General features: G+C 60.1%; 106 protein-coding genes (1 of these 106 running past the window's edge). 43 read left to right on the forward strand and 63 right to left on the reverse strand.

Annotated features, from left to right (window positions below):
* Positions 1-47: 47 nt before the first annotated feature.
* Positions 48-206, reverse strand: a complete 159-nt coding sequence (locus ACSOSP_RS19565) for a hypothetical protein (RefSeq protein WP_455312527.1) — start codon at positions 204-206, stop codon at positions 48-50.
* A gap of 879 nt (positions 207-1,085) precedes the next feature.
* On the opposite strand from ACSOSP_RS19565, the gene ACSOSP_RS19570 reads away from it, so the two are divergent.
* The 3 genes from ACSOSP_RS19570 to ACSOSP_RS19580 all read left to right on the forward strand — a co-directional run bounded on the left by ACSOSP_RS19570 (position 1,086) and on the right by ACSOSP_RS19580 (position 4,019).
* A complete protein-coding gene (locus tag ACSOSP_RS19570; protein ID WP_455312528.1) occupies positions 1,086-2,318 on the forward strand; it encodes a cyclic nucleotide-binding domain-containing protein in 1,233 nt (410 codons plus the stop codon).
* A 70-nt stretch (positions 2,319-2,388) separates the two neighbouring features.
* Complete coding sequence (locus tag ACSOSP_RS19575) at positions 2,389-3,129, forward strand: motility protein A (protein WP_455312529.1); 741 nt, start codon at positions 2,389-2,391, stop codon at positions 3,127-3,129.
* Positions 3,130-3,311: 182 nt separating this feature from the next.
* The gene (locus ACSOSP_RS19580; RefSeq protein WP_455312530.1) at positions 3,312-4,019 is read left to right on the forward strand and encodes an OmpA family protein; all 708 of its coding nucleotides are present in this window, start codon (positions 3,312-3,314) and stop codon (positions 4,017-4,019) included.
* An 817-nt stretch (positions 4,020-4,836) separates the two neighbouring features.
* On the opposite strand, the gene ACSOSP_RS19585 is transcribed toward ACSOSP_RS19580, so the two are convergent.
* From ACSOSP_RS19585 to ACSOSP_RS19620, 8 genes are all read right to left on the reverse strand, one after another.
* On the reverse strand, positions 4,837-6,834 hold the full coding sequence (locus ACSOSP_RS19585; protein ID WP_455312531.1) for a family 2A encapsulin nanocompartment cargo protein cysteine desulfurase: 1,998 nt from the start codon (positions 6,832-6,834) through the stop codon (positions 4,837-4,839).
* A complete protein-coding gene (locus ACSOSP_RS19590; RefSeq protein ID WP_031363107.1) occupies positions 6,809-7,741 on the reverse strand; it encodes a family 2A encapsulin nanocompartment shell protein in 933 nt (310 codons plus the stop codon). Before ACSOSP_RS19590 ends, ACSOSP_RS19585 begins: the two co-directional genes overlap by 26 nt.
* A 114-nt stretch (positions 7,742-7,855) precedes the next feature.
* Positions 7,856-8,086 (reverse strand): helix-turn-helix domain-containing protein, encoded by a 231-nt coding sequence (locus tag ACSOSP_RS19595; protein WP_455312532.1) that lies wholly within the window; start codon positions 8,084-8,086, stop codon positions 7,856-7,858.
* Positions 8,083-9,012, reverse strand: coding sequence for a serine O-acetyltransferase EpsC (gene epsC / locus ACSOSP_RS19600; protein ID WP_455312533.1), 930 nt, complete (start codon positions 9,010-9,012; stop codon positions 8,083-8,085). Before epsC ends, ACSOSP_RS19595 begins: the two co-directional genes overlap by 4 nt.
* 38 nt (positions 9,013-9,050) lie before the next feature.
* Positions 9,051-9,527, reverse strand: coding sequence for a rhodanese-like domain-containing protein (locus tag ACSOSP_RS19605; RefSeq protein WP_455312534.1), 477 nt, complete (start codon positions 9,525-9,527; stop codon positions 9,051-9,053).
* A 251-nt stretch (positions 9,528-9,778) separates the two neighbouring features.
* A complete protein-coding gene (locus ACSOSP_RS19610) occupies positions 9,779-10,516 on the reverse strand; it encodes an amino acid ABC transporter permease (RefSeq protein ID WP_455312535.1) in 738 nt (245 codons plus the stop codon).
* Positions 10,513-11,238: an amino acid ABC transporter permease gene (locus tag ACSOSP_RS19615; protein WP_455312536.1), complete on the reverse strand. Its 726-nt coding sequence runs from the start codon at positions 11,236-11,238 to the stop codon at positions 10,513-10,515. Before ACSOSP_RS19615 ends, ACSOSP_RS19610 begins: the two co-directional genes overlap by 4 nt.
* Positions 11,239-11,333: 95 nt before the next feature.
* Positions 11,334-12,152 carry an ABC transporter substrate-binding protein gene (locus ACSOSP_RS19620; RefSeq protein WP_031363113.1) on the reverse strand — a complete coding sequence of 273 codons (819 nt, stop codon included), beginning with the start codon at positions 12,150-12,152 and terminating at the stop codon, positions 11,334-11,336.
* 421 nt (positions 12,153-12,573) lie between these two features.
* Here ACSOSP_RS19620 and ACSOSP_RS19625 point away from each other — a divergent pair, with 421 nt between their 5' ends.
* The 7 genes from ACSOSP_RS19625 (at position 12,574) to ACSOSP_RS19655 (ending at position 19,733) form a co-directional block, all read left to right on the forward strand.
* On the forward strand, positions 12,574-13,932 hold the full coding sequence (locus ACSOSP_RS19625) for an LLM class flavin-dependent oxidoreductase (protein WP_455312537.1): 1,359 nt from the start codon (positions 12,574-12,576) through the stop codon (positions 13,930-13,932).
* Between the two features lie 272 nt (positions 13,933-14,204).
* Positions 14,205-14,498: a co-chaperone GroES gene (locus ACSOSP_RS19630; protein ID WP_031363116.1), complete on the forward strand. Its 294-nt coding sequence runs from the start codon at positions 14,205-14,207 to the stop codon at positions 14,496-14,498.
* A 13-nt stretch (positions 14,499-14,511) separates the two neighbouring features.
* Complete coding sequence (groL, locus tag ACSOSP_RS19635; RefSeq protein ID WP_455312538.1) at positions 14,512-16,152, forward strand: chaperonin GroEL; 1,641 nt, start codon at positions 14,512-14,514, stop codon at positions 16,150-16,152.
* Positions 16,153-16,341: 189 nt separating this feature from the next.
* Positions 16,342-17,289 (forward strand): D-isomer specific 2-hydroxyacid dehydrogenase family protein, encoded by a 948-nt coding sequence (locus tag ACSOSP_RS19640; protein ID WP_455312539.1) that lies wholly within the window; start codon positions 16,342-16,344, stop codon positions 17,287-17,289.
* 191 nt (positions 17,290-17,480) lie between these two features.
* Positions 17,481-18,260, forward strand: coding sequence for an amino acid ABC transporter substrate-binding protein (locus tag ACSOSP_RS19645; protein WP_455312540.1), 780 nt, complete (start codon positions 17,481-17,483; stop codon positions 18,258-18,260).
* Between the two features lie 46 nt (positions 18,261-18,306).
* Entirely contained in the window at positions 18,307-18,984 is a 678-nt protein-coding gene (locus ACSOSP_RS19650; RefSeq protein WP_455312541.1) for an amino acid ABC transporter permease, read from the forward strand.
* A complete protein-coding gene (locus ACSOSP_RS19655; protein WP_455312542.1) occupies positions 18,984-19,733 on the forward strand; it encodes an amino acid ABC transporter ATP-binding protein in 750 nt (249 codons plus the stop codon). Before ACSOSP_RS19650 ends, ACSOSP_RS19655 begins: the two co-directional genes overlap by 1 nt.
* Positions 19,734-20,157: 424 nt before the next feature.
* Here the strand turns inward: ACSOSP_RS19655 and ACSOSP_RS19660 are convergent, their stop codons facing one another.
* From ACSOSP_RS19660 to ACSOSP_RS19685, 6 genes are all read right to left on the reverse strand, one after another.
* Positions 20,158-20,739: a DUF4865 family protein gene (locus ACSOSP_RS19660; protein ID WP_455312543.1), complete on the reverse strand. Its 582-nt coding sequence runs from the start codon at positions 20,737-20,739 to the stop codon at positions 20,158-20,160.
* Positions 20,740-20,850: 111 nt separating this feature from the next.
* On the reverse strand, positions 20,851-21,204 hold the full coding sequence (locus tag ACSOSP_RS19665) for a GNAT family N-acetyltransferase (RefSeq protein WP_455313734.1): 354 nt from the start codon (positions 21,202-21,204) through the stop codon (positions 20,851-20,853).
* Between the two features lie 95 nt (positions 21,205-21,299).
* On the reverse strand, positions 21,300-21,869 hold the full coding sequence (locus ACSOSP_RS19670; RefSeq protein ID WP_455312544.1) for a phasin family protein: 570 nt from the start codon (positions 21,867-21,869) through the stop codon (positions 21,300-21,302).
* A 249-nt stretch (positions 21,870-22,118) separates the two neighbouring features.
* Positions 22,119-23,912 (reverse strand): SulP family inorganic anion transporter, encoded by a 1,794-nt coding sequence (locus tag ACSOSP_RS19675; RefSeq protein WP_455312545.1) that lies wholly within the window; start codon positions 23,910-23,912, stop codon positions 22,119-22,121.
* A gap of 8 nt (positions 23,913-23,920) precedes the next feature.
* Positions 23,921-24,994 carry a sulfate ABC transporter substrate-binding protein gene (locus tag ACSOSP_RS19680; protein WP_455312546.1) on the reverse strand — a complete coding sequence of 358 codons (1,074 nt, stop codon included), beginning with the start codon at positions 24,992-24,994 and terminating at the stop codon, positions 23,921-23,923.
* A gap of 196 nt (positions 24,995-25,190) precedes the next feature.
* Positions 25,191-25,331, reverse strand: a complete 141-nt coding sequence (locus tag ACSOSP_RS19685) for a hypothetical protein (protein WP_455312547.1) — start codon at positions 25,329-25,331, stop codon at positions 25,191-25,193.
* Between the two features lie 830 nt (positions 25,332-26,161).
* Between ACSOSP_RS19685 and ACSOSP_RS19690 the strand changes: the two genes are divergently transcribed.
* Positions 26,162-26,410: a hypothetical protein gene (locus tag ACSOSP_RS19690; protein ID WP_455312548.1), complete on the forward strand. Its 249-nt coding sequence runs from the start codon at positions 26,162-26,164 to the stop codon at positions 26,408-26,410.
* Positions 26,411-26,521: 111 nt separating this feature from the next.
* Here the strand turns inward: ACSOSP_RS19690 and ACSOSP_RS19695 are convergent, their stop codons facing one another.
* Positions 26,522-27,586, reverse strand: coding sequence for an LLM class flavin-dependent oxidoreductase (locus tag ACSOSP_RS19695; RefSeq protein WP_455312549.1), 1,065 nt, complete (start codon positions 27,584-27,586; stop codon positions 26,522-26,524).
* A 395-nt stretch (positions 27,587-27,981) separates the two neighbouring features.
* Between ACSOSP_RS19695 and ACSOSP_RS19700 the strand changes: the two genes are divergently transcribed.
* Positions 27,982-28,578 (forward strand): nitroreductase family protein, encoded by a 597-nt coding sequence (locus ACSOSP_RS19700; RefSeq protein ID WP_455312550.1) that lies wholly within the window; start codon positions 27,982-27,984, stop codon positions 28,576-28,578.
* A 22-nt stretch (positions 28,579-28,600) separates the two neighbouring features.
* Complete coding sequence (locus tag ACSOSP_RS19705; RefSeq protein WP_455312551.1) at positions 28,601-28,810, forward strand: dodecin; 210 nt, start codon at positions 28,601-28,603, stop codon at positions 28,808-28,810.
* A 22-nt stretch (positions 28,811-28,832) separates the two neighbouring features.
* On the opposite strand, the gene ACSOSP_RS19710 is transcribed toward ACSOSP_RS19705, so the two are convergent.
* Positions 28,833-29,561, reverse strand: a complete 729-nt coding sequence (locus ACSOSP_RS19710; RefSeq protein ID WP_455312552.1) for a FadR/GntR family transcriptional regulator — start codon at positions 29,559-29,561, stop codon at positions 28,833-28,835.
* Positions 29,562-29,952: 391 nt separating this feature from the next.
* On the opposite strand from ACSOSP_RS19710, the gene ACSOSP_RS19715 reads away from it, so the two are divergent.
* The 4 genes from ACSOSP_RS19715 (at position 29,953) to ACSOSP_RS19730 (ending at position 34,691) form a co-directional block, all read left to right on the forward strand.
* Positions 29,953-31,080: a sugar ABC transporter substrate-binding protein gene (locus tag ACSOSP_RS19715; RefSeq protein ID WP_455312553.1), complete on the forward strand. Its 1,128-nt coding sequence runs from the start codon at positions 29,953-29,955 to the stop codon at positions 31,078-31,080.
* Between the two features lie 64 nt (positions 31,081-31,144).
* Positions 31,145-32,731, forward strand: coding sequence for a sugar ABC transporter ATP-binding protein (locus tag ACSOSP_RS19720; protein ID WP_455312554.1), 1,587 nt, complete (start codon positions 31,145-31,147; stop codon positions 32,729-32,731).
* Positions 32,728-33,708 (forward strand): ABC transporter permease, encoded by a 981-nt coding sequence (locus ACSOSP_RS19725; RefSeq protein WP_455312555.1) that lies wholly within the window; start codon positions 32,728-32,730, stop codon positions 33,706-33,708. The genes ACSOSP_RS19720 and ACSOSP_RS19725 overlap by 4 nt, the downstream gene beginning before the upstream one ends.
* Positions 33,705-34,691, forward strand: coding sequence for an ABC transporter permease (locus ACSOSP_RS19730; RefSeq protein ID WP_455312556.1), 987 nt, complete (start codon positions 33,705-33,707; stop codon positions 34,689-34,691). The genes ACSOSP_RS19725 and ACSOSP_RS19730 overlap by 4 nt, the downstream gene beginning before the upstream one ends.
* A gap of 199 nt (positions 34,692-34,890) precedes the next feature.
* Here the strand turns inward: ACSOSP_RS19730 and ACSOSP_RS19735 are convergent, their stop codons facing one another.
* Positions 34,891-37,095, reverse strand: coding sequence for an OsmC domain/YcaO domain-containing protein (locus tag ACSOSP_RS19735; protein WP_455312557.1), 2,205 nt, complete (start codon positions 37,093-37,095; stop codon positions 34,891-34,893).
* Positions 37,096-37,421: 326 nt separating this feature from the next.
* Between ACSOSP_RS19735 and nudC the strand changes: the two genes are divergently transcribed.
* A complete protein-coding gene (gene nudC, locus ACSOSP_RS19740; RefSeq protein ID WP_455312558.1) occupies positions 37,422-38,363 on the forward strand; it encodes an NAD(+) diphosphatase in 942 nt (313 codons plus the stop codon).
* 130 nt (positions 38,364-38,493) lie between these two features.
* Here the strand turns inward: nudC and ACSOSP_RS19745 are convergent, their stop codons facing one another.
* Both ACSOSP_RS19745 and ACSOSP_RS19750 read right to left on the reverse strand, forming a co-directional pair.
* On the reverse strand, positions 38,494-38,964 hold the full coding sequence (locus ACSOSP_RS19745; RefSeq protein ID WP_455312559.1) for a ribonuclease: 471 nt from the start codon (positions 38,962-38,964) through the stop codon (positions 38,494-38,496).
* A gap of 293 nt (positions 38,965-39,257) precedes the next feature.
* The gene (locus ACSOSP_RS19750) at positions 39,258-40,022 is read right to left on the reverse strand and encodes a ParA family protein (protein WP_455312560.1); all 765 of its coding nucleotides are present in this window, start codon (positions 40,020-40,022) and stop codon (positions 39,258-39,260) included.
* Positions 40,023-40,269: 247 nt separating this feature from the next.
* Between ACSOSP_RS19750 and ACSOSP_RS19755 the strand changes: the two genes are divergently transcribed.
* Together ACSOSP_RS19755 and ACSOSP_RS19760 are read left to right on the forward strand one after the other, a co-directional pair.
* Positions 40,270-41,172, forward strand: coding sequence for a YihY/virulence factor BrkB family protein (locus ACSOSP_RS19755; RefSeq protein ID WP_455312561.1), 903 nt, complete (start codon positions 40,270-40,272; stop codon positions 41,170-41,172).
* Between the two features lie 771 nt (positions 41,173-41,943).
* Positions 41,944-42,165 carry a GTP-binding protein gene (locus tag ACSOSP_RS19760; protein WP_455312562.1) on the forward strand — a complete coding sequence of 74 codons (222 nt, stop codon included), beginning with the start codon at positions 41,944-41,946 and terminating at the stop codon, positions 42,163-42,165.
* Positions 42,166-42,288: 123 nt separating this feature from the next.
* Here ACSOSP_RS19760 and ACSOSP_RS19765 read toward each other — a convergent pair whose 3' ends face one another.
* Together ACSOSP_RS19765 and ACSOSP_RS19770 are read right to left on the reverse strand one after the other, a co-directional pair.
* Entirely contained in the window at positions 42,289-42,615 is a 327-nt protein-coding gene (locus ACSOSP_RS19765; protein WP_455312563.1) for a 4Fe-4S binding protein, read from the reverse strand.
* A complete protein-coding gene (locus tag ACSOSP_RS19770) occupies positions 42,612-44,258 on the reverse strand; it encodes an FAD-dependent oxidoreductase (protein WP_455312564.1) in 1,647 nt (548 codons plus the stop codon). The genes ACSOSP_RS19765 and ACSOSP_RS19770 overlap by 4 nt, the downstream gene beginning before the upstream one ends.
* Positions 44,259-44,590: 332 nt before the next feature.
* Here ACSOSP_RS19770 and ACSOSP_RS19775 point away from each other — a divergent pair, with 332 nt between their 5' ends.
* Genes ACSOSP_RS19775 through ACSOSP_RS19790 form a run of 4 tightly spaced genes read left to right on the forward strand, consistent with a single transcriptional unit; the run spans position 44,591 to position 49,121 of the window.
* Positions 44,591-45,580: a sugar ABC transporter substrate-binding protein gene (locus ACSOSP_RS19775; RefSeq protein ID WP_455313735.1), complete on the forward strand. Its 990-nt coding sequence runs from the start codon at positions 44,591-44,593 to the stop codon at positions 45,578-45,580.
* A complete protein-coding gene (locus ACSOSP_RS19780; protein WP_455312565.1) occupies positions 45,570-47,120 on the forward strand; it encodes a sugar ABC transporter ATP-binding protein in 1,551 nt (516 codons plus the stop codon). The genes ACSOSP_RS19775 and ACSOSP_RS19780 overlap by 11 nt, the downstream gene beginning before the upstream one ends.
* The gene (locus ACSOSP_RS19785) at positions 47,117-48,145 is read left to right on the forward strand and encodes an ABC transporter permease (RefSeq protein WP_455312566.1); all 1,029 of its coding nucleotides are present in this window, start codon (positions 47,117-47,119) and stop codon (positions 48,143-48,145) included. Before ACSOSP_RS19780 ends, ACSOSP_RS19785 begins: the two co-directional genes overlap by 4 nt.
* The gene (locus tag ACSOSP_RS19790; protein WP_455312567.1) at positions 48,138-49,121 is read left to right on the forward strand and encodes an ABC transporter permease; all 984 of its coding nucleotides are present in this window, start codon (positions 48,138-48,140) and stop codon (positions 49,119-49,121) included. The genes ACSOSP_RS19785 and ACSOSP_RS19790 overlap by 8 nt, the downstream gene beginning before the upstream one ends.
* 17 nt (positions 49,122-49,138) lie before the next feature.
* Here the strand turns inward: ACSOSP_RS19790 and ACSOSP_RS19795 are convergent, their stop codons facing one another.
* From ACSOSP_RS19795 to ACSOSP_RS19835, 9 genes are all read right to left on the reverse strand, one after another.
* Entirely contained in the window at positions 49,139-49,429 is a 291-nt protein-coding gene (locus tag ACSOSP_RS19795) for a gamma-butyrobetaine hydroxylase-like domain-containing protein (protein ID WP_455312569.1), read from the reverse strand.
* Positions 49,426-50,421 carry a HEAT repeat domain-containing protein gene (locus tag ACSOSP_RS19800; protein WP_455312571.1) on the reverse strand — a complete coding sequence of 332 codons (996 nt, stop codon included), beginning with the start codon at positions 50,419-50,421 and terminating at the stop codon, positions 49,426-49,428. The genes ACSOSP_RS19795 and ACSOSP_RS19800 overlap by 4 nt, the downstream gene beginning before the upstream one ends.
* Positions 50,422-50,475: 54 nt before the next feature.
* On the reverse strand, positions 50,476-51,261 hold the full coding sequence (locus ACSOSP_RS19805) for an ABC transporter ATP-binding protein (protein ID WP_455312572.1): 786 nt from the start codon (positions 51,259-51,261) through the stop codon (positions 50,476-50,478).
* Complete coding sequence (locus ACSOSP_RS19810) at positions 51,258-52,127, reverse strand: ABC transporter permease (RefSeq protein WP_455312573.1); 870 nt, start codon at positions 52,125-52,127, stop codon at positions 51,258-51,260. Before ACSOSP_RS19810 ends, ACSOSP_RS19805 begins: the two co-directional genes overlap by 4 nt.
* A gap of 38 nt (positions 52,128-52,165) precedes the next feature.
* The gene (locus tag ACSOSP_RS19815) at positions 52,166-53,593 is read right to left on the reverse strand and encodes an ABC transporter substrate-binding protein (protein WP_455312575.1); all 1,428 of its coding nucleotides are present in this window, start codon (positions 53,591-53,593) and stop codon (positions 52,166-52,168) included.
* A gap of 49 nt (positions 53,594-53,642) precedes the next feature.
* Positions 53,643-53,888, reverse strand: coding sequence for a 4Fe-4S dicluster domain-containing protein (locus ACSOSP_RS19820; protein ID WP_455312576.1), 246 nt, complete (start codon positions 53,886-53,888; stop codon positions 53,643-53,645).
* An 11-nt stretch (positions 53,889-53,899) separates the two neighbouring features.
* Entirely contained in the window at positions 53,900-55,651 is a 1,752-nt protein-coding gene (locus tag ACSOSP_RS19825; RefSeq protein ID WP_455312577.1) for a fumarate reductase/succinate dehydrogenase flavoprotein subunit, read from the reverse strand.
* Positions 55,648-56,424, reverse strand: a complete 777-nt coding sequence (locus ACSOSP_RS19830) for a GntR family transcriptional regulator (RefSeq protein WP_455312578.1) — start codon at positions 56,422-56,424, stop codon at positions 55,648-55,650. The genes ACSOSP_RS19825 and ACSOSP_RS19830 overlap by 4 nt, the downstream gene beginning before the upstream one ends.
* A gap of 133 nt (positions 56,425-56,557) precedes the next feature.
* Positions 56,558-57,505 (reverse strand): LysR substrate-binding domain-containing protein, encoded by a 948-nt coding sequence (locus ACSOSP_RS19835; protein WP_455312579.1) that lies wholly within the window; start codon positions 57,503-57,505, stop codon positions 56,558-56,560.
* Between the two features lie 98 nt (positions 57,506-57,603).
* Between ACSOSP_RS19835 and ACSOSP_RS19840 the strand changes: the two genes are divergently transcribed.
* Complete coding sequence (locus ACSOSP_RS19840; RefSeq protein ID WP_455312580.1) at positions 57,604-61,209, forward strand: ABC transporter ATP-binding protein; 3,606 nt, start codon at positions 57,604-57,606, stop codon at positions 61,207-61,209.
* 43 nt (positions 61,210-61,252) lie between these two features.
* On the opposite strand, the gene ACSOSP_RS19845 is transcribed toward ACSOSP_RS19840, so the two are convergent.
* Both ACSOSP_RS19845 and ACSOSP_RS19850 read right to left on the reverse strand, forming a co-directional pair.
* Entirely contained in the window at positions 61,253-61,597 is a 345-nt protein-coding gene (locus ACSOSP_RS19845; protein WP_455312581.1) for a DUF3088 domain-containing protein, read from the reverse strand.
* Between the two features lie 160 nt (positions 61,598-61,757).
* Entirely contained in the window at positions 61,758-62,975 is a 1,218-nt protein-coding gene (locus tag ACSOSP_RS19850; protein ID WP_455312582.1) for an acyl-CoA dehydrogenase family protein, read from the reverse strand.
* Positions 62,976-63,299: 324 nt separating this feature from the next.
* Between ACSOSP_RS19850 and ACSOSP_RS19855 the strand changes: the two genes are divergently transcribed.
* Positions 63,300-64,529: an alpha/beta hydrolase gene (locus tag ACSOSP_RS19855; protein WP_455312583.1), complete on the forward strand. Its 1,230-nt coding sequence runs from the start codon at positions 63,300-63,302 to the stop codon at positions 64,527-64,529.
* A gap of 90 nt (positions 64,530-64,619) precedes the next feature.
* On the opposite strand, the gene ACSOSP_RS19860 is transcribed toward ACSOSP_RS19855, so the two are convergent.
* The gene (locus ACSOSP_RS19860) at positions 64,620-65,945 is read right to left on the reverse strand and encodes an MFS transporter (protein ID WP_455312585.1); all 1,326 of its coding nucleotides are present in this window, start codon (positions 65,943-65,945) and stop codon (positions 64,620-64,622) included.
* 382 nt (positions 65,946-66,327) lie between these two features.
* Between ACSOSP_RS19860 and ACSOSP_RS19865 the strand changes: the two genes are divergently transcribed.
* Positions 66,328-66,834, forward strand: a complete 507-nt coding sequence (locus ACSOSP_RS19865; RefSeq protein ID WP_455312587.1) for a MarR family winged helix-turn-helix transcriptional regulator — start codon at positions 66,328-66,330, stop codon at positions 66,832-66,834.
* Between the two features lie 143 nt (positions 66,835-66,977).
* Here the strand turns inward: ACSOSP_RS19865 and ACSOSP_RS19870 are convergent, their stop codons facing one another.
* From ACSOSP_RS19870 to ACSOSP_RS19950, 17 genes are all read right to left on the reverse strand, one after another.
* A complete protein-coding gene (locus tag ACSOSP_RS19870) occupies positions 66,978-68,573 on the reverse strand; it encodes an MFS transporter (protein ID WP_455312588.1) in 1,596 nt (531 codons plus the stop codon).
* A gap of 101 nt (positions 68,574-68,674) precedes the next feature.
* Complete coding sequence (locus tag ACSOSP_RS19875) at positions 68,675-69,298, reverse strand: isochorismatase family protein (RefSeq protein WP_455312589.1); 624 nt, start codon at positions 69,296-69,298, stop codon at positions 68,675-68,677.
* Between the two features lie 13 nt (positions 69,299-69,311).
* The gene (locus ACSOSP_RS19880) at positions 69,312-70,346 is read right to left on the reverse strand and encodes a 2,5-dihydroxypyridine 5,6-dioxygenase (RefSeq protein WP_455312591.1); all 1,035 of its coding nucleotides are present in this window, start codon (positions 70,344-70,346) and stop codon (positions 69,312-69,314) included.
* A gap of 24 nt (positions 70,347-70,370) precedes the next feature.
* Entirely contained in the window at positions 70,371-71,225 is an 855-nt protein-coding gene (locus tag ACSOSP_RS19885; RefSeq protein WP_455312592.1) for an alpha/beta fold hydrolase, read from the reverse strand.
* Positions 71,226-71,256: 31 nt separating this feature from the next.
* On the reverse strand, positions 71,257-72,009 hold the full coding sequence (locus tag ACSOSP_RS19890) for a maleate cis-trans isomerase family protein (RefSeq protein ID WP_455312594.1): 753 nt from the start codon (positions 72,007-72,009) through the stop codon (positions 71,257-71,259).
* A gap of 70 nt (positions 72,010-72,079) precedes the next feature.
* Complete coding sequence (locus ACSOSP_RS19895; protein ID WP_455312596.1) at positions 72,080-73,045, reverse strand: amidohydrolase family protein; 966 nt, start codon at positions 73,043-73,045, stop codon at positions 72,080-72,082.
* Between the two features lie 101 nt (positions 73,046-73,146).
* Positions 73,147-74,352 carry a xanthine dehydrogenase family Fe-S subunit gene (locus ACSOSP_RS19900; RefSeq protein WP_455312597.1) on the reverse strand — a complete coding sequence of 402 codons (1,206 nt, stop codon included), beginning with the start codon at positions 74,350-74,352 and terminating at the stop codon, positions 73,147-73,149.
* 11 nt (positions 74,353-74,363) lie between these two features.
* Positions 74,364-75,203: an FAD binding domain-containing protein gene (locus tag ACSOSP_RS19905; RefSeq protein ID WP_455312598.1), complete on the reverse strand. Its 840-nt coding sequence runs from the start codon at positions 75,201-75,203 to the stop codon at positions 74,364-74,366.
* Positions 75,200-77,614 carry a xanthine dehydrogenase family protein molybdopterin-binding subunit gene (locus tag ACSOSP_RS19910; RefSeq protein ID WP_455312599.1) on the reverse strand — a complete coding sequence of 805 codons (2,415 nt, stop codon included), beginning with the start codon at positions 77,612-77,614 and terminating at the stop codon, positions 75,200-75,202. The genes ACSOSP_RS19905 and ACSOSP_RS19910 overlap by 4 nt, the downstream gene beginning before the upstream one ends.
* A gap of 52 nt (positions 77,615-77,666) precedes the next feature.
* Positions 77,667-78,176 (reverse strand): aromatic-ring-hydroxylating dioxygenase subunit beta, encoded by a 510-nt coding sequence (locus ACSOSP_RS19915; protein ID WP_455312600.1) that lies wholly within the window; start codon positions 78,174-78,176, stop codon positions 77,667-77,669.
* Positions 78,177-79,469 carry a Rieske 2Fe-2S domain-containing protein gene (locus tag ACSOSP_RS19920; RefSeq protein ID WP_455312601.1) on the reverse strand — a complete coding sequence of 431 codons (1,293 nt, stop codon included), beginning with the start codon at positions 79,467-79,469 and terminating at the stop codon, positions 78,177-78,179. It lies immediately after the preceding gene.
* 18 nt (positions 79,470-79,487) lie between these two features.
* Positions 79,488-80,714: an NAD(P)/FAD-dependent oxidoreductase gene (locus ACSOSP_RS19925; protein WP_455312602.1), complete on the reverse strand. Its 1,227-nt coding sequence runs from the start codon at positions 80,712-80,714 to the stop codon at positions 79,488-79,490.
* Positions 80,715-80,749: 35 nt separating this feature from the next.
* A complete protein-coding gene (locus ACSOSP_RS19930) occupies positions 80,750-81,055 on the reverse strand; it encodes a non-heme iron oxygenase ferredoxin subunit (protein WP_455312603.1) in 306 nt (101 codons plus the stop codon).
* 454 nt (positions 81,056-81,509) lie between these two features.
* Complete coding sequence (gene xdhC / locus ACSOSP_RS19935; RefSeq protein ID WP_455312604.1) at positions 81,510-82,091, reverse strand: xanthine dehydrogenase accessory protein XdhC; 582 nt, start codon at positions 82,089-82,091, stop codon at positions 81,510-81,512.
* Between the two features lie 13 nt (positions 82,092-82,104).
* Positions 82,105-84,492 (reverse strand): xanthine dehydrogenase molybdopterin binding subunit, encoded by a 2,388-nt coding sequence (xdhB, locus tag ACSOSP_RS19940; protein ID WP_455312605.1) that lies wholly within the window; start codon positions 84,490-84,492, stop codon positions 82,105-82,107.
* A gap of 27 nt (positions 84,493-84,519) precedes the next feature.
* Positions 84,520-86,025 carry a xanthine dehydrogenase small subunit gene (xdhA, locus tag ACSOSP_RS19945; RefSeq protein WP_455312606.1) on the reverse strand — a complete coding sequence of 502 codons (1,506 nt, stop codon included), beginning with the start codon at positions 86,023-86,025 and terminating at the stop codon, positions 84,520-84,522.
* Between the two features lie 194 nt (positions 86,026-86,219).
* Positions 86,220-86,477: a hypothetical protein gene (locus ACSOSP_RS19950; protein ID WP_455312607.1), complete on the reverse strand. Its 258-nt coding sequence runs from the start codon at positions 86,475-86,477 to the stop codon at positions 86,220-86,222.
* A gap of 334 nt (positions 86,478-86,811) precedes the next feature.
* On the opposite strand from ACSOSP_RS19950, the gene ACSOSP_RS19955 reads away from it, so the two are divergent.
* The 11 genes from ACSOSP_RS19955 to ACSOSP_RS20005 all read left to right on the forward strand — a co-directional run bounded on the left by ACSOSP_RS19955 (position 86,812) and on the right by ACSOSP_RS20005 (position 94,990).
* Complete coding sequence (locus ACSOSP_RS19955; protein WP_455312609.1) at positions 86,812-87,126, forward strand: DUF4148 domain-containing protein; 315 nt, start codon at positions 86,812-86,814, stop codon at positions 87,124-87,126.
* Between the two features lie 351 nt (positions 87,127-87,477).
* A complete protein-coding gene (locus ACSOSP_RS19960; protein WP_455312610.1) occupies positions 87,478-87,720 on the forward strand; it encodes a DUF4148 domain-containing protein in 243 nt (80 codons plus the stop codon).
* A gap of 113 nt (positions 87,721-87,833) precedes the next feature.
* Positions 87,834-88,121: a hypothetical protein gene (locus ACSOSP_RS19965; protein WP_455312611.1), complete on the forward strand. Its 288-nt coding sequence runs from the start codon at positions 87,834-87,836 to the stop codon at positions 88,119-88,121.
* 26 nt (positions 88,122-88,147) lie between these two features.
* Positions 88,148-88,564, forward strand: coding sequence for an organic hydroperoxide resistance protein (locus ACSOSP_RS19970; protein ID WP_031363272.1), 417 nt, complete (start codon positions 88,148-88,150; stop codon positions 88,562-88,564).
* A 215-nt stretch (positions 88,565-88,779) separates the two neighbouring features.
* A complete protein-coding gene (locus ACSOSP_RS19975) occupies positions 88,780-89,232 on the forward strand; it encodes a zinc-finger-containing protein (protein WP_455312613.1) in 453 nt (150 codons plus the stop codon).
* Positions 89,233-89,352: 120 nt separating this feature from the next.
* A complete protein-coding gene (locus tag ACSOSP_RS19980) occupies positions 89,353-89,742 on the forward strand; it encodes a hypothetical protein (protein WP_455312614.1) in 390 nt (129 codons plus the stop codon).
* 286 nt (positions 89,743-90,028) lie between these two features.
* Entirely contained in the window at positions 90,029-90,694 is a 666-nt protein-coding gene (locus ACSOSP_RS19985; protein WP_455312615.1) for a hypothetical protein, read from the forward strand.
* Between the two features lie 325 nt (positions 90,695-91,019).
* Positions 91,020-91,643, forward strand: coding sequence for a ParB-like protein (locus ACSOSP_RS19990; protein WP_455312616.1), 624 nt, complete (start codon positions 91,020-91,022; stop codon positions 91,641-91,643).
* A gap of 322 nt (positions 91,644-91,965) precedes the next feature.
* Positions 91,966-92,982, forward strand: a complete 1,017-nt coding sequence (locus ACSOSP_RS19995; RefSeq protein ID WP_455312617.1) for a YncE family protein — start codon at positions 91,966-91,968, stop codon at positions 92,980-92,982.
* Between the two features lie 8 nt (positions 92,983-92,990).
* Entirely contained in the window at positions 92,991-93,956 is a 966-nt protein-coding gene (locus ACSOSP_RS20000) for a sterol desaturase family protein (protein ID WP_455312618.1), read from the forward strand.
* 170 nt (positions 93,957-94,126) lie between these two features.
* Positions 94,127-94,990, forward strand: coding sequence for a cytochrome c oxidase assembly protein (locus ACSOSP_RS20005; RefSeq protein ID WP_455312620.1), 864 nt, complete (start codon positions 94,127-94,129; stop codon positions 94,988-94,990).
* An 84-nt stretch (positions 94,991-95,074) separates the two neighbouring features.
* Here ACSOSP_RS20005 and ACSOSP_RS20010 read toward each other — a convergent pair whose 3' ends face one another.
* Genes ACSOSP_RS20010 through ACSOSP_RS20030 form a run of 5 tightly spaced genes read right to left on the reverse strand, consistent with a single transcriptional unit; the run spans position 95,075 to position 102,165 of the window.
* A complete protein-coding gene (locus tag ACSOSP_RS20010; RefSeq protein WP_455312621.1) occupies positions 95,075-97,117 on the reverse strand; it encodes a CocE/NonD family hydrolase in 2,043 nt (680 codons plus the stop codon).
* Entirely contained in the window at positions 97,101-98,750 is a 1,650-nt protein-coding gene (locus ACSOSP_RS20015) for an ABC transporter ATP-binding protein (RefSeq protein WP_455312623.1), read from the reverse strand. The genes ACSOSP_RS20010 and ACSOSP_RS20015 overlap by 17 nt, the downstream gene beginning before the upstream one ends.
* Positions 98,747-99,577: an ABC transporter permease gene (locus ACSOSP_RS20020; protein ID WP_455312625.1), complete on the reverse strand. Its 831-nt coding sequence runs from the start codon at positions 99,575-99,577 to the stop codon at positions 98,747-98,749. Before ACSOSP_RS20020 ends, ACSOSP_RS20015 begins: the two co-directional genes overlap by 4 nt.
* 6 nt (positions 99,578-99,583) lie before the next feature.
* Entirely contained in the window at positions 99,584-100,531 is a 948-nt protein-coding gene (locus ACSOSP_RS20025; RefSeq protein WP_455312626.1) for an ABC transporter permease, read from the reverse strand.
* Positions 100,531-102,165 (reverse strand): ABC transporter substrate-binding protein, encoded by a 1,635-nt coding sequence (locus tag ACSOSP_RS20030; protein ID WP_455312627.1) that lies wholly within the window; start codon positions 102,163-102,165, stop codon positions 100,531-100,533. The genes ACSOSP_RS20025 and ACSOSP_RS20030 overlap by 1 nt, the downstream gene beginning before the upstream one ends.
* Before the next feature lie 257 nt (positions 102,166-102,422).
* Here ACSOSP_RS20030 and ACSOSP_RS20035 point away from each other — a divergent pair, with 257 nt between their 5' ends.
* The 5 genes from ACSOSP_RS20035 to ACSOSP_RS20055 all read left to right on the forward strand — a co-directional run bounded on the left by ACSOSP_RS20035 (position 102,423) and on the right by ACSOSP_RS20055 (position 107,775).
* Positions 102,423-103,328, forward strand: a complete 906-nt coding sequence (locus tag ACSOSP_RS20035; RefSeq protein ID WP_455312629.1) for a LysR substrate-binding domain-containing protein — start codon at positions 102,423-102,425, stop codon at positions 103,326-103,328.
* 158 nt (positions 103,329-103,486) lie between these two features.
* Positions 103,487-104,740, forward strand: coding sequence for an aromatic ring-hydroxylating oxygenase subunit alpha (locus tag ACSOSP_RS20040; protein ID WP_455312630.1), 1,254 nt, complete (start codon positions 103,487-103,489; stop codon positions 104,738-104,740).
* Positions 104,741-105,067: 327 nt separating this feature from the next.
* Positions 105,068-105,613, forward strand: coding sequence for an RNA polymerase sigma factor (locus tag ACSOSP_RS20045; protein ID WP_455312631.1), 546 nt, complete (start codon positions 105,068-105,070; stop codon positions 105,611-105,613).
* Complete coding sequence (locus tag ACSOSP_RS20050) at positions 105,610-106,521, forward strand: anti-sigma factor family protein (RefSeq protein WP_455312632.1); 912 nt, start codon at positions 105,610-105,612, stop codon at positions 106,519-106,521. The genes ACSOSP_RS20045 and ACSOSP_RS20050 overlap by 4 nt, the downstream gene beginning before the upstream one ends.
* A gap of 252 nt (positions 106,522-106,773) precedes the next feature.
* A complete protein-coding gene (locus tag ACSOSP_RS20055) occupies positions 106,774-107,775 on the forward strand; it encodes an anti-sigma factor family protein (RefSeq protein ID WP_455312634.1) in 1,002 nt (333 codons plus the stop codon).
* 131 nt (positions 107,776-107,906) lie between these two features.
* Here ACSOSP_RS20055 and catA read toward each other — a convergent pair whose 3' ends face one another.
* The 7 genes from catA to ACSOSP_RS20090 form a co-directional block, all read right to left on the reverse strand.
* Positions 107,907-108,815 carry a catechol 1,2-dioxygenase gene (catA, locus tag ACSOSP_RS20060; RefSeq protein WP_455312636.1) on the reverse strand — a complete coding sequence of 303 codons (909 nt, stop codon included), beginning with the start codon at positions 108,813-108,815 and terminating at the stop codon, positions 107,907-107,909.
* A gap of 53 nt (positions 108,816-108,868) precedes the next feature.
* Complete coding sequence (locus ACSOSP_RS20065) at positions 108,869-110,026, reverse strand: muconate/chloromuconate family cycloisomerase (protein WP_455312637.1); 1,158 nt, start codon at positions 110,024-110,026, stop codon at positions 108,869-108,871.
* Positions 110,027-110,306: 280 nt separating this feature from the next.
* Positions 110,307-111,194, reverse strand: a complete 888-nt coding sequence (locus tag ACSOSP_RS20070; protein WP_455312638.1) for a LysR family transcriptional regulator — start codon at positions 111,192-111,194, stop codon at positions 110,307-110,309.
* A gap of 221 nt (positions 111,195-111,415) precedes the next feature.
* Entirely contained in the window at positions 111,416-113,074 is a 1,659-nt protein-coding gene (gene actP, locus ACSOSP_RS20075) for a cation/acetate symporter ActP (protein WP_455312639.1), read from the reverse strand.
* Positions 113,075-113,098: 24 nt separating this feature from the next.
* Complete coding sequence (locus ACSOSP_RS20080; protein ID WP_455312640.1) at positions 113,099-113,389, reverse strand: DUF485 domain-containing protein; 291 nt, start codon at positions 113,387-113,389, stop codon at positions 113,099-113,101.
* A gap of 177 nt (positions 113,390-113,566) precedes the next feature.
* Complete coding sequence (locus ACSOSP_RS20085; RefSeq protein ID WP_455312642.1) at positions 113,567-113,770, reverse strand: tautomerase family protein; 204 nt, start codon at positions 113,768-113,770, stop codon at positions 113,567-113,569.
* 18 nt (positions 113,771-113,788) lie between these two features.
* Positions 113,789-113,805, reverse strand: the final stretch of a protein-coding gene (locus ACSOSP_RS20090) for a tautomerase family protein (RefSeq protein WP_455312643.1). Its footprint extends 214 nt past the window's final position; 17 of the gene's 231 nt are visible here — the last part of the coding sequence; its start codon lies beyond the right edge, outside the window; the stop codon is at positions 113,789-113,791.

Genomic DNA, 113,805 nt, shown 5'->3' on the forward strand with positions numbered 1-113,805 from the left:
TTTCGGCCCGCAAGACGCGAACCCGTGAATACCGGCGGCGGTCACACTCAATGCCTGCGACGCATGACTTCCCAACATTGACGATGGTCCATCCGACGAAGCAGCCGCTTGCGCCGATGCTCCCGGCGATAGTGGGCAATGACCAGCATCGCTGCGCTCGCAAGCGCGAACAGACCGACCACCATACCCATCCACGCTGCACTCATGGCGAACCCCTTCTAGCGACTTCGACTGCCATTTAAACGTAGGTTAAATGCTGCTCTTCGCCTATCTAATTCTGTGCCACGCGAGGCGCTTCCCCGATGACGCGCCTGGTCGCGTTTGATGCAGTGCCCGTTGTTGCATGAAAGTTGCTTTGAGCAACCTCACCTGCATGCCGGGTCATTCGTCTAAGTACTTCGCATAACGTATTGGTTGGGGTGACTCGAAAATCCTTATAACACTTCGTTGAGCATTCCCGGTGAAACATCAGGATGTTTTTTTTGCGTGGCCGTGATTTGAAAAATATCTTCACTCGAAAACGGCAATCAAGTCCTGATAATCACGCACTTAATACGTAACACTAATAATATTAGTTGCTCCATGTCAGAGGTGCTCGAGCGGTTTGGCAAGAACGGCAATCGACGGGGGGAGGTACGGCGACCCTTGCCCTCCGGAAATTTTTCTCTAGCCCCAATTCTGCGTTTAGCCATTGTAATAAACAAGTCCTCTCCTTCTTTGGGCAATCGTCGCGGCGAAGCGTTCGAAATCAGCGGATTACGGACAGACCCACGGTCGAATTCCAGGTATCAGCCAAGCAATAACTCATTGAGCCGACGCATCCGGTCTTTCCATGCAAGCATGACGTCGATCGGCCCTTGTTGATCCGCTTTAACGTTTGCGTGCTTGCAGCAAATGATCGTTAGGCATCGCCCGGGAAGAGCCGCTGCCACGCCCTTTTCAAGTCAAGCAATTTGTTGCGTGACCGTCGCTAAAGAGTTCCCAAATAGGGCCGATATTGCGTGCAGAACACGTAAATATCGGCGAAACGCTTGAGTACCCAACAAACAATAGCGGGACCTGGCGTCAACACTTCGGGGGCTACAATGAATCAGGAAAGCTTGTCCAGACTGCGGGCTATTGCACCGGGCGAAGTCATTTACTCGGAAGGGTATATCGGCACCTCGGCGATCTATGTAATTGCTGAAGGAAAAGTCGAGATCTCGGCAAAATGCGACGACAGGCGTGTTGTCCTCGCGACCCTGGGCAAGGGAGAGTGCTTTGGCGAGTCGGCGTTGTTGCCGTCCGAGCCACGCGGATCGACAGCGAAGGCCCTTAGCTTCTGCCGGCTGAGCGTGATTGAAGCGAAGGTCGTGGAAGAAGAACTGGAACGCGTCTCGCCGCTCCTTCGCCATTTGATGCGCACACTGATTCGCCGCAACAAACGAAAGGACGAACTCCTCGCGACCTACACGAACGCTGACTTCCTGCCCGGCATAGTCTCCTACGCCCATGTGCTCAGCCTGATGGCGGGCGGTGAAAACAGGGAAGCGCGAGGCCGCCGGCTTCAATCCGATGAAGTCTCGATCGCACTTACTGAAGTCTGCAAGCGGTGCCAGGCAGTAGCAGGCCATCCGCGCGTGCATGTCATGGCCATGCTCAAACGCATGGAAAAACTCAACCTCGTCACGCTCGAGACCGGTCGCGCGGACTTTCTCGGCAATGTCCCCTCGCCCGCCGCGGACGACACGACCAGCCGCCAGGTTGTGACCTTCGATGCCATGCGGATTATCGAACGCGCTCAACGAGTCGGTGATCAGGAGCTTGATAATTCGATCGCCAGCGAACTGGAATTGATCGAGCTGTCCGACCTCGAGGCGCTGATCGGCGTCGAGAGACAGTTGATACTCGATAAGCTCTCGCGTGCGGAAATTGCCGAAGATATCTTCGCGTTCCGGCGAACCAAAGTGCTGACGTACATCGAAAAGAACGGCGTAGCTTATTTCTCCAAGAAGAAGGCGCGGCCGGTCAGCGAACTCGAATCGCTCACGGACCTCGATCTCATTGACGACCGGACGCTATTCGACGCCGTCAGCGCGTTCGATACCTACGATCTCGCGAAACTGCTTGCCTCGGCGACGGACCACACGATCTCCGAGCGGCTGCTTTCCGTCATGACAAAGGCACGGCAGAGCGAGACGTCGTGGATCATGCGGCGTGATCTCGTGACCAATCCTCTCGAGATCCAGGACATCGAAGAACGCTTCATTCAACTGGTCAAGTCGATAAAGGCCGGACCCGCAGCCGACGCTCCCGAACAGCTTTCGGTCGGCGCCTGACTGTCCTGACCCGTTGGGCAAATCAGCATAGAAAACAATTGCAGCCGTCAAAAAATAAACGAGAGATCGAATGGACATCCTAACGCTGTGCGGTGCGCTGATTGGCATTGTCGCCATCGTGGCCGGGTTCACTTTGGAAGGTGGCCGCTTCCTGACGCTCTTTCAGTTCGAAGCCATCGTCATTGTGGCGGGCGGCACGATCGGCGCCGTGATGGTCCAGAACACGTGGGCCAAGTTCTCCGCCGGGGTGAAGCAACTTGGCATGGTTTTCACCAAGGCCAAGCCGATCGATCGGGAAAACCTGACCATCCTGCTTGAGTGGGGTCATAAAGCGAAAGTGGAAGGGATGCTCGCATTCGAGACCATCAATCCCGAAGGCATCAGCCCCTTTGCCAAGAGAGGACTCGAACTGATCGCCAACGGGGTGCCGACTGCCGTGATTGAGGACGCGTTGCAAAGAGAGCTTGATGCGTACGAGCGGAACCAGATGGCTGCGGCGCGGATATGGCTGCAGGCCGGAGGTTATGCGCCGACCTTCGGCATCCTGGGCGCGGTGCTGGGCCTGGTTCAGGTGACCGGGCACCTCCTGGAACCTGCTCAGCTTGGCCAGGGTGTCGCGGTCGCTTTCATCACGACGCTGTACGGACTGGCGCTCGCCAATGTCCTGTTGCTGCCCATCTACGGAAAAATCAAGGCGAGAATCGACAGCGAACTACGCTTCAAGAAATTGTACTTTGACGGCCTGCTTGCCATCTCCCGCAAGGAGTCTCCGCAGTTGATCGAAGCGCGCCTCGTAGCAGATATCACTTAGACGCGTACGCAACAAGTAAAGTTGATGATGAAGCGCTCGCTCCAGGCCTCGATGGAATTCGCTAAGGATGACTGATGGCCTGGAGATGGCGACTCTCCGCCCCGTGCAGTACAGCCGCGAGTGCCCGACCCGGATACATGTGACCCCAGGCACTTTACAGCGCCAATTTCTATGTGAAGACTATGTCCTCGGTATCTACCAAACCCAATCCCAAGTTTGACGACGAGGCCGAGATACTGTCCGAGCGGTGGTTGATTTCGTACTCGGATCTCGTCACCACCCTGATGGTTCTATTCATCGCTTTGTACGCGATGCAGCTAGCCCAGCATCGGGAAATGGAGACCAAGAGTCTCACGCTCGCACCCTTGGAAAAGCGCAGCGCAAGCGCTTCAAATGTTCAAGCGCCCCGGACTGCGGCGCTTGAACAGGTCCAGGCGTCAAAGAAAGAACTGATCTCTGCATTGAAGGCCATGCGCGACAAGCAGGAAATCCGTGTGCTCGAAAGTGCACGAGGCGTCGAGATCGAAATCAATGCAAAAATACTCTTTCGCTCAGGCGAAGCCCATCTGATGCAGGATTCGAACGCAGTGCTGGACCAGGTGGCTACCGCGCTCAAAGAACACTCGGCACAACAGATCCTGGTGGAAGGACACACTGATTCCGTACCCATATCGACGGCAAAATACGAGTCCAATTGGGAGCTTTCGTCAGCGAGAGCCGGCTCGCTCGTACGATTCCTGGTTGATCGGGGCATTGAGCCGCACAGGCTCACGGCTATTGGACGCGCGGACAATATTCCCGCTGTGATGGGAGACGACCCGTTTGCCCGTGCAGCCAATCGCCGGGTGGTGATTGTCGTGCAATACGATGTTCCGACTGCCCCTCAGTAGACTCCATTGAGCCGCGCACGGTCGGATGAACGACCGATACGCCGCGCTCAGCCGTCATATCTTCACGACGCCACTGCACAGCGCAACAGAACCCTTGTCAGAGGAATTGTCCGCGCTCGCGGGCTTTCATATCGCGACGGCCCGGCTTGCACGATGATGTTGGTATGATTTCTCAACTAATCCGGGCAATCTGCCAGCATTGACCGATCGCGGAAGCTGGTGCGGGACGCTCGCCGGCAACGCAGGTGCTGGTCGCGCGAACAAAATGAAAACCCTGGCACCTTCATGACAAGCAGTTTGGCTTTGAGCTGACCCAAGATGGCAATCGATATCACCGGCCGCACGTTTGGCAGGCTGACCGCTGTAGCACGGGAGGACGGTTCCCGCTGGCTTTTCAGGTGCGCGTGCGGCGTCGAAAAGGTACTCGACGCTCAAAGCGTCAAGTACCGCAAGACTTTATCGTGCGGCTGCTTGCGTCAGATTGAAATCGCAGCCGGCCATCGCTTTGGCCAACTCACTGCGTCGCACTACGTGAATCACGGCAAGAACGGCGCACGCTGGTTTTTCCAGTGCGACTGTGGGGTCGGCAAGATCTTTGCATCCAGTTACGTACGAAGCGGCCTCCGAACGTCGTGTGGATGCCGCGGGCGGGCTGCCAAGGCCGTCCGCGTGGAACAACCGGTCGTGGACGTTTGGCCGTTCCCAAAGTGGCCCAGGGAACGTGGCGGGTAAGCGGCCCACAAGATAATCCCCCTACATGTGCATAGAGGGATCGTGACCCGGTGGCGCCGCCCGCTACCCGCCTCCAGCTTCCAGCCTACCGCCGCGACGAAAGCCTGCGCACGACCGACACGAGCCTGTCGACTTCATCGCATGTGTTGTAAAAAGCCAGTGACGGCCGCACGGTCGCCTCGACGCCAAAGCGCCGGAGAATCGGCTGCGCGCAGTGATGACCCGAACGCACGGCAATCCCTTCTTCGTTCAACGCCTGCCCGACCTCTTCCGTCTCATAGCCCTTCAGCACGAACGACAATACGCTGGCTTTATCCTTCGCGGTACCAATCAAACGTACGCCCGGCACGGGCTGCAATACGCTCGTCGCATACGCCAGCAGATCATGTTCGTAGCGTCCGATATTCTCGATGCCCACACGCGTCACGTAGTCGATCGCAGCCCCGAGACCTACTGCATCGGCAATGTTGCCCGTGCCTGCTTCAAAACGATTTGGCGGCGCCTGGAACACAGTCTTCTCGAACGTCACGTCCGCGATCATGTTGCCGCCGCCTTGCCATGGCGGCATATCCTCGAGCAGATCGCGTTTGCCATAGACCACGCCGATACCAGTTGGGCCAAACAGCTTGTGGCCCGAGAACACGAAGAAATCGGCGTCGATCTCCTGCACGTTCACACGCATGTGCGAGACGGATTGCGCACCGTCAACCACTGCCCGGGCGCCTGCACGATGCGCCATCGCAACAATCTCCTGCACCGGCACAACGGTACCCAGTGCGTTCGACACCTGCGTTACCGAGACGATCTTCGTGCGGCTGTTAAGCAGCTTCTGATATTCATCCAGACGGACCTGACCCGAGTCATCGACGGGAATCACGCGCAGCGTCGCGCCCTTTTGTGCTGCGAGTTGCTGCCAGGGCACGATGTTGGCGTGATGCTCGAGATGCGAGACGATGATCTCGTCGCCCTCGCCCACGTTTTGCACGCCCCAGGTCTTCGCGATCAGGTTGATGCCTTCTGTCGTGCCGCGCACGAAGATGATTTCTTCTGCCGATGCAGCGCCAATGAAGCGTCTCACCGTATCGCGCGCACCTTCGTAGGCGTCGGTCGCACGCCCGGCCAACGCATGCGCGGCACGATGAATGTTCGAGTTCTCATGCGCGTAGAAATACGACAGACGGTCGATGACCGATTGAGGCTTCTGCGTGGTCGCGGCGTTGTCGAACCAGACGAGCTGCCGTCCGTTCACACGCTCTTGCAAAATCGGGAAGTCACGACGAATAGCGTTGACATCAAATGGCGGATGCGCCGACCCCGTCTTCGGCACGTGCTCATTCGAATGCGGCGCACGAGCATGGTCGAGAAAATAGAACGAACCGTTGCGGTCGGGTTCACCGCCCGTCGATACTGAACGCTCCCGGCCGTTGAATGAACGCAAGTCATCAAGAGCCGGCAGACCGAGCGATTCAGCCGTCGGCACGTCATGACTTGGCAGTGGCAGCTCGCGGCTCGCTCCGGACGACGCGCCCGCGTCCCGCAAGAAATAAAACGGCGAGGACGCGGATTGATCTTTTTGCGTTGCATCAGGCACGCCAACGCCAAGCGCAGCGCCGCCAAAGCGCGGTTCCAGCGCTGGCGCGGCAGTCGTCACGGAGTCAGGCAGGTTGTTTTGCGAAACGGCATGCGGCGCCAGCGCCGGCACACGATTGCCCAGTGACAAAACGTGCGTGGGCGACGACGGCAGCAGGTTGGAGCCCGCCGCCTTGCCCTGCGGAAGGCTCAGGCCCGGCACTCCCGTCCCTGCACCGCCCGGCCCCGCAAACGGCGACCCGGGGGGCGCCGGATTGCTCGCGGACGCGAGCACAGGAGCCGCCACCGGCAGTCCTGCCGAGAGCGACTCGCCACTGCCGCTGCCGAGGCTGGCTAGCGCAGGCGTAGCGCTGCCGGGCAACGCCGTAAAGAACGCGGTAGCAAGACGCGACAACGTGGCAACGTCGGGCAAGCCTGCGGGCGCCACTCCTTGCGGAACATCGGACAACGAAGCGCTGCTCACTGGCTTACTTGTAGGTGTCAGGATAGTCATGGTACTTGGCGATCTCCACGTCATCCAGAACCGCCAGTGCGTCCGGCGAGTGCACTGCGAGCGAGCAATACAGCGAAATCAGGTACGAGGCGATCGCGTGGTTGTTGATGCCCATGAAGCGCACCGAGAGTCCCGGCCCTTGCTCGCCCGCCACGCCCGGCTGGAACAGGCCAACCACGCCTTGGCGCTTGTCACCCACGCGCAGCAGCAGGATCTTGGTCTTGCCATCGGCAACAGGAACCTTGTCCGACGGGATCAACGGAATGCCGCGCCACGTGAGGAACTGGGAACCAAACAGGCTCACGGTCGGCGGCGGCACGCCGCGACGCGTGCACTCGCGTCCGAAAGCCGCGATCGCCAGCGGATGAGTCAGGAAAAACGCCGGTTCTTTCCAGACGCGCGTCAACAGTTCATCGAGATCATCAGGAGTCGGTGCACCGGTCAGCGGGAACACGCGCTGTTCTTCGGCGACGTTCGCCAGCAGACCATAATCCGGGTTGTTAATCAGCTGGCTTTCCTGCAATTCCTTGATCGTTTCGATCGTCAGGCGCAGTTGTTCCTTGATCTGATCATGCGGACTACTATAGAGATCCGAGACGCGGGTCTGCACGTCGAGAACCGTGCTGACCGCATTGAGAAAATACTCGCGCGGGTTTTCGTCGTAGGGAACGAAAGTCCGGGGCAGTTCGCTTTCGTCTTCACGTTGCGTGCAAGCCGCCTTCACTTCCTCGGGATTCTTGACCTGGTTCAACCGGTAGATACCGGCTTCGACCGGCACCCATTGCAACAGGTGCGTGAGCCATCTCGGCGTGATGGTCGATAGCTGGGGAACGGTCTTGGTGGCATTGGCTAGTTGCCGTGCTGCGTTATCGCCGAGCGCCGTCTGGCCGCCCACATTTGCCGTCATGTGTTGCTCCGAAGTCTATAGAAGAAAAACGGGAATGCTTATCAGGAAGCGTCATTATGAAGACGGCGCTCCGGGTCATTCAACATGCTATAGACGGCATTTCGGAAAAAATGATCACCCTGGCCCGCTCACTGACAGAGGTTGCAGCAACTCCGCCATGGGAACGTCGAGCGCGCGAGCGAGTTTGTCCACCGTGATGATGGATGCCGTCACGCGGCCACGTTCAATCTCGCCAATATAAGAGCGGTTAAGGCCGGCGTGCTCGGCAAGCTGCTCCTGCGACCAAGCCTGCGCCTCGCGTAAAAGCCTGACGGCGGCGCCAAAGTTGCGGACGACTTCGGTCATGACACGCTCGCTGCAACGCGCGGTTGCACGCCGTCATTGCGCGAGATGGCCTGAGTGACGTTAGCGCCCGGCTCAACGTCGTGCGTGAGCCATACATTGCCGCCGATCACCGCACCCCGGCCGAGCGTGACGCGGCCGAGAATCGTGGCGCCCGCATAGATCACGACTTCGTCTTCCACGATCGGATGCCGCGCCAGTCCTTTCTCCAGATGCCCTTCCGAGTCGCGGGGAAAACGTTTTGCGCCGAGCGTGACAGCCTGGTACACACGCACGCGATCGCCAATGACCGTCGTCTCGCCTATCACCACGCCCGTCCCGTGATCGATAAAAAACCCTTTGCCTATTCGCGCGCCCGGATGAATATCGATGCCGGTTGCGCCGTGCGCCAGTTCAGCCACAATGCGCGCGAGCAGGCGAAGGTCGAGCTTGTACAGCTCGTGCGCGAGCCGATGATGAATCATGGCGAGGACGCCGGGGTAGCACAGCAGCACCTCGTCCACACTGCCTGCGGCCGGGTCGCCGTGATAGGCGGCAAGCACGTCGCTATCAAGAAGCGTACGGATCTCGGGAAGCCTGGCCGCGAACGCGCGAACGGCGACACCCGCACGAGCAGCGATGTTTTCGTCGTCACGCGACAGATGACGATCGCGGTACTGCAATTCGAGTTGCGCCTGGGCGAATAGAGCATGCAAGGCCGAATCCAATGCATGCCCCACGTAGAAGTTCTCGCTTTCCTGACGCAGGTCGTGCGGTCCAAGCCGCATGGGAAACAGCACGCCCTTCAAGGTCTCTACAATATTTGCCAGCGCCTCGCGTGCCGGCAGTTCGCGCCCGCCGGGTTCGAGCGAACGCTTCTGCGCTTCGCGCCATTGCTGGCGCACCGTCTGGAGCGATTGGACGATGTCGTCGATGTCAAATGCAGCCACAGTCGGAGATCCTTCGGCATCAAGCCATTAGAGTTTGATCAATCCTGAATCCACGGCAAACCCTGGAAGCGCCAGCCATCCTGCGCGCCTCGCCGCTGTTGCGAATCCAGTTGCCCTTCGAAACCCTCAAGAACATTGAACACTTGAGTAAGGCCTGCTTTCGCGGCGGCTTCCGCTGCAAGCGCGGAACGATTGCCGCTACGGCACAGCAGCAACACGATTGCATCCTTGCCGGTCTTTGCTTCCAGCTCCCGGACAAAGCGCGGGTTGCGGGTGAGCGACGTACCTGTCGCCCAGGCCACGTGGACGCTGCCAGGCACGTAACCCACGAACTTGCGCTCTTCGGTCGTTCTGACATCCACAAGCACCGCTGCGCCCGATTCAACCAGCGCAAATGCGTCGCGAGGTGAAACGCCTCCCGCGTAGGGCAGCTGATTCGCTGCCGCTGCTGCGCGCGCCGCTTCCAGCACCGCATGAGACTCTTCAGTTACGCGTTCTTCCAATTCAACTGCCATGACGTCTCCTTGTACTGTCACTTGAAAACTCATTGAGGCGAATCGGCTGCCAGAGGAAATGCAACCGTCTATAGCCATCAATTGACACTATGAAAGAGGCCGCTCAGAAGCTGAACCAATAAAAACGTATTTCTAAAGCAGGCTTTGCGACATCGGCAATCGTATGATGTTGGTGGACATTACAAAACTCCTTCGATCTTCGCGTAATTATTGAAAGCATACGAATGCTGAACGTCGAGCGCGGCTCGGTTTCAATCCGGCGACGGGACAATAGCCGCAGGGCGCGCACTTACGCGCCGCTCCATTGCTTGCGAACTTCCGAGCAGCAGGCGCGTCGCCAGCGCATCGAGCGATGTGCACAGGATTAAATAGACGAGGCCCACAAATAGGAAGATCTGCACCGGATAAATCATCAGCCGGCTATTGACCTGGTTGGCAAGAAACGCGAGTTCCGGCACGCCGACAATGTAGGCCAGCGACGTATCCTTGACGAGCGACACCCACTGGTTAATGAACGACGGCGCCATGATCCGGATGGCCTGCGGCAGCAGTACATGACGCATCGCCTGCCAGCGCGTCAGCCCCAGCGACAGAGCCGCCTGGCGCTGACTGCTCCCCACTGCTTCGATGCCCGCATGAACCGAATGCGACAGGTAAGCGCCGCCGATCAGCGATAGCGCGGCCACGACCGTCGCCAAGCCGGGCACGTCGATGTGAAGCAAGACCGGCAGCAGGAAGAAGGTCCAGAAGATCAGCATGAGGACGGGTATGGCGCGAAAGAAACCGATTACCGCCAGCAGGATCATGTGGCTCACGCCACGCGTCATGGCAAGGCCAATGCCGCCCGCCAGCCCGAGGATGGCGGATGACACGGCGGAGATCGAGGCCATCACCAGCGTCAGCGCCGCGCCGCCTAAGGGGCCATCGGGAAACGTGCCGACGAGCAGGTACGGCAGATTGGAAAGGATGGCGGAAAGAGCGTCGCTCATCGGCGCGCCGCTGCTCGTGAACCGCTACGCTGCACCACCACGAGCACCACTTCCAGCAGTGCGATGGTCAGTATGTACAGCACCGTTGCCATGCCGAACGCCTGAAATGTCTTGAAGGTTTCGGTATCGACCTGACGCGACGAATACGAGAGTTCCGCCAGCCCGATCGCCATGGTCAGCGATGAGTTCTTCACGATATTCATGTACTGCCCGAACAAGGGCGGGGTCGAGATCCGCACCGCCTGCGGCAAGATCACATGAACGAATGCGGCTAACGGCGTGAGTCCGAGGGCGGCCGCCGCGTTGTGCTGCCCCACGGGAACACCTGATAACCCCGAGCGGAATTCCTCGCCAATGAACGTGGTCGAATAGCAGGTCAACCCGATCCAGCCGGCCACGAATTCAAACGATGGCCAATGTAGCCTGAACACGCCGAGATCCACCGCATGCGGCGTGTTCAACCAGGTCATGAGCGCTTCGGGCAAGAGAGTCGCCACGCCGAAATACCAGAACAGCAATTGCACGATCAGCGGCGAGTTCCGAAATACCAATACATAGAGCGCAGCGGCACGACGCACGGGCGCCGCGCGCGAAGTGCGCGCAAGCGCCAGCAGACAGCCACCCAGGGTCCCCGTGACAATCACCGTCACTGACAACCCCAGCGTCATGCCGAAGCCCTGGAGCAGCCAGATCAGGTACTTCGGCGCGAGCCATCCATTCATTGGAATCATTCAGCTAGACACGAAATAGAAGATTTAAACGCCAAGCCCGGTTCAACCGATCACGGTCGAACCGGGCTTGGCCGGGCGGGCAGCGTTCAGCTCTTCTGCGGGTCGCCGATCTTGAACAAACGCGGCAACGGCGCGCGGCTTTTCGGCCCGAACCACTGGTCGTAGATGTGGCCCGCGGTACCGTTTGCTTCAAGACCTGTCAGCGTGTCATTGACGACACTCAGCAGGCGCGGCTCGCCCTTGGGGACACCCACGCCTTCATAGTCGTTCGATATGGTGAAAGCCGGGATTTCGTATTTGTCGCGGTCCGGCACGTTAGCGAGCAAGCCGACAAGTTTCGGACCGTCCTGCGTGATTGCCTGGACGTTACCCGTTCGAAGCGCGGCGAACGCAAACGGCGTGTCGTCATAAGCCACGATCGTTGCCCGCGGAAACTGCGTACGAACCTGTTGCTCGTTGGTCGTGCCTTTATCCGCGCCAATACGTAAATCGTTCAATTGCTCAGGCGACTTCAGCGTGCCCTTCTTGGCGATGAACTGCGTGCCCGACGCAAAGTACGGGGTACTGAAATCGACTTCCTTCTTGCGTTCGTCGGTGATGGTGAAGTTGGCGAACACGAGATCCACTTTCTTCGATGTCAGAAATGCAATGCGGTTGGCCGGGTTGGTCGGCTGGATGTCGAGCTTGACGCCGAGTTTGTCGGCGACCGCTTTTGCATAGTCAACATCAAGCCCGACTATTTTGTTGGTCTTTGGATCGACAAAGCCGAAAGGCGGATTGCTGTCAAAAGTCGCCACGCGAAGCACGCCGGCCTTCTTGATATCGTCGAGGCGATCGGCATGCGCCAGGCTCGACATGAACAGCAGCGACCCCATGAAAGCTGCGGTGAGAAGTTTGATTTTCATTATGTGTTGGTCTGCGCAGTTGTAGATAGAGCGAGCACCTAAGCGGTGCGTCACAGCCGGGAATGTAGCAGCGCACCGGGCCGTAACGAACCATCGATTCGTGTTGTGCTAAGCGCCAGACGGAATAATCAAGACGGTTAATCAGACCGGAACCTCACCGATTCACCCGACGCGTGGATTACTTCAGGCAGTTTCAACAGATCGTCGGACGTGATTTGCTGATCGTGGACCGGTGTCCGCAACCACACGCTCACCGCCCACGGCCTGAATGGCAACCTTGCAGATGTTTTCGTGGTTTAGCGCCATGCATTTGCCGTTGCGCTGAATATGCAAAGCAAAAATCGTTGATTGGTGAAAACGTGCGGAAGCTCAAGAATATGCGTCCAGCCATCCAAACCGCCCAACGACGTGGAGCAAACCAATGAGCAAGGCGAAGCGGCAGATCAAGCTAGGTGCTTTCCTGATGGAGACGGGCCACCATATTGCCGCCTGGCGTCATCCTGAGACGCATCGGGCGGGTGGGCTCGATTTCTCACACTACGCTGAACTCGCGCAGATCGCCGAGCGTTCGAAATTCGACGCGGTGTTTTTCGCGGACAGCGTAGGCATCCGGGATACGAATCTCGCATCGCTCTCGCGCACGGCCCGCGCCGACCACTTCGAACCGCTGACCCTGCTGGCCGCCTTGTCGGTAGTCACGAAGAACATCGGCTTGATCGCGACCGTATCCACCACGTTCAATGAACCGTTCAACGTCGCACGCAAGTTCGCTTCTCTCGACCACTTGAGCGGCGGACGCTCGGGCTGGAACCTGGTTACCTCCAGCAGCGAAACGGAAGCGCTCAACTTCGGCTTCGAGCAACATCCCGCTCACGCAGTTCGCTACGAACGCGCACGCGAATTCCATGACGTCGTCGCAGGCCTCTGGGACAGCTGGGAAGACGACGCTTTCATCCGCGACCGTGAAAGCGGGATCTATTTCGATCCTGACAAGCTGCATACGCTGGACCATCGCGGCCCGCATTTCAAGGTGCGCGGCCCGCTCAACATCGCCCGCTCGCCGCAGGGCTGGCCAGTGGTCGTGCAGGCCGGAGCATCGGATGCCGGCCGCGAGCTTGCCGCGCAGACCGCCGAGGTGATCTTCGTTGCGCACCAGACCCTCGATGAAGCCAAGGCGTTCTATCAGGACGTCAAGGGGCGGCTCATCAAATACGGCCGGCAACCTGAGGATCTGAAGATCATGCCGGGTATCTTCCCGGTCATCGGCAGGACGCTTGAAGAGGCACACGCGAAGTTCGACGCGCTACAGGACCTCATTCACCCCGATGTCGGCCTCGCATTGCTGTCGAAAATGACCGGCAGTGTTGATTTGTCGAAGTATCCCATCGACGGGCCGCTGCCCGACCTGCCGGAAACGAATGGCGGCAAAAGCCGGCAGCAATTGCTCTTCGATCTGGCGCGCCGCGAGAACCTGAGCATTCGTGACCTGTATCTGCGCATAGCCGGCGCTCGTGGACACCAGCAAGTCGTTGGCACTCCGGAGAGTATTGCCGATCAATTGCAGCAGTGGTTCGAGGAAGAAGGCGCGGACGGCTTCAACATCATGTCGCCATGGTTGCCGGGCGGGCTGACCGAGTTTGCCGAGCTGGTGGTACCGGAGTTGCAGCGGCGCGGCCTGTTTCGCACCGAGTATGAAGGCACGACGTTACGCGAGAATCTCGGACTGCCACGTCCGGAAAATCGCTACGTGCAGGCTATACAGAAGCGCGCAGCGGGCTGAACCACCCGGGCGCTCGCTATAGAACAGCCGCCAATCCAGCACTGCCGAGCACGATCGTAAACACGCGCGCCAAGGGGCTTTGCTAAAGCGGCCCGCTGGCGCCGCGTGACACGCGTGATGTACGCACTCGAAGCACCACGGCCAAATGCCAAACGCCGATAACGTTTCATGTATTCGTTATTGGATCGAGCCACCGCAGATTCCTATACTCAATTCCTGTTAGCACCCGTCTTCGAGGAGTGCTACTCATTCACCACAATTGGAATCCAACCATGAGCCTACGTCCGCTACACGACCGCGTGATCATCAAGCGCCTCGACCAGGAAACAAAAACCTCATCGGGCATTGTTATTCCCGAAAGCGCCGCTGAAAAGCCTGACCAGGGTGAAGTCATTGCGGTCGGTCCCGGCAAGCGTGATAGCGACGGCAAGCGCATCGAGCCCGACCTGAAGGTCGGCGAGCGCGTGCTCTTCGGAAAATATGCCGGCCAGCAGGTCAAGGTAGACGGCAACGAACTGCTCGTGCTGCGCGAAGAAGACATTGTCGCCGTAGTCACCCAACAATAACGGAGCTTCAGAAATGGCAGCCAAGGAAATTGTCTTTAGCGATAGCGCACGATCGAAACTGGTCGAAGGCGTCAACATCCTCGCCAACGCAGTGAAAGTAACGCTTGGGCCCAAAGGCCGCAATGTCGTGCTGGAGCGCAGCTTCGGCTCGCCGATCGTGACCAAGGACGGTGTATCGGTCGCGAAGGAAATCGAGCTGGCCGACAAGCTGCAAAATATCGGCGCGCAACTGGTTAAGGAAGTCGCGTCGCGCACCAGCGACGACGCCGGTGACGGCACCACTACAGCCACCGTGCTGGCGCAGGCGATCGTACGCGAAGGGCTGAAATACGTGGCTGCGGGTCTCAACCCGCTGGATCTGAAGCGCGGCATCGACAAGGCCGTGATCGCCGCTGCCGAAGAACTAAAGAAGATCAGCAAGCCCACCACGACCAGCAAGGAAATTGCCCAGGTCGCGACCATCTCGGCTAACGGCGAAGAATCGATCGGCCAGCGGATTGCCGAGGCGATCGATCGTGTCGGCAAGGAAGGCGTGATCACGGTCGAAGACGGCAAGTCGCTCGAAGATGAACTCAATGTGGTTGAAGGATTGCAATTCGATCGTGGCTACCTGTCGCCCTATTTCATCAACGATCAGGATAAACAGGTCGCCGTTCTCGACGAACCGTTCGTCTTGCTGCATGACAAGAAGGTATCGAATATCCGCGATCTGCTGCCGGTGCTGGAACAGGTTGCGAAGGCGGGACGACCGCTGCTGATCATCGCTGAAGATGTCGAGGGTGAAGCGCTCGCGACGCTCGTGGTCAACAATATCCGCGGCATCCTGAAGACAGTCGCGGTTAAAGCGCCGGGCTTTGGCGATCGTCGCAAGGCATTGCTCGAAGACATCGCGATCCTGACCGGCGGCCAGGTGATCGCAGAAGAAACCGGTCTCACGCTGGAAAAAGCGACATTGGCTGAACTGGGCCAGGCCAAGCGCATTGAAGTGGGCAAGGAAAACACCATCGTGATCGACGGCGCCGGCGACACGAAGAATATCCAGGCACGCGTCAAGCAGATCCGTGTGCAGATCGACGAAGCCAGTTCCGACTACGATAGCGAAAAGCTGCAGGAACGCGTAGCGAAACTGGCCGGCGGCGTAGCGGTGATCAAGGTGGGCGGTGCAACCGAGATCGAGGTCAAGGAGAAAAAGGATCGCGTTGACGATGCGCTGCACGCGACGCGTGCAGCAGTTGAAGAAGGCATCGTGCCGGGTGGCGGCGTTGCGCTCGTTCGCGTCAAGCAGGCAATCAGCGGCCTGAAGGGCGCCAACGCGGACCAGGACGCCGGGGTGAAGATCGTGCTGCGCGCATTGGAAGAACCATTGCGCCAGATCGTCACGAACGCGGGCGAGGAAGCCAGCGTGGTCGTCGCGAGGGTCGCCGAGGGTACGGGCAACTTTGGCTACAACGCGCAGACGGGTGAATACGGTGACCTGGTCGAATCGGGCGTGCTCGATCCGACCAAAGTGACGCGCACCGCGCTGCAAAACGCCGCATCTATCGCTGGCCTCCTGCTCACGACTGATGCAACGGTAACCGAAGCGCCGAAAAATGCAGCCCCTGCGGGTCCTGCCGGTGGACCGGGCGCCGGCGGACCTGGCTTCGATTTCTGAGGCTTTCTCACTTGTAAGCAGGCGGGCACGTCAGGGCGTCCGGTTTCAGACGCTTCGACGTGCGCTTCGGACTCGTGACGCAGCGGCTCGCCACGTTCTACGCTTGCTCGATCTTTCCTTCACGCAGTCCTTATCAATCCTTTCGCTCTGCATGCACGAGCGTGCCGTCCCTTCCCGTTCTGAAAACTCATGGTCACAATCGCCAGCCAGCTCGCCGAACCATTCAATGATGCAGTGCGCGCGCTGCTGCCTGATGTTCAGGTAGTCGGCATACCGCGCGGGGTGCCGGCCGAACTGCCTGACGAGACGTCCATCCTGATCGCCGCTCCAATCATCATACGGGGTGCGCAAGCACCTGAACATGCACCCGTTGGCTGGCCTTTCAATCTGCGCTGGGTGCAACTGGGTTCATCGGGGATCGACTTTTATCCGCGCTGGTTCTTTGAAGGACCGTCCGTCACCACCGCACGTGGCACCTCCTCGACAGCGATTGCAGAATTCGCGTTGGCAGCAATCTTTGCCCACGCGAAACGCCTGCCCGACATCTGGATTCACGACGCACAGCAATGGGCGTTGACGCCCCTCGCAACGGTGCAGGGCAGCACAGTCGGCATATTCGGCTTCGGTTCGATCGGTCAGGCTCTCGCGCAGAAAGCGCTCGCGCTTGGCGCCCGGGTCGTCGCGGTGCGGCGTCAAAGTTCCACCGCACCGGATCTGCCAGGCGTCACGCTCGTTGCCGATATCGGCGAACTGGTTCGAGAAGCGGACCATCTCGTACTCGCGGCGCCGGCTACTGCGGCAACGCGTCATATCGTCAGTCGGGAGTTGCTGGCTCAGGCGAAGCCTGGACTGCACGTGATCAATGTCGCGCGTGGCTCGTTAATCGACAATGAAGCGTTGCATGAGGCGCTTGCCAACGGGCTGATTGGTGGGGCATCGCTCGACGTCACCGAGCCCGAGCCGCTGCCGTCCGGGCACCCTTTCTATACGCATCCGCGCATCCGCCTGTCGCCACACACGTCGGCCATCGGTCCACACAATGCGGCTGAACTGGCCCGCAAGTTCGCGCGCAATTTCAGCGCCTTCACTCAAGGTACGACGCTGGAAGATCTCGTCGATATCCACCGGGGTTACTAAACCTTGCGTCCGACCTTTTCAAACCCCGCTTAACAAACTACGTCCGCCGCCTTTATTCGATCCAGGCATAACCTTCGACACCGTTGTGCTTTGTGAAACTAAACCCCCTTGTTACAGTCGCGCCAAAGCGTTTCGTCATCGCTCGTCGATGATGAAATAAACAATAGATAAACATTTAAGGAGTCACTCACATGAAGATTCTCAAAGCCATGCTGCTTGCCGGCATCGTCCAGTTGACCGCTTTATCAAGCGCCTTCGCGGCCGACGGTCTCGCAAGCATCAAGAGCGCCGGTGTCATCAAGATCGGCACCGAGGGAACATACGCACCGTTCACTTACCACGACGAGTCGGGCAAGCTGACAGGCTTCGACGTGGAAATCGGCCAGGCCATCGCAAAACGCATTGGCGTCAAGCCGGAGTTTGTTGAAGGCAAGTGGGACGGGTTGATTGCCGGACTCGATGCAAACCGGTACGACGCGGTCATCAACGAGGTCTCCATCACCGACGCCCGCAAGGCCAAGTACGATTTCTCGCAGCCCTATATCGCTTCCCATGCCGCCCTGATCGTGCGCTCGGACAACACGACGATCAAGACCTTCGATGACCTGAAGGGCAAGAAATCGGCCAATACGCTGACGAGCAACTTCGGCAAGATCGCGAAGGATCACGGTGCGGACGTAGTGGGCGTGCAGGGCTTCAATGAATCAATTGATTTGCTGACATCCGGCCGCGTCGATGCGACGGTGAACGACAGTCTCTCGTTTCTCGACTTCAAGAAACACAAGCCGGACGCCAAGGTGAAGATCGCAGCAATCGATAATTCGGCTGACAGCGAGTACTCGGGCGTCATCATCCAGAAGGGCAATCCGGAGCTTCTGGCCGCTATCGACAAGGCGCTTTCCGACGTCAAGGCAGACGGCACCTACAAGCAGATTTCGCAGAAATACTTCGGCAAGGATGTATCGAAGTAACATTGCGCTCAGCACCGCCCATAGCTAATCATCAGAGATCCGAAATATGCCGGCATGGCTCCACTTGATGGGCGAGTCGCTCTGGCCACTCCTGTACGCGGGACTCGTGTTCACGGTGCCGCTCACCATTGCATCGTTTGCACTCGGCTTGACGCTGGCATTTGCAACCGCACTCGTGCGGCTGTTCGGACCGCAATGGGCGGTCAAGATTGCACGATTCTACGTGTGGCTGATCCGCGGCTCACCGCTGCTCGTGCAACTCTTCGTGATTTTCTATGGCCTGCCCAGCGTCGGCATTGTGCTGGATCCGCTCACTGCGGCCATTATCGGCTTCTCGCTGAACGTGGGCGCTTACAACTCGGAAGTCATCCGCGGCGCTGTCGAATCGATTCCGAATGGACAATGGGAGGCCGCGTATTCCATGGGCATGACGCGCTCGCAAGCGCTGCGGCGAACGGTTCTGCCGCAGGCTGCCCGCGTCGCCCTGCCCGCACTGGCGAACTCGTTCATCGCACTCGTCAAGGACACGTCGCTTGCCGCAGTGCTCACGGTACCCGAGATCTTCCAGGCGGCTCAACGGATTGCTTCGGTAACCTACGAACCGCTGATCCTGTACACGGAGGCGGCGCTGATCTATCTGGTGTTCAGTTCCGTGTTGTCCTCAGCCCAGGTGCAGCTTGAAAGAAGACTCGGTCAACATGCGCTCTTCAAGGGGGGTCAGTGATGATAGCCCTCGATAAAATCCAGAAATCCTTCGGCGCCCATCATGTGCTCAAGTCGGTCGATCTCACGCTCGCACAGGGTACGGTCACGGCGCTGATCGGGCAGTCTGGAAGCGGAAAGAGCACGCTCCTGCGTTGCGTGAACCTGCTTGAGATTCCCGACACCGGCTCGCTCACGCTAGGCGACGAGCGAGTCGAATTCAGCAGCACGGAGAAGCCGTCTCGCGACGCGGTGCTCAAGATACGTCGCAAGACGGGAATGGTGTTCCAGAGCTTCCAATTGTTCCCGCACCGGACCGTGATACAGAACGTGATGGAGGGCCTGGTCACCGTGCAGAAATGGGACAAGGAGCGCGCGCGGGTTCGGGCGGGCACATTGCTGGAAAAGGTAGGCATCTCGCAGAAGGCCGATGCCTGGCCTGCCACGCTCTCCGGTGGACAGCAGCAGCGGGTAGCCATTGCACGAGCGCTCGCGCCTTCTCCGGACATTCTTCTTTGCGACGAACCGACCTCTGCGCTCGACCCCGGGCTGGCGGCCGAAGTGATCGACGTACTGAGCCAGCTCGCGAAAGAAGGCATGACCATGCTGTTTGCTACGCATGATCTGCGTCTGGCTGCATCGATAGCTCGCGAGGTCGTGTTCCTCAGCGGCGGCAGCGTGATCGAATCCGGTTTGGCCGACGACATCTTCAACCGGCCGAAACAGCCCGAAACGGCGAACTTCGTTTCCGTTCTCACCCGGCAAGCGTGATCGTGAGAGTGCGGCCGTGGGCAAGATCAACATCGGCCCGCGGCGAATGCGCCTGCCGGAATTTTTAATCTGCTAAGGAATCCGGAGCAGATAAAGGCGAGCCAATACACATTCAACTCTCAGCCCCCATCAGCAGCGCTGACGATGAACCACGGATCAGGACGTTCTGACATGGTGCGCCAAACATTCCGTTTCACATTCGTCGTTGCCTTGCTTCTGTCACTTGGGCCGCTCGCACTGGCGGGGCCGGGTTACCCTGACATCATTGATTCCACGGCCGGTTCATGTGGCGGACGCTGTCGTGCGAGTTCCGCAAGCGTTATTCGTGCCGGGCTGACCGTCAGCAAAAGCAGGACCGGCGGTTTAAAGGGCGACACGAGATTTCGAGTGCCGCAGGTTCCCGTGTGACGCTGCCCTCCCGTTTCTATGCGGCGCGTCCATGGGGCAGCGTCTCCAGAAGCGGCCTGGCGAGATGCAGGATCTCATAGCTTGTGCCGGCTTCGTTGCCGCTCGGTTCATGCTCGGTCAGCACGACGCGCGTGAATTTCCAGTTCTGAGTGTCCACACCGACTGCGGCGGCCACCGTCGTGGATCGCCCGGCGATCTCTCGGTTCCGCTCGATCTCGCTGGCGAACACAGCCGTCAAGTCGGCATCCAGAGGAATGTCCAGGTCCTCCTTGATCGCAAATCGAGCGTGGTGCGCTTGCCCCTTGCGCGCGTCGAGCGCAAACCGCGTCTGAATCTCGGCTCGCCCGAAAGCGTCTGTCACAACCTTGAAGCGACCGCTCAGCAGGAAATCACGGAATGCCTCGTCATGACGCCACAGATACAGCGACGAATAGTCATTCGCGATGGCGCCGTAACGGCCATTTTCCCGCAGCAGAAAACCTTTGAAGTAAAGCTCCGGAACGGTATCCCAGAGCGGACCGCGCTCCTTCGCCCGGGTGCGGATCAGTCCGGTGTCGTAATTGGCCGGCAGTCGATGCGAGTAGTGCGCGATGATCATGGCTAAGGCTCCTTGTGGTGTGGCGGATATAGACTCTCTCTCACTTGCCGCGTGCCTGGGTCTGCCAGATGCCCGCCAGCGCATCGCCGGCTGTTTGCAAGAGGTTGACGATTACCGTCCCGGCCTCGCGATGAACGCAAGCTTTTCCTGCCCATCAAAGCCCGCTGACTCGTAAAACTGGACGGTCGCTTTATCCTTTCGTCCCGTAAGCAGCATGACCTTATAACAACCAGCCGACCAGCTCGATGCCAACGCCTCGCAAAGCACTGCTTTGCCGTGGCCATTTCCGCGATGAGCGCCATGAGTCACGACATTCTCCACGACGCCATAGGGTCCGCAACCTCGTGTGAGATTGGTATGACATTCAGAGCACAGCTGGAAACCAGCTCGCCGTCCCTGTACCCACCGAACACCATATGGCGAGGGTCCGTCATGAGTTCGTTCCAGACTGAGCGAAGCGTCGATGCATCCGGCAACGGCTCATCTGCTGAGTGCAGGTGGCGATAGAGAAGCAGCAGTTGATCGGTGCAGCACGGCGCGAAACGCCGTGCGTTGCTGCGTCAGGCGGTCTTGGAGGCACGCGATGCCTGTGCGGCGGTATCCTTCGCGGCCTTCGACGCGGCGGACGTTGCTGCATCAAAACTGCTTTCAGCAATTTCGACGGCTTGCTTCGTTGCCTTGTGAACGGTGTCGTACGTGGTATTGGCTGCGGTGATCGTCGACTTCAACAGGGCCACTGCAGTTTCCGAGCCGGCTGGCGCGTTCTTGGTCAGTGTGTCGATGAAGCTCTGCGCGCTGTGGCTATATTCGGCAAACTGCGCTTCGGCGACCTTGAGGAATTCGGCCTGTGTGCCCGTCAGGATCTCATACACATGACGGCTGTATGCCTGGGCCTTTTCAGCGGCCGGCTGCGTCAGGGCGCTTTGAAGCTTGAGCAGATCCTGGGGGTCCTTCCCCGACAGCGTCTTCTGCGCGGTTTCCTGCGTCTCGGCAAATATCGACTTCGCGGCCTGCAAGTTCAGGGCGGTCAGCTTTTCAACGCCCTCGAACACCTTGTTCGTCAGGCTGAAGAATGTGTCGACATGGCTTTTTTGTCCTGCGGCGAACTGTTCCGGAGAAAACTGGGTCATTTCTATGCTCCTGGTTGGCGGACACTTGCGGGCAATAGCGGCGAATTCAAAAACATGCTGCGAACGTGGTGCGTCGCAACATGAAGCCCATTCTTGGTGCCGCGAGCAATGAAGTCAAATGACATATTCGTGATAGCAAATGCGGCGGCCGATTCTGACTCAAGCAGTGCGGCGGGCAAGACCGGCCATGAACGTATAGCGCCGGTTCGTGCCGCGATCGGCTGAAAGCGTTTTCATCTGAAATACGAGTCAGACGAGGTAATACAGGCGGTCATCCTCTTGCACCGGAGCCGGCTCGACGCTGTGCTGTGCGCAGTGGGCACACGTATTCGCATCCGCAATCAGGCTATACGCGTAACGTACTGCACGAAGCGTTGCCGAATAGCGCTCGTCCTCTTCAGGGAAGAAACGCTCGGGCGGATACCAGTCGGAGAACTTAAGATTGCCCAGCGCCACCTGCAACTCGGGACGCAGTCCCGCGAGCAAAACAATCCGGCCGTTGCTTTGACTCTCGCGCAGAAAATGCTCGAGCTTTTCTATACACACCACGTCTGGATTGCGCACTCGCTTGAGCCGCAAGATGACGTGGCGAATCCCGCGAGCCTCGACTTGCGCATTGATCGCATCGAAGTGACGATCCAGCTCCAGTGCGGCGCCGAAGAACAACTCGCCTTCCAGGTCGTACACTGCAACCGACGTACATTCCGGGTCGCTCGGTAATCGTTCGCGCACCACCCGCTCCGGACTGACAAACAATTCGGTTGCTTTCAATTTAGCCGCGCGCGGCACGAACAGCACAATCGACACTGCTACGCCGACGAGAATGGCGAACTCGACGCCAATCACAAGCGCCGACAGTGCAGTAATCAACACGAGCCCAGCATCGTAACGAGACGCCCTGAGCGCATAGCGGATCCGTTCGAAGTCGATCAGGCGGAACGCCGTAACCAGCAGAAGACCGGCAAGCGACGCCTTGGGAATATAGCGTGTCAACGGAGCCAGAAGCAGCACTGCAACAGCGACGATGACCGCCGTGATCACGCCCGAGAACCGCGTGACTGCACCCGCCTGGTAGTTGATGGCTGAACGGGAAAGAGAACCCGAGCCGGGCAAACACCGGAAAAAGCCGCCTGCCAGGTTCGCGAGTCCTTCAGCCATGCACTGACGGTTGTAGTCCAGCGGCTGGCCGGTCCTATGCGCTATCGATTTGGCAATCGAGAGCGCTTCAAGCAAACCAAGGAACGCAATAGCAACCGCCGACGACGAGAGCTGCCCAAGCCATGACCACTTGATCTCAGGAATATGCGGCTCGGGCAGGCTGGCCTTCAACGCGCCGATCACCGAAATCGCCGTCTTGCCTCCTGCCCCTGGCGTCGACCATCCCAGGGCAAAAGCGGAAAGGCTTATCACAAGCAGCACCAGCAACATATCGAATTGCGGCAGCTTGTAGCGACGCACGGCTTGGCGCAGCGCGAGTGCAAGCGCGACCGTGACAGCACTGATCGCAAGGGCTTTAAGGTTCACCGGGTCGCCATGGACAACGGTCAGCCACAGCCTGTAAAGCACATGCTGGTGGCCCGTTCCTTTCTCACGCACGCCAAGCGCATTGCCGATCTGCCCGACTGCCAGAAGCACCGCCGCGCCCGCCATGAAACCAAGGATCACGGATTCGGAAATGTACCGTGTGAGGTCGCCCAGACGGAACACCGCTATCGCTATTTGAATGATGCCGACCATCACGCCGAGCAGGAACATGGCTTCGTATATGTCCGCGCTTGCATTGGGATCCAGAAAAGCGAGCGCGCTGAATACCACGAGGGAAATGGCGCTGGTCGGTCCATTGATCAGGTGCGACGACGATCCGAAGATCGACGCCACCAGCGTCACTATCACGGCCGAGTACAAACCAAAGCGCGGATCGACGCCGGCAATCAACGCATACGCCATGCCTTGCGGCAAGGATATGGCGGCAACCGTGAGACCGGCCACCAGATCCCGGCGACCCTTTTGCGCGGTGTAGTTAAATTGGCTTAGGAGTTTCATGCTGGGTTTCAAGCCCCATTCTTTTGGATTGCGACGGCGCCGTTTTCGGCGGCCGCCGTGCCGGCAGGACCGATAACCGTATCGAGGATCCCGTTCTCGTCGAAGAACTTGTGATTGGCGTCGTCCCAACTTTTAGCTATGTCGGTCACGTTGAAAAGCTTGATAGGCCTTAAGCGGTCAGCGTATTTGCTGGCAATCGCAGGATTGACGGGCCGGTATCCCGCTTGCGCCACGATCTCCTGTGCAGAATCAGTGAAGAGGTAGTCGAGATAAGCCCGTGCATAGCGCTCACTGTGGTGCCTGGCGACATTGCGGTCGACCCACGCAACGTAGGGCTCGGCAAGAATGCTGACCGGCGGATACACAATCTCGAGTTCGCCCGGCGTGTCGGCAAGCTCGCGTATTGCTTCGTTTTCCCAGGTCAGTTGAACGTCACCTACCTTCTCGATGACGAAGGTGGTCGCGGCGCCGCGAGCTCCGCTATCGAGGCGCGTGGTGTGGTGGTACAGGGCCTCCAGATATGAGCGTGCGGCAGCGTCGGTGCCGCCACGCGTCGTCGTGGCGCCCCATGCAGCCAGCGCGCTGAGCTTGCCGTTGCCTGACGTTCGCGGGTCCGGCGTGATGATCTCGACACCGGGTTTCACGAGGTCGGGCCAATCATGAATGTCTCTGGGATTGCCCCGGCGAACCACGAAGACAATGGTCGAATAATAAGGCTGCGAATGATGCGGCAAGCGGTCCTGCCAACCATCGGCAATCAGGCCGCGCTTGCGCAGCGCGTCGATATCGGTGAACAGTCCCAGCGTCACCACGTCCGCGTCCTGTTCACCATCAATGACCGCGCGCGCTTGCCGCGAAGAGCCTCCGTGCGATTGTTTCACCTGCAGGCGAACGCCATTTTCACGCTGATAGTTGGCGACGAACTGCTGGTCGAGCCGAAGGTATAGCTCGCGCGTCGGATCGTAAGACACGTTCAGTATCTGGCGATTGACGTCACCCTGGACATTCTTGACACCGATCAGCGTGACCGCGACCGCAACGGCCGCTACCGCGCCAACACTCAACCGCGGGATGGGCTTCATAGGTCGCTCTCAAAGCGGTGGAATTACGTCGCCACGCAAACGGAGAATCGTGGACGCCTTGGGGCACATTCGGTAAAAGTAAAGACCGGTTGGTACCGGAGTGATCGAGGTGATCGGCGTTCGGGGGAGATAGCGCCAGGCCCCCCCGCAATGCCTCATCAACGCGCCTGCCCGGGTTCACTACGCGTCAAGAGGCTCAGCGATGTCCATCCAGCCCCGCGAGCGGGACAAAACACCGGCACGAGTGCCGTGCCGGCGGGAGTGCCAGCTCGACTTTATCGCTGAAATCTTGTTGATACTCTGCATTTGCCTGCAGCACTTCATCAAGAACGGACATGGCTCTCCTTTGCTTGGTCAAGTCACGAATTCACCGAAACTCGTCCAATGCTAGAGGGTAGGACTATCGGCGCAACGAAGTAATCACGATATGCATATATGCGTTTTTCTGGTCCACATACAGGTACAACAGCGCTGCTCGCCAGGGATGCCACTACCATCAATTATCGACCCAGCAATTTTTTAATACGCAGTCCGTTATAAATCCATGTTTTACAAATAAATTCCCTTGCAGCAAAAAGACCTTCGCGAGAACTAAGGCAACGGGATACCGGCGTTTCGGGCGCACCCATGAAAACCCCTTCCTGCAGCGGTGATTACTGGTCTCGTGGCGCGCGAGCGTCCCACGCTGCGCGCGCTGCTGCATCAGTTGGCAGGCGCGCGCGGGCATTTCACGGTCGCGGGCTCACCCGAGCGCGTGGCCGACGTTATCGAAGACTGGGTGGAAAGCCGGGGAGCCGGAAGATCCCGCCAGCGTCACACCCGAGGAACAGGAACGCCGCCGCAAGATTCTTTACAACCAGCGCGCACGTCCTGCGCCCGCGACTGAAGGCGGCAAAGCCCGCTGAGACATCCGGACCCCGTCGGCGCGTGAGACCGAGATTATTTGCGGTTGGATTGTTCGGGCAAGCGTTTATCGATGGCAGCGCGCTCAAATCAACCGAACAGGCTGCATTCGAATTGCGGCCGGCGAGGGGTCACAACCGACCGACGCAGCGCACACGCACTGCAAAGAAGCCGTACTGCTATCGATATACGAAAAAGTTAGTTCGGCGCCGCTGCACGATTGCGGAGACTAGTACTGTTCAAATCGACCCGCTGACAACCGCCATGAAGGGATTCGGATATCGCCTGCATCGAACGCTCGATGAAGGCACCGGAAACGCCGCCACGCCATCGGACCCGCAGCGCGTGTCCGTCAGACGGGCAGGCACCGTGCTGCTGGTCGCTGCGCTTATCGCGTGTATCGAAAGGGAAATTTCGGGCGCAACCAATGGGTCGCTCCTGGCCATTATCACTGGATACATTGGCGGCGATCTGCATCATCTCGTCTCGTTCCTGCTCAACCGCAGTCCATGACGCTACCGCCCAACGCACTGGATCGGATGCGCGCGAATAGATGCCGGTCTGAACGTTGAGCGCCCGACAGTTGACGCTCCCTCCTCCCTGGTCAACAGTCCTGCCCACGTCTTACTTATCATCCCGGGCTGTCAGTTCACGAACGAGCGGAATCACCTCTTGCGCGAATCGCTTCATATCCGCCTCGAACGGCTGGAACTGCAGCATGAACAATTCGATTCCGGCCCGATGGAACTCGACAATCCGCCGCGCTACCGTTTCGTAGCTGCCAACCAGCCCCGCCGCGGTCCCGCCATTCGATCCAACGCGCGCTGACTTGGCGAACGTCTGGTGCATGACCACCTTTGGATCGCTGTTTTCCTTCTGCACTGCGCGCAACGGAGCATCCTTCGCAGCAAGCGCGAACAGGTGATCGAGATGCTCCTGCGCCTCGCCGTCCGTTGGCCGCGCGATCACGAAAGCAGATAGCCCGAAGCGCAAAGGTGGACCAGTACGAACGCGCCCTCCTACGTCTTCGATCAATCGACGCACATCCGGCAACGGTTGGCCGTTGATGAACCAGACATCGCCGTGGTCGGCCACGAGCGCCCTCGCCGGCTCCGACTCGCCGCCTACATAGATGCGCGGTCTCTCCCGGAAACGGTCCGCAGGACGCAAGACATAGTCTTCCACGTTGAAGAAGCGACCCTTGAAATTGGTGCGCTTGCCGCGCATCAGTTCATTCACGACCGTGATCCATTCACGGCCGTATGCATATCGTTCGTCATGCTCCGCAAAACCGATACCGGCCTTGGCGAGTTCAGGACGATTCCACGCGTTGACCAGATTGATCGCGAATCGCCCGCCGCTGATGTCTTCAATCTGCAGGGCCATTTTGGCCAGCGTGACGGGATGATAGAGGTAGGGCTTGATCGCCGTGATGATCTCGATGCGCGTGGTCAAAGCAGCCAACGCCGCCGAAGCAGTCCAGGCCTCCAGTTGATCAAGCGTTTCATCATGCGGATTGATCGTATGCTGCGCGACGAGCGTCGAGTCGAAACCGAGTCGCTCGGCTTCGAGGACGAGCTCGCGGTTGCGTGACCATGACGCATCGTAGGGTTCGTCGGGATCCTGCAGCGCGGCACGGCTACCGTGCACCAGCGCCCAAATACCGAAGCGGGGAGTTGACGAAGGCATGAGTCGACCTGATGTAGATTGAGAGAGATAAGAATCACAACCTGCAAGCATGCGTCGAGCGCATTGCGCGGGTCAATGCCGCTCTTCCAGTTTGTTCGCATATCGATAGAAGGAAAACCGGAATGCAAATCCGATTCGCACGCGGCCGCTCCTGGTGAAAGTCTCCGGCCCTTCGCATGCTTTCCCTCCTTTATATCCGAACACGAAATCGCGTTGCCGCTCCATCGCGATAAGGTTCGGCCGATTTCTTGTTAGATCAAATCGTGCCCCGTTCTTATACTCGCTCACGCAACTGCTTGATTCGAATCGAGCCACTCAACGACTTCACCGCGCCGTTTCCATCGCGGCTCTGTTGAGAGACTAACCAGTGAGCAACTTGTGAGCGACTACCCATCATGACAACGCCGAACCCTCGCAGCGCAGACCATCCTATCGATCCGCAATTCGTCAATCGCTGGTCGCCGCGCGCCTTCAGCCCGGAACCTATCGACAATGCGACGCTGCTGACGTTTTTCGAGGCCGCCCGCTGGGCGCCTTCCTCGTATAACTCACAGCCGTGGCGGTTCATCTACGCAACGCGCGACAGCGAGCACTGGAAGCAATTCCTGGGCTTCCTGAACGACTTCAATCGCAGCTGGGCCCGCGAGGCAGCGGCGGTGGTCATCGTCCTTTCGAAGAGTACGTTTGTCCCGCCCGGCGCGACTGACGAAGTGACGTCGATCAGTCATTCGTTCGACAGCGGCGCCGCGTGGGGCTATCTTGCGCTGCAGGCCAGTCTGGCTGGATGGCATACGCACGGGCTCGCCGGAATCGAGCGAGACAAGATCCGCACGGAACTGAAAATCCCGGACACCTATTCGATTGAAGCCGCGATCGCGATAGGCCGTCTCGGCGACAAGGCTTCGTTGCCGGAGACGCTACAGGCGCGAGAAACGCCCAGTCCGCGCAAACCCCTTGGCGAAATCGCTACCGAAGGCCGATTCGCAGCCTGACTTATCAAAGGAAACGTTCTCCATGTCCGATCACGTCTACAAGCAAATCGAACTGACCGGCTCGTCAACGCAATCGAGTGACGACGCGGTGTCGGTGGCTCTGGCAAGAGCCGACAAAACCTTGCATAACATCGACTGGTTTCAGGTCATTGAAACCCGTGGTCATGTCGAGGGCGGCAAAGTTGCGCACTGGCAAGTGACGCTAAAGGTCGGCATTCGTCTCGACGACTAGTCGCGCATAGTGAAAGTCGAGGCTAACGCCAGGCCTTCGTGAATTCGCCGATGACGCGCGAAAGATGCGCATGCATCGCTGAGCGCGCAGCGGCCGCATCGCGCGCCACGATGGCCGAAAAGATGCGCTGATGGTCTTCCTGTGAAGCCGCCCGCAACGCGGGCGTATGGAAGTGCTCCTCAATCTTTTTCCACAAGGGGTCGGCGCGGGAGTTGTCCCACATCGCTGTCACCACGAACCGGAGGACTTCGTTTCCCGTCGCCCGCGCAATCGCCAGATGGAACTCCCGGTCAGCCGCCTCGTTCGCGGCCTTGTCGTCCATGTATTCGCGCATCGCGCGCAACGCGGCGAAGAGCAGGTCGAGGTCGGAATCCTTGCGCTCGGTCGCAGCGAGCGCCGCGATTCCGCTTTCGATCACCACGCGCGCGCGCAGCGTCTCGATCGGGCCTGGCCCACGCGGCAGCTCCAACGTGACGGAGCGCGCCGCGGGTGCATCGGCCACGTAAATGCCCGACCCCACACGCACCTCGACCACGCCCTGGATCTCCAGCGCGATGATCGCCTCCCTCACCAGCGTGCGGCTCACGCCAAAACGCTCGGCTAACGTGCGCTCGGAAGGCAGGCGGGCACGAGGCCCGACGCCGCCAGCCGCAATCAGGTCGTAGATCTGTTTCGCCAGCCCGACATAAGTACGGTCGGCCGCGTCCACATCGGCGGCCCGGCCGGCTGGCGTGTGCGAAAGATCGGCCATCCAGGATTCTCGAAATCGTTGAAGCCGCGCGGCGGCCGAAGGTCGAAAAAATGGTACACCAATTCGTGTCCGTCGCGCCTGTCCGCCGCAGGCTTGCCTTCGCCCGGCAAACGCGGAAACGACGTTGTTTCAGCCCGGTCAGGCGTTGCACCGGTGACGCTGGTAAACCACTATCGCGGGCGGATTGGTATGCCAGTACTGTCAGACGGGGACGCGTCCGCGTATGTCCTTCGTTTCGCTTCAAGCGGACGCCCGTGAAGAGGCCAGTCCGCTTCAGTCCCGCTGTAGCACATCCGCAAGATTCCCTGCGTTACGCACACCGTGTCGGCAATTCATGACGAGCGATGTGCGCCGGCAACCGGTAGGTTCAATCCAAAAAACAGGAGACGACATGCTTTCAGGAATCCAGGTGCTTCGAGCGGCGGCTGCCGCGACATTGGCGCTGTGTGCAAGCACGGCTTTCGCGCAGGCATCGATCGTTTCCGGCCCGCCGAGCGATCCCACGTGCATGGTCCCGTGGAAGAGCGACACGAAATTCGTCAAGTATCCTAAGAAAAACGGGCCATACCGGATCGCGCTCGTGAACGGCTATATCGCGAACACCTGGCGCATCCAGATGATCAAGACGGCCAAGGCCTATACGGCGCAACCGGCGGTTGCCGCCAAGCTCAAGGAATTCAAGGTCGTCTCGACGGGCGAGGACGTGCCGGCACAGATCTCGGCCGTCAACAACTTCATCGATGCCGGCTATGACGCGATCATCGTTGACGCGCAGAATCCCGCCTCATTCGGACCCGCGATCCGGCGCGCGAAGAAGGCCGGCGTCGTGCTGATCGCGTTCGACAACACGCTCGACAGCGAAGACGCGATCAACGTCGACGTCGACCAGTACGGGCTCGGCGTGCTGTGGGCCAACTGGCTTGCGACTCACGTGCCCAACGGAGGAAAAGTGCTCGAGGTCCGCGGGGTGGCGGGAACGTCGGTCGACACGGACCGGCACAACGGATTCCAGACCACGTTGACCGCGACCGGCAAGAAGTGGAACGTCGTCCAGGTCTACGGCAAATGGGATGACGGCGTGGCGCAAAAGGCCGTCGCCGACGCGATTGCCGTGCAGGGCCACTTCGATGGAATGTCGGCGCAGGGTGGCGACACGGGTGTCGTGCGCGCGATGCTCGACGCGAAGCATCCCTTCGTGCCGTTCGGCGGCGAAACGGAGAACGGCTTTCGCAAGCTCTGTGCGCAGTATGGGAGCCAAGGGCTGAAGTGCACGTCAGCGGGCAGCGGCCCCGGGCAGGTGGCCGTGGCGATCAAGACGGCGCTCGCTGCGCTCGACGGCCAGACGATCCCGGTCGCGATCAAGCTGCCGCTCGACGTCACCGACGATTCGAAGCTCAAGGCGGGCGTCAACTATTTCCCGGACGAGTCGGACAACTTCTTCGTCGGCAACTCGTTTCCGACTTGCGGCATCAATTTCTCCGCGCAGGAAATCATGAAGCAGGACCAGGGCAACCAGTGAGCGGGCTGGCCGAGTTGGCCGGCGACGTGACGGCAGGCATCTTGCATGGGATCGGAGACGAAGCATGGGGCAGGACGAAGAGCAGTCGTTCTTTCAGATGTCCGGCGTGTCGAAAAGCTACGGCGGCGCCATCGCGCTGGATCACGCGGACCTGACGGTGCGCACCGGCCGCATCCACGCGATCCTCGGCGAGAACGGCGCGGGAAAGTCCACGCTGCTGAAGGTGATGTCCGGCGTCGTTCAGCCCGATGAGGGCACGATGCACCTCTATGGCCAGCCAGTCGCGTTCGCATCGCCCGCCCAGGCGAACGCGGCCGGCATCGTCTGCGTGTATCAGGAGCTGTCGCTGATCCCTGACCTGAGCGTGGCGGACAACATCTTCGCTTCGAACCCGCCGCTACGCTTTGGCATGATCGACCGCCGGGCGCAGCGCCGCCAGGCCGAAACCGCGCTCGCCCGCGCGGGCGCGGCCGACATCAATCCGCTCGCAAAAGTCCGTGACTTGCCGCTGTCGCGCCAGCAAATGGTCGAACTCGCGAAGGGGCTTGCGCGCGAGCCGCGCATCCTGATCCTGGACGAGGCCACATCGGCGCTGACCGCGGCCGACGTGGCGCGCGTCATCGAGGTGCTCAAGCGCCTGCGCGACGAGGGGCTCGCACTGCTCTTCATCTCGCATCGGATGCACGAGGTGAAGGCGCTCGCGGACGAATGCACGGTCTATCGGAACGGTCGTCATGTCATGAGCTTCGAGGCGGGCACGCGCACCGACAATGAGGTGATCGAAATGATGATCGGCCGGACGTACCAGCATGCATTCCCAGATAAACCCTCAGACAAGCCCGCGGCTAATCCCGCCGACAAACCCGGGCACAGCCTCGCCGCCGCACCGGTTCTCGCCTGCCGTGATCTCGCGTGGAACGACACGCTGCAGGGCGTCAGCTTTTCATTGCAGCGCGGTGAAATCCTCGGGTTGGGCGGCCTCGACGGGCAAGGCCAGCGCGAACTGCTGCTCGCGTTGTTCGGCGTGTTGCGCGGTTGCGAGGGGAAGATCGAGATCGACGGCAAGGCCGTGCTGATTTCGAGCCCCGTGGCCGCGCGCGCCAACAAGATCGGTATGGCGCTGATTCCGGAGGACCGCAAGACCGAAGGCCTGATGCTGCCGATGTCGGTGCGCGAGAACCTGTCGTTTGCCGCGCTCGATCGCATGTCCACCGCAGGCGTGATTAATCGCGACCGCCAGCAGTCGCTCGTCGAGCGGATGATGGAGCTCCTCGCGATCAAGTCGTTCAGCGTCGACGCGCCCGTGGGCTCGCTCTCGGGCGGCAACCAGCAGAAGGTGGTGATCGCGAAGTGGCTGATCCGGCAGCCGAGAATCCTGCTCCTCTGCGACCCGACGCGCGGCATCGACGTCGGCACCAAGCAGGAGATCTATCAGTTGCTGAGACGCCTCGCCGACGAAGGCGCCGCGATCGTTTTCTATTCCACCGACTATGACGAACTGATCGGCTGCTGCGACCGCGTGCTCGTTCTGTACGAAGGCAGGATCAAGAAGGAACTCGCCGGCGCGGAGATCACCGAGCAGAACCTGATCGCAAGCGCACTGGACCTGCCCGTCGGGCAGATTTCGCCTTCCTCGGGAGTCGCGCCATGAGCGGGCTGCGTTACTGGTATGCGGAAAATCGCGGGACGATGTTCGCGTTCGGCCTGTTCGTGCTGATGTTCGCGATCTACCTCTTCAACTATCCGTCGGCCTTGTCGGCGAACGTGTTCCAGACGGCCGCGAACAAGGCGGTACTGCTCGCGCTGATATCGATGGGCCAGGCGCTTGTCGTGCTGACGGCCGGTATCGACCTGTCGATCGGCATGACGCTCGTGCTGACGAATTGCATTGGATCGTGGATCGTGACGGGCGACGCGCTGCACAGCACGCTCGGCATTCTTGGTGTGCTCGCGGCCGGCGCGCTGTGCGGCGCGCTCAACGGCGTCATCATCATTTTCGGCCGTCTGCAGCCGATCGTGACGACGATCGCAACCGGCGCCGTCTACTATGGCCTGGCGCTGCTGCTGCGCCCGGTTCCCGGCGGATCGATCAACGAGGACCTCGCCGACGCACTGACCGGCAAGGTCGCCGGCGGCGTGCCGGCAAGCTTGCTGATCTTGCTCGCGGCCGTGGCGATCGTATGGATTCCTTTCAAACGTTCGGTGGTCGGGCGCGCGGCGTACGCGACCGGCTCGTCAGAATCCGCGGCCTTTCTGTCCGGCATGCCGATCCGCCGCGCGAAATTCGCGAGCTATACGCTGGCCGGCCTGCTCGCCGCGATGGGCGGCTTGTTCCTGACGTTCTTCACTGACACGGGAGAAGCGAGCCTCGGCAGCGCCAACTCCTATACGCTGTTTTCGATCGCCGCCGTGGTGATCGGCGGCGTGTCGCTGCTCGGCGGCAAGGGCAGCGCGATCGGCGCGATCTTCGGCGCATTCGCGTTCCGCTCTATCGGCGACCTGCTGTTCGTGTTCAACGTCGACGCGCTGTGGCAGCCGCTGTTCCAGGGGGTGATTCTTCTGCTCGCTGTTTCGATCGGCGCGTGCGGCTTGTTCAGGGTGCGCAACCGTCTGGAGTGGTTCCAATGAGCGACGTTTCCGCGACCAGCTGGAGCGCGTTCTTGTCGAGGCTCACGCGCAAAATCGACCGGCCGATTGTTATCGCGTTCGCGTGCATCGTCGCGCTACTGCTCGTTGGCGGAATGTTTTCGCGCAGCTTCATGTCGCCGGAATACATCCTGCTGCAGCTGAAGGTTGGCGCGTTCCTCGGCATCATCGCGACCGGACTGATGATGGTGATCCTGCTGGGCCACATCGACTTGTCGCTGCCGTGGACGATCACGGTCGGCGCGATGATGGCCTGCGCCGTCGCCGGGCGCGGCGAACTCGGGGACATCCTCGCGATTCCGGTCGGGATCGGTTGCGGCGTGCTGATCGGCATCGTCAACGGTATCCTCGTCGCGCTCCTGCGCATTCCTTCGATGATCGCGACGCTCGCGACCAATGCGGTCGCGCAGGGCATCATGATCGCCTACACGGGGGGATCGTCGCCGCAGGATTCCGCGCCACACGTGATGCGATGGCTCGCTGCGGGCTGGCTGGTGCCGGGCGTGCCGAATGCCGTTGCGCTGTGGGTGCTGATCGGCGGCGCCACGATGTTCCTGCTGTCGCGCACGACCTTCGGCCGCACGCTGTACGCGATCGGCAACACCGAACGCGCGGCGTACCTTTCCGGCATCAATACGCGGCTCGTGACGGTGGCCGCTTTCGCCGTGTGCGGCGGGTTCGCGGCGTTCGGCGGCGTGCTGCTCGCGGGTTATGCGTCGAAAGCGGCGCAGTCGATGGGCGACGCCTACCTGTTGCCGGCAATCGCGGCGGTCGTGCTCGGCGGCACGTCGATTCTGGGTGGCCGGGGCTCGTACCTTGGCACGGTGGCCGGCGCGATCCTCATCACGCTCCTGCAGTCGATCCTCTCGGTCGCGCAGATGCCGGAGGCGGGGCGCCAGATAATCTACGGCGTGGTGATCGCGGCGATGCTGCTGCTGTACGGGCGCAGCAAGCGGGAAGCGTAGGAGTTCGACCTTCCGGCCGGCGACAGGATCCAAAGATGGGATGCGTATTGAGGGCCCTCGGTCTGTTCTTCGTACCCGAGCATCAACGCTGGCGGCATCAACCCTGATGCACGCCGGCACAGATGGTCGCCCGCGTATCGAACATGCGTATGTGCTGGGCGATGATCGGCATCATCGCATCCAGCCATGACGCGTAGCCCTAACGCGCTGCAGCCGCCACATTGGCCCGCGCCTTATGCAGTTTTTTGTAGCTGTCGATCAAGCGGTGGTGCCTGTCGAGGCCTTCCAGTTTCATACTCGTCGGCGTCAAACCATGGAACCGCACACTGCCGTCCACTGAGCCCATCACCGCGTCCATCCGGGCGTCGCCAAACATCCGGCGGAAGTTGACCGCGTAGTCGTCCAGTTCCAGGTCGTCATCGAGCAGCACCTCCAGCACCACATTCAACGCCTGGTAAAACAGTCCGCGCTCGACCGTGTTGTCGTTGTACTGCAGGAAGGCTCCCACCAGCTCTTGCGCCTCCTCGAATTGCTTCAAGGCGAGATTAACCAGCAGCTTCAACTCGAGAACCGTCAATTGCCCCCAGTCCGTATTCTCGTCAAATTCGATGCCGATCAAAGTGGCAATATCGGAATGCTCATCGAGTTCATTGTTATCCAGCCGCTCAAGCAGTGCCGCCAGGCCGGCATCGTCCAGGCGATGCAAGTTCAGGATATCGGCGCGGAACAACAGCGCCTTGTTCGTGTTATCCCAGATCAAATCCTCTACCGGGTAAACTTCCGAATAACCGGGCACTAAAATCCTGCAGGCTACGGCGCCGAGCTGGTCATGCACCGCCATGTAGACCTCCTTGCCCATGTCTTCGAGAATACCGAACAACGTTGCGGCTTCCTCGGCATTGGAGTTTTCGCCCTGGCCAGAAAAATCCCACTCAACAAATTCGAAATTGGCTTTGGCGCTGAAAAAGCGCCACGAAACGATGCCGCTGGAATCAATGAAGTGTTCGACAAAGTTATTCGGCTCAGTCACGGCGTTGCTTTCAAAGGTGGGCTGAGGTAATTCGTTCAGGCCTTCAAAACTGCGCCCCTGCAGCAATTCCGTGAGACTGCGTTCCAGCGCCACCTCGAAGCTTGGGTGCGCGCCGAACGAGGCAAAGACACCGCCTGTGCGCGGGTTCATCAAGGTGACGCACATCACCGGGTAGGTCCCGCCCAGCGACGCATCCTTTACCAGCACCGGGAAGCCCTGCTCTTCCAAGCCCTGGATCCCTGCCAGAATGCCAGGGTATTTCGCCAGCACTTCGGCAGGCACATCGGGCAATGCGATTTCACTTTCCAGGATTTCACGCTTTACCGCCCGTTCGAAAATTTCGGACAGACATTGCACCTGCGCTTCGGCCAGCGTATTACCGGCACTCATGCCATTGCTGACGTACAGGTTTTCGATCAGGTTGGACGGAAAATAGACCACTTCGCCGTCCGACTTCCGCACATACGGCAGCGAACAGATACCGCGCTGCGCATTGCCGGAGTTGGTGTCGATCAGATGCGAGCCACGCAACTCGCCATCGGGATTATAAATTTCGAGGCAATACGCATCCAGAATGTCAGCGGGCAGCGCATCCTTGCGGCCGGGCTTGAACCAGCGCTCGTTCGGGTAATGGACAAACGCCGCATTGGCGATATCTTCGCCCCAAAACGCACCGCCATAAAAATGGTTGCAATTCAGACGCTCGATAAATTCTCCCAACGCCGACGCCAACGCGCTTTCCTTGGTCGCTCCCTTGCCATTGGTGAAACACATTGGCGAATGCGCATCGCGGATATGCAGCGACCACACATTGGGGACAATATTGCGCCACGAAGCGATTTCAATCTTCATACCCAAGGCCGCCAGATTGGCCGACATATTGGCGATGGTCTGCTCCAGCGGCAGATCCTTGCCCACAATATAGGTGCTGGCGTCGGAATCGGGCTTTAGAATCAGCAACGACTGAGCATCGGCATCCAGGTTCTCAACCTCTTCAATCACAAAGTCGGGGCTGGCTTGCACCACTTTTTTCACCGTGCAACGGTCGATGAAGCGCAAAATGCCGCGACGGTCTGCTTCCGTGATATCCGGCGGTAACTCGACCTGAATCTTGAAGATCTGTTTGTACCGGTTTTCCGGATCGACAATATTGTTCTGCGACAGGCGGATATTTTCGGTAGGAATATTGCGATTTACGCAGTACAACTTTACAAAATAAGCTGCGCACAGGGCCGATGAGGCCAGAAAATAATCGAAGGGACCTGGCGCCGAGCCATCGCCCTTATAACGGATAGGCTGGTCGGCAACTACCGTGAAGTCATCGAATTTGGCTTCAAGACGTAGCTTGTCGAGAAAGTTGACTTTAATTTCCATGGGTGAATCCTAAAAACGGTGCTCAAAATGATGTAGCCGCTATATCCCTCGCCTGGTTCACTGGTTCAGTGGTTCAGTTGCACCAGACCGAAGCGCCACACGTTCATCCAGCATTCTCCGGAATGCGAGAACTACCAAGCGACTATCCGCAATACAAAGCGCTGTAAAAACAGGGCTTCAATAATCAATCAACCAGCAAAAAACGCTTCAAGGCGGGAATTCTACTCTCAGTCGATTGTCAATCCGGTGGCTGAACCCTGGCGAGCGTATGAACTGGACCCCGTGCCATACTTGCGGATCTTCTCGTCCATGGGTCAACGACCGTAATGACCGCCCTTTCCGCATCCATCGGCTTTAACTTCAATCCGCTCAACCGCCACTCCGACAAGCGGGACGACGACGCCTTCATCGAGCATCTCCGCAGTGCCCCGTCCGCGCGCTTTCTCGTCTTCGATGGCGACGTCCCCTTGCTCAAGCGAGCCGACGAGCACGACCCATGGTTCGTCGCCAGCGAGACCGCTGCCTTCGGCCAGCCGCTTCATAGCATCTTCCTCGGGGAAGACACCGACGGCAGCGGATGCTTCGCGCTCGGCTTCGCGCTCAAGGCTGCGTCTGAGGATCCATCGCCAGGCACCCATGAGCGCATCGACCTTCGCTCGCTCGCGCTGCAAGACCGCGTTGCCGCGGGAACGCTCGGCATACTGGCCGAGGCGAAGTCGATGCTCGACTGGCATCGCCGCCACGGCTTCTGCGCAAACTGCGGCTCTGCAAGCCGCGTCACGAACGCCGGCTGGCAACGCATCTGCGATGTTTGCGACGCCCGCCATTTCCCGCGGGTGGATCCAGTCGTGATCATGCTGGTGATAGACGGCGAACGGTGTCTGCTCGGACGCCAACGCCATTTCGCCCCTGGCATGTACTCGGCGCTTGCCGGTTTTGTTGAACCGGGCGAGACCGCGGAAGACGCCGTGCGCCGCGAAGTGATGGAGGAGGCTCGCGTGAAGTGTGCACAGGTCGTCTACTTCGCGTCGCAGCCGTGGCCGTTTCCTTCATCGCTGATGATCGGCTGCTTTGCGCAGGCGAGCGATACCGACATCGTCGTCGATACAAACGAACTCGAAGACGCGCGCTGGTTCTCGCGCCAGGAGGTTGCGGCGATGTTCGCGGGGAAGCATCCGGACGGGCTGTCGGCGCCCAAGCCGTTCGCCATTGCCCATCATTTGCTGCGGGCGTACGTCGAGAAAGGTAGCTCGCTATTACCCGGCTGAGCGTGCCGCAAAAAGGGCGCTTGCGATTGCACGGAATCGACCGGTGCGCGAGGCCGCAAGCGGTCTCTGAAAATGCAACGCCCCGGCGTCTGCTTTGTAGCAGGCCTGGGGCGTTTTCAATTGGCTCAAGTCATTCTGCAATGCGTTTAAAACTGACGTAGTAATCCTCGGTGTAGTAGCAGTCGCCGGTCTGCTTGCGCGTTCCACCGCATACGATGCGGCGCAGCCCGCGATCCGCCGCGCCAGGCGTGCGAACTGTATAGGCGTGGTAATAGCCGCGCGGATGCTGTGGCAGCAATCCGGTGCTGTTGCGGAACAAGACACCGTCCTCGCCAAAAGGGAAAGGGCCGCCCGCTTTGATCAGACGCAATGTTTCGGCAGCTTCCGCCGGTAACTGCGCCTTGGTGACGACGGCAGGTACGCTCTTCGTCTGCGCGCCCGATGCTGCCGGTGTGCCGCTCGCGGCCTGCCCTGGTGGAGCCGACGCCTGACTCGCGGATGCGCCCGCATCCTGAGTCGTGTTTTGCGATCCGTTCTTGCCGCATCCGCCGAGGATCGCGCTCAAGCCGAGGATGCAGGAGAAAGCCCATGCTCGCTTCACGAAACGGTTGCCTCCGGGTTGACCAGCATTCGACGCTCACGAACGATTTAAGGGTATCGCTAATGGCCGAGCGAAGCAATGTCAGGTCGCGGTCAACTCCGTTGGCGCTTGCTCCGCCATGGGGTGCCCGCTTTTTATAGCCGGCATCGGGGACTTTGCCACTGCAGGATCTCGCGGTGGCTCCATTGGTTATGCGTGAACGAGGCCAATAGCCTGCTGTGTCAACCGCTGGAGCAATCCGAATTCGATCACCCCTATCACCGGACTGGCTCGCATCGTATCTGCCGCGTCACCTAACCGTCGAGTTCTTGATGCAACGCCAGGTATTCCCGTGCGAGTTTGTGGCGTGGCTCAAGATAAATCATCGGCTTGGCATGCTGATGGCTCTCGCGGATTTTCACCGATTGGGACAGATAGGAACTTAGTACCGGCAGGCCTTCGTCAAGCAATTCCTGCACGAGTTGTTGCGGCAGGCTTGCGCGTGGCTGAAACTGGTTGATGACAATTCCTTCGACGCTCAGATCGGCATTGTGGTCATGCTGGATCTCCTGGACATTTTCAAGCACCGAATACAGCGCGCGGCGGGAAAAGTCATCGCAATCGAATGGGATCAGACAGCGTTCGACCGCGACCAGCGCCGAGCGCGTGAAGAAATTGAGGGCGGGGGGTGTATCGATATATACCGCGTCATAGCCCTCAAGACCCTTGAGCGCATCGCGCAGCTTGTAAATTTTATAGCGCGATTCAAGCTTGCCTTGCAAGGCCTCGAGATTGGGGTTCGATGGAATGATGTCGAGGTTTTCAAACGGCGTGGCGTGTATGAACGAGCCGATCTGCGGCTCCCTGAAACTGAAGCTCAAGGTCGCTTCAAAAAAATCGGCCAGGCTCGGCTGCGCGTCCCGCGCCTGCGCGCCCAACAAATACTGGCTTGAATTGCCCTGCGGATCCAGGTCGATCACCAGCGTGCGCACCCCCTGGGAGGCACTGATTGCGGCAAGGTTACAAACGATGGTGGATTTCCCCACCCCGCCCTTTTGATTGAATATCACTCGGCGCATTGATTTTTCGTCCCTAGCGAAGCACCCCGGCAGTCTATCTGATCGGCAGCTCCTTTTGGGCCGGTCGGCTCCGATGGCCGAGCGATCCGTCGAACTCCACGCTCATGCGGACATCGGCGGAGTTGTGAAGCAATCAACCGGAGAATAAAAACGACTCAATAAGAAAATCCGCAAGCGCGGGCATGGGCGGTGCTCTCGAAAGGTGGGACGCAAGGCAACCGCAGTTCAGCCGCACAACGGAGGCGTTATGCAACGGATAGACGGCAGCACGTTGCGGACCATCTCAGGTCATCCGGCAGACTTCATCGTACATACCTTGAAGGCGTTTCGCGCGAACCAAGGGATGCTGCTCGCAGGTGCGCTCGCGTACTACGCGCTGCTTTCGATCGTCCCGCTGCTCATCCTGGTGGTGATCGGGTTATCGCATCTGGTCGATCAAGGGGTGCTTCTTGATTCGCTGGCGCATCTGCTCGAGTGGCTCGTTCCAGGACAAGCGAAGGCCATTGTTCGGGAGCTCACGAACTTTCTCGCTCACCGGGCCGTGATCGGCTGGGTACTTCTCTGCACCATGATTTTCTTCAGTTCGTTGGCGTTCACCGTGCTGGAAAACGCGATGTCAGTGATCTTTGTGCATCGGGTGACGATTCACCGGCGGCATTTCCTGATCTCCGCACTGCTCCCCTATTGCTACAGCTTGTCGCTGGGCCTGGGGGTGCTCCTCGTCACGCTCGTTTCCAGTGCCTTGCAGGCGGTCGGCGCCGACAGCATTGACGCGTTCGGCTGGCACGTCTCCCTTGTCGGCGCATCGCGTGTATTGCTTTATCTGTTTGGAGTGGCCGGGGAAATTTTTGTGTTGACGTCGATCTATCTCGTGATCCCGGTCGGGCGCCCGACGTTCAGCCACGCCCTGGTCGGTGCAATCGCTGCGGCCTTACTGTGGGAAGCGACGCGTCACATACTGGTCTGGTACTTTGCAACGCTTTCCCAGGTCAGCGTCGTATACGGATCGCTCACAACCGCAATCGTAGTTCTCTTCAGTCTTGAAGCGCTCGCCACGCTCCTGTTATTCGGTGCTCAGTTGATCGCGGAATTCGAACGTCTCAGCGCCGGCACCATTGAAGTAACCCCAAAACCATTCCGAACGGGCTGACGGATCGGCACTTATCGCCACTTGATTCGCCGTCGAGAGCGTTCTCGCTGGCAGTGTTGTTTGAATCGACGTCGGCATACAGCTTCTTGCCGTCCTGGCTCGCGAGCAGCGCCGGTTTCTTCGCGAGATGGTTGGCCCGGCCGGCGTGAAATTCCTCGATGCGAGTCAGCGACGTGAATCGCCGCAATGCATGTCGTCGGTCGAGCGTCAGCAGTCCATCACGGTGTGAGCCTTGTGCAGGAGGAACTCGCGTTTGGCTGGCCTGGATTCATTGGACGAACAAGTGTACAGAATTAGCGCTTCAACCGATCGTCACACGATTCGCTCACTATCCGCGCCACCCGTGATCATCCGGCTCGTCGCACACCCCCGCGGCGAGTGCCTTAAGTCGTATCAACTTGCTGACATGGTCCCTTTCCAAAAGCGGCGTGCCCCCGGAAAATACCCGGCATGAATATGAAATCACCAAAATTCAATCGTTTTTGAGCTCGGTTACGCAGAACGTTCGAGCGAACTCCATTCAAAATTTGAGGAGAAACAGACCCATGAGTGATCAGCCGTTCGGACGCTCCCGTCGTGATTTCATGCGGATTGCCGTTACAGCAGGCACTACCGCAGCGCTGCCGTGGATGCAGGACCCCCACGCGCAGTCACCGGCCAGCTCCGCAACCACGGCAACCGCCGCTGGACATTCGGCAAAGGGCACACGCCTGATCCTGCTCGGCACCAAGGGCGGCCCGACACCGTCTGAGCTGCGCGCAGCCATTACCGATGCAGGCATTCGAAACCGCGCTGACCGTACTGCTCGGCTATCACGGCGAACGCATCCTGCGGGTCAAGGGGATCGGCAATTTCATCGGCGAATCGCGGCCTGTGGTATTCCATGGCGTGCAGCAGTTGCTGCATGAGCCGTTGCGGCTTGAAGCGTGGCCCGACGACGATCACGCATTTTCTGCTCGAAGCAGGGCTAAGCGAACTGGCGGGAGCCGATGAACCGTAACACCACCGCAGGAAAATCCAGCGAACTCGACGATTGCCCGCTCAGGTCCGCTTTCGATCACGAGTGTCAACCACTCGACGGAAATCGATCCGCCCATCGGGCTGCTTACGACGCATTCAGCGCGCCCGGATCAGCAGTTCATAACTCGCGTCCTGATCCGCGGTGGACCGCTCACCGCGTGCCCAGCCAACCGCGCTGCGATACGCGCCCATTGTCACCGGATCGGCCAGGACACTCTCCTGCGACCGGACCCTGTCAGCGAGCGGCGCGACAAAAAGCGCGTCCTCGGGGCAATACAATTCGCACATGAAGCAGGTCTGGCAATCGTCCTGCCGGGCAATCACCGGAATTCCGTTGGGCACCGCGTCAAACACGTTGGTAGGGCACGCGGTGACGCAGATATTGCATCCGGTACAGCGCGCGGCACTGACGATTTCGATCATGCGGCCGCCGCGATGGAAACGTCCTCGCGTTGCGGATAAGGCACCGCAAGCCGCCGCACCCATACCTCATCCAGCCCGCCGCTCACGAGCCGATGGCATTGCCGAGGGTCAAGGGTTCCATGTTCACGCCTGCGATGCATGCCGCGCGTCTCGGTGCGCTCCAGCGCGCTGCGATACATCCAGCGTGACGTCGCCAGCATAGCGGCCGCCTCGCGGGCACGCACGGCCTCCTGAGCACTCGCCGCCGGTGAGCAGCGTCTGAGCCTCTCCCAGAGGCTGTCAAGGCGCTGCAACGAGTCTTCGAGCAGGTCGGCGCTGCGCGTCCAGTTGCGCTCGTACGGAAAGACCTCGGCCTGCACGGCGCGGATAACATCGGCGCTATCGTAGGGGGCGCTTGCGCTATCCGTGTGCAGACCCACTCCGCCTGCGCGCATCAGGACGCGCCGCGCCGTGGCACGCGCGTCCCTCGAATGATCCGCCGCGCCCGCGCCCGCCCAGAACCCCGACGACATCGCCCAGGCCGCGTTATGGCTGCCACCACCGGTGAAGCCGCCGCATATCAATTCGCGGGTGGCTGCATCGCCCGCGGCGTAGAGGCCCTCGACCGAGGTTGCGCAGCTTTCATCGACCACGTGCAGCCCACCCGTGCCACGCACGGTGCCTTCGAGGCGCAAGGTCACGGGGAAACGCTGTTCGAAGGGATCGATACCCTGACGATCGAACGGCAGGAAGAAATTGGGCTGGGCCGTACGCATCCATTGGCGAATCTCGCTGTCGGCGCGATCGAGGCGCGCGTACACGGGCTGTGTCTGCAAGGTATGAGCGATGATGCCCCTGCCGCGAGCCGAACCGGCGCCCTCGATCACGGAGCCATCCTCGTAGTAGAAAGTGGCCCACGTGTAGAACAGCGACTTCGTCACCGAGGAGAACGCCGGCCCCAGTCCATAGGCGTTCGAAAACTCCATGCCGGACAGTTCCGCGCCCGCTTCGGCAGCCATCAACTGGCCATCACCTGTGAGCACGTTGCAGCCGAGCGCGCGGCTGAGGAACGCGCATCCGCCCGTCGCAATCACGACAGCTTGCGCACGCGCGAGCCAGGTCTCGCCCGTCTGCCGGTGCACGCCGGCAGCGCCCGCGACCGCGCCATGTTCATCGGTCAGCAACTCGAGCGCAGGACTGTGATCGAGGATGCGAGCGCCGGATTGTTTGACCCGCTTGCGCATGAGCCGCATGTATTCAGGCCCTTGCAGGGAGTCACGATGTTCGGTCCCGTTAGCATCGACCGGGAACGGATAGCCCCATTCCGCCAGATGTTCGGCATTGATCCAGGTCTGCTCGAGCACACGATCCATCCATGCGTGTTCGGCCAGTTCGCCGCCGAGGGTGAAGCGGCTCGCCTTGGCTTTCTCGCGTGACTGAACGTCAGGGGGAACGTGCCATAGCGCCGTGCCTGCGGGAGCCGTTGCACCCGACGTTCCGCAGAAGCCCTTGTCCACCAGCAACACCTTCGCGCCTCTGGCCGAGGCGCTGATTGCAGCCCACGCACCCGCCGGACCGCCCCCTATGACCAGCACATCCACCTCATGCTGCCCTGCCCCTTCCGCACTCGACACGATTTGTTTGGCTGATTCGACGTTGCTCATTGTGCCTCTTGCCTCTTTCTGAAGTCATGCGGTCAGGGCCAGCCGGCGAGAAAGCAACACGACCGGGACCCATGACTGTAACGAACGCAGACATCGATAAAAACCAATCATTTCTCGGTTTCTTATTCTTTTTTTTGGGGATCTTCCCGAGATCAACCAGGCGCCTTGGGGCGCGATTTGCTTTCCATTTTTTCTCTCAGAACCTTAGCCGTAAAACGACTTAGACCAGCGCTGTCTTCATGCTAGCGTCTTAAGTCCGTTCACCCTCCACCGCTGACTCATTTGCCATGCAGAACAAAAACTCCCGACACAGCAATGCCCATCCCGCAGTCATGCGCAAGCCGATTAACCGAGGTTTCGCGGGCGTGCTTGCCGGACTGCTCGCAAGCGTCGCGCTGGCAGCGCCCGCTCCCGCTCCGGACGAGATCCCGTCGTTGAAAGGAAAACGTATCGGCATCACGGTGGCCGGTACGGAACACTACTGGGACCTCAAGGCGTATCAAGGGCAGATTGACGAAGTGAAGCGCCTGGGCGGAACGCCGATCGCGCTCGACGGCGGGCGCAAGGACGCGCAGCAGATCGCCCAGATCCAGACGCTGATTGCGCAGAAGCCCGATGCGATCATCGAGCAGCTCGGCACATCGTCGGTGCTCGAACCATGGCTGCAGAAAATCCGTGCGGCGGGCATCCCACTCTTTACCGTCGATACCGCCAGCCCTTCGAGCATCAACGTCACCACCTCCGACAATTTCTTCATCGGCGAGCAATTGGCGCTCAAGCTCGTGAACGACCTGCATGGGGAAGGCAACATCCTTGTGTTCAACGGCTTCTACGGCGTGCCCGTGGTCGCCATGCGCTATGACCAGTTGCGCACGGTGCTCAAGTGGTATCCGAAGATCAAGATCATCCAGCCGGAATTGCGCGACGTGGTGCCGAACACGGTCCAGGACTCGTACGCACAGGTCAGCCAGTTGCTGAACAAGTATCCGAAGGGCACGGTCCAGGCTATCTGGGCCGCGTGGGATGTTCCGCAGATCGGCGCCACGCAGGCGGTGGATGCGGCGCATCGCACCGAAGTCAAGACGTACGCAGTCGATGGCAGCCCTGACGTTGTCGCGCTGGTGAAGAATCCGCAGTCCAGCGCGGCCGCGGTCGTCGCCCAGCAACCGTACCTGATCGGCAAGACGGCAGTCGACAACGTCGCGCGTTATCTCAACGGTGACCGCTCGTTGCCGCCCGCCACCTATGTGCCGGCAATTCTCGTGACGAAGGACAACGCCGCCGACATTGCGAAAACGCTGGGCCAGGCCGATGTCAAGTGAGCATGGGTTGCTCGAACTGCGGGCCATCTCCAAGCAGTTCGATGGCATTCCGGCATTGCGCCAGGTCTCGCTCGACCTGGCGCCTGGACAGGTGCATGGCCTGATCGGCCAGAACGGTGCGGGGAAGTCGACCCTCATCAAGGTGCTCGGTGGCATCCATCGTTCGGACGAAGGTGAGATCGCGCTCGATGGCAAGGCCGTTGCAATCAACAGTCCTTCCGACGCGCGCCGGCTTGGAATCGAGATCGTGCATCAGGACCGGCTGCTGGCGCCGACCCTGACCGTGGCCGAAGCGCTGCTGCTCGGCAACGAGCTTAACTTCGGATTCCTGCCGGTTATGAATGCGGCCAGCATGCGGCGCTTTGCGCGAACCGCCGTCCATGAACACTTTGGTGTCGATATCGAGCCGAGCCGGCTCATAGCCGAGTTGAGCGTTGCCGAGCAGCAGCTCGTGCAGATCACGCGAGCGCTGCTCAGCGCGCCTCGCGTGCTGGTCTTCGACGAACCCACCGCAGCGCTCGCGCGGCATGAAGCCGAGCAGTTGTTCAGCGCGATTCGCAGGCTACGCGAGCGCGGTCTTGCGATCCTCTATGTTTCTCACTATCTCGACGAGATCGAAGCGCTCTGCGACGTCGTGACCGTGCTTCGCGATGGCCGCGACGTAGCCCATGTGCTCGTGGCGGATTCAACGCCGCAACAACTGGTCGCCGCGATGATCGGCGGCAGTGCCGCCGCACTCGTCCCCGCTTCCACACGCAAGGCCGGCGCGCCGCTCCTGCGCGTCTGCGGGCTGAGTGCCGCCGCCCGCTTCGAAGACGTCAGCTTCAACCTGCGCCGCGGCGAGATTGTCGGCGTGACGGGGCTGCTCGGTTCCGGCGGCAAAGCGGTCGTGCGCAGCTTGTTCGGACTCGAACCCGGCGTGCACGGACACATTGAACTGGATGGCAAGGCGTACGTGCCGGACGATCCGCGCAATGCCGTGCGCCGCGGCATCGCGTTCGTGCCTGAGGACAGGCGCGCGCACGGTATCGCACTGGATATGGCCGTTCGCGAAAACATCTCGCTCGCGAGCCTCAAGCGTTTCGTGCGGCATTTCATGATCGATCTCCGTCGCGAGAAGGAACGGGTGCAGCAGCGCATGGACGACCTGCAGGTCCGTGCGCCAGGTACCGAAGCGCCCGCGCGTCAACTCTCCGGCGGGAACCAGCAAAAGGTGGTGCTGGCGAAATGGCTGGGCACGCACGCGAACCTGTACTTGCTCGACGAACCAACCGTGGGTGTCGATATTCGCGCTAAAGCAGAGATCTACCGGGTCCTTGACGAACTCGCCGCACAAGGCGCGGCGGTCCTGCTGTTTTCGACCGACCTGATCGAATTGCAGGGAATCACCGACCGGATTCTCATTCTCGCGCGCGGGACGCTCGTGCAGGAGCTGGTCTCCAAAGAGACAACCCATCAGGAAATCCTGGGCTGGGCGAGCGCAGCGGGTGCGAGCCGGAGTGAGGATTCGACGCACGATCTTGAAGTGGTGCAAACATGAGTCGGGTTCAAACCAGACGATCGCGTGGCAACGTGCTCGCTATCGCGAGATCCTTCAAACTGCCGCAATGGTGGCTGCAAAGTGGCGCGCTCCTGGTGATTCTCGGGGTGCTGGCCGTGTTCGCCGCAAGCTCGCCACTCTTCTTCACGGTGGGCAATCTCGCCAATGTGATGCAGCAGTCGGCTGTGATCGGCACGCTCGCATTCGGCCTGACGCTCGTCCTGATCGGGGGTGGCGCCAACGGCATTGCCGGCGGCATCGATCTCTCTATTGCGGCGAACCTTGGCTTCTGTGCAGCCGTTTATGCGACGTCGCTAGCCAACGGCGTCGCTTCGCCGACGGCAATCGCACTCACGCTCTCAGCCGGTACAGCGGTCGGCGTGTTCAATGCGTTCGCGGTTGTCGTACTGCGCATGCTTCCCCTTCTTGCCACGCTCACCACGATGAACATCGTGGCGGGGCTGGAATTGGTCGTGACGCGAAACTCAACCGTCTCCGCGACAGGCCCTACGCTCACGGCCCTTCTCGACAACGGCCCGTTCGCCATTCCGTGGCTCTCCTATGCATTTGTCGGCGTGGGCCTGATGTTCGTCTGGCTCGGGCACTTTACGCGATTCGGGCTACGGCTACACGCGTCGGGCAGTCATCCCGCAGCAGTCCGCGCGGCTGGACTGAGGGCTGAAGGCTACGTCGCGGCGAGCTATGTCGTGTGCGGTCTGTCGGCCGGCATCGCCGCCCTCGCCTCCACCGCGCTCCTGAGCGGCAGCGCACCCGGCGCCGGGGAGAATCTGCTCGCCGTGATCGCGGCCGTGCTGCTTGGTGTCGTGTTTTCGCGGCGGCTCGTGCCGACCATAGCGGGCACCTGGCTGAGCGTCGTATTCCTCGGCCTTGTCGCGAACGGCTTCCAGCTGGACAACGTGTCGAGCTACTGGATCAGCGGCGTCGAAGGCGCATTGATCCTGTTCGTCGTTTCGCTCACGGCGCTACTGCGCCGACGCAACCTGGAGAAGAGCAGTCATGCGTGAGCTCATCCTTCGTCCCTTCGCGCGCAGCGTTTCAATCAAGGGCTGGACGCGCTATGCGCTCGTCCTCGCCTTCGCCGCGGCAATCGCATTCTTCGCCGTGTTCGCTCCGGCGTTCGCCACGCTCTCGAACATCGACAGCGTACTGCTCAACACGGTCGCTCCGCTGGCGATCGTGGCGCTTGCCATGACGGTGGTGGCGTCGCTCGGCGCGGTGGATCTGTCGGTCGGCACGGCCGTCGATCTCGCCAGCCTCGTATTCGTGACGCTCGTGGAGCGACACGTCGGTTTGCCGATCGCGGTCGTCGCGGCACTGGGTGCGGCCCTCGCGGTCGGTTTGTTCAACGGTGTGCTGATTGCCTCATTCGGCGTGGAACCCTTTCTCGCGACGCTTGGGACGCTGTTCATAGGCCAGAGCATCCAGCAGCTCGCAACGGACGGCGGACAGCCCATCTACCTCTTGAACCAGGTCTTGCCGCAGGCTTTCTCGACGCTCGGTCACGGCCGTCTCTTTGGAGTCGCGCTGCCCCTGTATCTTGTCGTGGCCCTTGCCTGCATCTTGCATCTGCTGCTTGCGCGCTCACGGCACGGAAGGGGCATCACTGTGCTCGGCGTCCAGGCGGGCGTCGCGCGCTACTCCGGTCTTCCGGTGCGCGCATTGCTGTACCTCGCCTTCGCGCTGAGTGCGGTGATTTCCGGGCTTGTCGGCTTGATCCTGTCGTCGAACGTGAAAGCGTATGTGCCGCTCGCAGGCAACGGTTACTTGCTCAACGCAATCGGCGCCACGTTTATTGGCGCCACGCTTTCTTCGTCGCATCGTCCAAACGTGGCAGGGACGCTGGTGGGCGTTTTGTTGCTGGGCTTCGCAGCGAACGGGCTGCTTCTTATCGGATGGAACTTCTATTGGCAGCAGGTCGCAATCGGCATCCTGATCTTCGTCGTGCTCGCAGTCGGGACCTTGAGTTCAGCGCGCCGCTGATTGTCCGAGTGCGTGTGTCATGCAACAACCACCTCTAGTGCTTCGAGAAACGGCCAGGGGAAAATTCCCTGCGCGTGACCGTCGCTGAAGCTGAATTGCACGCCATACGCCATTGATTGAATGTCTACGACTGTGACGTCTTCGGCTGCCTGCACGACACTCCCGGCGATGCGGATACGACGGCACGCCGCGCATGGGCACGCACGGCGCAATGCGGCGTGACTGACACACTGAACCCGCGCATCTGGCCAGTGCAGCGTCAAGGTATGGGCGCGCGAATCGAGGTCGATGCGTTCGGGTACGTTCATGCCGGAAGACCTTCGATCTGTTGCAGCGCGATGCGAACAGCCTTGCGTACTTCCGGATCGGGATCGCCTTGCGCAGCTTGTAGCACGGGCAGCAAACCACGGTCGCCGAGTTCGCCGAGCGCAAGGGCCGCTTCCTTGCGCAGATTGCTGATGGAATGCGATAGCAGTCTGCCAAGCGCCGCCCCCGCGCCCGGGTCACGCAACCGGCCGAGTGCTCGCGCGGACTTCAACCTCACTTGCCAGTAGGGATCGTCGAGCGAGGCAATCAGCGCGTCGCGAGCCTGGCCTGCCCGCAGCTTGCCCAGCGTTGCAGCGGCCTCTTCACGCACTTGCCACACGTCGTCACGCAACGCACTCAGCAACGCATCGACGATGGCTTCCGCCGGCTCCGAACCCAGTCCCAGCGACCCCACAGCGGCCCGACGCACGTCAGGGTCGGCGTCACCCGCGGCGACCTGGGCGAGCGGCGCGAGCGCGCGCTCGTCCTTGAGCCACCCTGCAACACCGACGGCCTCAAGACGCACCGACGCAAGCGGATGCGAGAGTGCTCGCAGAGCAGGCTCCAGGGCATCGGACAGGCGCAACTCGCGCAGTGCACGGAGTATCGCGGCCTGCACGAACGGGTCCGAATTGGAAACCCATTTCAGCAGCACGTGCCCGGAGGTCACTTCCTTGAGTTCCGAGAGACTTTGAGCCGCAGCGAGGCGCACCGCCTCATCGCTGTCGAGAAGCGTATGGCACAACGCGTCGACAACCTCCGCCCCTTCCCAGGCAGCCAGCACGCGCGCCGCCTCGCGGCGGACCTCAGCCGAATCGTCATGGCGCAGCGCGTGGACGATCGGCGGCAACAGGTTCTCGTCCTCCAGATCCGCGAGTTCAAGGAGTGCGATGCGGCGAACCACAGGGTCGGCATCGGACAAGCGTGGCAGCAGGACCGCTGCTTCGGGATCAAGCGCGTCCGGATCGAAAGTCAGCGGGGAAAAAGCAGTCATGGGCAGGTTTTCTTTTGAAGCATTGAATAATCAGGATGACGATGCAAAGCAATATCACATCCCTTCGCGCAGCAGCGCAAGGCACCGGCGCTTGATGTCGATGAACTCGGCCGCGACCGTGCTCTCGTCATCGCGTGGACGGGCGAGCGGCACCGCGATATCGGCGACAATTCGCGCGGGCCGGCGCGACAGCACGAGAATGCGATCAGCCAGGAACAACGCCTCGTCTATATCGTGAGTCACGAACATGACCGTGGTGCGCATACGCGCCCACACATCGAGCAGCAGGCTTTGCATCATCCGGCGTGTCTGCGCGTCGAGCGCACCAAACGGTTCGTCCATCAGGAGGATGTGCGGCCGGTTGATCAGCGCACGCGCAATTTCCACCCGCTGCTGCATGCCGCCCGACAGTTGCACCGGATAACGCGTTTCGAATCCCTGCAAGCCGACCAGATCGAGCAGCGCACGCGCCTCGCGATGCCGCTCCGCGAGACCAAGCCCGCTCATCTTCAGCCCGAACGCAACGTTGTCGATCACCCGCTTCCACGGAAACAACGTGTGCTGCTGAAACACAAGACCACGGTTCCGATGCGGGCCTTCGACCCGTTCGCCATCCACCTCGATCTCGCCATGAGTGGAAGCCACATGTCCCGCGATAGCACCGAGCAAGGTCGACTTGCCGCAACCGGACGGTCCAAGCACACAGACGAATTCGCCCGGCGCGATGGTGAAATCCAGGCGGTCGAGCGCAGTAAACCGTTCGCTCGACAAACCCACGTCAACGCTCAACGAACGCACGTCCACACGGCCCAGGGTCGCCTCGCTTAGTACGGTGCTCATCGACGCGCCTCACTCAACCGATACCACGGCATCAGCATCAGCCCGAGCCTTTTCACCAGCACGCTGCTGCCCATGCCGAGCGCGCCGATCAGCAGCATGCCAACGACGATATCCGCATAGTTTTGCAAAGTGTACGACTCCCACGTGAAATAGCCGATCCCGTACTGTCCCGCGATCATCTCCGCCGTGATCAGGCAGAACCACGCGGTGCCCATGCCGATCGACAAACCAGTGAGGATGGCCGGCGCCGCGCCGGGCAGGATCACTTCGCTGAAGAGAGACAAACGTCGCGTGCCGAGGCTTCGCGCGGTGGCGACCAGACGTGGATCGACGCCTTCCACGCCATGAACGGTATTGAGCAAAATAGGGAACAGCGCGCCGATGAACGTGATGAACATCATGCTCATCTCCGACGATGGAAACATCAGGATCGCCAGCGGAATCCATGCTACGGCGGGAATGGGCCGCAGCACTTCCAGCGACGGCAGCACCGTATCTTCGAACGCCCGATACCGCCCGATGGCCAAGCCAAAACCGATCCCGACCAAAGCCGCCGCGCTGAATCCAACCAGCACCCGCACGATGCTCGCGAACAAGTGCATCGGCAACTTGGGTGAATGCAGCAGATGCCAGAACGCCTGCGCGACATCTGTCGGTGCGGGCACATTCGCCATTGTCACGAAGCCGAGCGATACCTTGAACTGCGTTGCGATCTGCCACAGACCGAGGCACGCGACAAGGGATACGCAACGCCAGATCGAACGGCTGACAGGCGTGCGGTTCGGCACCTTAGGCACCCCCGACGAACGCTGTCGGTCAAGCGCCGGCAAGTCGCGCCTTTCGGTGCTTTCGAACGAAGTGGCCATTATCGATTTCCTTTAGAAGGCGCCTGACCCGCTATGCGTCAGCGTGCGGCCACGGCCTGAGCCGCATTAGCACGAACTGATGCATAGTCCGAGACTTGGCTGCTAACTTTTTTTGCGTAATCATCTGCACTGGCGCGCAGAAGGAAGGCTGCAACCTGCGCGTTGCCAGAGCGGACATACCAGGCTTGGCCCGCCAATAGCTTCAGCCCGCTCGTGTGATCCTGTACAAACACCGCGCGCACTTTCTTGCCCTGTTTCGTCAATGCTTCCTGCGCGCTGAAAGCTTCTTGCGGTTGCGCGTAGCTGCGAACGGTGTCCTCACCCTCGACCCACACTTGGGCGACATCGTTGAAAGCAGTGATCCGCTTGCCCGTTTGCGCGTCATTGGCCGTCAGCGGCTGCTTCGCGTAATTTTTCAGCGCGGTGTCATAGTCGAGGCCGGACTGCTTGAACGCCTCGCGAATGAAATGCTCGTCGATAACGCTGTTCGCATCGAGCTCGACATCCGTCTTCTTCAGCAGCTTGAGTGTGTCGATCGCACTCGCCACTGCCTGGCGATACTCCGGCTTCCAGGTCAGGTCGCGCGTCTGCAAGCCGAGCGGCCCGTGATACAGGTAGTCGACAGGTGCTTCAACGCCTGTCACTTTCTCGATCAGCAGGCTGTACTTTTCCGGGTCCTGCGCCATCAGGCGATTCGCCTCGATGGTCGCGCGCAAATAAGCGACGACAATCTCCGGGTACTTCTTCGCGTAGTCAGCATCCACGAGCGCGCCATGAAAAGTCGGCGCGTGGCTTTGTGAACCGTCATAGATCTTGGTCGCGAAGCCGCGATACGGGAACAGGTCAGCGAACGGAACGAAGTCGGCATGCGCATCGATCTTATGCGCCTTGAGCGCACTGCCCGCCACTTCCGGCGCCTGCGTGATGATGTTGACGTCGGTTTCCGGATCCCAGCCTTGCGCCTTGATCGCGCGCAGCAGCATGCTGTGCGCAGTCGATGCGAACGGCACCGAGATTGTCTTGCCCTTCAGGTCGGCGAGCGAATGAATCGGCGACCCGGTCGGGACGACAATGCCATTACCGCTGCCCTCGGTGCTCCCGGACAGGACCGTGATGAACTCGCTCTGCTTGCCCGCTTTCTTGAATGCGGCCGCGTTGAGCGTGCCGGGAAAGTCGGCCATCGCGCCGAAATCGAGTTTGCCCGCCACCATTTCGTTGGTCAGCGGCGCACCCGATGTGAAGTCCTTCCACTGGATGTCGTACTGGACGTCCTTGTATTTACCGTCGTGCGGAAGGTATTTATCGAGCAGATGCAGCTCGCGGATCATGAGGCCGCCGGTCGCGCAGTTGATGGTCGTGTCCTGCGTGCCGATAGCCACGCGGATCGTTTCCGCCTGCGCAGCGCTCAATGACGCCATGAAGAATGTGAGCGCAGTGGAAGCCCGAATCAGTTTTCGAATGTTCATTACTCAACCCTGAATAAATAGTGACTACACCGCGAATCTGAACGCCGCGTCAGCGCAGCAAATAAGGAATGTCGACCTTGACCGCACCGGTCGGGCAGTCCTGTTCGCAAGGCATGCAGTACCAGCATTCGTCGAACTTCATGTAGGCCTTGCCTTTGGACACGTCGATCGCCAGCAGGTCGAGCGGGCACACATCCACACAGACGGTACAGCCCTTGTCAGCGATGCATTTGTCTTCGTCGACGGTGACAGGCGCCGTGCTGCGCTGGAAAATTTCATGGGACGTATAGGACATAGAGGCTCCGTTCAGGCAGATTCCGGCACGGCCACAGGCGCGGACACACGCTCGCCAATGCGCAACTTTTGATAGGCATCGCTTTCGTCGTTGTCGAGCGGAAGCACGTAGGGTTCGACCGCGCGTTTCGCGCTCGTCATCCTGCCGAACTCGTCCTTGAAGAGGTGCGTGTGGCAGAACCATTCGCTATCGTTGCGTTGCGGGTAATCCACGCGGTGGTGATAAAGCCCCCAGCGGCTCTCGGTCCTGAAGAGCGACGCACGTGCCGCCATTTCCGCACAATCACGGATCGCTCGAACCTCTGCGGCGCGCATCAGTTCGTGCGGGTTGTCAGCTTTCATCTCGCCGATATCCGCGCTGATCTCCTCGAACCGCTGCAGCCCGATCTCCATCTTTCGCGTGACCTTGGGCGGCTGCAAATAGTCGTTCACCATGCGACGCAGTTTGTATTCAACCTGCGCCGGGGCAAGCCCGGTTTCGCGTTCGAGCGGCGCGTAGATGCGTTGCCGCTCCGCTGCAATCTGTTCGTCGTCCAGCGGTGAAAACTCGCGGCCCGCGACATCGCCTGCCGCGTTCCACCCGGCGAACCAGCCGTAAGTGAACGCGCCGAGCATGTAGTTGTGCGGCACCGCGGCCATATCGCCCGCTGCATATAAACCCGCTACCGTGGTTTCGGCACGCTCGTTGACATACACACCCGACGCGCTATGGCCGCTGCAAAAACCGATCTCCGAGATATGCATCTCGACCATCTGTTGCCGGTAGTCGGTGCCTCGTCCCGCATGGAAACGCCCGCGGCTCGGACGCTCGTTGGTATGGAGAATGTCTTCGATCGTCTTGATCGTTTCCTCCGCCAGATGGTCGAGCTTCAGGAACACGGGCCCATTGCCGCTTTGCAGTTCCTGGTAGAACTCCCACATCATCTGGCCGCTCCAGTAATCGCATTCAATGAAGCGCTCACCCTTGCCGTTCGCGGTGAAGCCGCCAAGCGGTCCGGTTACATACGCGCACGCGGGACCGTTGTAGTCCTTGATCAAAGGATTGATCTGGAAACACTCAAGGTTGGAAAGCGCGGCGCCGGCGTGATAGGCCATTGCATAGCCATCGCCTGCGTTGGTCGGGTTTTCGTACGTGCCCATCAGGTAGCCCGATGCGGGCAACCCCAATCGACCCGCGGCACCGCAACTCAGAATCACGGCCTTCGCACGCACGACATAAAAATCGGCAGTGCGGCAATCAAAACCGAGTACGCCGCAAACGCGTCCGGTTGAATCGGTTAGAAGCCGGGTCGCGACAATACGATTCGTGATGGCGACACGAGAACGCTTAAGCTGGCGATAAAGCACCTTCTTGATGCTGTGCCCTTCCGGCATGGGCAACACATAGGAACCCATGTGATGCACCTTCTTGACAGCGTAATCGCCGGTGCTGTCCTTCTCGAATTTCACACCCCAGCGATCCAGCTCCTCGATCGTCTTGAAGCTATGCCGCGCATAGGCGTACACCGCCGACTGATCGACAATGCCGTCGTTCGCGATAGTGATCTCCCGCGTGTATTGCTCGGGCGTCGCGTGCCCGGGAACGATGGCATTGTTGAGCCCATCCATGCCCATGGAGATTGCGCCGCTGCGCTTGACGTTGGCTTTCTCCAGCAGCAGCACCCTCAGCGACGGATCGCGTTCCTTCGCTTTCACCGCGGCCATGGGTCCGGCCGTCCCGCCGCCCACCACCACGACGTCGTATTCGAGAACATGTGTATTCATCGCGCTTTCCTCGCATTCCTGCGTTTCTTTTCCCGGTCGATACGCATCCGGTACTGGAATGCATCGCCGCGAAAATAAAGGTATTCATAGTCGATAGGCGTGCCGTCAGCGCAGTGGGTAAGCCGTTCTATCCGCAGCACCGGACTGCCCTCCTCCACTTGCAGCGCGGCGCCAATTTCATCGTCGGCGAGAATCGCGTCGATCGATACATCAGCGTGACCGAGCGCGAGTCCGCAGTCGTTTTCGAGGATCAGAAAGATGTCGCGAGTCACGAGGTCGGCATTGGCCAGACGCTTTTCGAGCGCCTCGGGTACGTAGGTGATTTCCAGCGAAACGGGCGCCCGGTTGAGCAGCCGCACCCGATGGATTTCAACGACCCCCGAGCCCTCCGCAATGTTCAGACGGCTCGCCACATGGCGGTCGGCCTTGACGACCTTGAACGTGCGCAACTGGTTGACGATTTCATATCCCATCGATGACATCGCCTCTGCGAAACCCTGTAACGACGTCACGTTCTGAAAGGCTTTCGGCTTGGAAACGAAGGTCCCCTTGCCATGAATCTTGAACAGCAAGCCCTCTTTCTGCAGATCGCCAAGCGCCTGACGAACCGTGATGCGGCTGACCTCGAACATGGCGCAGAGCTCGTGCTCGGACGGCATCTGCCCATGCGGCGGATACGTCCCGTCAAGGATGCGGGCGCGCAGCACTTCCTTCAGCCGTGCATAGAGCGGGGCGGCTGACAGCGGCAGCAAAGTGGCAGTGGGAGCAGTCATTTCAACTTGTTATGACAAGATGAAATGAAGTCTAAACACGCGGATAAATCCAGCCAACGAAGATTTTCTGATATCGATCTAAGCAGAGTCGCGGATTACAGCAGGACGCGCTCTATCAGGAAACCCGACGAAGTCAGATTGCCGAGCGCTCAAGCATGAAAGTCTGGAACTGGATCAGCGTCGGATCGGATGTGCGCTCGGGATGCAGGCGAATGATGAACTGCCACGAACTCGGCAATTCATGCTCCGGGAACAGGCGGACCAGCCGGCCATGGGCCAGGTCGAAATCGATCAGGGGCGAACGGCCAAGCGCCACGCCCTTGCCCGCAATGGCAGCGCCAATGATCGGGTTAAAACTGCTCAACCGGACCAGGTTCTGCTCCTGAAGTACTCCTGCGCCGAGCAGCGCAAACCACGTCTGCCAGTCTATTTCACGACTCGATTCGTGGTGCTCCTCCTGCAACAGCCGGTGCTCGGTCAATGTCTGCGGCGTAGCGGTCCGTGGGTCCATCAACAGCGGGCTGCACACGGGGAACACAGTCTCGCGGAGCAGCGCCCGATCGCTCGGGTGTGAGTCCAGCTCATCGATTGACGAGTTTGACGAGCTACGCATAGGCACGCGCAGAATTGCTATATCGATGGTGTCATTCTGCCAGTCGGGCTCGTCGTCATACACCCTCAGGTTCACCGCAATCTCCGGATGTCGCGTCGAGAATTCAACCACATGCGGTGCAAGCCAGAGCGATGAAAACGGCGCATTGGCGGAAACCGTCAACGTGCGGCGACGCTTGCGCCGCCGCGTGGTCAACCGCTCGCAGGCTTCGCCCAGCGGAATCAGGCTGGCTTCGATAGCCAGCAGCAACTCCAGCCCGGCAGACGTGGGCTGCGCGCGTGAATTCGTGCCGCCTCGGTGCAGCAAGCTTGTACCCAGGGTCGACTCGAGCGTGCGCAATTGATGACTGATGGCGCTCTTGGTCACGCTGAGCTCTTCCGCCGCGCGGCTCAGGCTGCCAAGCCGGGCCACGGCTTCGAACGCCTTCAGGGCAGATAACGGCGGAATGTGGGGAGATAGTCTCGGCATGATGGGTAAAGTTTATCTCAACCCTGGTTGAGAAAGCATCGCTCGCGTGCAACCTGTGTCCATGCCACGATGATCCAATACCTTGAGGAGCTACCCGCATGTATTTCGATCTTCGCCTTTGGCAACTGACTAAAGGGTTACGCGGGCACATGGTGCTCAGCATCGTTGTCGGCTTGCTCGCCCTGCTGGCCGGCATCGCGCGCTTTGTGTTTCTCGGCCAGTTGCTCGCACTGGTCTTGCGAGGCAGTCCATGGCAATCGTGGGTGGCGCCCTCGGTCGCCGTGGCGGCTGCGATCGTGCTGCGCGCGTTGCTGGATCACTGGCGCGCGGGCATCGCCTGCCGCACCGCAGCACGAGCCCAGGAAACCCTGCGTGGCCAGCTGTACGACCGCATCGTGACGCTCGGGCCGGCCTGGTTCGCGGAACAACGTACGGGAGGCGTGATGCTGTCGGTCATCGACGGCGTCGAGCAGTTGCAGACCTTCTTCGGGCAGTATCTGCCGCAACTGGCCGTGGCGCTCTGTGCGCCGTTTGCCATCTTCGGGATCATCGCATTCTGGGACCTGCCCGTGGCTTCGGTGCTGCTGGTTGCGGCGCTCGTGGCGTTGTTCGGACCGATCGCCGTGCACATGCATGAACGCCGCACGAGCCTTGCGCGCGCCCAGGCGTTCAAGGAGTTCGGCGAAACCTTTCTCGATGCAGTCCAGGGCCTGCCGACCCTCAAGGCATTCGGGCAAAGCCGCGTGTGGGGCGAACGCCTCGCCACGCAGGCACGCGCGGTCTCCGACAACACCTTCTGGGTGCTCGCAGCAGGCCTTCTTACACGCGGCATCGTCGATCTTGGAGCGGCCGTGGGCGCAGCTCTTGCGCTCGTCCTTGGCGCGTGGCGCGTGACCCACGGGGAGATGGGCCTGACCACGCTCCTGATCGTCCTGATGGCGGGTACGGAGATCTTCCGGCCGCTGCGGGACCTGCGGAGTGTCTTGCACCAGGGCATGCTCGGGCAGGCCGCGACGGCAGGCATTCGCTCGCTGCTCGAGGCCAACCCGCCCATGCCGGAAGCCGGCACCGAGCCGTTGCGCGGCACGCAGGCGTCACTGGACTTCGACAACGTAAGCTTTGCGTATGCCGGCGGACGGGGGCTCGCGCACCGTGGGCTGACGTTCTCCGTGGCGGCGGGCGAGCGCATTGGCATCGTGGGACCGAGCGGCGCTGGCAAGTCGTCGATCGTTCGCCTGTTGCTGCGCCAGTACGATCCGCAAAGCGGCAGTATCCGCATTGCCGGTCAGGACGTGCGTACGCTGGACCCCGATTCATTACGCGCGAAGATCGCGGTGGTCGCGCAGGACACCATGCTGTTCGCGGGCACCGTTGAGGAGAACCTTCGGCTCGGACGCCCGGACGCCACAGTCGATGAACTGCAAGCGGCTGCACGGGCAGCTTATGCCCACGACTTCATCTCGAGCCTGCCTGACGGGTATCAGACCTCTATCGGCGAGCGCGGTGTGCAGCTATCGGGCGGCCAGCGCCAACGGCTTGCCATCGCCCGGGCACTGCTGCGCGATGCCCCGATCCTGATACTGGATGAAGCGCTTTCGGCCGTCGATGCAGAAAACGAGGCGCTGATTCAACGGGCGCTGGATCGTCTGATGCAAGGCCGCACCACGCTGATTCTCGCGCACCGTCTGTCGAGCGTGATCGGCGCCGATCGCATCCTGGTGCTGGACGATGGCCTTGTCGCGGAGAGTGGCACGCATGATGAACTGATGAAAAGGAGCGGGCTGTATCACCGCTTGATGGGAGCACAAGCGACGCCCGCCACAGTCTCTGCGTTACGATCCGAAACCGCCGCGGCCAGTCTCCAGGAAGGCGTGCTTAGCGCAAAGACTGCACCGCTTGCTGAGACAGAGGAAGACACCGTGCAAGGTCTGCGCGAGCTCGATGCGGACGCCAGGACCCTGGACTGGAAGGCTACCCTTGCTTCGTTAGTCTCTGCAATCCATCCCTGGCGAGTGCGATTGGTGCTGACCATTCTGTTGGGCGTGGGGAGAGTGACAGCGTTCATCGGCGTTGGCGTGCTGGGTGCGTGGCTGGTCGCAGCGCTGCGTGCCGGCAGTCCGCATCAGGCGATCGTGGCGTATCTGTTGCTCATCGCCCCGCTCGCTGCGATTCTTCACTGGCTCGAATCGTGGCTCGCGCACGACATGGCGTACCGGTTGCTGGCGGATCTTCGAATTCGCTTGTTCGGACAACTTGATCGTCTAGCGCCGGGCTACCTGATGCGCCGTCGCTCCGGCGACCTCGTGACGCTGGCTACGCAAGATGTGGAGACCATCGAATATTTCTACGCGCATACGGTGGCCCCCGCGATTGTCGCGGTGCTGGTGCCGGCCGCGGTGATCGCCACCCTCGCCACGGCCGCGTGGCCGCTTGCGCTCGGGCTGCTGCCGTTCCTGGCCTACGCCATGTTCTCGCCGGTGCGCGGGCGCAACCGTATCGATGTGCTGGGCAGCAAGGCTCGTGAATCGCTGGGTCTGCTCGGTGCACATATGACGGAAACCATCCAGGGTTTATCCGATCTCCTCGCGTTCCAGGCGACCGGGCGCAGGCGGGAAGCGTTCATGGCGCTGGCACTCGAATACAGCACGACCCGGCTCGCACTGCTGTCGGATCTGGCTCGACAAACCGCGCTGCTGGACGTCGCGACCGGTCTTGGTGGATTGACCGTCGCCGTAGTGGGCGCATGTCTCGTCACGGCCGGGCAGCTTTCGGCGGCATGGCTGCCCATGCTGATTCTGCTCGCTGTGGCAGCCTTCATGCCGGTGGCGGAGATCGCGCAGGTGGGCAGGCAACTGGCCGATACGATCGCGTCGGCTCGGCGCTTAAGAGTCGTGCATGACGAACCCATTCCCGTGCTCGATGGAGACAGCGACTTGCAACCATCGCCGGGAGGATCGGAAGTCCGCTTCGACGACGCTCGCTTCGCCTACGCCGAGCGCGCTCAACCCGTGTTGAATGGCGTGTCTTTCAGCGTGCGTGCCGGTTCCACCGCGGCGCTTGTGGGAGCGTCAGGCGCCGGCAAGAGCACCATTGCGAATTTGCTGCTGCGTTTCTGGGACCCCGATACAGGTTCGGTCCAACTGGATGGCGTCGACTTGCGGCGCTTGCGCCTCGACTCGCTGCGCTCGCACGTTGCGCTCGTTTCACAGGACACGTATCTGTTCAACGATACGCTCGAGGCCAACATCCGCCTCGCACGGCCCGATGCCAGCGCGCAAGCACTGCAACTCGCGCTCGCGCAGGCGTCGCTCGCCGACTTCGTGGCTACGCTGCCGCAAGGCCTTGCTGTCCGGGTGGGTGAACGAGGCGTTCAGTTGTCCGGAGGACAGCGTCAGCGTGTTGCCATCGCGCGCGCTTTTCTTAAGGATGCGCCGGTATTGGTACTGGATGAAGCGACGTCACATCTGGACGCCATCAGCGAAGCGCAGGTACACGCCGCGCTAAAGACCCTCATGGCGAATCGCACGACGTTGATCATCGCGCATCGTCTCGCGACGGTACGCGAGGCCGATCTCATCATCGTGCTGGACCACGGCTCAGTGATTGAAGCGGGACCTCATGCGCAACTGCTCGCGAACAACTCGGTCTATGCGCAGCTGGTCAACAGGCAACAGGTTGGCAACGGCTTGCAGCAGTCCGCGTGAGTTTGCAGGTGTATGCCGACGCTGCCGGTTGCCTACCGGCTCATCAGTGGATCTTCGGAAACCCGTGGCGCTCGGCGAGCAGATCCAGGATGCGACGCGTGTCGGTCACGAAGTGTTTGTCGCCGAGCGTCTGCACGTCGGCAGGCACTGGATGTTCGTCTCCGAGAATCAGGACGGGCAAGCTCTGGTGGTCCGCATCGAGCGCAGCGACGACTGCCTCGCGCGGGCGCGCAAACGGCAGTCGATGAACATCAAGGCGTGTGGTCTTCGACGGATCGCTGGCCAGCAGGCCTTCGATAGGCGCCCCATCCGGGCAGATGAAACGCTCACCAGGATATTTAGGATCGGTGAAACCCGGCTCCAGCAGCAGTAAAAGGTCTTGGCTCACGATTTTGTTAATCCTCGAAGAAGAGAGACGAATCGAGCGATTCCCGCTCCATGCGAGCGGGATCGTTGTGAATGAATCGACGACTTGAACCACTGTGCGCTGGTCTTGCCGGATGTCCTCGCGTGCGAACGAACGGCATGTCTCGCACCTCATAACACCTTTAGAACACGCGCCCTTCGGTCAGATGCGTGGTGTCGCCATTCAATTGATAACCGCCGATCACTCGCGCCTTGTGCAACAAAGGGTTGTGGCTGAAGATCGTGCGCAAGTTGCGCCAGTGGCGATCGAAATTGTGCACGCGCGACGTGGCCGACGCGCCGCCTGCCTCGAACAAACGTTCTCCCGCATGCAACGCCAGCTTGCTCACCACTAACTGTGTCTTGGCTGTGGCCAGCGCGCCCTGGAGCACCAGATCTTCGGCATTGTCATCCTGATTGCGAATGGCGTTGGCAGAGCGGTCCAGTACGCGCGCATTCTGCTGGACCAACGCATCGATTGCATGACTGTGTGCCGCGAGATCGCCCACCACTTGCTGGATGAAATGATCCTCGCGCGCCGATGCCGCCGGGCTGTGAAGCACCGGCCGTCCATGTTTGAGCACGTAGCTTTCAGCATCCGCGAGAATATTGCGGACGATCCCCGCGGCAACTGCGACGAGGTGCAACTGCCGCAACGCCCCGCCATGCCGCCCTGCGAGGGTTGAGTTGCAGCGCTGTGCGACTTCGTCCGCAAAGACTTGTACGTTGTCGAGAACCAGGCTGCCGCTGGCCGTCATGCGCTGGCCCATGCCGTCCCAGTCATCCAGTACCTGGATACCCTCTCGATTGACAGGAACCATGGCAACCACATTGTTGCCGTCTTCACCCTGCACGTTGATACGGGCATAGTCGGAAAACGCCGTTCCGGTCGAGTAGTATTTCTTGCCCGTGACACGATAGTTCTCGCCATCGCGTCGTAATATCGTGCCGATCTCACCAGGCCGCGATGTGCCGCGCTCAGTCGATGCGCCACCGAATATCGCGCCGTCCAGCAAGCGCTGGATCTGCGTGTCGTTGAACTTTGAACGCGGCGACAACAAGAGCGACTCGGTAAGATCGAAATGAATCCGCAGCGCATGGGCGACGTTCGACTCTTCGGCCGCGAGCGTGGCTATCACATGAAAGAGATCTTCCAGCGATCCACCCAGTCCGCCCCATTCGACCGGGAGTCGCAGCAAGCCGAGACCCGACTTGCGAAACAGTGCAAAGCCATCGAACGGCAACTCACGCCGCGCCTCGCGCGCCGCGGCGTCCTCGCCTATTTCATGGGCCAGCGCCGGCAGCGCGGCCAACGCTGCGTGGAGTCGCGACGCTGCGGAAACATCAGAGGGTGCATTCATATTCTTTCAATCCTTCTATTAGCTTACCGAGCCAGGAACGCGCAGCCGGCAAGGTGTCACCCGGACTGTTATGCCGAGCGTATATGTCACTGTGACAGCGCAATAATGTAGTCGTGGGTTCACTGCGTCGCTCTATCGATTTCAGCTTTGCATATGCATTGTTCTGTGAAGACCGGCGTGTTCGAGGATTGCGCCGACTCGCTTTACCTGATGTAACGACCTTAAAATAAAATCAAACACTGGTATCGCCAACCTCGATACCTCGATCCCCGGGTGGAACACTCAGCCGGCCGATGCCACCTCAAAACAAAGGAAAACACGCTGATGTTCAGCGCATCACTCAGACGACTAGTCACACTCGTTATAGCGGCCGCGATCGGCACATCGGGGATCGTTGCCGCATCGCAGCCCGTCATAGGCGACGGCGGTGTCCCCCCGTTCTACACATGGACGGAGCAGGTGCCGGCAACGCCCGGGCAAATGCTGCGCACCGAGCCGTTGACGCCGCAGCAAAGCCTCACTGACGCCGGCCAGAATATCCGGATCCTGTATACGTCGACAGACGGTCTCGACGACCGCACGCCGGTTGTCGTTTCCGGTGCGCTGTTTGTGCCGAAAGGAACGCCGCCCCAAGGCGGCTGGCCACTGATGGCGTGGGCGCACGGCACTGTCGGTAGCGCCGACGTATGTGCGCCGTCGTTCGCAGGCCGTAGCGGACGCGACACGCGCTATCTGAACTATTGGCTCGCCCAGGGCTATGCAATTGTAGCGACCGACTATCAGGGTCTCGGGACACCCGGCCTGCATCCGTACGGGCTCACACGCCCTCTGGCGTACGGCGTCCTCGACAGCATCCGCGCGGTTATCCGTGGCGGCTTCGACCTGTCGGCGCGGGTGGTCGTATTCGGGCAGTCGCAAGGGGGTCGCGCCGCGTTTGCAACGGCCGTCTACGCGAAGACCTATGCGCCTGAGTTGAACATTGTTGGTGTGGTCGCGACCGGCACACCGTACGCGGCCGTCCATGAGCGTGCGGATGACGCGGAGCTGGCGAACGCACGCAGGTCGGTCGTCCCGACCTTTGCGTACGACATGCTGCGGCTCAGCACCGCCACGCTGCTCGATCCGTCGTTCGTACCAGGGGACTACCTGAACGAGCGCGCCATGCCGGCGTTCAAAACCAGTCAGCGCGAATGCTTGCACGCCATTGAACAGAGGATCGTCGCGGACGGGCTCACCTTCGACGGCAGCTTCAAGCGCTCGCCGAAGCCGGCGCTCGCTGCGATCAACCGCGAAGCGGCGTATCCGACGCTGAAGTCGGACATTCCGATTTTCGTCGGCACGGGTGGCAAGGATCGCGATGTGTTCGTGCCCGGTCAGGTCGCGCTGGTCACCAACGCATGCAAGGCTGGCGACCGGATCGAGTGGCATCTATATCCGGCGCTTGACCATTCCGGAACCGTCAACGGCTCGCTTCCCGATTCCACGCAGTTTGTCGCAAGGGCATTTGCGGGCGAGCACATTGACGGCAATTGCGATTCCTTACCAAAGCCTTAGCGGGATTCATTCCTGGACGATGCTTGTTCCGCTCGCTCTCGGAATGTAACGACGAGCAAGCGGTTTCAAGAAATCGAATGGAACGCGCTCTCAGTGCGATGACCCCACATCTGCATGCACCGGCGCCCGCCATTTAAGTCCTATGACGACACCGAGCACGCAAAGTGCGGCGACGTACCAGGCGGGTGCCATGACGAGGCCCTGACGTCCCACCAAGTACGAGGCGACTGCCGGCGCAGTACCTCCGAAGATCGCGTAGGCGGTGTTGTACGAAAGCGCAAAACCCGTGAAGCGGACTTCAGGCGGGAAGCTCTTGACGATGATGTACGGTCCGAGCGTAATGGTGCCGATCAGGAATCCACCCGCAATATAGAGCGGCCACACCGCGCTGCTTCCGGAACTCAGTGCAAAGTAGAAAGCGCTCGTCACCGCCAGCATGGCAAGGCTTCCCAGAGCATACGCGCGGCCGCCGCCAATTTTGTCAGCAGCCCATCCCGCGGCTGTACTGCCGATGATCAGCCCGAAGATCGACCATGAGTTGTTGGTAAAGACAACTTTCGCTTCATAGTGAAACTGCGATTGCAGGAAGGTCGGCGTATACAGGAAATAGAGCACGAAGATTCCAGAGAACACCCATGTGGCGAGCAGCGATACCGCAATCGCACCCCGGTGATGCTTAAGCACCACCGACAGCGGCAGACGCGGGTCGGCAGCACGCTTGGCGCGAAGGGCCTCGAAAACAGGCGTTTCATGCAGATAGCGGCGCAGGTAGACCGAGATCAGTCCAAAGATCCCGCCGGCGATAAATGGCACCCGCCAGCCCCAGGTCTTCAGGCTATCCGCATCGAGGTTGCCCATCAGGTACTTTGCACTCAACGCGCCGAGCAGGATGCCCGTGCAAAGCCCTGACATCAGGAGCCCGCACGCAAGTCCCACGCGCTCACGCCGGACGTGCTCAGAGCAAAATATCCACGCGCCGGGCACTTCACCGCCGACCGACAGGCCCTGTAGTATCCGGCACAAAAGGAATAGCAGCGGCGCGATCATACCGAGCATCGCGTAACTGGGCAGCAGACCGATCAGCAACGTAGGGAACGCCATCAGGAACAGGCTGAGTGCGAACATTTTCTTGCGCCCGATCCGGTCACCGAAATGGGCGAAGAAGATGCCCCCTATCGGACGAACGAGGTAGCCCGCCGCGAAGATACAAAACACCTCCAATTGGGCAAGCCACTCCGGCGTGTGCGGGGGAAAGAAGACAGTGGCGAGCAACTTGGTAAAGAATACGGCGACGATGAAATCGTAGTATTCAAGCGCGCCGCCCAGCGAGGCGAGACCTAGCGTCTTGACGTCGCTCCAGGACATCGACTGCGGCCCCAGCGCCGCCTCGTTTGATCTGGCAGGTGTAGTACTCATTGTTGGCTCCAAACACGTTGAAAGTTGACGCTTGGCAAAATTGCCGAATCGCACTGATCAGCATACTGACAATATAAATATCGTTTCGATAACTAACGAACACGCTGGTCGATATCCTCGCGCAACGCTTGTTGAGTTAACTCTTGAACATAGGGGAATGTTCGTCTGTGAAGACGGTCTGGCAACTTGGCGGTAAAATCATCAGCTCACTGACAGATTAGTTTTTATCCGGAAAAAAAACCAAATGCAACAGTGGTTCTCCCAGGGGCTGCACGAACCGGAATGAGACGAAACCGTCGCTTCCCCACGCGGCGCTTCCTGCCGTCAGGCGAGCGCGAGTTACACTTGTCCCGGCTGACAGGACTTACTGGAAAGGATGAATATGGGCACAGTTACGGAGAAGAAGGCTACCGTCTCGAATCCGACGATCGAGACCGGTCACTTATGGCAGCGCCCGGGTTTCCTGATCCGGCGCCTCAACCAGATCCACATCGCGCTGTTCTTCGAAAGCTGTAAGGATTTCGCAATTACTCCGGTTCAGTACGGCTTGCTTACGACGCTAAGCGAGCGTCCCGGGCTCGACCAGACGTCACTGTGCGCCGAAGTCGGCGTCGACCGCACGACCATGGCAGACGTTCTCCGGCGCCTGGAAGAGCGCGGGCTCGTCAAGCGCGAGCCTAGCCCTGCTGACGGACGACAAAAGATTGCAAACATCAGCGTCAAGGGTCGACGCGTCATGAACGAAATGTACGAGAGCATGCGCGAGGCGCAGGTCCGGTTCCTGGCGCCGCTCGACCCGCAAGAGCGCGTCGAATTCGTCCGCATGATGATGCAACTGGTCGAAGGCAACAACCAGTACGGCCGCACGTTGCTCAAGCACTTCGACTAGAAAACCGGCTTCTTCAAGCGCCACCTCCGTTGCTGATCGGCGACTACCACGACTCTGGTATCGAGTGGTCGCCAGCGCGTTTAGCTGAATGACGGTCGAGACAACCGCGCCAGAGAATCTTCTGCGGCGAGTGAAAACTCGCTTCACTGCGAGATGTCCCGGCGGAACGTCTCGGGCACGAAGAGCACGCCGACTATCAGGGATACACCTGCAATCACGATCGGGTACCACAGGCCAAAGTACACATTCCCGTTTTCGACCGCCATCGCGGAGACCACGAACGGCAACATTCCACCGAACCAGCCAGATCCGAGATGGAACGGAAGTGAGAGAGAGGTGTAGCGAATTCGTGCAGGAAAGAGTTCAACCATGAATGCCGCCATCGGGCCGTAGATCATGGCGAGATACACGATCAGCAACCACATCAGGAAGATCACGGCAGGCGCGTTGATCTGTGACGGGTCCGCGTGCCGTGCCCAGCCAGCGGCCAGCAGTGCGCGCTCCAGATCGGCCCGGTCGCTACCCTGCACCGTCACGTCGCCAATGGCCGTAGCGCTCGCCTGCCCGGCCTCCAACGGCACTTGGCTGTACGAGACTCCCGAGGCACTCAGGAACGAGCGGATGCGGTCGCATTCGCTCCTGGGCGCGGCGAACAACGAAAAGTGGCAGTCATTCGCGTGAACGGTAACTGGCGAGGTTTGCTGGAACAGCTCGAGTTTCGGATTGGCGTAATGCGTCAGCGCGTGGAAGATGGGCTGGGTTGTTAGCGCGAGCAAGAGGCACGCGGTCATCATGATCCACTTACGTCCGATGCGGTCCGAAAGCCAGCCGAATACAAGGTAGAACGGAAAGACGCAAGCGAGCGCGATGGCCAGATAAAGGCTCACCGTGTCGGGTGCGACCTTCAATGTGTTCTGCAGGAAATACATGGAATAGAAGTGGCCGGTCCCAAACACGACGCCAACGCCGGACGCTGTGCTGAACAGCATGATGAGCACGTACTTGAGATTTTCCCACTTGCCGAAGCTCTCGCCAATCGGAGACTTCGACAATCTCCCCGCCTCTTTCATCGTCTGGAAGGTCGGCGACTCCGCCAGCTTCGTCCGCAGGTAAACCGAGACTACGAGCAACACAAGAGAAACCAGGAACGGCACGCGCCAGCCCCAATCCTGGAATGACGCATCGTCCATCGCGCTACGGCTTGCGCTGACCACCGCAATGGATGACAGCAAACCAAGCGTCGCCGTGGTTTGAAGCGAACTCGTGTAGAACCCGCGGCGGCCTGCGGGAGAATGTTCCGCCAGATAGGTAGCCGCCCCGCCCGTTTCGCCACCCAGTGCGAAACCCTGCAATAACCGCAGGCAGACGAGTAACACCGGCGCCAGGGTGCCGATTTTCGCGAAAGAAGGCAGTAGCCCGACACCGACCGTAGCAACACCCATCAGAATGATTGTCGCCATGAAGGTATATTTCCGGCCAATCCTGTCGCCCAGACGGCCGAAGAACAACGCACCGAGCGGCCGCACCAGGAACCCCGCACCGAAGGTCGCGAGACTCGCCAGGAAAGCCGTGGTGTCATTGCCGCTGGGAAAGAAAAGCGTACCGAATGTTCCCGCCAGCGCTGCGTAGATATAAAAATCGTACCACTCGAGCAATGCCCCGAATGATGATGCGATGATCAGCGCAAACTCGTGGCGGGTGACCGCACGCCGCGCTGGCTCTGACGTCGAGATATCCATTCTCACTCCTGGCGGCACGGTTCTCACCACGTTTCAGATTCGACGCTACCGGGCCAGAGTCAAACTACGCTTTGGTTGGCACGCCCTCATCTTCAAGCTTGCTACCAATCCCCGAGTACTTCGAGTGCTTCGTCGCGGGTCATGACGGCCGCATATTTTTGCGCCATGTCGAACAGGTTGGCGTCGTGAGGAGCAATGGCGCGGTCACCAACGCAGTCGGAGAGCACGAACGGACGCAAGCCGCACTGCATGGCGTCCACCACGCTTGCGCGTACGCAGCCGCTTGTCACGGCACCGGCAATCACAAGGGTCTGCACGCCGCGCAACGCGAGCCACGCAGCCAGCGACGTGCCGAAGAACGCCGACGGTACCGTCTTTCGCACTACCAACTCGCCCTCGCGCGGCGTGAGCTGCGGCACGATGGCGCTGTTGTGCGTGTGCTCCTTGAGCGCGAGCAGACCGGGCACCTTCTGCGTGAAGATATTTTCGTCGGCATCATCGTCGGCGAACACAATGCGCGTGTGGGCAACGGGCCAACGGCGCTCACGCGCGTGTGCCAGCAGCGCAACGGTGCGCTCGATGGCCGGCGCGATATTACCCCCGCCAAACACGCCGGGGTCCGCAAAGCCGTTGACGAAATCAACGATGAGCAGCCCCACCGGCGCCTTCGGTTCGAGCGTCGAGCCGAAGCTCTGGCGCTGGTAGGTATCAAGTTCATGGGACATGCCGATTCCTTATTTATTTATCCAGCACGCGGCCGTTGCGAACCACCGCTTCTCCATCGAGGAAAACGTCGCAGTGACGCAGCGGGATATCTATGTGACAGGTCGTCGTTCGCTTGCCGCCCGCTTCGTTGTTCGGTCCCAACGAGAACAGGAAGTTGCCCTCGAAGGCACGCGCATCCATGCCGATGGTTGCCTCGCGATCGTATAGGCCCAGCGTCGACCAGTGCGCGCGCGGTTGAAGCCCCCAGCCTATGTGCGAGATGGCGTACGCCTCGGAGTCCCCGAAGGTGCTCATGTATTCGTTGAGCAGGTCCGCGTCCATGCCTCCGTCGATCCGCGTGGCAAAGCCATTCTCGATATTCAGTTCAACACGGTCCTGGACGTAGCTCTTCTGCGGCAGCAGGATGTCGCCGCGGTCGATCACGATGCGCCCATAGGCACGGCCTTCGTCCGGGAACGTCAGTGCGAAGCCGCTGGGCCAGTGATCCCACCGTCCCGGCTCATCGACGAAACCATATTCCGCAATCGCCTGAAACTCGCCTATCGGGCAGTGAAAGTCCGTCCCTGCGGCTGAAACGATGTGCATCTCGCGGGCACGGTTGATACGCGCCTGGGCGGCCAGTACGCGCTCTCGATCAGCGAGACTTGGCACGAGCCGCATAAGCACCTCGGGCGGCTCGACCGCGAGCAGAATCTTGGTGCCGGTCTTCAGGATGTCGAGCTGCTCGGGTGAGAACAGCAGCGTCATCAAGTCCAGCACAAGGTCGCTCGCCTTGAGTGCGGCAATCGCTGCAGGGTTCCCCGTGAGCGGCGTCGTGCCGAGGTACGCGAGCGGGTCACGGCTGAGCGCCTTCTCGCCGTTCACCGGAGGCAGGTCCAGCCGATTGACGATCGCGCCCATCGTCTGCGTGGCGATCAACGCGGTCGAGAGAGTTTGTGGGTGCGTTCCCGCACTCGTGAGAATAGTGACGGTTTGACCCGCCTCAAGCCGCGAAAGCGTTAACACCTGCTTCCAGGCTTCAATCATCTGGTAGTCGCTGACTGGCATAGTGCTCTCCTCAAAAAAGGGGCGTCAGGCCGGGCCGTCACGCCGAACCGGCAACGGTGCGCCCAGGAAGTCACCGAACGCGCGATAGAAGCCTTCCACGTCGTCCCACGGAATCATGTGGCCGGCATCGGGAACATGGGCATGAGCGAGCTTGGGCATCAGCGTGCGGATCTCTTCCACATCTTCCGTGCGGACCACATCACCGCGCCCGGCAGTCATCAGCATCGCGGGTACACCGATGTGCGGCAGATCCGCATGGATATCGTCGGTATGAAAACCCTCGAAGCTCGCGATCACTGCACGCTCGTCGCATGTATGCAGCCACTCCGCGCGCAGTTGCCTCTGTTCATGCGTCCAGGTGGGACAAAACGTACGCATGCCTTCTGCATCCGTTCCTTCGCGCGCGAGCCGCATGGAATCAACGTACCACGGCAGTTGTGACGGATACGGACGGCGCCCCGGTCCGGACACAGGCGGGTCCACCATGATCAGGCGCGCCAGACCCGCAGGTTGCATGCGAGCAGCGCGTACGGCAATGCGTCCGCCCATGGAATGGCCCACCACGCTATAGCGCGCGAGCCCGATCGCCTGAGCGAACGCGATCAGGTCTGCAGCCTGAGCATCCAGGCTGTAGTCGAGCGTGTCGGATGCCGAGGACAGCCCCCGGCCACGGACGTCAAGTACGTAGGTATCGAACGTCGTGCCGAAGCGCTCGCCGACAAAACCCCACGTCACGGCCGGGCTGGTGATACCCGGAACGACGATCACGGCATCGCGGCCGGTATCCGCCAAGGCGCCGCCGCCGTAGCGCAGGTAGTGCTGACGGATCCCGTTTGCGTTGACGTTGCCGCCATACAGGAAGGTGGACGCTGTGCTCATGCGTGTCCCGGATCGATCGAACGCCGGCACGTCAGTAAGCACCCGATAGCAGCGCTCCGGCGCCCGGCACGACCGCTTCGAGACCAAGCTGCCTGAGCATCGCGTAGGTGGTGGCAATGGAGGCAGTGATGACCGGCTTGCCCGTCATGGCCTCGACCCTGGCCACGGCTGCCAGCGACGGCATCTGCACGCAGGCCGAAAGCACGATCGCATCGGCCTTCGATGTGTCCATCTGGGTCACGATGCCAGGCAACAGGTTCGGGTCATGACGGCCCACATCGAGGTTGTCGGGAATCTCGAGCGCACGGTAATCGAGCACCTCGTATCCTTCGTTGCGGATATAGTCGACCACCAGTTCAGTCAGCGGCTTCATATAGGGCGCAACGACCACGATCCGCCTGGCGCCAATGACCCTGAGCGCATCGACGAGCGCGCCGGCGCTCGTGATGACCGGTGCCGCCCCGCCATTCTCAACGGTGCGCGAGCGCAGGCGTTCCTGCGACACGCGGTGATAACCATGACCCATCGCCATGATTGCAACCAGGCACGCGTAGCCCAGCACGTCCACGCGCGCATCGCTCAGTTCTAGCGCGCAGCGGTCCGACTCCGCATCCATCGCAGCCAGCTCTTCCTTGACCACTTTCTTCATGCGCATGCGGCTGGAATGGAACGTAAAACGCTCGGGACGGATCGTCTGGCGGGCGAGCAGCATCGCCGGAATCTCCGTCTCCATTGTCGTGTTCGAACTCGGCACAATCTGGCCAATTCGATATTGCTTTGTCATTGCCAACTCCAGGTCCATTTGACGTGATGTGCTTATGCTCTTGCTCTTGCTCGTGCCGGCAAGCCCGGCGTCACAGCTTGAAAATGCGTTCCGCGTTACCGTGGCAGACAAGGTCCATGACGCGATCGTCGAGTGGCGCCTGCTCGATAAAATCAGCGGCAACCGCTGTCGATTCGTACGGGTAGTCCACTGAGAACATCACTGCCTCAGGACCCATCTCGCCGATCGCGCCAAGCAGCGAGGGCGCCGAGCACACACCGGATGTGGTGATCAGGATGTTCGTTCCGATGTACTCTGACGGCGCCCGCTCAAGACGAATGCCGTGCGAATAAACAGCAAAACGGCTATCAAATCTCCAGCGCAGATACGGCAAGCCTTCACCCATGTGGCCCAGGATGACCTTCAGCGCGGGGAAGCGATCGAAGACACCGCCAAAGAGGAGCCGCAACGCATGGCTGCCGGTCTCTACGCCCCAACCCCATGCAGCGCCCGTCAATTCCGGATGACCGTCGAACACCTTCGGCATGACATAGGCATCCGTAGGATGCAGATACAACGGCACATCCAGTTCCTGCATCCGCGCCCAGAAAACGTCGTATGCGCGATCGTCGTAGTACGTTCCCAACGTGTGTCCATTCACAAGCGCGCCTTTGAAACCGAGCTCAAGTACAGTGCGATTCAGTTCGTCAACCGCCCCCGGCGGCGTATGCATGGGCAACGTGGCAAAACCGCCGAACCGTGTTGGGTGACGCGCGATCTGTGTTGCCAGGAAGTCGTTGCTTTCCATCGCGCGAGTCATTGCCACAGCCGGGTCAGTCTCGGCCTGCACACTCGGACCGGTCTGGGACAGGATGGTGTAATCGATCCCTGCACGGTCCATCTCGGCAATGCGCTGCTCGTCGAAGTCCGCAAGACGGGCGGCGAGATCGGCCAGGACGTCAGGCGCAATGTGCTGGGTAAAGCTTTTCGAGTAGCCCTGGAAACCGGGTGTTGAAAAGTGTTCTTCCAGGGCAATTTTCCGAATCCGTTTGTTCATGAAAGGACTCCAGGTTTTTATTCAGCATACTGATAGGTTGAATACAACGCAGTGTTTCGACGAGTCCTGAAACCCGCCTCAGGCTATTGTTGCCAGCGGACTTATTCGCCTCGGCCAAAGAGACGTTTTATACGGCTCCATAGAACACCCCATACCAGACTACCGACGTTGAATCGGGTCGTCGAACCTGCTGAGGCAGGCAAGTCGGCGCCCGCCAGTTGGGCAGTGATCCGCGCACCAAAGTCGGCAATCATCCGGCGGACGAAGTCTTTAACAAGCCCCGACCGCGAGAATTGAGCCAGGGGTCCCTGCAACATATATTCGAGCGTGACCGCAACCCGTGTCTGCGTCCCATTCGATTCATCGCTCAACGCGTAGGTCACGTCGCCATTTGCTTTCGAGCGGCTGATGTTGTCCTGCCCGGCCCCACGCATCACCGCACGGTACGCGGCGTCATCGCGTTCGAGACGCGCAGCGCCAGCAAAATTCGCCGACATCGGACCAAACTTGATGGCGATCTTCCCCTTCACTTTTTCGGCATCGTGCTCGATCAATTCGGCGCCCGGGAGGCATGCGGTAACAGAGGGCAAGTCGCCCATGAACGCCCAGACCTGATCGAGCGGGAACGGCACGACAAAGCTATCGTCAATCGCGGTCCAGCCCTTGCGCGCACCAGTCGGCTGGACGTTCGAAACCGGCGACGCCGCTCCTTCCTGTGACGAGCGTGCAGGTGTATCGGAGGCCACCGCAGCGAACGTCTGAAATTCGCCCGCTGCCTGCGCCAGGGCTTTATGCGCGGGCTCTTGTCGAACCGGGGCAACGGGAACGTCGGTTGGTGGATTCTCCTTCAGCTCGACAAGCACGGCTTTGATCGCGTTGACGATACCAACGTACCCCGTGCATCGGCACAGGTTTCCCGAGAGCTCGAGTCGAATGCGCGCTTCATCAGCATCGGGAAAGCGCTGCACGATGTCGCGCGCGGTAATGAGCATGCCGGGCGTACAGTAGCCGCATTGCAGCCCGTGATGAACCGAGAAAGACCGGCGTAGGCGCTTCATCAGATCATCGTCGTCGAAGCCTTCAATCGTCCGAACCTTCTGATGATCACAGGCCACTGCGAACGTGATGCAGGAGCGCACCGGTTCACCGCCTATAAGGACCGTACACGCGCCACAAACGCCGTGCTCGCAACCAAGGTGGGTGCCGGTCAGGTTCTGATTGTCGCGAAGAAAATCGCCCAGATGGGTACGCGGCGCAACGTCGCCGCGGATTGCCCGGTTATTGATGGTGAGTTCAATGACAGACATGGAAATTCCTGTTAATGCCCGGATGAACCGAAGGCTTGTGCAAGACAGCGCTCGACGGTCGCTTCGTGCATGGATCGGTCGATAGCGTCCGCATTGGGCATCGCGCTCGCCACGCCCGCCGCAATCGCTTCCGGAGTCGCCGCGCTCGGTCCGTGTTGCGCTATCGACTGAGCGAGCGCTTCCAGCGCTGCGGGGGGACCATCGAGCGCGCCAAGCACCACGCGAGCCAAGCCGGTCTGCGCATCAAACGCGGCGGCCGCGCTTGCGTGAGCGAACTCACCCGTCTTGCGGCACAGCTTGTAATAGCCCCAACGCAAGGTAAGCCCCATCTTCGGCAACAAGACCGCCGAAATGATCTCGCCCTCCTCCAGCAGCGTCGTAAATGCGCCCAGCATGAACTCGCTGGCACGCACGCGGCGGGTACCGCTTGCCTTCGCGAGCTCGATCCGGGCGTCAAGAGTGGAAAGCGCCAAGGGCCAGTCCGCTGCAGGATCGGCGTGCGCAAGGCTACCGCCAATGGTTCCTCTATTGCGAATCGCTCGGTATGCAATACCCGAGGCGACATACTGCATAAAACCGTTGCTCAAGAGTTCGTACTTGCCATCCTCGATTTCCGCATGAGTGATGGCCGCACCCACACGAATAAGGTCGCCTGAAACGGTGACGCTGCGCAGTTCATCGACACGCGATACATCGATCACCTTCGACGGCCTTGCCAGCCGGAGATTGAGCATTGGCCCCATCGACTGGCTGCCGGCTATGGGTTTGACTCCCGCCGCGGAGGCGCCAAGCTCGCTTAGCGCTTGCGGCAGTGTCTCGGCCCTGACGTAGTCAAAAGCGGCGGCCTTCATCGAATCACCTCGTGTACAGGTTCTGCCGCTGCCTCTAGCTTGTCGCGTGCGGCGGCCTTCGCAGCTTCAATGGCCGTGAGCAACCTGCGCGGCGTGAGAGGTGTTTCGGAGACGAGTGCTCCCAGGGGACTCAGTGCGTCGTTCACCGCATTGAAAAGCGCGGCCGGAGGTGCGATCGCGCCCCCTTCCCCGACGCCCTTCGCCCCGAACTCGGTATAGGGCGAAGGGGTCTCCATATGGATGATAGTTAGCGGCGGAAGCTCAGTCGGCCCCGGCAACATGTAGTCTGCGAGCGTGGACGTCAGAGGCTGGGCGTTCTCGTCATACAGTGTCTCTTCATAGAATGCCGTACCGATTCCTTGTGCCGTGCCGCCAATCGTCTGGCCTTCGACGACCATCGGGTTGATCATTCTTCCGCAATCCTCAACAATGACGTATTCCAGGATTTCGACGTGCCCGGTCTTCGTGTCGACTGCAACGGCGGCCGCATGCGTTGCATAGCTGAACGCGCCGGTATCGACCTTCGGCTTGAAACCGTGAGTTGCCTCGAGCCCTGTCAGGTCGACGCCCTTGGGCAGACGTTCGGGCCGCAAGTACCAGGCGTGACCAATATCCGCCAGGGAAACCCGTCCCGTCGCGCCGATAACCTCGCCGGCCTCGAACCGGACTGCGTCCTCCATTTCACCCAGGATATGCGCGCCAATTTTTATCAGCCGCGGCACCAGTTCGCGGCAGGTTGCAGCGACCGCACCGCCAGCCATGACAATGCTGCGCGACGCATACGTGCCCGTTGAATAGGGCGTGAGGGCCGTGTCGCCGTGAACCACCCTGATCTTCTGGATGGGAACGCCCAGCACTTCATTGGCGATCTGTGCCAGCGTGGTTTCCATGCCCTGTCCATGGGAATGTATGCCTGCACGTACTTCGAGACCGCCGTCCGCCGTGATCCGCACGGTTGCCAGGTCGTAACCGGGAACGACCGGCAAACCCCACGACGCGAACACCGCCGTTCCATGAGCTGACTGCTCTGTGAAAGTCGCGAAGCCGATACCGATCAGCCTGCCGTCCGGCTCACCCTCTTTCTGGCGCCGGCGCCATTTGGCGACATCGAGTTGATCGGCCGCGCGCTTCAGGCTCTCCTGGAAATCGCCGCTGTCGTAGTGCTTTTTGACAACGTTGGTGTAGGGCATGTCTGCCCCGCGAACCAGATTGTCGTAACGGACTTCCCAGGCCTCGCGGCCGACCGCCCGCGCAATGGCGTCCATGGTCAGTTCGATCGCGAAACAGACCCCTGTACGCGCCACACCGCGATAAGGCAGAAAGCCCGGCTTGTTGGTCGCGGCGCACTGCGTACGACAGCGGTACCCGCCAAAATCATACGGGCCGGGCAGATTGCCAAGCGCCTGACCCGTCTCCAGCCCTATCGTAAAAGGCCACGCTGAATAAGCGCCGCCATCGATCAGCAGATCGCAGTCCAGCGCCAGGAGCCGTCCATTCTTGTCTGCATAGGCCGTCAACTCGTAATGATGCTGACGCGTGTTCGCCCCCGCTATCAGATGCTCACGGCGGTCTTCGATAAATCGGAAAGGCCGCTTGTATGTGAGAGCGAGCCACGCAATGCAAAGCTCCTCCTGCTGGAGGACGCATTTATATCCGAACGCACCGCCAACATCGGGTGAAATCACGCGGACCTGGGCATGATCGATTCCCAGGCATTGAGACAGCACCGTGCGGATCATGTGCGGCACCTGCGTCGATGTAATCACGACGAGTTGCGCCTGGGTATGGTCCCAGTACGCCAGCACCGCCTTGCCCTCCATGGGGACCATGCACTGACGGGCCAGATCAACCTTTTGCTTCACGACGACGGATGCGCCTTTGGAGCGTTCGTCGAAATTGATGTCCGCCTTGAGATCAAGGAAGAGATTGTCGGTCCAGTGGTCATGCACACGGACATCGGTGCGCTCGCGAGCCGCGAAGGCACTCGCAAATGCGGGCAGCTCATGCAGGTCAAGTTCGACCTCTTCTGCGATGTCCTCAGCCTCGGCGCGGGAACTCGCGAAACACATGGCTACAGGTTCGCCGACAAAACGTACCTTCCCCGAAGCAAGTGGGGGATGCGCTGACGGCTTGTACGTCGCCAGGCTGGAGTCGGCCACGATGTCGGTGGCGGTATGCATGTCTTCGCGCACAATGACCTGGCCGGGGAAGCGTTCCGGCTTGCCAATGTGCTCAATGCGCGCGTGTGCAAGCGGGCTGCGCAGGAATGCGACTTCCTGCATATCAGGAAACGTATAGTCGGCGACAAACCGCCCCTTCCCGTGCAAATGCCGCTCATCTTCGCGCCGCCTCACGCGGGCGCCGACGCCGCCACTTTCCACGGGCGCTTCCGTCGGTTCAGTACTGCTCATATGCGTCTCCCAAGTTCGTAGCCCGCGAATAACATTGTCTGATCACGCCCGTTCAAACAGGATAGGCCAGATCATTTGCGATCATGGCAGTGTCATAAATAGCCTGCCGTTCCTTCAGGAGAAGTTCCGCGCCGTTGCGCGCAAAGCGGTCAAAAAGCCGGCCGGCCTGATGCAGTGACGTCGCCCCTTCAACCAGCGTCTGCAGCAACATGTAGTTGCTCTGCGCCACGATCTCTTCATCGGTAACATCGAGAATGCGGACGTTGGTCACGAAATGCAGCATCTGCCTGGGCGCAAACATCTGTGTTCTCGAAATGGCTACCGCACGGTCGCGGAGCATGTTCCGGCCTTCCGCATAGACCAAACCGACCGGAAATCCATGAACAGCGTTTTCATACTCGGTCACGCGGTAAACACAGTTTTCCGTGAAAAACTCCGGCCACTGCTCGATGTCGCCACCATCGAGCACAGCGCAATATTCAGCATGAAAATCCTCCACGGCCGCGCGTGCTGCAAGCGCCTTGTCGTGTGCAACCGGTTTCTTCTCAAATCCTGGCAGCATTTAGAACCCCATTACTTCACGATAGTGCCTGTACATCGCACGAATGGCCGCTTCGGAAATCAGGCTGTCCGCGGTCCCGATGTTTCCGCTGTCAAGCTTGAGAACGCTGCGATCCGTTGTGGAGCGGCGAACCCCTTCCTGGACAAACTTCATTGCTTCGTTATCCTCCAGACCCAGGAAACCCGCCGGTCCCATCAGGTTGCCCTGGCGGAGCCGGTGGCGCGTGGTCTCTTCGGTGTCGTCCTCGTAGCCGAACATGGTCCAGAGCATGATCATGCTGTTCGGGCCGTTCGGGACAATATGCCGTACACCCAAGGTGTTCATTTCGCGCTGAACAATCAGGTTCGGCCAGATCGTCTGCATGGTCACCGACCATTCGGAATCAAACTCCTTCACGTATTCAAGAAAACGCTCGTCCTTCAAGACCATGCCCTCGTGGAACGAGCGCATCTCCTTCTTCTTGTCGGCATCCACCGCGGCATAAAGCGAATCACTTTTCGCCGATGCCATTGTCCCGTGGACGCCGCGCTTGCTGTCGGCCACCATCGCCGACCGGTTTCCTGCTACCAGCAAGCCGAACACTACAAGGAACGAGTGCAGCAGGGTAGCGTGGTATGGGTCCTTCAAATTCTCGTGGTACATCTTCCAGTTGCACGGCAACTCGTTCTTGTAAAACCCGAGAATGCGCAATTTCTTGCCATTAAAGACAGTGTCGAAATCTTTCAGGATTTCGGGTGTCAGGTAGTCTTCAATCGGCTCCATGTCGTGCGCGAATGAAGCGAAGACCACACCGTTGCGCGCGGTGACAGCGAGCTTCTTGAGACCATGGTCCTCGTTGCGGAAGTCGCGCGGCATCCCGCCGAGCTTGTTCACGCCGCGCTTAAACGGAATACCTTGCAGGTTGCCTTTGAGGTCATAAGACCACTGGTGATACGGGCAGACAAATTCTGTATTGTTGCCGCGCGTATGGCGACAGAATTCTGCGCCACGATGAGCGCAGCGATTCTCGAACACGTGGATGGAACCGTCTTCCGCGCGCGACACGACCACCGGCGTCGGTCCCACGTATGAACGCTTGTAGTCCCCGCTATTCGGAATCTCGGCCTCGAGCGCGACGAAGTTCCAGGTAGGGCCCTGAAAAATCCGTTCTACCTCGCGGGCGTAAACATCATCGCTCGTATAGACCCAGTCCGGGATAGCCTGAAGACCCTCTTCCGGCCACACCAGTTGTTCAATGGGCTTATTCTTGACCCTCGGTGTACCGAGGCCAATGACTGTCTCTGACGAATACAAAATGCTCTCCTGAATGCGTTATGAGTGAGCTTGCCGGTCAAGCTGCCGCAACTTGACGCTCGGGTCTGCGAGAGCCTCTGAATCGACCTGGGTCACCTGCTCGACAAGTCGACGAATCGCCCGCAACTCACCTCCGTTATTTACCGCGAGTGCGTACACGATCGCGTTATCCCGCAAGCCCATGAGCAAGGTCTTGTCGACGGAAGTGCGACGCTCGATCCATTGATCCATTGGACCGTCGAGCATTCCCAGCATCTGGACGTTCCAGTCATACTGGTCGGTCCAGAACCAGGGATTTGGCGAATATTCGACCGACGCTCCCAGCATGTTGCGGGCGGCGATAATCGCCTGATCCTGTGCGTTCTGCCATGACTCCAGACGCAGACGCCGCCCGGACGCTCCAAACGGAAAATTCGCACAGTCGCCTGCTGCATAAAAACCGGCAACCGACGTCTGGCAATTTGTATCAACGTGTATGCCGTTACCTGTCTCAAGACCGCAAGCGCGGGCGAGCGCTTCATTCGGCTCCTGCCCAATGGCAACCACGACGAAATCAAAGCGCTCTGACGTATTCCCCTCGAACCTCAGGGTCGCCCCGCACGCCTCTTCCGTTGAGGAAACAAGCTTTGCGCCGAGCATGAACCTGACTCCGTTTTGTTCGTGCTTGGCGCGCAATCGCTCAGAGAATTCGCGCGGCAGCGCGCGTCCCAGCAATTGCTCAGCGGCTTCCACCACAGTGACGTCGATTCCGCGCGCCCGGGCGCTTGCCGCGAACTCCAGCCCGAGGAAACCTCCTCCGATAACAGCCACGGACCGCGCGCCGGTCATGCGCTCTCGTACTCTCATCGCGTCCTGAAGCGTACGCAGCGTGAAAACATGACGGCTGTCCGGCGTTCCGGGAAGCCGACGCGCTCGCCCACCGGTCGTGATCAGGCATTTGTCGAACGTGATGCTTCGCCCGCTACGGAACGTTGCCGTGCGATGCATCACGTCGAGTACTTCAACGCTATCCGCGATCCAGTCGATATTGCTCGTCTCGTAGAAGTCGCTCGAATGGAGCCATGCGTTGAAGCAGTCGTTATCATCAATCGCCGTCAGCACGGTCTTCGATAACGCCGGGCGCTCGTACGGCCGGTGCTGTTCATCACCAGCAAGCACTATCGAGCCTTCGAAGCCTTGTGCCCGCAGCGTTTCTGCGGCGCGTCCGCCGGCCTGTCCCGCGCCGATAATCAAGATCGTTTTCACTTTTGAATTCCTGGCTGAGTTACAAGGCCGGTCGCTCAAAGCTCGACCATCACGGCGCCTTTTTCGATCTGAACCTTGTAAGTCTTGATCGACGCGGTCGCGGGCGCGCAAAGCGCGGCACCGGTCTTCACATCGAATTTCCCCTGATGAAGCGGGCATTCAATGCATCCGTCTTCCAGAAAACCGTCGCTGAGCAACGCGAACTGGTGCGTGCATACGTTATGCGTTGCATAGACCTCACCGTCTACCAGGTACAGGGCTATCTGTTCGTTCTCGATCGTCGCCGCATAAGGTTCATCGGCGTTCAGATCGTCGAGGTTTGCTGCGAATTGGAGGGTCATTGCTTAGCCTTGGAAATTGCTCAGTATGCTGATGAATTAATCATAGCTCTAATCCGTGCTGAGTCAATATTGTCAAAATTATCGTTTACCCTTTGTGAGCGTCTTTACGGATAGGGGGTCGAATTGCAGGCCGACTCGGTTGATCTCTGCGCTAACGCCGCGGATGTAGAACAGGGTGTTCTGGGCGCATCTGCAGCGTGCCTTGGGAGCGAGGACCGTTTCCGTGACAGGTCGACGTGTCCTTCCAGAAGCACCAGCAATGAAGCACATGACCTCCTTCGCGCCGATTAATCAGACTATTGAAAAGCCACGTGGAAACCGGGGAGTGAAGCGGGACAGTGCGGTGTGGGGTGATGAGTTCGCGCTGGAGGCGCGGTTAGTGTTCGTTGTGGACCGGCGGGTTGAACGCCTTTCCAGGCATGGCGCGAAATCGGGCGATCCCGCGCAAGTCTTGTTATCGATAAAGCCGTTCGCCTTCATGCCCCAGACATAGCCTGGCGCCATACTGCGACAAAGCCCTGACCTGCATCAACTGCGCACAAACCGCGACGGCAATAGACGCAGGCGCCTTATCCACGATCCCCTCCACGCCGATGGGACAGGTCATCTCCGTCAATCGCGCAGGGTCCACGCCCCGATCGACTAATCGACGCTCGAACTTCACGCGTTTCGTCTTCGACCCGATCATGCCGAAGTAAGCGAAATCATTGCGTCGCATGATCCGGACCGCCAGCGAAAAATCGAGCGAATGGTCATGCGTCATCACGAGGAAGCATGTGCCAGCCGGCGCTGTATCCACGATCGCATCGGGTGTATCCGTCGCTTCGATCTCTACGTTGGCGGGCACTTCGTCAGGGAATAGTTCGTCGCGAGCATCGACCCACTGAACCACGCAAGGGAGCATGCCCAGCAACTTGACAAGCGCGTGACCGACATGCCCCGCACCGAAGAGGACGATATGCGTCGGCGGTTCAGCCGGCGGCGTAGGAACCCCGATACGACGGCCGATAACAATCCGTTCCTGGAGCATTTCCATAGCAAGCCTCGGATCAACGAGAGGCGGCAGATGCCGCCACTGCAGCGCGAACGGCGCCCACTGCTTTCAGGATTTCCTCGCTGGTCGCGGGCGCGTTCATCGGCGGATTCACGGTATTATTGCCGACGCTCGCCACTGCGTCGCGGATCGCGAAGAACACCGAAAACGGCAGCAGCAAGGGCGGTTCGCCGACCGCCTTCGACCGGTGGATGCTGTCCTCCACATTGCGGTTCTTGAACAAGCGGACGTCGAACACGGGCGGGCAATCATTGACCGTCGGGATCTTGTAGGTCGACGGCGCATGGGTCATCAGCTTGCCGCCCGCGTTCCACCACAGTTCCTCGGTCGTCAGCCAGCCCATCCCCTGGATGAAACCGCCTTCAACCTGCCCCACATCCAAAGCCGGATTGAGCGACGCGCCCACATCGTGCAACGCGTCAGCGCGCAGCACGCGCATTTCGCCGGTCAGCGTGTCGATCACGACTTCGGAAACCGCCGCGCCGTAGGAATAGTAAGAGAACGGCCGGCCCTGCATCTTCCCCTGGTCCCAATAGAGTTTCGGCGTCTTGTAGAAGCCGTCGGACCACAACTGCACACGCGAGCGATACGCCTGCATGATCACTTCGTCGAAAGGAAGCGCCTTGTCGCCGACCACGATGCGGTCATCGATGAAACGCACGTCGCGCGCATCGACCTGACCCTCGCCATAGTGCTCCGCGGCCAGCGCGGCAAGCCGTTCGCGCAATTGCCGGGCGGCGTCCTGCGCGGCCTTGCCGTTCAGGTCGCTGCCCGTCGATGCCGCGGTCGCCGACGTGTTCGCGACTTTGCTCGTGTCGGTGGCGGTTACCCGCACACGGTTGAAACGGATGCCGAGCTCGTGTGCGACTACCTGCGCGACCTTCGTATTGAGGCCCTGGCCCATCTCCGTGCCGCCATGATTCACGAGCACCGAGCCGTCGGTGTAGATGTGTACCAGTGCGCCGGCCTGGTTGAAGTGAGTCACGTTGAACGCAATGCCGAACTTTACCGGCGTCAACGCGAGTCCTTTCTTCAGCACGTCGTTGTTCGCGTTGAATTCGCGTACAGCCTCGCGACGAGCGCGGTAGTTGCTGGTGGCTTCGAGCTCGTCCAGCAATTCGTGGATCACGTTGTCTTCGATCGCTTGCCCGTACGGCGTCACGTTATGCTCGGTCTTGCCGTACAAATTGCGGCGGCGCACATCGAGCGGATCGAGGCCCACCGAACGCGCGACGTTGTCCATAATGTATTCGATCGCGAACGCGCCTTGCGGTCCGCCGAAGCCGCGAAACGCCGTGTTCGACTGCGTGTTGGTCTTGCCGCAGAATCCGTCGATGGACACATGCGGCAGCCAGTACGCGTTATCGAAATGGCACAACGCGCGAGTCATCACCGGGCCGGACAGGTCAGCCGAGAAACCGCAGCGCGATGTCATGTCGACGGACACGCCGTCGATCAAACCGGTGTCGTCATAGCCGACTTCGTACGTGTAGTGAAAGTCGTGCCGCTTGCCGGTGATCATCATGTCGTCGTCGCGATCGGGACGCAGCTTCACCGGGCACAGCAGCTTCCATGCAGCGAGCGCCGCGCAACACGCGAACAGACCCGATTGCGACTCCTTGCCGCCGAAGCCGCCGCCCATCCGCCTGCATTCGACCAGCACGTTGTGCGACGCGACGTTGAGCATATGCGCGACCATGTGCTGCATTTCCGACGGATGCTGCGTCGAGCACCACACATGCATGCCATCGTCATCTTTGGGCACGGCGTACGAAATCTGGCCTTCCAGATAAAACTGTTCTTGCCCGCCGAGCAGCATTTCACCCGCCTCCCGATGCGCGGCCCATGCGATCTTCGCACCGGCATCGCCACGCGCAAGCTTCATCTTGGGCAGCACGCGCGAGTCGGCCGCACGCGCCTGTTGCGGCGTGAGGATCGCCGGCAACTCTTCATACACGACCTCCGCACGGCGCACGGCGCGGCGGGCAATGTCGTGCGACATCGCGACGACGATGAACATCGGCTGACCGACAAACTGCACGATGCCATCGGCGAGGATCGGGTCGTCACCATGAATGATGGGACCGACATCGTTCACGCCGGGGATATCGGCGGCAGTGAATACGGCGACAACGCCCGGCACGGCCCGCACGGCATCGAACGACATCGATACGATCTTCGCATGCGCCTTCGCCGACATCCCGAGCGCGGCGTGCAGCGTGCCTGCGACCACCGGGATGTCATCGGTGTAGCTCGCGCGGCCGCTTACGTGCAAATGCGCGGATTCGTGCGGACGTGAAACGTGAACCTGCGTGAAGTCTGCTTCGAGCAGATCCTTCGCTTCCTTCATGTCCTTCAGGAACGGTTCGGCTTGCTGATTCATTATGTTGTTCTCCGTGTCCTTTGAGGTTCAGGAAGCAGTCACTGCGCGTACGTCGAGCGCCGCTTTCGGCAACGGATTGTCCGGACGTGTCTCGAGCCAGAAGCGATGCAAGGTATTCTTCGCGGCTTCGAGCCGGTAGTTGCTCGACGCGCGCATATCGGATAACGGTGCGTAATCTTTCGCGAGCGCGATCATAGCTGCCTGCGCGGTGGCTTCGTGCCAGTCGGCGTCTCGCAGCACGTCTTCCACGTGCGTCGCGCGCTTGGGCGTGGCGGCCATTCCGCCGAACGCAATGCGCGGATCGCGAATGATATTGCCGTCGGCTATAAACGAGAGCGCCGCACACACCGCCGAGATATCCGAGTCGAAACGCTTCGATAACTTATAAGTCCGGAACTGAAGATTCGCGCGCACGCCGGTGCGCGTGGGCACTTTCAACGCGAGGACGAATTCGTGCTCGGCCATGTCCTTCTTCTGATAAGCCAGGTACAGGTCTTCGAGCGGCATCTCGCGTTCGACGTCGTTTCCGCGAACGACCACGTGTGCGCCGAGCGCGATCAGGCCGGGCATGGAATCGCCGATCGGTGAACCGTTGGCAATATTGCCACCGAGCGTGCCGGCATTGCGGATTGGCAGCGACGCGAAGCGCTTCCACATTTCCTTCAGTTCCGGATAGTGCTTCGCGAGTGCTTCGTAGGCTTTTTCAACCGTGACGCCTGCGCCAATTTCAATCCAGTCATCCGACGTTTCGATCTTCTGCATCGCGCTGATACGCCCGACGTAGACGATGTCGCCGAGATCGCGCATGAGTTTCGTGACCCACAGGCCGATGTCGGTGCTTCCGGAAAGAATACGCGTCGATGGTTGTGCGGCCTTGATGCGCGCGAGTTCGTCGACGGTGCGCGGCGCTTCGAAACGCTGGCCCGCATGTTCGTATCGGAACGTGTCTTCGCGTTCGAGCGTGGCGAGCGTGCGGGACAGCGCGGCGACATCGACCGGTGCTTTGGGCGCCGGAATCTCGAACATCCGCACCGCTGCATCGACGATAGGCCGGTAGCCCGTGCAGCGGCAGAGGTTGCCAGTCAGCGCGTCGGATATCTCTGCGCGCGACGGAACCGTTTTGTTCGCACATGCATGTTCGTGGCCGTTTTTCTCGTACAGCGACCACATCGACATCACGAAGCCCGGCGTGCAGAAGCCGCACTGCGAGCCGTGGCATTCGACCATCGCTTCCTGCACGGGATGCAGCGAACCGTCCGGCTGACGCAAGTCTTCGACAGTGAACAGCGCTTTGCCATCGAGCGTCGGCAGGAACTGGATGCATGCGTTGACCGCCTTGAAGCTGACGCCGCCCGCTTCGTCCCGTTCGCCCAGAACGACCGTGCATGCACCGCAATCGCCTTCGGCGCAGCCCTCTTTCGTACCCGTGCAGAGCGCGTCTTCGCGCAGGTACTGGAGGACGGTGCGCGTGACGTCTGCGTCGCTGACTTCGCGGATCGCGTTGCGGTGGTAGAAGCGGATGGGCTGGCTCATGTCTCGGTGCTCGCGTTGGTTTGCGTTGCTGCTTTTCGGGGGCGTTCTGGCGTCGGGTCGTTGTTGCAGCGTCGTTGCGCGGGTTTTACCGGCCGGCCTGACCGCTGCCTCAGTGACGGTTCGAAAAGTATCATTGCCAATATTTAGAACCCATAGCGGGGAAGATATGGGCGTCATATCGCTGTGGCGATAAGTCACGGGACGTGAGAAGGATTGCGGTATGCCGAGACAGCTTTCAGGAATGCAAGGTGGACGACGGCCGCCGCCAGGAGTCGCGGCAACGGGCGCCGGCACACAGGTTCGAATCCGTGCTCCCACAGGCGAACCAACAATGACCCCCTCACGACCAGCGTCAACGCGCGAAACGTATTGCGACCCACGACCACCACGCCGGTTACACGCTGACCCAGTCCCGAGCGTGACGATCCTTTGTCCCCTGGCCGCGTCATCATCAACATTCGATGCAGGAAACTTTGCTTCGGGTTGAGTTCCGATACGGCTATCGGAGGGCAACATCTCCAGTGTTTGCTACGACGACGGCGAGTTCATCGACGTAACGCCGATCGTTTGTATCGCAATGTATCTGCGAGGCGCGTGGACACATAACGTTGCACCCCAGCGCTTGCGGGACACAAGCCAGATACTTCCGGGCGGTCTAATGCTTCCACGCCAGCCACGCTTCACGACGCACAAGAATCCAGTCCAAATGCAGTTCGACCTCGATTCAGCTTCCACCACTTAACACGCAAACCCATGTTTGCGAAAACAGACACTCAAGAGGAAATCATGAAACTCGTTCAATCGCTGATCATTGCCGCTGTCGTTGCCATCCCGGCCGTATCGTTCGCTCAATCGAACGAACCTCTCACCCGTGCCGAAGTGCGCGCACAACTCATTCAACTGGAAAAGGCCGGCTATAACCCCGCTGGCGACCAGACGCAATATCCGCAGAACATTGAAGCGGCGCAAGCGCGGATCGACGCGGCGAATCACGTAGGAGCAACGTCGTATGGTTCGTCGAGCAGCGGCACTGCTGCGGCAGGTTCACGCGCGACCGGGTCGGACGTGAACGGCCTTGGCTCGATCTACGCGCGTCCCTGAGTCAAAGGCTGCGCTGTCGCAGTAAAGAACGAAGCAGGGCCTTAACCATCGGAATTCGTGCTCCGATGCTTAAGGCCCTTTCCTTTTGTACTACATCGGGGTGCATGCATCCCCGAAGTACCCCAAGGAAATCTCGACAGTTCGGTCGCGAGCATGAAGCGCCTGAAATGCGCGAATACAGCCCGTTGCAACGCTACCTCGCGGATTTGTATCGCAACGTATCTGAGCGTCGCATCGATACAAAGCATTGGATTTCCGCGGTTTTATCGACACAAAGCAGATACCTGCAGGCGTTCTAATGCATCAACGCCGGATGCACCGGCACTGATCAAACCTTCTCAGGAGAGTGACATGAAACGTTCAATGATTGCTTTGGCTTTTGCTGCATTTGCAGTGTCGGGTTGGGCTCATGCCGCCGGCACGGCTGGGTCTGACGGCGAAGCGGCCAGCAACGTCCAGACACAGCAATGGTCGCCGAGCCGCGACAACATTGCCCCCAAGACCCGCGCGCAAGTTCGTCAGGAACTGGTTCAAGCGGAGCGCGACGGACAACTCGCCCGCCTTAACACCACGCTGTATCGGGGAGGGATGTGAGTAACCATTCATCATCGAATTATTTTTGTTAGTAGAACCTAGCTCAATAAATTTCATCGCATTCGACCAGTCAGAAAGATCGACTTGCGTTACTCACTACCGGAGGCTTCACCATGAACAAACATTTTATCGGCGCGGCAATCATCGCAATCAGTGCAGCAATCGCCGCCCCCGCATTTGCCAGCAGCGGCTACGGTCCGGCGCCTCACTACAACCCGATCGTCGGCGCCCCCTCGTCGCAACGTGGTCAAAGCGCACAGACGGTCCGCGCCGAATTCGCGAGCGCTGAGACCAACGTCGATATCGCCAGGCACTCGTTTGGCGGCGTAAGCGAAACCCGTTCGCAATCAGGTATGCGCGAACTGCCGAATGACACCCGTGCGCCCTATCTACATCATTGAACTCAACAGCAAACAAGGAGCCAACCATGGCACAAGTTGAAAAAGTACTTTATACCGGCAAGACTCACACGACGGGTGGCCGTGACGGTGCGTCCCACAGCGATGACGGCCGTCTGGACATCGCCCTTTCCGCTCCTGGCAGCAAAGGCGCCGGCACTAATCCCGAGCAACTGCTCGCGGCAGGCTGGTCCGCCTGTTTTATCGGTGCAATGGGTCTTGCGGCGGCCAAATTAAAGCTTGCCCTGCCCGCCGGCACGGCAGTCGACGCTGAAGTGGACCTCGGTACGATTGCGGGCGCGTATTTCCTCCAGGCGCGGCTGAATGTGAGCCTTCCCGGTCTGGACCGCGAAGTCGCCCAGTCTCTCGCCGATGCCGCGCACCAAACCTGTCCCTATTCCAAAGCTTTGAGCGGCAACATCGACATCGTGATCACGGTGGTCTGAGCCAGACGCGTTTCCCTTGCGGCGTCGCTCCGTGGTCAAGCCGGTTCGATGCCGCATTGCAACTCATGTCGCTCGGTCAGCCGAGCCCCTTTCCGCCCGTAAGAATTCGTGGAAATCCGGGCGGCATCCCCATTCCATTCAGCTTGCCGCCTGTACCGTCGTGCACGAACATGGCTTTTGCTATATTCCGTGTTTTCTCTGGCAACCTTTCAATCATGCGAGTCGGCCGCCCGGTTCAAGCCCTGCCTCATCCGAATTGCGACTATTGCGGCGCAAAGGCAACGCTTGTGCGGCCCGGAGAGGCCGATTACCCGTATCAGGACGGGCACGGGCCGCTATGGCTATGCGCACCGTGCGAGGCCTGGATCGGGATCTTCGCGCGCAGTACCCGCAACCTCCCGCTCGGCCGGCTGGCGAACGCCGAATTGCGGGAATCGAAGGCAAAACTCCACGCCGCACTGGAACCCATGGCGGAGGCAAAGGCCAGGCGCGACGACGTCAGCATCTTCGAGGCGAGATCAAAGGGCTATAAATGGCTGGCCGGGGAACTGAAAATAGAGCCAAAAGCCTGCAACATCAATTTGCTCGACCTCGACCAATGCAAGGCGGCAGTCAGCGTAATTGAACAATTCGAACAAAATCGCCGGACTGCCACCCCTTCAGAATAACCGCGACCTGTACGTTAACCTGTGGACAACTCTCCCGACGACTCCATGGCCCGACCCCTACCGTTTAACCGCAGCGCACAAGCAACGCGTGTCCGCCTGTCCAAAATGCAGCTTCTTCCGATGCCCAGGACGGAAGCGGACACCCTTTCATTGCACGCTCATTGCGCACTGCAGGCACTGCGCGACGGAACCGGATGGATCGCCGGAACCCAATCCCTTGCAGAAGTCCTGATCCTGACGGCGTACGTCGCCGAGGCCGGATACGGACAAATCAGCCGCGAAGCCTGGTTGCAGAGCGAGGCAGCGCTAAACGCCGCGTTTGCGCAAGGCCACGCTACGGGCGTCTGGAAACTGGACGACGCACACTGCGAGCAGCTCGCCGGCGTCGTGTGCGTGCACGATGCGCAACTCCACAGCGCGCCGCTCGGCGTACTCGCTGCAGCGAGCGAGCGGCTGGAGCGCCTGAAAGTCGGCGAAGCGGACCCGATGCCCAAACTAAAGAGGGCATGAACAGGAAATCCGAATTTTCCCTGGACTAGCGCGTGACGGATTCGCCACGCCATCAGCCAGGTATTTGCGTCGCTCGCAGGAGCGGGTTTTCACTGTGTCAAATCTTCACAACACTGCATGCGTCCTTCATGAAATAAAGTGACATAGGTCATATCGAAATGATTAAATTGACCAAGCTGATTCCGACGTGACCGGACTTGCACCGCGCACAGGGAGTCGTCTAGTTGTGGATTGGCATCTGTGAAGACCGGCCGGAGACGCGCCGGTCAAATCTAGCGAGAGCACTATGTCGCCTTGGTTCGCCGTCGCCTTGGGCGCTGGAGTTTTCAGCGCGGTCGTCAACGTAACTTGCAACGTGGTTGCTCGCAAGCGCAACGCAACGCGCAGCGCCGCCGGGCGTGTTCACGCCGGCCGCCATACCGCACTGGCTGCAGCCATTAGCCTCGAAGAGTTCGCCCACCGCTGTCAGGTGACCATCGATCGCGCGGAACGCCGTGACCTGTCGGAGCAGCGGCACGTTCAGATGGGTGACATAGAGATACCGCCCTTCGCATTTTCCAATGACATTCAGTGGCGTGACCTCGACGCCGGAAAGGCATCGTACCTTCGTGCCTTCAGCGCCGATCAAACGCATAACGCCGAGCGGATCCAATCGAACGATCGATGCCCGGATGTTGACGAGTTCGCCGCATACATCAAAGGGCATTGCGCTGAATTCGGGCGGCGAGCCTGGCTGATGGCGGTTGAATTGCGCGAAGAAAACGAATTGGGCGCGGTCAAGGATCACGACTACCTGATCGAATTCGACGCAGCTATCAGCCGGTACATCGCGTGGGAACAGCGCCACAAAGTCCGCAAGACCGAGCATGTCTCCACGCCTTCACACGTGACTCAAAGTCCGCACCGTTCTGGAAACAGAGGACGGGGACTCGTCATGGGCGGCCCGGCGTAGGTCTGCGTTCGTCGTTGGTGATCAATGCCAATCCGCGTTTGGCGTGGCCGTGTGCGGGCGCTCAGCCCGTGAGGTTAGGCTTCCCGTATATTCTCACCCGTAGCCGGAAGTCGTTCACTCCGCTCTTGTCATTGTCGAAACGAGCAACAACATTGTTTCGAATTTTTAATTCGCATGCCGAATTAAAACGACAATGAATAACGTGTGGTTCAGCCGATCGATCGCTGCCAACATCGCCCTTCGCCCTTCGCCCACATCGCGTACGGAATTGTCGGCGTAAGGTAACCGCGCTATCGTTGCGGCAATTCAAATTCATGAGGCGAACATGGTCCTGCATCCCGACAATCACCTGATTCCCGCGAAACTCGCCGCATTGCGGCCCACGCAGATGACGGTGGGTTATCGCGAAGTCATCGCAAAGCGCGAGCACTGGAAAACGCTCAATAAGAAAGCACGCACCGAGGCCATTGCGTCTCACTGGTTTCCCGCCGTGCTCGGTCCCGGGAAGCTCTACTACATCGTGGACCATCATCACCTCGGGCTTGCATTGCTCGAAGAAGGCGTGAAGGAAGTGAAGGTCGCCATGCTCAAGGACCTCTCGTGGCTGGACGAAGCCATCTTCTGGCGCATGATGGAGCACAACCAATGGGTCCATCCGTTCGGTGCGGACGGTTCGCGATACGATTTCGAACATCTCCCCAAGATAGTGACCGGGCTGACGGACGATCCGTATAGAAGTCTCGCCGGCGAACTGCGCCGCGTGGGTGGCTTCGCCAAGGACGCGACGCCGTTCAGCGAATTCCTGTGGGCTGATTTCCTGCGGCCGCGAGTCGCAGAGAGCAAGATTCGCAAGAGCTTTGCGAAGGCGCTGGATCAGGCCAAAGCCGTCGCGCACACGCCAGAGGCACGCTATCTGCCGGGCTGGTCCGGGCTGACCGAAAGCCCGTGACGGACCTGCGTCGGCACTGCACGGGCCGACGCAATTCATCGATAAACGGAATGCGGGCGCCCCGGCGCCGGCTCATTTGGACGCCCGTGCGCCGGGCCGCGACCGCAAACAAAATCTGCGCCAGAAATATTCGGCGCAGGTTCGTTTCAAGCAAAAATGCGACAATCACGCATGATTCATCTGAATCCACGAGTCCGATTACGGAACTGAAAGTATCTGGGGCGTCGTTAGTTTGCCGATCTTCCTCCGTGCAGGATTCCACCTGAATTCGCGGCGCTCCTTCCTGTCAAATAGAAAGCCGATTTCCGAAATGCATACTCCCATGAAGCTTTCACGTCGCGCAGTGCTCGGCCGCAGCCTCGCCATTCCGCTGAGCCTGAGCCTGTCGCCATTTATGGCGCTCCGTTCTGAAATCGCCAGCGCCGCCGAAGGCTCGCTGGCCATCGTGATGAATTCCGGCGAAGCCAGTGTCTCGGTCATCGACATGGCCTCGCGCAAAGTCGTTCGTACCTTACCCACGCTACGCGAGCCGAGTCACTGGGCGCTTTCCCAGGACCGTAACAAGCTCTATATTGCCGATGCCAGCGGTAATGCGTTGTTCATCGTCGATCCGCATACCGGTACCGCGCTCGGTCACAAGGTCATAGCCGATCCTTACCAGCTTGGCTTTACGCCGGATCATCGTTACCTCGTTGTCAACGCGCTGCGGCTCGACTATGTCGATGTCTATCGCGCTGACGACCTGAGTCTCGTCAAACGTTTCTCGCCCGGCTCCATGCCAAGCCATCTGGATTTCTCACCTGATTCGCGCTGGAGCTTCAATTCAATGCAGGGCGCGGGAACGCTTGTTTCGTTCGACCTGACGACCATGGCAATTCGCTGGAAGTCGAAGGTGGGGTCAACTCCGGCCGGCGTGCTCTGGCACAACGGTAAGGTGCTTGTCTGCGTCATGGGAAGTGACCATGTAGCCGAGGTCGACCCGGTCACGGGTGACGTGCTGCGGCGAGTCAAGACGGGAGTCGGTCCGCACAACATTTTCCTCTCGCCGGACGGCAGCACGTTGTATGTGTCCAACCGCATTGGCGGCTCTTTGGTGGCCCTCGACCCCACCACGTTTGCGATACAACGCACGTATCCGTTCCACGCTGCAGGACCGGACGACATTGGCATCGCGCCGGACGGAAAGTTATGGGTCACGTTGCGCTTTCATGAACAGGTCGCAGTGCTGGACCCGAAAAGCGGCGCTTACGAAACCATTAATGTCGGACGCTCGCCGCATGGCATTTTCCTTAACTCCGAGTTGAGCCGTAAGGGCCCGATCACCGCGGAAACCTTGTAAGGAACGTCATGCTGATATTCCTCGACAGGTTGTTCAACATCCTAGCCGGCGAGATCGACCAGTACCTCGTGCTGCCGTTGCTCTATCACTTCGGCTGGATGCAGTGGGAAGAGCTGTCGTTCGACTGGGTACTAGTGTGCGTGTACGGGATGTTCGCGGTCATCGTCACCTATGCCGTCTGCTGGCCGCTGGAGGCGCTGTTCCCGATCGAGCACTGGGAAGATCGAAAGACGGTGATGACGGATGCGTTCTATACGGTGCTCAATCGCGTCGGTGTATTGCCGGTCGTCAGCTTCCTGCTGTTCTATCAGGTGCAGGTGTGGGTGAACGGTTTTGTGGTCGCTCACGGCTATATCCCGCCCACGCTGGAGACTGTCGTGCCGGTGCTGCTCGGGCATCCGATCATCACGTTTTTTGCGTACGCCCTGATTCTGGATTGCGCGGACTACTGGCGTCACCGTCTGTCGCACTCATGGCGAGGCTGGTACGCGTTGCATGCGCTGCACCACGCGCAAAGGCAGATGAGCTTCTGGTCCGACGACCGGAATCATCTGCTGGACGATCTTGTTGCGGCAATCTGGTTTGGCGTGGTCGGTCTGGCGATTGGTATTCCACCGCTGCAGTTCCCGCTGCTATTCCTGTTCATGCGCTTCATCGAAAGCCTGAGTCACGCCAATATCCGCCTGTCCTTCGGCTGGCTCGGCGACAGGCTGCTTGTCTCGCCGCGCTTTCACCGTCTGCATCATGGGTTGCGCGCGGCCGGCCGTAACTCCTGCAACTACGGCGCCGTTTTCCCGATCTGGGACATCGTATTTCGCACGGCCGACTTCTCGGCGGAGTACCCGCCGACCGGCGATCGACGCGCGCCTGAATCGATGGCAAGCGGCGGTTACTTCGCCCAGCAACTGGGCGGCTTGCAGTTTTTCCTCGATGAAATCCGGGCGTCATCGAAGAAGGCGCACCGGGGTTCTTGACGGTCCTGGCATCGCCGCTCAAGCAGTCCTGCATCTGATAACCGATGCCGGACTGCAACTACCCCGCCCGCGGTGACCGCCAGCGAGCCTTCCACCCGCTTGCTAACATGCGGTTCGCCCAAGGCGCAGACGCAAGCGCGTCAAGCCTCTCTTACCCATTCCGACCTGCCATGTCTCTGCTCAGCCTGCTCGCCCCATGGGAACCTTCTTTCGGGCTCGTGGCGGTTTTCGTGATTACAGCCTTACTGTATGCGCGAGGGTCGCGTCACGTTCGTATCAGCATTACCCGGCGGATAGCGTTTTGGGTTGGTCTCGCACTCTTCTACATAGCGCTTCACACACGGCTCGACTACTACGCCGAGCATGAGTTCTTCGTGCATCGGCTTCAGCATCTGGTGCTGCATCATCTTGCCCCGCTGATCCTGATGTCGTCCTATCCAGGCAGTGCACTCCGGGCCGGCCTGCCGTTGCGCTGGCGCAGCGCGCTGCGACGTTGGCAATACCGCAGGCCGGCGCGTGTACTTGCTGCCGTGGTGCTGAATCCGACCTTCATTTCGGCCGCGTTTGTCATCTCGGTGGTCTTCTGGCTGATTCCATCCGTGCAGTTCGTCGCCATGCTGGACTGGCGCATCTACACGTTCATGAACTGGTCGGTCGCGGTGAGCGGGCTGCTGTACTGGTGGATGCTGCTCGATCATCGGCCGCATCCGCCGAGCCGCACGCGGCCAGGCTTGCGCGTGTTGTCGCCGGTTATCACCATGACGCCCCAGATCCTGGTCGGCGCGATCATCACCTTCTCGGCGCATGACCTCTATCCGATCTTTACGCTTTGCGGGCGTGCGTTCACATCGGTGCCGGCGACGCTCGATCAAAGCCTCGGCGGCCTGATCATGTGGGTGCCGGCCGGCGTGCTCGAGGCAATCGGCGCCATGATGGCCTTGCGCAATCTGTTGCGTCTGTCCGAACTTCCGGCCCGCGTGCCACCCAAGGCACGGCCTCAGAAACGGCGAGCGAAGCCGGCGCTTGGGAATTGAGCGTACGGCGAGATCCGCCCACGCGTTCCGTTCGACATCTTTAACGGGTTCTCATCATGAGCGTTCCCCGCTCTGTCGCCGCGACTAAAGCAACAGGCGTGGAATAGTTTCATCCCAGCTACGCTCGCGCACCACCCGGCCGTTCTCCTCGGCCTGCAGCGAACCCGTCAGATAGAAGTGCTCCTTATCCGAAGACATATGTACTTCGCTGCGCACGTGGATGTCCCAGCCTTCTCGTCCCATGCGCAATGATTGCGTGAGCGTATAGCGGGCGCTAAGCGGATCGTTGCCACGGATTTTCAGAGAGCGCTTCAGGTTGTGCTCAACGGTTGTATCGATTTCTGTGAACCGCTGCACGCCCTCCCCAAAGAGGCCACCGATACCCTCCGTAACGTACGTCCACTCGCCCGTGGTCACGTCATAGGACGAGGTGCGCGTCATACTGCCGCTACGCACTTGCTCTGCAGGCGTCGCGGGACCTCGCTCCGGTGAGTGAAATTCGACTGGCAGCTCAAAGCCTTTAGTCTCGCGCACCGGCAGATGAAGCGCCGTATTGCCGAGCGCCACCTCAATGGTCGCGTCTTCCGGCGCGGGCCAGATCAGCGGCCAATAGGTCGTCGACAACGACAACCTGATCCGGTTGCCGACACCAAATTCATGCGCGCACGCATCGAGCGTCAGCCGTACGCGAACTCTTTCGCCAGGCGTCAAGGCGGCAGGTTCAGCGGAACCATCACGATGCGTCAGGTTGAATACGCCATAAGAAACACGCGTTGCCGCGCCGTCCGGCATCACCTCGGAGAGCCGCGCGCACAAGTAGGCGACCGGCCGGTCACTCGACACATCGATCTCGAGTTCCGGCATGCCCAGCAGCGCCAACGGCTCGGTCAGCGGCGCGCTGTCGAACACCTTCGCAAGACCATCGTCGATACGCTGGTCGGCGGGTGACTCGCCTGCAACGCCTGTACCCATCCATTCGCCGGCCGCCACGCCGTGGCCCTGAAGCGTGTGAACCAGCACTCGAGCGGCCGTGTCAGGCGCGGTTCGTGTCAATGTTCCATCGCCAAGGTACAGGCGCTGCATGGCGACAGAGGGGCTCGGCCATGCCGCCTCCGAAATCCATTTGCCCGGCGTCGTGGCGTAGGTGGTCTGCGGAGCACGCGCGCTCTCCATCCACACTCGCAACGCCGGACGCTCAGGCGTCGAGCGTGGACCATCGTCATAGTCAGGACGCAACCAGCGGTTCCACCACTCCACGGCTTCCTGCAAGAAACCCACCGCAGGCCCGGGTACGCCGTCGTGCGGATAGATATGCGCCCACGGTCCAATCAAGCCTTGCCGTGGCACCTGCAAGCCCCCCATCAGGCGGAACACGGCATTCGTATAACTGTCGGCCCAGCCGCCGACTGCGAACACCGGGCACTGTATCGCGGACCAATCCTCGCATACTGAACCATGGCGCCAGTAGTCGTCGCGGTGTTGATGCTCCATCCATAACGCGGGAAAGAACGGCAGTTTGTCGAGCCGTTCGATCCAGGCGGACCGCCATTCGTCTCCGTACAGCAACGGGTCAGGCGGACGTCCCTGATAGGCGAGCATGATGCTGCCCCACCACAGGTTGTCGTTGAGCAGGCAGCCGCCTTTGTAATGAATGTCGTCTGCGTAACGGTCGTCGGTTGAATAGACCGTGATGATTGCTTTGAGCGCAGGTGGCCTGCGTGCTGCGATCTGCAGCGCATTGAAGCCTCCCCACGATTTCCCCATCAAACCGACCGCGCCGCTGCACCACGGTTGGCCGGCAATCCACTCGATCACCTCCAACCCGTCGTCCTGCTCCTGCAGTAGGTATTCATCGGCCATGAGACCGTCGGACTCGCCGCTGCCGCGCATATCGACGCGCACCGCCGCGAATCCGTTCGACGCGAAGTAGTGATGCATCGGTTCGTCGCGTGACCGGGTGCCGTCGCGCTTGCGATACGGAATGTATTCGAGAATCGCAGGCACGGGGGAAGCGCCAGTCCCGGCGCCGTCCGGCAACCAGATACGGGCCGCGAGCCGCGTACCGTCTGCAAGCGGAATCCAGACGTGCTCGATCACTCGCACCGCCGGCTCATTGTTGCGCTGCATACTTCAAGTCTCCCGTGAACGTGTTCGATTCAGCCGGCCGCGCGCTCTGCAAGAGGTTTTCGTCGAGCCATCCAATCCGCAACTCGGGCACCGAGGCCAACAGCCGCTTCGTATAGGCATGACTCGGCGCATTAAATACGTCAGCCGTAGCGCCCTGCGCAATGATCTCGCCCTGGAGCATCACCGCCACGCGCTGCGCAATGCGCCTTACCGTGCCCAGATCGTGGGTAATGAACAGGTATGACAGCCCGATGCGTTTTTGCAGCGACTCCAGCAACGAAAGAATGCCGTCGGCGACGAGGGGATCGAGGGCGGACGTGACCTCATCGCAAATCACCAGGTCAGGTTGCGCCGCCAGCGCCCGCGCAATGCAAATGCGCTGCTTCTGCCCACCGGACAGCTCCGCCGGTTTCCGGTCGATGAACGCTTCAGGCAACTCCGTCAGCCGTAACAACTCCAGTACGCGCTCACGTACTTTATCTTTATGGATACCGAAGTAAAATTCCACCGGCCGCCCGATGATCTCGCCAACGGTATGCATGGGGTTGAGGGCGACGTCAGGCGACTGGTAGACGAGTTGGATACGCCGCTTGAGCTCACGCGAACGCTCGGCCAGCCGATGGGGCAAGGGCTCACCGCCGAACCGCAACACGCCGCTCTGCTGTTCGATCAATCCGACGATCGCTCGTGCAACCGTGCTCTTGCCGCTGCCGGACTCGCCAACGAGCGCCAACGTCTCACCGCGTGCGAGCTGCAAACCAACATCCCGAACGATCGCCTTGCCGTGATAACCCGCGTTCAGTCCTTCGATATCAAGCAGAGGCTCCGCCACATGCGCAGGACTGGCGCGCAAGGTGTCAGCCGCACTTCGTTCAGCAACCAGACGCCGTGTGTATTCATCGCGCGGCGCGTTCAGCACCGCGTCCGTCGTGCCTTCTTCCACCATCCGGCCGCCGCGCAACACCATGATCCGGTCGGCGACCTGCGCGACCACCGCCAGATCGTGCGTGATGTAGAGCGCGGCAGCGCCGAACTCACGCACGATCCTGCGCAGCACGACCAGCACTTCGATCTGCGTGGTCACATCGAGCGCCGTGGTCGGCTCGTCGAGCACAAGGATTGATGGCTTGCACGACATCGCCATAGCCACCATCGCACGTTGCAGCTGACCGCCCGAGACCTGATGCGGATAACGCCGCCCAAACGTATCCGGGTCGGGAAGGTCGAGTGACGCGAACAACTCTCGCGCCCAGGCCCGCGCTTCGTCGCGGCCCATCAATCCATGCCGCAACGGCCCTTCGCAGACCTGCTCGCCAATGGTCAACGCCGGGTTGAACGCAGCGGCTGCGCTCTGGGCCACATACGCCACCTTCGTCGCGCGCAGCGCACGTTGCCGTTGCGGCGTTGCGCCCAGGATGTTCTCGCCGGCGAGCCACACTTCGCCACCTGTGATCCGGCAACGGCCGCGCGCATAACCGAGCGCGGCGAGGCCGATCGTCGATTTACCCGCGCCGGATTCGCCGATCAACCCGAGCACTTCGCCTTGAGCGAGCGTGACATCGACGTTGTCGACCAGTACCTGGCCGTTGGGCGCCTCTACCCGCAACCCGCGCATTCTCAAGACCGGGTTCATGCGATCACTCCCGCCTGCCCCACTGCCCGGACTGACAACAGCCAGTCGACGATCAGGTTGATACCGATCGTCAGCAGCGCGATCGCCGCAGCCGGCACCAACGGCGCAATGCCGCCGAAGTTGATCACCTGCGCGTTGTCGCGGACCATGCCGCCCCAGTCGGCATAGGGCGGCTGGATACCTAGCCCGAGGAAGCTCAGGCCGGCCACGAACAGGATCGTGAAGCCGAAGCGCATGCCGAATTCGGCCAGCAGCGGTGGCACTGCATTCGGCAGGATTTCACGGCGGATGATCCACGAGAGCCCTTCTCCTCGCAGTCGCGCCGCTTCCACATACTCTTGTACGGCGATGCCCTGCGCGACGAGTCGCGCGAGCCGGAACACACGCGTTGAATCGAGAATCGCGATCGTGCCGATCAGCACCGGCATCGACGTGCCCAGCACCGACAGGATCATCAGCGCGAAGATCAGGACCGGCATCGCCATGAGGGTATCGACGATTCTCGACAGCACCTGATCGACCTTGCGTCCCAGCACCACGGCCGCAAACCCCGTGACAATGCCGAGCGAAAAGGACAGGAGCGTGATCGCGAGCGCCAGGCCGAGCGTTGTACGCCCGCCGTACAACAGACGCGAAAACATATCGCGCCCGATGCTGTCGGTGCCGAGCCAATGACCGGCGCCGGGCATCATCCATACGTCACCGATCGTTTCGGTCTCTCCGTGCGGCGCAATGAGCGGCGCAAACAGCGACGCCATCGCGATGACCGCGACCAGCACCATTCCGATCACCGCGCTCATGGGCGCTTCTTTACCGAACACTTTCATTACCTCTTACCTCGCATGCCGCAAGCGCGGATTGGCCCAGACCGCTAGCACGTCGGACACGGTGTTCAGCCCGACATAAGCCGTGGCGAACAGCATTCCGCAAGCCTGCACCACCGGCAGGTCACGCTTGGATACCGCGTCCACCATCAACTGCCCGACGCCCGGATAGACGAACACGACCTCGACCATGATGACGCCGACGATCAGGTAAGCCAGGTTGAACGACACCGCGTTGATGATCGGCGCGAGCGCATTGGGCAGCGCGTGGCGCACCACAATCCATGACTTGGGCAAACCCTTGAGGATCGCTGTTTCGGTATAGGCGCTGCCCATCACCGCAAGCACGGACGCTCGCGTGGTGCGCAGCATGTGGGCGGCTACGACGAACAGCAGCGTGAGCGTTGGCAACGTGGTCGCGTAGATGCGCTCGGAAAACGCCATGTCGGGCGACACGGCGGCCAGGCTCGGCAGCACGGGAAACTTGACCGCGAGCAAGAGCAGCAGCACATAACCGACGAAGAACTCCGGCATCGATACGCTCGCAAGCGACAGCACGCTGGCGGCGCGATCGAAGAGACTGTCTTGCCATATTGCGGACGCTATACCGACGAGTACCGACAGCGGCACCGCGACAAGCGCCGCATAGCCCGCGAGAAACAGCGTGTTGTACAGCCTCGGCAGCAAGTCCTCGCTGACCGGACGTCCGTTCGTCAGCGACGTCCCAAGGTCTCCATGCAGGAAATGCAGCAACCATAGCCCGTAGCGTTGCAGCGCCGGGTGGTCGAGACCGAGCGACGCCCGCAGCGCCGCAACCGTTTCCGGGGTCGCCGACTGACCGAGGATGGCAGAAGCCACGTCGCCGGGAAGCAGTTCGGTGCCCACGAAGATCAGCACCGAGACAAGCCACAACGTCAACACACCCGCCAGCACCCGCTGCAAGACAAGCCGCTTCATTAGGACTCCAGCCAGACGTGTTCCGCGAGCCTGCCGCCCATGAAGTTAAACAGCGGATGCGGCGTGGCGCCCTGCAGCTTGCTGCTGGTTGCATCGATATAGTCGGCGAAGAGCGGGATCATCGCGCCGCCGCTGTCGCTCACCATGAGTTGCATCTCACGGTACATCTCGCGGCGTTTGGTATCGTCGAGCATCGCACGGGCTTGCAGCAGCAAAGCGTCGAACTTTGGATCGCGCCAGTGCGTGTCGTTCCATTTCGCGTCGGACTTGTACGCGGTCGAGAGCATCTGGTCCGCCGTCGGCCGGCCGCCCCAATAACCCATGCAAAAAGGCGCCTGCATCCACACCTTGTCCCAGTAGCTGTCGGCGGGCTGGCGGCGGATGGAAAGCTGAATACCCGCGGGCGCGCACTCGCCCTGGAACAGCGCAGCCGAATCCACTGCGCCTGCAAACGCTGCGTCGGACGTCGACAATTCGAGCTTCAGCTCGGACAAGCCAGCCTTCTTCAGATAAAACTTCGACTTGTCGGGGTCGTACGCATGCTGAGGCACATCCGCGGCGTAAAAGCGGTCGGTCTTCGGAATCGGATGATCGTTGCCGATGGACCCGTAACCGCGCAGGATGGTCGTCAATTGCTTCTGGCGATCAATGCCGTATTTGACCGCGAGCCGTACGTTGTTGTCCGCGAACGGCGACGCGGCGCAGTCCATCAAGAACGTAAAGTGCTGGCCACCTGCTGAACGCACGATGTTGACCGTCGGGCTGCGCTTGAGCAGGTCGACGGTCTTGAAGTCGACCCGGTTGATGGCGTGGACCTGACCCGAGATCAACGCGTTGGTGCGCGCCGTGGCGTCGTTGATCACGATCAGTTCGACTGCATCCACATAAGGGCCGTCGCTCTTCCAGTAGTGCGGATTGCGCTTGAAGAGCGACCGTACTCCCGGCATGAACTCGCCGAATACAAAGGGACCAGTACCGATCGGATGACTCCAGTCCTTGAAGCCGTTCGGCACCACCAGCAGGTGATAGTCGGACAGCAGGTAAGGCAGGTCCGCATTGCCGCTTTTCAGCTTCATCGAAATTTGCAGCGGATCGATCTTCGTGATCTCGGTCACGTCCGCGAGACTCGACTTGATCGCCGACTTCGACGCATCGCCGCGATGCAGGTTGATCGAATAGATCACGTCGTCTGCATCGAGCGTCTTGCCGTTATGGAACACCACGCCCTTGCGGACCTTGAGAATCCATTCTGCAGCACCGGGTTTCGCCTCCCAGCTTTCAAGCAATTCCGGCTGCGCATGCATCTTTGCATCGATCTCGACCAGGCCGTTCATGAGCATGTAAGCCTGGTTGAGCGGGACCCAATCCGGCAGCAGCGTTGGATCGATCGAGTCTGTCGTGTTACCGCCGCCCATGCCGAGCTTTAGCAGGCCACCGCGCTTAGGCTGCGGCGCGGCAAGCGCGCTGGCCGGGACGATCAGGCCAAGACCCGCGCTTGCGCCCAGCGCCGCAGCACCTTGCAAAAACTGACGGCGGCTTACCTGGCCTAACTGGCTTGGCTGACTTAACTGGCGATCCGGATTCTTATGCAGCGGCAGGTGAAACGAGTCCCCTTGATCGTCGAACGGCTTCATGCTTGAGCTTCTCCTCATGGTGTCAACGCGCGGGATTGGGGATGCGCACCGGCTTGGTCTTTCCAGGCGTTCCCTTATCGGACAACGGGGTCAGAGCGGCGACCTCGCGGCGAGTATCGGTAGGCAAAACTATGCGGTCAACGCACTTTATTTTCACTCTCGCATAACAACAGGTAATATGAACGCCAGCCATCCGGACGCAAGTTGCCATGCGAGCAACTCACGCGAGTCCCTGAAGAACACTGGAAGCGCGAGATATGAAAGGATACCGACGCCTGATTCCTTCGCTAAACGCATTGGTCGACTTTGAAGCCGTTGCGCGGCTCAAGAGCTTCACGCTCGCAGCCGATGAACTCGGTGTCACGCAGGCCGCCGTCAGCCGTCAGATCCGCTTTCTTGAAGACGCCATGAAGCTGCAGTTGTTTCATCGGCTGCATCGCTCGATCGCGCTCACGAAAGAAGGCGAAGACCTCTTTTTTGTCACGTCGGAATCGCTCCAGAAGATCGCGGGCACCTTCGACAGTCTCAGCAGCAACACTCGGGAACAGGAGTTCGCGATCCTGGCGACCGCCGCATTTTCGCAATTCCGCATCTTGCCAAGGCTGTCGCTGCTCAAGCGCTCGCAGCCGCAACTCAAGCTGCGCCTGAGCACGCAGATGTTCACGGCGGACCTGCGTCATAACGAGGTGGATATCGCTATCCGCTACGGCTCCGGCAACTGGCGCGACGGTCACTCGACGCTTCTCTTCAACGAGGAGGTCGTGCCCGTCTGTTCGCCATCGTGGCTCGAGTCGCATGGCGAACCTCAGTCGCCCCAGGACCTGAGCGATGCCCCGCTCATTGCCTACGACTCCACGTCGGAGGGCTGGATGGGCTGGGAAGACTGGTTCGATACAGTGGGTATCAAACGCAGCCGGCTGAACTATGTCCTGCGTTGCAGCCTGTACACCGATGCCATTCACGCCGCGTTGCAGGGCCAGGGTGTCGTGCTCGGCTGGCGGCGGATGCTGGGCGACCTGCTTCGTTCGGGACAACTGGTGCCGCTTGGCGACGCCTGCGTGAAGATGACCGACGCGTATTACGCCGTCGTGCCGCACGGACACGCGGTTACGCCCGCGGTGGATGCCGTCATCGAATGGCTTCGCGAGGAAACAGTGGCATGAAGCGAAAGCGCTTCGGCGACCCGCCGTTGCCATTACTTATTGTTATGCGAGCGAGAAAATAAAGCGCGTTGACGCTTCGAATTGGCCTACTGATACTCCGTTCATTCCGTGACTCAGGTCGCGCCTGGCAACGTAGGGAATCAGATAAGGACCAGCGGATGTCGAGCATTAATGGCACTACGCACGGCGCTTTGTTTCGCAGTCGGGCTTCAGGTCACGGCATGCCCGGCGCCTTGTTCGGCCGGCAGGACGTCTTTGAGAACGACGTCGATGTCTTCTTCCACAAGCACTGGATCATGGCGGGTGTGATCGCCGACGTACGCGAGCCCGGCGATGTCTCGGCAGTCGATATCGGCCGTGCCTCGATCATCATCGTTCGCGACGATGACAACATTATTCGAGCGTATCGCAACGTGTGCCGTCATCGCGGCGCGCGCCTTCGCGAGCAAGGCAAGGGGTCCGTCGGCATGCTTGTCTGCCCCTACCACCAGTGGACGTACGGACTCGATGGCGGTCTCAAACACGCCGCGCACATGGGACAGGATTTCGATCGGACCTGCCGCAGCCTGATGCCTGTCCCTCTACGCGTGGCAGGCGGGTTGATCTTTGTGTGCCTGAACGACGAAGCGCCCGCGGATATCGCGGCGCTCGACGAGATCATGACGCCACGCCTTGCGCCGTTCGACCTGGCGCGCACGAAGATCGCGTACGAGACGGACATCATTGAAAACGGCAACTGGAAGCTGGCAATCGAAAACAACCGCGAGTGCTACCACTGCGGTGCAACGCATCCGGAGCTCACCGTATCGTTCCTGGCCGAGGATTTCGGCTTCTGCCCCGATGGCTTGAGTGAGGAATCGGAACGCGCGCTCGCTGAATATCGGGCGCGTAACGCGGCTTCGCTTGCGAGCTGGCACAAGGAGGGATTGCTCAGCGAAGCCGTCGAACGACTGGATGACGTAGCCACGCTGTTCCGGACACAGCGCCTGGTCATTGCCGGCAACGGCGAGTCGCAAACGATGAACACAAAGGTCGCCAGCACCAGGCTGCTTGGCGACAACACGCGACGCGATCTTGGCGATACGCATTTGTGGACCCACAACTCGTGGTCGCACTTCATGAGCGACCACGCGGTCGTTTCGTACCTGATCCCGCTTGCACCGGATCGAACGCTCGTTCGAACCAAGTGGCTCGTTCACGAGGATGCGATAGAAGGTGTTGACTACGAGCTGTCCGATCTGATCGAGGTATGGCAGGCGACCAATGCCCAGGATGCCCGTCTTGTTGCGATCAATCACCAGGGCACACAGGATCCTGGCTACCGGCCCGGACCCTTCTCACCTTTCACCGAGTCGTACCTGGAACGGTTTTCACGCTGGTACGCGGCGCGGCTGGAAGCGCACGGCATCTGATGCGCTGCGTAACGCCCCACGCATGATCCGGTGACCAACCGCGGTTGCCGGATCTTTTGGATACCCAGGCTGCGACCGCCACATTCGCTGGATGGCAAGCACCTGATTACTCCAGCCTTACAGCGAGCGCCGATCTATTGGCGATTGCTTCCCCATCCTGCCTTGCTCAACACACGCCCTCCATGCGGCAACACTTGCGCCCCGACATGCCGTCCAGCGACGTGCGCTGCGTCAGGCTAAAATAGCGAGCTAGCGCGATGCAGCCCGCACATGCGGGCGCTCAACGGCACTTGAGTCGACAGTGGGATCACGGGAGACATTCGTTCAATGAACGGCGCAGACTTACCAGGCATGCTTCCCGGGATGCTGCCGCGACTATGGGCGTTCGCGCTTCGTATTTCCGGTGATAAGCATGACGCCGAAGATCTCGTCCAGCGAGCCTGCGTGCGGGCGCTCGAACGGGCGCATCAATTGCAGCCCGACACGTCCCCGCTAAGCTGGATGTTTTCAATCGTCCATTCCACCTGGATCAACGAGTTGCGAGCGCGCAGCGTACGCAAGCGCTCCAGCCTGGAATGGGACGACGACTTCCTGGAAAACGTTGCAGATCCTGTCGACACAGGCCCGGAAGCCCAACTCATGCACGGTCAGGTCATCAGCGCCGTTGGGCGGCTGCCCGAAGCCCAGCGGGTCGTCATGCTGCTGGTCGCGGTCGAAGGCTTGAGCTATCAGGAAGCGGCTGATGTTCTGGAAGTGCCCATCGGCACCGTCATGAGCCGGCTCTCGCGCGCGCGTCAGGCCATTGGTGCGTTGTTAGGCACGTCTGCTTCGACAGCCAGGGCTTCGGTCACGCGCAAGGACTCCATCGCATGAAAACCGATGACCTCATGCTGATGGCGTATGTAGATGGCGAACTTGCCGCCGACGAGAGCCGGGAAGTCGAGGAGCATATCCGCGCTTCCTCTGAAGCCGCGGAGTTGGTGGCGTTGCTGCGAGCATCGCGTGTTGACTACAAGCAGGCGTTCTCTACGCAAAACTTGCCGCCGGTACCGGACTCGCTGACACAGAAGATCGAAGCAATATCCCGTGCACATAGCGCTAAAAGTGCGGCTCCAGGTGCAAATGACCCTTCGGTTCCTGCGCCCACCATTGCGCCAGTTCGATCACGTCTACGCACAGTTCCCACGTGGCTCGCGGCGGCGTGCGTCGCGGGCGCATTTTGTGGCGGGCTCTTTTTACGGCCTGGGACGTTCGCTTTTCTCAGCCCGGGCATGCCGAGTTCCAGCGGCGCCGCGATGGCAAGCTCCGGCCTCTCGCCGTGGATAACCGCAGCTGTTGGCTATCAGCAGCTCTACACGCGCGACACGCTCGCCTACGCCGACGACAATCCGGCAGCGACTTCAAAGATAGTCGATGACATTCGCCGGGAAGACAAACTCGCGCTGCGTATTCCCGATCTCAGCAGCGCCGGCCTGACTTTCAAGTCCGTGCGCCGCTTGCACTTCAACAACAAGCCGCTCGTGCAGATTGTTTACCTGCCTGAGACAGGACCGCCCATCGCGCTATGCGTGATGAAGGGCACGAAGTCGGATCAAGCGGTTGCGGCGCAGGTGGTCGACACAATGCATGTGGTCACATGGCGGCAAGCGGAACTTAGTTATGCGTTGATCGGCAAGACTGAAAGCGTCGATCTGGATGCACTCGGCAAGCGTATTTCGAACCGCGAGGTGGATCAGTTATTTAGCAACACGACTTCGGCCTTGTTCGCGCTAGCCGGGTAAGCAAGGACGGCCCTAAGCGCTAAGGCTCAGACTGCTTAGTCCGTCGAATCACGTCAGGTTGTGGGAAACGCACAGCTCCGCCGCTCGCCGGCGAAACGCGGATACACTTGGAACAGGGCTGATTTATCGATTTTTCACCCGTTCCGGCACTCCGAATTTCGACAGTCGTTTAGCGGCAAGTCACCGGTTAGCGAATCGGCGTACGAGAAAAAGCGAGAATTTAATCATCAGCGAAAGTAACCGCCCAGTCTTATGAAATCGGACGATATCCTGCTAATGGCCTACGTGGACGGCGAACTGCCGCCGCACCAACGCGAGGAAGTCGAGCGCGAACTGCGCACGTCTCCCGATGCGGCGGAGCGCGTCGCGCTGTTGCAGGCATCGCGGCTGCCGTATCGCGATGCGTTCGCCGCGCAAAAGCTGCCGCCTGTGCCGCCTAGCCTTAGCGCGAAGATCGAAGAAATGGCGCGTGCGGCTAAAGCAAAAACCGCCCAACCCGCTGTGAGTCCCGACATCAGTGTCAACGATCCCGTCGTTCCCCGTGCTCCGGGTAGTGCGTCTTCTTCGCCCATCCGCTCGCGGCTGCGTGTTGCGCCGGCATGGCTGGGCGTCGCATTCCTGGCAGGCGCATTTGCCTGTGGACTGGTGCTTCGGCTAGGCCCCGGCATGGGTCCGGCATCGAATACCGGTGCTTCGCTCGCGTCGGTCGGCACGGGCGTATCGCCTTGGGTGACGGCAGCGGCCAGCTATCAGCAACTCTATTCCCGCGAGACGCTCGCGTACGTGGACCCCGACGCCAACCTGTCGATCAAGACGGTCAAGGAAATTCGCGAGGACGATGGCCTCGCGCTGCGCATTCCCGACCTGAGCGCGGCCGGACTCACGTTCAAGCGCGTGCAGCGGCTGCGGTTCAATAACAAACCGCTCGTGCAAATTGTCTACCTGCCGGAGAAAGGCGCCCCCGTTGCGTTGTGCGTGATGAAGGAGGTCAAGCCCGATGCTGCGGTAGAAGACCAGCGTGTCGCCTCCATGACCGTTGTCACATGGCGGCAGGCGGAGTTGGGCTATGCGCTGATCGGTCAGCCTGAGGGTGTCGACCTTGCTGCGCTTGGCAAGCAGATAGCGGCAGGCGGAACCGCTCAGTTGTTCAGCCGTGAAATTTCATTACCGGCGGTTGCCGCCTTGGCGTCGCTAAACGTGGCGCCAGGCGAGGTTCTTCGCTCCACGCCAATTAATGAGGCTGGCGTGGAATAAACCGCTTGGCCTGGCTGTTCTGTTGATTGGGGCAGTCTTTTAGCGGTATGCGTGGAGTCATCTGAGCAAACAAGTCTCGCTGCGCCATCAGTAGATAACGATAGGCAGCGAATCCAAGGCTTCTGCGAATATCAGGCTCCCACGCGCACGCGTTCAACCTCCGTGCTCTTCACATCGTCGCGTTCCTTGAAGAGCGTGAAGTCGAAATCGATCAGCGCGAACTGGCCCTCGACTCCGTACGGTTTGCCTTCTGCCCCTTCAGCCTTTTTCAGCGCGGGTACGAGACCATCACGCGTGGCGAACGCGAAGTCATCCCACAGGTACGGATCACCATCGATGTTGATCTGAGTCGTCAGCTTGCGATGACCCGACGCCGACACAAAGAAGTGAATATGCGCCGGACGATGCCCATGACGGCCCAATTGATCGAGTAGTTGCTGGGTCTTACCTGCGGGCGGCACGCTGTAGCCCACCGGTACGACGCTCGTAAAGCTGTAGTTGCCCGCGCTATCGGTACGAATGCTCCGACGCAGATTGAACGCCGGTTGCGACGCGTCGAAGTATGAGTAGTTGCCCAGATGATTGGCGTGCCATACCTCAACCAGCGCATCCTTCAGGGGCGCGCCATCTTCGCCAATCACGCGACCGCGCATCACGAGCGTTTCGCCCGGATCGGTGCCGTCATCCAGGCGTGCATGCCCGACCGACTCCGGCGCGCCGGCCACATACAACGGTCCCTCGATCGTGCGCGGCGTGCCGCCTTCAATGCCTGCCTTGGCTTCCGCCTCGTCCATCCGCAAGTCGAGGAAATGCTCGAAGCCCAGGCCGGCAGCAAGCAGTCCGAGTTCACCGCTCTTGCCTGCTTCGCCAAGATAATTGAGCGCGGTCCAAAACTCATCGGGCTGCACATCAAGGTCTTCGATCGTATAAAACAGGTCTCGGATAACGCGGTTGACGATCGCCTTCGTGCGTGGATTGCCTTCGTTGGTGGCGCTGTCGTTGAACGTCTTGAGCAGTGCATCGATAGCTTGGTGGTTCATGTTTGTCTCCGTGTGTTGTGGGGGTCGGTGGTTGTCAATGCGGGATCGTGAGGTCAGCGCCGCAGCCGTTCGATACGTTCCCAGTCGAGCGTGATGCCCAGGCCCGGGCCTTGCGGCAGATGCAGCGAAAAGTCTTCATAACGCAGGGGTTCAGTGAGAATTTCCTCGGTCAGCAAGAGCGGACCGAACAACTCCGTTCCCCACTTCAACGCGCTGAACGTGCTGAAAAGTTGCGCCGATGCAATCGTGCCGATCGCCCCCTCCAGCATCGTGCCGCCATATAAATCGATGTGAGCCGCAAGCCCGATCGACGCAACGCTTGCAGCGCCCAGCAGTCCGCCGGACTGGGCAATCTTGACGGCGAAGACATCGGCGCCATGGCTGCTCGCCAAAGCGAATGCATCGGCGGGGCCATGCAGCGCTTCGTCGGCCATGATCGGCACGCGGGCCAGGTCGGTGAGACGCTTGAGGCCGGCGTGGTTCGTGGCGGCTATGGGTTGCTCGACAAGACTGACGCCGGCGTCGGCGAATCGCGGCAACGCCCAGATGGCGTCCGGCTCGCTCCATGCCTGGTTCACATCCACACGAACATCGCCACGCTCACCGAGTGCTTTCTTGATCGCCACGACATGCGCCACATCGTCGGCCACAGCATTCGAACCGATCTTCAGCTTGAATACGCGATGCCGCCGCAGGTCGAGCATCTGTTCGGCTTCATCGATGTCGCGCCGTGTATCGCCGCTCGCAAGCGTCCATGCCACTTCAACCGAGTCTGTTATGCGGCCGCCAAACAACTCTGAAAGCGGCACGCCGATTCGTTGAGCCTGGGCGTCGAAGAGCGCCGTTTCCACCGCGCATTTCGCAAAACGGTTGCCCTGGAACAGCTTGCGCAGCTTCGCCATGGCCGCACCGGGCCGGGTTGCGTCCATGCCTTTGAGCAAGGGTGCGAAGTAGGTGTCGATATTGACCTTGATGCTCTCGGGACTCTCCTCGCCATACGCGAGACCGCCGATGGTCGTGCCTTCGCCCACGCCGCTCACACCGTCAGAGCAGCGGATCCGGACCAGCACGAGGGTCTGGCAGTTCATGGTCGCGACCGAGAGGCGGTGCGGCCGGATCGTTGGAACATCTATCAGCAGCGTTTCCACGCTTTCTATTCGTATCGCTGCTTTTACCGTCGCTTTTACCTTTGTTTCTACCGCTGTCGCCATCGTGCATTTCCTCCAAGTGCACACATGGTAGAAAGAAACGAACCGGTAAGTCCAACACCGCTTCCGACTAGTTTCATACTTTGGAGGTATGAAGGGACGGACATCGGCCTGCCAGGAGATTCCGACGAGATGTCGATCGTGACGGTGGACACGCGCGTGTTTGCCGTGGAACTGGACTTCCGCGAGCGCGCAATCAGCCGCCCGCCCTAGCAAAATCAGACCAGGCCAGACGGCGAAGCGTTATCCACATGGGGAGAGGTGTACTACGCTGCAGACCGGTCTATGCGGCGACCATCAGGGGCCCCAACTGCGACCGTGCAACATCAACGAAAGCTTGCATTGCACTCGAGACATAGGCATCGTGCCGCCGGATAAACAGCGTTTCGACTTGCGCCTTTTCAGGCGATATAGCATGGATAGTGACGAGATCCTGTTGCGCTGCTGCCGAGACCACGCCTCGCGGCAATAGCGTGATACCAATACCAGCGGCAACGCACGCAATGATCGCGTCCATTGAGCCGAACTCAAGGGGCGCTGCCGTGAGCACCCCCATTTCGGCGAGCAACGCATCGAGCCGCTGACGGTACGAGCAACCCAAACGGAAGACTATTGTTTTGAGGTCCTGCACCGATCTGATCGACTCGAGCGAGCGCACGGTACGCGGAGTAACCAGAACCAACTCCTCATGAAAGACTGTCTCAATGTTAAGGGCCGGATGATCCAGCGGACCCGCTATAAATGCCCCATCGAGCCGGCATTCCGCGACGTCCGCAGTAAGACTGCAACTCGTGCCTGTCGTCAGGGACAGTCGGACTTGCGGATACATTCGCGTGAAATTACTTAAGATTGGAGAGAGCCTGAGCGCCACCGTTGTCTCGAGTGTTCCGAGCGTCAGAGTGCCGCTCGGTGCGCCGTCATCCAGCGCAGCTACCTTGGCATCCGCAATGAGCTTCGCAATCCGCGCGGCATACGGAAGCATGCGTTGCCCCGCAGGGGTCATGCTCACGCCGCGCACATGCCGCTGAAAAAGCGCGACTCCGATCTCCCGCTCCAGAGATCGAATTCGCGCGGTCACATTCGACTGGACAGTATTTAGCTCGGTAGCTGCCCGGTTCATGCTTCCATGACGAGCTACGGCTTCGAAGACCTTGAGGTCGGCAGCGTCCACGCTTTGCACCTCTATGAAATATCCACAACCTTGATAAAGCTTTCGCTGCCTGACCAACACGCTATCAACAACTGCCATTAATAATTTTTATTTAATCAGATGCTTGCGCGAGAACTCGCTGAAATTGAATCTGCACCTTCGGCAACTTTCCCGTGGCTCAAGCAGCACTGCAAACTTGTCTTGCATCCTACACCAAGAGAGATTGACACAACAGATGAGGATTACGCATCGCTTCGGGCGTTCACCGGCCCCGCGAATATCGGACGCCCTTGCGGAGCCGCGCTTCGCGCCCGGTCGGCATCCGCCTGTTTGCTGCGGTCCAGCACGGATACCAGCCAGCATGTCACGAATGCGAGCGGCATGGTCACTATGGTCGGTGGATCGATCGAGAACAGTGGTTTGGCATGTCCCATGACATGCACCCAGACCGCCGGCCCTGCGACGGTCAGCAATATGGCAGAGACCAACCCGACAGTTCCGCCTGCAACGGCGCCAAAGGTGGTCAATCGTTTCCAATAGAGGGCAAGTAGTAACACTGGGAAAGTTGAGCTGCAGGCGACCGAGAACGTAAGCCCAAGCATGTAGGCCACATTCTGTGTCCTGAATTCAATGCCCAATACAACCGCGATCACCCCAAGCACCAAAGTCGATATCCTCGATACGCGTACTTCATTGGCTTGGCTTGCCGTACCTTTGCGGAACACACAGGCGTAAAGATCATGCGAAACCGCCGAAGACCCGGCGAGTGTCAAACCCGACACAACCGCGAGGATGGTAGCAAATGCAACTGCCGAGATAAACCCCAGTAACGCGTTTCCCCCTACCGCCTTCGCAAGATGGACCGCCACCATATTTACCCCGCCGAGCGGTTTGCCTGCGGTATCCAGGAAGTCCGGATTTGAGGCAACGAGAGCGATAGATCCGAAGCCGATGACAAACACGAGCGCAAAGAAGATGTTCATGAATACACTGGCCCAAAATACCGAACCGCGTGCAGCCCGTGCGTCAGGAACCGTGAAGAAGCGCATGAGAATATGCGGCAAGCCAGAAGTACCAAACATCACCGCAAGGCCCAACGAAAATCCCGATACAGGATCCTTGGCCAGAAACTGAGGACTAAGGATCGCACTGCCCTTTGGGTGAATCTCTACCGCACGCCGCAACAGCTCGGAGAAACTGAAGTCGAAAGTTCGCAGGACCAGAAAACTCATCACAATCGTGCCAACCAGCAGCAGTGTCGCCTTCACGAGCTGCACCCAAGTCGTGGCGACCATCCCTCCGAAAGCCACATAAAACATCATGAGAGTGCCCACGAGAATTTCGGCATAAATATAGTCAATGCCGAACAGCAGCTTGATCAACTGCCCTGCCCCCACCATCTGCGCGATGAGATATAGCGAAACAATACATAGCGATGCGCAGGCCGAGAAGATACGAATCGGTTTCTCGCCAAGGCGCACGGAAACCGCATCTGCGACGGTATATTTGCCGAGCTTTCGCAGTCTCGCTGCAAGCAGAAATACGACGATCGGCATCCCCGTCGCATATCCAACCGCGTAGACAAGACCATCAAAGCCGTTACTGAACACTAAAGCGGTCAGGCCGAGAAATGCACCTGCCGACATGAAGTCACCCGCGATTGCAAGACCATTCTGAAATGCGGTTATCTCGCCTCCAGCCGCGTAGAAATCATCGGTCGATTTTGTTCGCTTCGCGGCCCAGTAGGTAATAGCGAGCGTCCCGAGGACGAAGGCAAGGAAAAACGCAATTGCTACGCCGTTCCCGCTACCCACGCCGCTTCCAGCAGCAAAGCATTCTGAGCTCACAACGCCCGCGGACGCTGACAGCGCGAGCAAAACGCCACATCGAAAACTAGTCATGACAGGTCACCAGGGAATCAACGGTTAACTTTCGGCTAAGCCGATACGAAAATTTCGCGAATCTGCTGCGTTTTCGATCAGGACATAGAGTCCGATAAGCAGCACGCTAGCGACCAGAATCACTATTCCGTACAGAAACGCGACCGTAATCCTCGACCCATCCAGGACTGGCGAAGCGAGCGTTGCTGGTGAGACGACGGCAAGCGTAATGAACCCAAAAAAAATTGACACTTCAATGAGCGTCAGAAATATTCCCAGGCCTGCCCTGTCACGTCCGGTATCGGCACCGTCGACCACCATCTTCGCTCCTTTCATATCTTCTCCGAATTATTTCGTATAACGTATTAAACGCTTCGAAAAACCTGCCTCTAAATGGACCTGACAAGGGCAAGCCTATGGCTTCCATCGTTATAGCGTGCATCCGGACACTTGGCGCCGGATGTGACACCGGGCGGAATTCAGAAGAAGAACTCAACCGGACTTTTCGTGCGGCTACGCCGTGGACTTCTTGAAGTCCTCCCCGTTTATCCGACTGGAAATACTGATGTTTTCAGCTGGATGTTCGTGCAGGATCACATTGATAATTTTCGGATCCGATCCGATCGAGTCGTGCGTGACCTGGATGATGTCCCTGATAAGTTGTTCACGTCGTTCTTGCGTAAGACCAATCTTGATATGGCATTCGATGAAGGGCATGATATTTCTCCGGCAGTTTTATTTAAGACGTTCAA

The organism is Caballeronia sp. KNU42 (assembly GCF_053760385.1).

Excerpts from the sequence above, each read along its gene's own strand:
- ACSOSP_RS19565 (WP_455312527.1), bottom strand. The coding sequence starts at position 206 with ATGAGTGCAGCGTGGATGGGTATGGTGGTCGGTCTGTTCGCGCTTGCG.
- ACSOSP_RS19570 (WP_455312528.1), top strand. The coding sequence starts at position 1,086 with ATGAATCAGGAAAGCTTGTCCAGACTGCGGGCTATTGCACCGGGCGAA.
- ACSOSP_RS19575 (WP_455312529.1), top strand. The coding sequence starts at position 2,389 with ATGGACATCCTAACGCTGTGCGGTGCGCTGATTGGCATTGTCGCCATC.
- ACSOSP_RS19580 (WP_455312530.1), top strand. The coding sequence starts at position 3,312 with ATGTCCTCGGTATCTACCAAACCCAATCCCAAGTTTGACGACGAGGCC.
- ACSOSP_RS19585 (WP_455312531.1), bottom strand. The coding sequence starts at position 6,834 with ATGACTATCCTGACACCTACAAGTAAGCCAGTGAGCAGCGCTTCGTTG.
- ACSOSP_RS19590 (WP_031363107.1), bottom strand. The coding sequence starts at position 7,741 with ATGACGGCAAATGTGGGCGGCCAGACGGCGCTCGGCGATAACGCAGCA.
- ACSOSP_RS19595 (WP_455312532.1), bottom strand. The coding sequence starts at position 8,086 with ATGACCGAAGTCGTCCGCAACTTTGGCGCCGCCGTCAGGCTTTTACGC.
- ACSOSP_RS19605 (WP_455312534.1), bottom strand. The coding sequence starts at position 9,527 with ATGGCAGTTGAATTGGAAGAACGCGTAACTGAAGAGTCTCATGCGGTG.
- ACSOSP_RS19610 (WP_455312535.1), bottom strand. The coding sequence starts at position 10,516 with ATGAGCGACGCTCTTTCCGCCATCCTTTCCAATCTGCCGTACCTGCTC.
- ACSOSP_RS19615 (WP_455312536.1), bottom strand. The coding sequence starts at position 11,238 with ATGAATGGATGGCTCGCGCCGAAGTACCTGATCTGGCTGCTCCAGGGC.
- ACSOSP_RS19620 (WP_031363113.1), bottom strand. The coding sequence starts at position 12,152 with ATGAAAATCAAACTTCTCACCGCAGCTTTCATGGGGTCGCTGCTGTTC.
- ACSOSP_RS19625 (WP_455312537.1), top strand. The coding sequence starts at position 12,574 with ATGAGCAAGGCGAAGCGGCAGATCAAGCTAGGTGCTTTCCTGATGGAG.
- ACSOSP_RS19630 (WP_031363116.1), top strand. The coding sequence starts at position 14,205 with ATGAGCCTACGTCCGCTACACGACCGCGTGATCATCAAGCGCCTCGAC.
- groL (WP_455312538.1), top strand. The coding sequence starts at position 14,512 with ATGGCAGCCAAGGAAATTGTCTTTAGCGATAGCGCACGATCGAAACTG.
- ACSOSP_RS19640 (WP_455312539.1), top strand. The coding sequence starts at position 16,342 with ATGGTCACAATCGCCAGCCAGCTCGCCGAACCATTCAATGATGCAGTG.
- ACSOSP_RS19645 (WP_455312540.1), top strand. The coding sequence starts at position 17,481 with ATGAAGATTCTCAAAGCCATGCTGCTTGCCGGCATCGTCCAGTTGACC.
- ACSOSP_RS19650 (WP_455312541.1), top strand. The coding sequence starts at position 18,307 with ATGCCGGCATGGCTCCACTTGATGGGCGAGTCGCTCTGGCCACTCCTG.
- ACSOSP_RS19655 (WP_455312542.1), top strand. The coding sequence starts at position 18,984 with ATGATAGCCCTCGATAAAATCCAGAAATCCTTCGGCGCCCATCATGTG.
- ACSOSP_RS19660 (WP_455312543.1), bottom strand. The coding sequence starts at position 20,739 with ATGATCATCGCGCACTACTCGCATCGACTGCCGGCCAATTACGACACC.
- ACSOSP_RS19670 (WP_455312544.1), bottom strand. The coding sequence starts at position 21,869 with ATGACCCAGTTTTCTCCGGAACAGTTCGCCGCAGGACAAAAAAGCCAT.
- ACSOSP_RS19675 (WP_455312545.1), bottom strand. The coding sequence starts at position 23,912 with ATGAAACTCCTAAGCCAATTTAACTACACCGCGCAAAAGGGTCGCCGG.
- ACSOSP_RS19680 (WP_455312546.1), bottom strand. The coding sequence starts at position 24,994 with ATGAAGCCCATCCCGCGGTTGAGTGTTGGCGCGGTAGCGGCCGTTGCG.
- ACSOSP_RS19685 (WP_455312547.1), bottom strand. The coding sequence starts at position 25,331 with ATGTCCGTTCTTGATGAAGTGCTGCAGGCAAATGCAGAGTATCAACAA.
- ACSOSP_RS19690 (WP_455312548.1), top strand. The coding sequence starts at position 26,162 with ATGAAGGGATTCGGATATCGCCTGCATCGAACGCTCGATGAAGGCACC.
- ACSOSP_RS19695 (WP_455312549.1), bottom strand. The coding sequence starts at position 27,586 with ATGCCTTCGTCAACTCCCCGCTTCGGTATTTGGGCGCTGGTGCACGGT.
- ACSOSP_RS19700 (WP_455312550.1), top strand. The coding sequence starts at position 27,982 with ATGACAACGCCGAACCCTCGCAGCGCAGACCATCCTATCGATCCGCAA.
- ACSOSP_RS19705 (WP_455312551.1), top strand. The coding sequence starts at position 28,601 with ATGTCCGATCACGTCTACAAGCAAATCGAACTGACCGGCTCGTCAACG.
- ACSOSP_RS19710 (WP_455312552.1), bottom strand. The coding sequence starts at position 29,561 with ATGGCCGATCTTTCGCACACGCCAGCCGGCCGGGCCGCCGATGTGGAC.
- ACSOSP_RS19715 (WP_455312553.1), top strand. The coding sequence starts at position 29,953 with ATGCTTTCAGGAATCCAGGTGCTTCGAGCGGCGGCTGCCGCGACATTG.
- ACSOSP_RS19720 (WP_455312554.1), top strand. The coding sequence starts at position 31,145 with ATGGGGCAGGACGAAGAGCAGTCGTTCTTTCAGATGTCCGGCGTGTCG.
- ACSOSP_RS19725 (WP_455312555.1), top strand. The coding sequence starts at position 32,728 with ATGAGCGGGCTGCGTTACTGGTATGCGGAAAATCGCGGGACGATGTTC.
- ACSOSP_RS19730 (WP_455312556.1), top strand. The coding sequence starts at position 33,705 with ATGAGCGACGTTTCCGCGACCAGCTGGAGCGCGTTCTTGTCGAGGCTC.
- ACSOSP_RS19735 (WP_455312557.1), bottom strand. The coding sequence starts at position 37,095 with ATGGAAATTAAAGTCAACTTTCTCGACAAGCTACGTCTTGAAGCCAAA.
- nudC (WP_455312558.1), top strand. The coding sequence starts at position 37,422 with ATGACCGCCCTTTCCGCATCCATCGGCTTTAACTTCAATCCGCTCAAC.
- ACSOSP_RS19750 (WP_455312560.1), bottom strand. The coding sequence starts at position 40,022 with ATGCGCCGAGTGATATTCAATCAAAAGGGCGGGGTGGGGAAATCCACC.
- ACSOSP_RS19755 (WP_455312561.1), top strand. The coding sequence starts at position 40,270 with ATGCAACGGATAGACGGCAGCACGTTGCGGACCATCTCAGGTCATCCG.
- ACSOSP_RS19760 (WP_455312562.1), top strand. The coding sequence starts at position 41,944 with ATGCAGGCATTCGAAACCGCGCTGACCGTACTGCTCGGCTATCACGGC.
- ACSOSP_RS19765 (WP_455312563.1), bottom strand. The coding sequence starts at position 42,615 with ATGATCGAAATCGTCAGTGCCGCGCGCTGTACCGGATGCAATATCTGC.
- ACSOSP_RS19770 (WP_455312564.1), bottom strand. The coding sequence starts at position 44,258 with ATGAGCAACGTCGAATCAGCCAAACAAATCGTGTCGAGTGCGGAAGGG.
- ACSOSP_RS19775 (WP_455313735.1), top strand. The coding sequence starts at position 44,591 with ATGCGCAAGCCGATTAACCGAGGTTTCGCGGGCGTGCTTGCCGGACTG.
- ACSOSP_RS19780 (WP_455312565.1), top strand. The coding sequence starts at position 45,570 with ATGTCAAGTGAGCATGGGTTGCTCGAACTGCGGGCCATCTCCAAGCAG.
- ACSOSP_RS19785 (WP_455312566.1), top strand. The coding sequence starts at position 47,117 with ATGAGTCGGGTTCAAACCAGACGATCGCGTGGCAACGTGCTCGCTATC.
- ACSOSP_RS19790 (WP_455312567.1), top strand. The coding sequence starts at position 48,138 with ATGCGTGAGCTCATCCTTCGTCCCTTCGCGCGCAGCGTTTCAATCAAG.
- ACSOSP_RS19795 (WP_455312569.1), bottom strand. The coding sequence starts at position 49,429 with ATGAACGTACCCGAACGCATCGACCTCGATTCGCGCGCCCATACCTTG.
- ACSOSP_RS19800 (WP_455312571.1), bottom strand. The coding sequence starts at position 50,421 with ATGACTGCTTTTTCCCCGCTGACTTTCGATCCGGACGCGCTTGATCCC.
- ACSOSP_RS19805 (WP_455312572.1), bottom strand. The coding sequence starts at position 51,261 with ATGAGCACCGTACTAAGCGAGGCGACCCTGGGCCGTGTGGACGTGCGT.
- ACSOSP_RS19810 (WP_455312573.1), bottom strand. The coding sequence starts at position 52,127 with ATGGCCACTTCGTTCGAAAGCACCGAAAGGCGCGACTTGCCGGCGCTT.
- ACSOSP_RS19815 (WP_455312575.1), bottom strand. The coding sequence starts at position 53,593 with ATGAACATTCGAAAACTGATTCGGGCTTCCACTGCGCTCACATTCTTC.
- ACSOSP_RS19820 (WP_455312576.1), bottom strand. The coding sequence starts at position 53,888 with ATGTCCTATACGTCCCATGAAATTTTCCAGCGCAGCACGGCGCCTGTC.
- ACSOSP_RS19825 (WP_455312577.1), bottom strand. The coding sequence starts at position 55,651 with ATGAATACACATGTTCTCGAATACGACGTCGTGGTGGTGGGCGGCGGG.
- ACSOSP_RS19830 (WP_455312578.1), bottom strand. The coding sequence starts at position 56,424 with ATGACTGCTCCCACTGCCACTTTGCTGCCGCTGTCAGCCGCCCCGCTC.
- ACSOSP_RS19835 (WP_455312579.1), bottom strand. The coding sequence starts at position 57,505 with ATGCCGAGACTATCTCCCCACATTCCGCCGTTATCTGCCCTGAAGGCG.
- ACSOSP_RS19840 (WP_455312580.1), top strand. The coding sequence starts at position 57,604 with ATGTATTTCGATCTTCGCCTTTGGCAACTGACTAAAGGGTTACGCGGG.
- ACSOSP_RS19850 (WP_455312582.1), bottom strand. The coding sequence starts at position 62,975 with ATGAATGCACCCTCTGATGTTTCCGCAGCGTCGCGACTCCACGCAGCG.
- ACSOSP_RS19855 (WP_455312583.1), top strand. The coding sequence starts at position 63,300 with ATGTTCAGCGCATCACTCAGACGACTAGTCACACTCGTTATAGCGGCC.
- ACSOSP_RS19860 (WP_455312585.1), bottom strand. The coding sequence starts at position 65,945 with ATGAGTACTACACCTGCCAGATCAAACGAGGCGGCGCTGGGGCCGCAG.
- ACSOSP_RS19865 (WP_455312587.1), top strand. The coding sequence starts at position 66,328 with ATGGGCACAGTTACGGAGAAGAAGGCTACCGTCTCGAATCCGACGATC.
- ACSOSP_RS19870 (WP_455312588.1), bottom strand. The coding sequence starts at position 68,573 with ATGGATATCTCGACGTCAGAGCCAGCGCGGCGTGCGGTCACCCGCCAC.
- ACSOSP_RS19875 (WP_455312589.1), bottom strand. The coding sequence starts at position 69,298 with ATGTCCCATGAACTTGATACCTACCAGCGCCAGAGCTTCGGCTCGACG.
- ACSOSP_RS19880 (WP_455312591.1), bottom strand. The coding sequence starts at position 70,346 with ATGCCAGTCAGCGACTACCAGATGATTGAAGCCTGGAAGCAGGTGTTA.
- ACSOSP_RS19885 (WP_455312592.1), bottom strand. The coding sequence starts at position 71,225 with ATGAGCACAGCGTCCACCTTCCTGTATGGCGGCAACGTCAACGCAAAC.
- ACSOSP_RS19890 (WP_455312594.1), bottom strand. The coding sequence starts at position 72,009 with ATGACAAAGCAATATCGAATTGGCCAGATTGTGCCGAGTTCGAACACG.
- ACSOSP_RS19895 (WP_455312596.1), bottom strand. The coding sequence starts at position 73,045 with ATGAACAAACGGATTCGGAAAATTGCCCTGGAAGAACACTTTTCAACA.
- ACSOSP_RS19900 (WP_455312597.1), bottom strand. The coding sequence starts at position 74,352 with ATGTCTGTCATTGAACTCACCATCAATAACCGGGCAATCCGCGGCGAC.
- ACSOSP_RS19905 (WP_455312598.1), bottom strand. The coding sequence starts at position 75,203 with ATGAAGGCCGCCGCTTTTGACTACGTCAGGGCCGAGACACTGCCGCAA.
- ACSOSP_RS19910 (WP_455312599.1), bottom strand. The coding sequence starts at position 77,614 with ATGAGCAGTACTGAACCGACGGAAGCGCCCGTGGAAAGTGGCGGCGTC.
- ACSOSP_RS19915 (WP_455312600.1), bottom strand. The coding sequence starts at position 78,176 with ATGCTGCCAGGATTTGAGAAGAAACCGGTTGCACACGACAAGGCGCTT.
- ACSOSP_RS19930 (WP_455312603.1), bottom strand. The coding sequence starts at position 81,055 with ATGACCCTCCAATTCGCAGCAAACCTCGACGATCTGAACGCCGATGAA.
- xdhC (WP_455312604.1), bottom strand. The coding sequence starts at position 82,091 with ATGGAAATGCTCCAGGAACGGATTGTTATCGGCCGTCGTATCGGGGTT.
- xdhB (WP_455312605.1), bottom strand. The coding sequence starts at position 84,492 with ATGAATCAGCAAGCCGAACCGTTCCTGAAGGACATGAAGGAAGCGAAG.
- xdhA (WP_455312606.1), bottom strand. The coding sequence starts at position 86,025 with ATGAGCCAGCCCATCCGCTTCTACCACCGCAACGCGATCCGCGAAGTC.
- ACSOSP_RS19950 (WP_455312607.1), bottom strand. The coding sequence starts at position 86,477 with ATGATGACGCGGCCAGGGGACAAAGGATCGTCACGCTCGGGACTGGGT.
- ACSOSP_RS19955 (WP_455312609.1), top strand. The coding sequence starts at position 86,812 with ATGAAACTCGTTCAATCGCTGATCATTGCCGCTGTCGTTGCCATCCCG.
- ACSOSP_RS19960 (WP_455312610.1), top strand. The coding sequence starts at position 87,478 with ATGAAACGTTCAATGATTGCTTTGGCTTTTGCTGCATTTGCAGTGTCG.
- ACSOSP_RS19965 (WP_455312611.1), top strand. The coding sequence starts at position 87,834 with ATGAACAAACATTTTATCGGCGCGGCAATCATCGCAATCAGTGCAGCA.
- ACSOSP_RS19970 (WP_031363272.1), top strand. The coding sequence starts at position 88,148 with ATGGCACAAGTTGAAAAAGTACTTTATACCGGCAAGACTCACACGACG.
- ACSOSP_RS19975 (WP_455312613.1), top strand. The coding sequence starts at position 88,780 with ATGCGAGTCGGCCGCCCGGTTCAAGCCCTGCCTCATCCGAATTGCGAC.
- ACSOSP_RS19980 (WP_455312614.1), top strand. The coding sequence starts at position 89,353 with ATGCCCAGGACGGAAGCGGACACCCTTTCATTGCACGCTCATTGCGCA.
- ACSOSP_RS19985 (WP_455312615.1), top strand. The coding sequence starts at position 90,029 with ATGTCGCCTTGGTTCGCCGTCGCCTTGGGCGCTGGAGTTTTCAGCGCG.
- ACSOSP_RS19990 (WP_455312616.1), top strand. The coding sequence starts at position 91,020 with ATGGTCCTGCATCCCGACAATCACCTGATTCCCGCGAAACTCGCCGCA.
- ACSOSP_RS19995 (WP_455312617.1), top strand. The coding sequence starts at position 91,966 with ATGAAGCTTTCACGTCGCGCAGTGCTCGGCCGCAGCCTCGCCATTCCG.
- ACSOSP_RS20000 (WP_455312618.1), top strand. The coding sequence starts at position 92,991 with ATGCTGATATTCCTCGACAGGTTGTTCAACATCCTAGCCGGCGAGATC.
- ACSOSP_RS20005 (WP_455312620.1), top strand. The coding sequence starts at position 94,127 with ATGTCTCTGCTCAGCCTGCTCGCCCCATGGGAACCTTCTTTCGGGCTC.
- ACSOSP_RS20010 (WP_455312621.1), bottom strand. The coding sequence starts at position 97,117 with ATGCAGCGCAACAATGAGCCGGCGGTGCGAGTGATCGAGCACGTCTGG.
- ACSOSP_RS20015 (WP_455312623.1), bottom strand. The coding sequence starts at position 98,750 with ATGAACCCGGTCTTGAGAATGCGCGGGTTGCGGGTAGAGGCGCCCAAC.
- ACSOSP_RS20020 (WP_455312625.1), bottom strand. The coding sequence starts at position 99,577 with ATGAAAGTGTTCGGTAAAGAAGCGCCCATGAGCGCGGTGATCGGAATG.
- ACSOSP_RS20025 (WP_455312626.1), bottom strand. The coding sequence starts at position 100,531 with ATGAAGCGGCTTGTCTTGCAGCGGGTGCTGGCGGGTGTGTTGACGTTG.
- ACSOSP_RS20030 (WP_455312627.1), bottom strand. The coding sequence starts at position 102,165 with ATGAAGCCGTTCGACGATCAAGGGGACTCGTTTCACCTGCCGCTGCAT.
- ACSOSP_RS20035 (WP_455312629.1), top strand. The coding sequence starts at position 102,423 with ATGAAAGGATACCGACGCCTGATTCCTTCGCTAAACGCATTGGTCGAC.
- ACSOSP_RS20040 (WP_455312630.1), top strand. The coding sequence starts at position 103,487 with ATGTCGAGCATTAATGGCACTACGCACGGCGCTTTGTTTCGCAGTCGG.
- ACSOSP_RS20045 (WP_455312631.1), top strand. The coding sequence starts at position 105,068 with ATGAACGGCGCAGACTTACCAGGCATGCTTCCCGGGATGCTGCCGCGA.
- ACSOSP_RS20050 (WP_455312632.1), top strand. The coding sequence starts at position 105,610 with ATGAAAACCGATGACCTCATGCTGATGGCGTATGTAGATGGCGAACTT.
- ACSOSP_RS20055 (WP_455312634.1), top strand. The coding sequence starts at position 106,774 with ATGAAATCGGACGATATCCTGCTAATGGCCTACGTGGACGGCGAACTG.
- catA (WP_455312636.1), bottom strand. The coding sequence starts at position 108,815 with ATGAACCACCAAGCTATCGATGCACTGCTCAAGACGTTCAACGACAGC.
- ACSOSP_RS20065 (WP_455312637.1), bottom strand. The coding sequence starts at position 110,026 with ATGGCGACAGCGGTAGAAACAAAGGTAAAAGCGACGGTAAAAGCAGCG.
- actP (WP_455312639.1), bottom strand. The coding sequence starts at position 113,074 with ATGACTAGTTTTCGATGTGGCGTTTTGCTCGCGCTGTCAGCGTCCGCG.
- ACSOSP_RS20080 (WP_455312640.1), bottom strand. The coding sequence starts at position 113,389 with ATGAAAGGAGCGAAGATGGTGGTCGACGGTGCCGATACCGGACGTGAC.
- ACSOSP_RS20085 (WP_455312642.1), bottom strand. The coding sequence starts at position 113,770 with ATGCCCTTCATCGAATGCCATATCAAGATTGGTCTTACGCAAGAACGA.